Annotated in this window: 96 protein-coding genes and 1 pseudogene (1 of these 97 running past the window's edge); 10 read left to right on the forward strand and 87 right to left on the reverse strand. The window is 39.5% G+C overall.

Annotated features, from left to right (window positions below):
* Positions 1-356, reverse strand: a pseudogene (locus tag J1N10_RS00005) (hypothetical protein); the annotation flags it as partial.
* 315 nt (positions 357-671) lie between these two features.
* Here J1N10_RS00005 and J1N10_RS00010 point away from each other — a divergent pair.
* A complete protein-coding gene (locus J1N10_RS00010; protein ID WP_262324616.1) occupies positions 672-875 on the forward strand; it encodes a hypothetical protein in 204 nt (67 codons plus the stop codon).
* Between the two features lie 394 nt (positions 876-1,269).
* Here J1N10_RS00010 and J1N10_RS00015 read toward each other — a convergent pair whose 3' ends face one another.
* The 10 genes from J1N10_RS00015 to J1N10_RS00060 form a co-directional block, all read right to left on the reverse strand.
* Positions 1,270-2,388: a DNA alkylation repair protein gene (locus J1N10_RS00015; protein WP_262324617.1), complete on the reverse strand. Its 1,119-nt coding sequence runs from the start codon at positions 2,386-2,388 to the stop codon at positions 1,270-1,272.
* 126 nt (positions 2,389-2,514) lie between these two features.
* Positions 2,515-3,681 carry a thioredoxin family protein gene (locus J1N10_RS00020; protein WP_262324618.1) on the reverse strand — a complete coding sequence of 389 codons (1,167 nt, stop codon included), beginning with the start codon at positions 3,679-3,681 and terminating at the stop codon, positions 2,515-2,517.
* A 76-nt stretch (positions 3,682-3,757) separates the two neighbouring features.
* A complete protein-coding gene (locus J1N10_RS00025) occupies positions 3,758-5,068 on the reverse strand; it encodes a thioredoxin family protein (protein ID WP_262324619.1) in 1,311 nt (436 codons plus the stop codon).
* A 21-nt stretch (positions 5,069-5,089) separates the two neighbouring features.
* A complete protein-coding gene (locus J1N10_RS00030; protein WP_262324620.1) occupies positions 5,090-6,229 on the reverse strand; it encodes a TlpA family protein disulfide reductase in 1,140 nt (379 codons plus the stop codon).
* 20 nt (positions 6,230-6,249) lie between these two features.
* Positions 6,250-6,765: a hypothetical protein gene (locus J1N10_RS00035; RefSeq protein ID WP_262324621.1), complete on the reverse strand. Its 516-nt coding sequence runs from the start codon at positions 6,763-6,765 to the stop codon at positions 6,250-6,252.
* Positions 6,766-6,782: 17 nt separating this feature from the next.
* A complete protein-coding gene (locus J1N10_RS00040) occupies positions 6,783-8,204 on the reverse strand; it encodes a RagB/SusD family nutrient uptake outer membrane protein (RefSeq protein WP_262324622.1) in 1,422 nt (473 codons plus the stop codon).
* Between the two features lie 24 nt (positions 8,205-8,228).
* Positions 8,229-11,417, reverse strand: a complete 3,189-nt coding sequence (locus J1N10_RS00045) for a SusC/RagA family TonB-linked outer membrane protein (protein WP_262324623.1) — start codon at positions 11,415-11,417, stop codon at positions 8,229-8,231.
* Between the two features lie 117 nt (positions 11,418-11,534).
* On the reverse strand, positions 11,535-12,959 hold the full coding sequence (locus J1N10_RS00050) for a DUF6242 domain-containing protein (protein WP_262324624.1): 1,425 nt from the start codon (positions 12,957-12,959) through the stop codon (positions 11,535-11,537).
* A 220-nt stretch (positions 12,960-13,179) separates the two neighbouring features.
* Positions 13,180-14,229, reverse strand: coding sequence for a FecR family protein (locus J1N10_RS00055; protein WP_262324625.1), 1,050 nt, complete (start codon positions 14,227-14,229; stop codon positions 13,180-13,182).
* A 100-nt stretch (positions 14,230-14,329) separates the two neighbouring features.
* On the reverse strand, positions 14,330-14,911 hold the full coding sequence (locus J1N10_RS00060) for an RNA polymerase sigma factor (RefSeq protein ID WP_262324626.1): 582 nt from the start codon (positions 14,909-14,911) through the stop codon (positions 14,330-14,332).
* A gap of 426 nt (positions 14,912-15,337) precedes the next feature.
* On the opposite strand from J1N10_RS00060, the gene J1N10_RS00065 reads away from it, so the two are divergent.
* The 3 genes from J1N10_RS00065 (at position 15,338) to J1N10_RS00075 (ending at position 18,327) form a co-directional block, all read left to right on the forward strand.
* Complete coding sequence (locus tag J1N10_RS00065) at positions 15,338-16,288, forward strand: aldo/keto reductase (protein ID WP_262324627.1); 951 nt, start codon at positions 15,338-15,340, stop codon at positions 16,286-16,288.
* Positions 16,281-17,330, forward strand: a complete 1,050-nt coding sequence (locus J1N10_RS00070; RefSeq protein ID WP_262324628.1) for an SMP-30/gluconolactonase/LRE family protein — start codon at positions 16,281-16,283, stop codon at positions 17,328-17,330. Before J1N10_RS00065 ends, J1N10_RS00070 begins: the two co-directional genes overlap by 8 nt.
* Before the next feature lie 169 nt (positions 17,331-17,499).
* Positions 17,500-18,327, forward strand: a complete 828-nt coding sequence (locus J1N10_RS00075; protein ID WP_262324629.1) for a nitroreductase family protein — start codon at positions 17,500-17,502, stop codon at positions 18,325-18,327.
* A gap of 73 nt (positions 18,328-18,400) precedes the next feature.
* Here J1N10_RS00075 and J1N10_RS00080 read toward each other — a convergent pair whose 3' ends face one another.
* The 31 genes from J1N10_RS00080 to J1N10_RS00230 all read right to left on the reverse strand — a co-directional run bounded on the left by J1N10_RS00080 (position 18,401) and on the right by J1N10_RS00230 (position 51,001).
* Complete coding sequence (locus J1N10_RS00080; protein ID WP_262324630.1) at positions 18,401-19,546, reverse strand: lysophospholipid acyltransferase family protein; 1,146 nt, start codon at positions 19,544-19,546, stop codon at positions 18,401-18,403.
* Positions 19,547-19,553: 7 nt separating this feature from the next.
* Positions 19,554-20,843, reverse strand: a complete 1,290-nt coding sequence (locus J1N10_RS00085; RefSeq protein ID WP_262324631.1) for a phenylacetate--CoA ligase family protein — start codon at positions 20,841-20,843, stop codon at positions 19,554-19,556.
* Positions 20,825-22,096: an alpha/beta hydrolase gene (locus J1N10_RS00090; protein WP_262324632.1), complete on the reverse strand. Its 1,272-nt coding sequence runs from the start codon at positions 22,094-22,096 to the stop codon at positions 20,825-20,827. Before J1N10_RS00090 ends, J1N10_RS00085 begins: the two co-directional genes overlap by 19 nt.
* Before the next feature lie 3 nt (positions 22,097-22,099).
* Positions 22,100-22,978 (reverse strand): 4Fe-4S binding protein, encoded by an 879-nt coding sequence (locus J1N10_RS00095; RefSeq protein WP_262324633.1) that lies wholly within the window; start codon positions 22,976-22,978, stop codon positions 22,100-22,102.
* The gene (locus tag J1N10_RS00100; RefSeq protein WP_262324634.1) at positions 22,965-24,641 is read right to left on the reverse strand and encodes a C45 family autoproteolytic acyltransferase/hydolase; all 1,677 of its coding nucleotides are present in this window, start codon (positions 24,639-24,641) and stop codon (positions 22,965-22,967) included. Before J1N10_RS00100 ends, J1N10_RS00095 begins: the two co-directional genes overlap by 14 nt.
* A gap of 2 nt (positions 24,642-24,643) precedes the next feature.
* Positions 24,644-26,161 (reverse strand): phytoene desaturase family protein, encoded by a 1,518-nt coding sequence (locus J1N10_RS00105; protein WP_262324635.1) that lies wholly within the window; start codon positions 26,159-26,161, stop codon positions 24,644-24,646.
* Between the two features lie 4 nt (positions 26,162-26,165).
* Complete coding sequence (locus J1N10_RS00110; RefSeq protein ID WP_262324636.1) at positions 26,166-27,647, reverse strand: phytoene desaturase family protein; 1,482 nt, start codon at positions 27,645-27,647, stop codon at positions 26,166-26,168.
* Complete coding sequence (locus J1N10_RS00115) at positions 27,637-31,476, reverse strand: trifunctional MMPL family transporter/lysophospholipid acyltransferase/class I SAM-dependent methyltransferase (protein ID WP_262324637.1); 3,840 nt, start codon at positions 31,474-31,476, stop codon at positions 27,637-27,639. Before J1N10_RS00115 ends, J1N10_RS00110 begins: the two co-directional genes overlap by 11 nt.
* A 4-nt stretch (positions 31,477-31,480) precedes the next feature.
* A complete protein-coding gene (locus J1N10_RS00120; protein WP_262324638.1) occupies positions 31,481-32,647 on the reverse strand; it encodes a DUF2062 domain-containing protein in 1,167 nt (388 codons plus the stop codon).
* A 4-nt stretch (positions 32,648-32,651) separates the two neighbouring features.
* Positions 32,652-33,026: a hypothetical protein gene (locus tag J1N10_RS00125; protein ID WP_262324639.1), complete on the reverse strand. Its 375-nt coding sequence runs from the start codon at positions 33,024-33,026 to the stop codon at positions 32,652-32,654.
* An 89-nt stretch (positions 33,027-33,115) separates the two neighbouring features.
* Positions 33,116-33,706 (reverse strand): hypothetical protein, encoded by a 591-nt coding sequence (locus J1N10_RS00130; RefSeq protein WP_262324640.1) that lies wholly within the window; start codon positions 33,704-33,706, stop codon positions 33,116-33,118.
* On the reverse strand, positions 33,669-34,319 hold the full coding sequence (locus tag J1N10_RS00135; protein ID WP_262324641.1) for a LolA family protein: 651 nt from the start codon (positions 34,317-34,319) through the stop codon (positions 33,669-33,671). Before J1N10_RS00135 ends, J1N10_RS00130 begins: the two co-directional genes overlap by 38 nt.
* Positions 34,316-35,056 (reverse strand): polysaccharide deacetylase family protein, encoded by a 741-nt coding sequence (locus J1N10_RS00140; protein ID WP_262324642.1) that lies wholly within the window; start codon positions 35,054-35,056, stop codon positions 34,316-34,318. The genes J1N10_RS00135 and J1N10_RS00140 overlap by 4 nt, the downstream gene beginning before the upstream one ends.
* A gap of 4 nt (positions 35,057-35,060) precedes the next feature.
* Positions 35,061-36,038: a beta-ketoacyl synthase chain length factor gene (locus tag J1N10_RS00145; RefSeq protein WP_262324643.1), complete on the reverse strand. Its 978-nt coding sequence runs from the start codon at positions 36,036-36,038 to the stop codon at positions 35,061-35,063.
* Position 36,039: 1 nt separating this feature from the next.
* Positions 36,040-37,218, reverse strand: a complete 1,179-nt coding sequence (locus J1N10_RS00150) for a beta-ketoacyl-[acyl-carrier-protein] synthase family protein (RefSeq protein ID WP_262324644.1) — start codon at positions 37,216-37,218, stop codon at positions 36,040-36,042.
* 4 nt (positions 37,219-37,222) lie between these two features.
* Positions 37,223-37,477 (reverse strand): phosphopantetheine-binding protein, encoded by a 255-nt coding sequence (locus J1N10_RS00155; protein WP_262324645.1) that lies wholly within the window; start codon positions 37,475-37,477, stop codon positions 37,223-37,225.
* A gap of 6 nt (positions 37,478-37,483) precedes the next feature.
* The gene (locus J1N10_RS00160; RefSeq protein ID WP_262324646.1) at positions 37,484-38,041 is read right to left on the reverse strand and encodes a hypothetical protein; all 558 of its coding nucleotides are present in this window, start codon (positions 38,039-38,041) and stop codon (positions 37,484-37,486) included.
* A complete protein-coding gene (locus J1N10_RS00165) occupies positions 38,031-39,149 on the reverse strand; it encodes a beta-ketoacyl-[acyl-carrier-protein] synthase family protein (RefSeq protein WP_262324647.1) in 1,119 nt (372 codons plus the stop codon). The genes J1N10_RS00160 and J1N10_RS00165 overlap by 11 nt, the downstream gene beginning before the upstream one ends.
* 1 nt (position 39,150) lies before the next feature.
* A complete protein-coding gene (locus J1N10_RS00170; RefSeq protein ID WP_262324648.1) occupies positions 39,151-39,567 on the reverse strand; it encodes an acyl-CoA thioesterase in 417 nt (138 codons plus the stop codon).
* Between the two features lie 83 nt (positions 39,568-39,650).
* Positions 39,651-40,082, reverse strand: a complete 432-nt coding sequence (locus tag J1N10_RS00175) for a hypothetical protein (RefSeq protein ID WP_262324649.1) — start codon at positions 40,080-40,082, stop codon at positions 39,651-39,653.
* Between the two features lies 1 nt (position 40,083).
* Positions 40,084-41,151 carry a class I SAM-dependent methyltransferase gene (locus J1N10_RS00180; protein WP_262324650.1) on the reverse strand — a complete coding sequence of 356 codons (1,068 nt, stop codon included), beginning with the start codon at positions 41,149-41,151 and terminating at the stop codon, positions 40,084-40,086.
* Positions 41,152-41,157: 6 nt separating this feature from the next.
* Entirely contained in the window at positions 41,158-42,048 is an 891-nt protein-coding gene (locus J1N10_RS00185; RefSeq protein ID WP_262324651.1) for a lysophospholipid acyltransferase family protein, read from the reverse strand.
* Positions 42,048-42,287: an acyl carrier protein gene (locus J1N10_RS00190; protein WP_262324652.1), complete on the reverse strand. Its 240-nt coding sequence runs from the start codon at positions 42,285-42,287 to the stop codon at positions 42,048-42,050. The genes J1N10_RS00185 and J1N10_RS00190 overlap by 1 nt, the downstream gene beginning before the upstream one ends.
* A gap of 31 nt (positions 42,288-42,318) precedes the next feature.
* On the reverse strand, positions 42,319-43,545 hold the full coding sequence (locus J1N10_RS00195; protein ID WP_262324653.1) for a beta-ketoacyl-[acyl-carrier-protein] synthase family protein: 1,227 nt from the start codon (positions 43,543-43,545) through the stop codon (positions 42,319-42,321).
* A 5-nt stretch (positions 43,546-43,550) separates the two neighbouring features.
* Positions 43,551-44,276 (reverse strand): 3-oxoacyl-ACP reductase FabG, encoded by a 726-nt coding sequence (fabG, locus tag J1N10_RS00200; RefSeq protein WP_262324654.1) that lies wholly within the window; start codon positions 44,274-44,276, stop codon positions 43,551-43,553.
* A 23-nt stretch (positions 44,277-44,299) separates the two neighbouring features.
* Positions 44,300-45,850, reverse strand: coding sequence for an HAL/PAL/TAL family ammonia-lyase (locus J1N10_RS00205; protein WP_262324655.1), 1,551 nt, complete (start codon positions 45,848-45,850; stop codon positions 44,300-44,302).
* Between the two features lie 112 nt (positions 45,851-45,962).
* Positions 45,963-46,898 (reverse strand): alpha/beta hydrolase, encoded by a 936-nt coding sequence (locus J1N10_RS00210; RefSeq protein WP_262324656.1) that lies wholly within the window; start codon positions 46,896-46,898, stop codon positions 45,963-45,965.
* A 538-nt stretch (positions 46,899-47,436) separates the two neighbouring features.
* A complete protein-coding gene (locus J1N10_RS00215) occupies positions 47,437-47,940 on the reverse strand; it encodes a flavodoxin (protein ID WP_262324657.1) in 504 nt (167 codons plus the stop codon).
* Positions 47,941-48,125: 185 nt separating this feature from the next.
* Positions 48,126-48,476 (reverse strand): DUF6686 family protein, encoded by a 351-nt coding sequence (locus tag J1N10_RS00220; RefSeq protein ID WP_262324658.1) that lies wholly within the window; start codon positions 48,474-48,476, stop codon positions 48,126-48,128.
* 98 nt (positions 48,477-48,574) lie between these two features.
* Entirely contained in the window at positions 48,575-50,212 is a 1,638-nt protein-coding gene (locus tag J1N10_RS00225) for a hypothetical protein (RefSeq protein ID WP_262324659.1), read from the reverse strand.
* Between the two features lie 3 nt (positions 50,213-50,215).
* Entirely contained in the window at positions 50,216-51,001 is a 786-nt protein-coding gene (locus J1N10_RS00230) for an ABC transporter ATP-binding protein (protein WP_262324660.1), read from the reverse strand.
* A 232-nt stretch (positions 51,002-51,233) separates the two neighbouring features.
* Here J1N10_RS00230 and J1N10_RS00235 point away from each other — a divergent pair, with 232 nt between their 5' ends.
* Positions 51,234-52,517, forward strand: a complete 1,284-nt coding sequence (locus J1N10_RS00235) for an L-cysteine desulfidase family protein (RefSeq protein ID WP_262324661.1) — start codon at positions 51,234-51,236, stop codon at positions 52,515-52,517.
* Between the two features lie 70 nt (positions 52,518-52,587).
* On the opposite strand, the gene J1N10_RS00240 is transcribed toward J1N10_RS00235, so the two are convergent.
* Together J1N10_RS00240 and J1N10_RS00245 are read right to left on the reverse strand one after the other, a co-directional pair.
* Positions 52,588-53,046 (reverse strand): VOC family protein, encoded by a 459-nt coding sequence (locus tag J1N10_RS00240; protein WP_262324662.1) that lies wholly within the window; start codon positions 53,044-53,046, stop codon positions 52,588-52,590.
* 241 nt (positions 53,047-53,287) lie between these two features.
* The gene (locus tag J1N10_RS00245) at positions 53,288-54,418 is read right to left on the reverse strand and encodes a M14 family metallopeptidase (RefSeq protein WP_262324663.1); all 1,131 of its coding nucleotides are present in this window, start codon (positions 54,416-54,418) and stop codon (positions 53,288-53,290) included.
* Positions 54,419-54,646: 228 nt separating this feature from the next.
* Between J1N10_RS00245 and J1N10_RS00250 the strand changes: the two genes are divergently transcribed.
* Positions 54,647-56,290, forward strand: coding sequence for a M28 family metallopeptidase (locus J1N10_RS00250; RefSeq protein WP_262324664.1), 1,644 nt, complete (start codon positions 54,647-54,649; stop codon positions 56,288-56,290).
* A gap of 80 nt (positions 56,291-56,370) precedes the next feature.
* On the opposite strand, the gene J1N10_RS00255 is transcribed toward J1N10_RS00250, so the two are convergent.
* The 9 genes from J1N10_RS00255 to J1N10_RS00295 all read right to left on the reverse strand — a co-directional run bounded on the left by J1N10_RS00255 (position 56,371) and on the right by J1N10_RS00295 (position 71,157).
* A complete protein-coding gene (locus J1N10_RS00255) occupies positions 56,371-56,970 on the reverse strand; it encodes a MarC family protein (protein WP_262324665.1) in 600 nt (199 codons plus the stop codon).
* 138 nt (positions 56,971-57,108) lie between these two features.
* Positions 57,109-59,388 carry a beta-glucosidase BglX gene (gene bglX / locus J1N10_RS00260; protein ID WP_262324666.1) on the reverse strand — a complete coding sequence of 760 codons (2,280 nt, stop codon included), beginning with the start codon at positions 59,386-59,388 and terminating at the stop codon, positions 57,109-57,111.
* Positions 59,389-59,492: 104 nt separating this feature from the next.
* Positions 59,493-61,046 carry a RagB/SusD family nutrient uptake outer membrane protein gene (locus J1N10_RS00265; protein WP_262324667.1) on the reverse strand — a complete coding sequence of 518 codons (1,554 nt, stop codon included), beginning with the start codon at positions 61,044-61,046 and terminating at the stop codon, positions 59,493-59,495.
* Between the two features lie 17 nt (positions 61,047-61,063).
* On the reverse strand, positions 61,064-64,390 hold the full coding sequence (locus tag J1N10_RS00270) for a TonB-dependent receptor (RefSeq protein WP_262324668.1): 3,327 nt from the start codon (positions 64,388-64,390) through the stop codon (positions 61,064-61,066).
* Positions 64,391-64,473: 83 nt separating this feature from the next.
* Complete coding sequence (locus J1N10_RS00275) at positions 64,474-65,487, reverse strand: FecR family protein (RefSeq protein ID WP_262324669.1); 1,014 nt, start codon at positions 65,485-65,487, stop codon at positions 64,474-64,476.
* Positions 65,488-65,654: 167 nt separating this feature from the next.
* On the reverse strand, positions 65,655-66,221 hold the full coding sequence (locus tag J1N10_RS00280; RefSeq protein ID WP_262324670.1) for an RNA polymerase sigma factor: 567 nt from the start codon (positions 66,219-66,221) through the stop codon (positions 65,655-65,657).
* Between the two features lie 109 nt (positions 66,222-66,330).
* Positions 66,331-68,766 (reverse strand): GH36-type glycosyl hydrolase domain-containing protein, encoded by a 2,436-nt coding sequence (locus J1N10_RS00285; RefSeq protein ID WP_262324671.1) that lies wholly within the window; start codon positions 68,764-68,766, stop codon positions 66,331-66,333.
* 27 nt (positions 68,767-68,793) lie between these two features.
* Complete coding sequence (locus tag J1N10_RS00290; RefSeq protein ID WP_262324672.1) at positions 68,794-70,413, reverse strand: MFS transporter; 1,620 nt, start codon at positions 70,411-70,413, stop codon at positions 68,794-68,796.
* A 9-nt stretch (positions 70,414-70,422) separates the two neighbouring features.
* The gene (locus tag J1N10_RS00295) at positions 70,423-71,157 is read right to left on the reverse strand and encodes an NUDIX hydrolase (RefSeq protein ID WP_262324673.1); all 735 of its coding nucleotides are present in this window, start codon (positions 71,155-71,157) and stop codon (positions 70,423-70,425) included.
* 496 nt (positions 71,158-71,653) lie between these two features.
* Here J1N10_RS00295 and J1N10_RS00300 point away from each other — a divergent pair, with 496 nt between their 5' ends.
* On the forward strand, positions 71,654-73,414 hold the full coding sequence (locus J1N10_RS00300; protein ID WP_262324674.1) for a methyl-accepting chemotaxis protein: 1,761 nt from the start codon (positions 71,654-71,656) through the stop codon (positions 73,412-73,414).
* A gap of 117 nt (positions 73,415-73,531) precedes the next feature.
* Here J1N10_RS00300 and J1N10_RS00305 read toward each other — a convergent pair whose 3' ends face one another.
* From J1N10_RS00305 to J1N10_RS00325, 5 genes are read right to left on the reverse strand one after another with little or no spacing between them, the layout of a single operon-like run.
* Complete coding sequence (locus J1N10_RS00305; RefSeq protein WP_410053427.1) at positions 73,532-73,774, reverse strand: YgaP family membrane protein; 243 nt, start codon at positions 73,772-73,774, stop codon at positions 73,532-73,534.
* Positions 73,734-74,042 (reverse strand): hypothetical protein, encoded by a 309-nt coding sequence (locus J1N10_RS00310; protein WP_262324676.1) that lies wholly within the window; start codon positions 74,040-74,042, stop codon positions 73,734-73,736. Before J1N10_RS00310 ends, J1N10_RS00305 begins: the two co-directional genes overlap by 41 nt.
* 29 nt (positions 74,043-74,071) lie before the next feature.
* Positions 74,072-77,338, reverse strand: a complete 3,267-nt coding sequence (locus tag J1N10_RS00315; RefSeq protein WP_262324677.1) for an efflux RND transporter permease subunit — start codon at positions 77,336-77,338, stop codon at positions 74,072-74,074.
* Positions 77,339-77,365: 27 nt separating this feature from the next.
* Complete coding sequence (locus tag J1N10_RS00320; RefSeq protein WP_262324678.1) at positions 77,366-78,442, reverse strand: efflux RND transporter periplasmic adaptor subunit; 1,077 nt, start codon at positions 78,440-78,442, stop codon at positions 77,366-77,368.
* Positions 78,443-78,478: 36 nt separating this feature from the next.
* Complete coding sequence (locus J1N10_RS00325) at positions 78,479-79,816, reverse strand: TolC family protein (RefSeq protein ID WP_262324679.1); 1,338 nt, start codon at positions 79,814-79,816, stop codon at positions 78,479-78,481.
* Positions 79,817-80,117: 301 nt separating this feature from the next.
* On the opposite strand from J1N10_RS00325, the gene J1N10_RS00330 reads away from it, so the two are divergent.
* Positions 80,118-80,948, forward strand: a complete 831-nt coding sequence (locus tag J1N10_RS00330; protein ID WP_262324680.1) for a CvfB family protein — start codon at positions 80,118-80,120, stop codon at positions 80,946-80,948.
* A gap of 112 nt (positions 80,949-81,060) precedes the next feature.
* Positions 81,061-81,651 carry a hypothetical protein gene (locus J1N10_RS00335; protein WP_262324681.1) on the forward strand — a complete coding sequence of 197 codons (591 nt, stop codon included), beginning with the start codon at positions 81,061-81,063 and terminating at the stop codon, positions 81,649-81,651.
* A 41-nt stretch (positions 81,652-81,692) separates the two neighbouring features.
* Here J1N10_RS00335 and J1N10_RS00340 read toward each other — a convergent pair whose 3' ends face one another.
* From J1N10_RS00340 to nuoE, 25 genes are all read right to left on the reverse strand, one after another.
* Entirely contained in the window at positions 81,693-83,222 is a 1,530-nt protein-coding gene (locus J1N10_RS00340) for an acyl-CoA dehydrogenase family protein (protein ID WP_262324682.1), read from the reverse strand.
* A 574-nt stretch (positions 83,223-83,796) separates the two neighbouring features.
* Entirely contained in the window at positions 83,797-85,230 is a 1,434-nt protein-coding gene (hydG, locus tag J1N10_RS00345) for a [FeFe] hydrogenase H-cluster radical SAM maturase HydG (RefSeq protein ID WP_262324683.1), read from the reverse strand.
* 231 nt (positions 85,231-85,461) lie between these two features.
* A complete protein-coding gene (gene mnhG / locus J1N10_RS00350; RefSeq protein WP_262324684.1) occupies positions 85,462-85,791 on the reverse strand; it encodes a monovalent cation/H(+) antiporter subunit G in 330 nt (109 codons plus the stop codon).
* The gene (locus J1N10_RS00355; RefSeq protein WP_262324685.1) at positions 85,754-86,056 is read right to left on the reverse strand and encodes a monovalent cation/H+ antiporter complex subunit F; all 303 of its coding nucleotides are present in this window, start codon (positions 86,054-86,056) and stop codon (positions 85,754-85,756) included. The genes mnhG and J1N10_RS00355 overlap by 38 nt, the downstream gene beginning before the upstream one ends.
* Positions 86,053-86,376, reverse strand: coding sequence for a Na+/H+ antiporter subunit E (locus J1N10_RS00360; protein ID WP_262324686.1), 324 nt, complete (start codon positions 86,374-86,376; stop codon positions 86,053-86,055). Before J1N10_RS00360 ends, J1N10_RS00355 begins: the two co-directional genes overlap by 4 nt.
* A gap of 13 nt (positions 86,377-86,389) precedes the next feature.
* Positions 86,390-87,883, reverse strand: coding sequence for a complex I subunit 5 family protein (locus J1N10_RS00365; RefSeq protein WP_262324687.1), 1,494 nt, complete (start codon positions 87,881-87,883; stop codon positions 86,390-86,392).
* Positions 87,884-87,907: 24 nt separating this feature from the next.
* Positions 87,908-88,246: an NADH-quinone oxidoreductase subunit K gene (locus J1N10_RS00370; protein WP_262324688.1), complete on the reverse strand. Its 339-nt coding sequence runs from the start codon at positions 88,244-88,246 to the stop codon at positions 87,908-87,910.
* The gene (locus J1N10_RS00375; RefSeq protein ID WP_262324689.1) at positions 88,237-88,641 is read right to left on the reverse strand and encodes an MnhB domain-containing protein; all 405 of its coding nucleotides are present in this window, start codon (positions 88,639-88,641) and stop codon (positions 88,237-88,239) included. Before J1N10_RS00375 ends, J1N10_RS00370 begins: the two co-directional genes overlap by 10 nt.
* 22 nt (positions 88,642-88,663) lie before the next feature.
* On the reverse strand, positions 88,664-90,955 hold the full coding sequence (mbhE, locus tag J1N10_RS00380) for a hydrogen gas-evolving membrane-bound hydrogenase subunit E (protein WP_262324690.1): 2,292 nt from the start codon (positions 90,953-90,955) through the stop codon (positions 88,664-88,666).
* Between the two features lie 651 nt (positions 90,956-91,606).
* Complete coding sequence (locus J1N10_RS00385) at positions 91,607-92,083, reverse strand: NADH-quinone oxidoreductase subunit NuoE family protein (RefSeq protein ID WP_262324691.1); 477 nt, start codon at positions 92,081-92,083, stop codon at positions 91,607-91,609.
* 49 nt (positions 92,084-92,132) lie between these two features.
* On the reverse strand, positions 92,133-93,899 hold the full coding sequence (locus J1N10_RS00390; protein WP_262324692.1) for an NADH-dependent [FeFe] hydrogenase, group A6: 1,767 nt from the start codon (positions 93,897-93,899) through the stop codon (positions 92,133-92,135).
* 34 nt (positions 93,900-93,933) lie between these two features.
* On the reverse strand, positions 93,934-95,727 hold the full coding sequence (locus J1N10_RS00395) for an NADH-quinone oxidoreductase subunit NuoF (protein WP_262324693.1): 1,794 nt from the start codon (positions 95,725-95,727) through the stop codon (positions 93,934-93,936).
* A gap of 11 nt (positions 95,728-95,738) precedes the next feature.
* Complete coding sequence (locus J1N10_RS00400; RefSeq protein WP_262324694.1) at positions 95,739-96,146, reverse strand: (2Fe-2S) ferredoxin domain-containing protein; 408 nt, start codon at positions 96,144-96,146, stop codon at positions 95,739-95,741.
* Between the two features lie 63 nt (positions 96,147-96,209).
* The gene (locus J1N10_RS00405) at positions 96,210-96,755 is read right to left on the reverse strand and encodes an ATP-binding protein (RefSeq protein ID WP_262324695.1); all 546 of its coding nucleotides are present in this window, start codon (positions 96,753-96,755) and stop codon (positions 96,210-96,212) included.
* Complete coding sequence (locus tag J1N10_RS00410; RefSeq protein WP_262324696.1) at positions 96,755-97,498, reverse strand: PHP domain-containing protein; 744 nt, start codon at positions 97,496-97,498, stop codon at positions 96,755-96,757. Before J1N10_RS00410 ends, J1N10_RS00405 begins: the two co-directional genes overlap by 1 nt.
* A 72-nt stretch (positions 97,499-97,570) precedes the next feature.
* The gene (locus J1N10_RS00415) at positions 97,571-97,915 is read right to left on the reverse strand and encodes a serine kinase (protein ID WP_262324697.1); all 345 of its coding nucleotides are present in this window, start codon (positions 97,913-97,915) and stop codon (positions 97,571-97,573) included.
* On the reverse strand, positions 97,902-99,281 hold the full coding sequence (locus J1N10_RS00420) for a [Fe-Fe] hydrogenase large subunit C-terminal domain-containing protein (protein ID WP_262324698.1): 1,380 nt from the start codon (positions 99,279-99,281) through the stop codon (positions 97,902-97,904). Before J1N10_RS00420 ends, J1N10_RS00415 begins: the two co-directional genes overlap by 14 nt.
* 13 nt (positions 99,282-99,294) lie before the next feature.
* Positions 99,295-99,711: an ATP-binding protein gene (locus J1N10_RS00425; protein ID WP_262324699.1), complete on the reverse strand. Its 417-nt coding sequence runs from the start codon at positions 99,709-99,711 to the stop codon at positions 99,295-99,297.
* Between the two features lie 8 nt (positions 99,712-99,719).
* A complete protein-coding gene (locus J1N10_RS00430) occupies positions 99,720-100,076 on the reverse strand; it encodes a PucR family transcriptional regulator ligand-binding domain-containing protein (RefSeq protein ID WP_262324700.1) in 357 nt (118 codons plus the stop codon).
* A gap of 267 nt (positions 100,077-100,343) precedes the next feature.
* Positions 100,344-101,534, reverse strand: coding sequence for a serine/threonine-protein phosphatase (locus tag J1N10_RS00435; RefSeq protein ID WP_262324701.1), 1,191 nt, complete (start codon positions 101,532-101,534; stop codon positions 100,344-100,346).
* Positions 101,518-103,377, reverse strand: a complete 1,860-nt coding sequence (locus J1N10_RS00440; protein ID WP_262324702.1) for a [Fe-Fe] hydrogenase large subunit C-terminal domain-containing protein — start codon at positions 103,375-103,377, stop codon at positions 101,518-101,520. The genes J1N10_RS00435 and J1N10_RS00440 overlap by 17 nt, the downstream gene beginning before the upstream one ends.
* Positions 103,378-103,384: 7 nt before the next feature.
* Positions 103,385-103,645: an NAD(P)H-dependent oxidoreductase subunit E gene (locus J1N10_RS00445; RefSeq protein ID WP_262324703.1), complete on the reverse strand. Its 261-nt coding sequence runs from the start codon at positions 103,643-103,645 to the stop codon at positions 103,385-103,387.
* 71 nt (positions 103,646-103,716) lie between these two features.
* A complete protein-coding gene (locus tag J1N10_RS00450) occupies positions 103,717-105,507 on the reverse strand; it encodes an NADH-dependent [FeFe] hydrogenase, group A6 (protein ID WP_262324704.1) in 1,791 nt (596 codons plus the stop codon).
* 16 nt (positions 105,508-105,523) lie between these two features.
* A complete protein-coding gene (locus J1N10_RS00455; RefSeq protein WP_262324705.1) occupies positions 105,524-106,702 on the reverse strand; it encodes an NADH-ubiquinone oxidoreductase-F iron-sulfur binding region domain-containing protein in 1,179 nt (392 codons plus the stop codon).
* A gap of 44 nt (positions 106,703-106,746) precedes the next feature.
* Complete coding sequence (gene nuoE, locus J1N10_RS00460) at positions 106,747-107,226, reverse strand: NADH-quinone oxidoreductase subunit NuoE (protein WP_262324706.1); 480 nt, start codon at positions 107,224-107,226, stop codon at positions 106,747-106,749.
* A gap of 264 nt (positions 107,227-107,490) precedes the next feature.
* On the opposite strand from nuoE, the gene J1N10_RS00465 reads away from it, so the two are divergent.
* The gene (locus J1N10_RS00465; protein ID WP_262324707.1) at positions 107,491-108,168 is read left to right on the forward strand and encodes an AlbA family DNA-binding domain-containing protein; all 678 of its coding nucleotides are present in this window, start codon (positions 107,491-107,493) and stop codon (positions 108,166-108,168) included.
* Here the strand turns inward: J1N10_RS00465 and J1N10_RS00470 are convergent.
* The 4 genes from J1N10_RS00470 to rpoC all read right to left on the reverse strand — a co-directional run.
* Positions 108,140-109,957: a serine hydrolase domain-containing protein gene (locus J1N10_RS00470; protein ID WP_262324708.1), complete on the reverse strand. Its 1,818-nt coding sequence runs from the start codon at positions 109,955-109,957 to the stop codon at positions 108,140-108,142. The two genes, J1N10_RS00465 and J1N10_RS00470, sit on opposite strands and share 29 nt — an antisense overlap.
* 3 nt (positions 109,958-109,960) lie before the next feature.
* Positions 109,961-111,139: an exo-beta-N-acetylmuramidase NamZ family protein gene (locus J1N10_RS00475; RefSeq protein WP_262324709.1), complete on the reverse strand. Its 1,179-nt coding sequence runs from the start codon at positions 111,137-111,139 to the stop codon at positions 109,961-109,963.
* 72 nt (positions 111,140-111,211) lie between these two features.
* Positions 111,212-111,532: a DUF3467 domain-containing protein gene (locus J1N10_RS00480; protein ID WP_262324710.1), complete on the reverse strand. Its 321-nt coding sequence runs from the start codon at positions 111,530-111,532 to the stop codon at positions 111,212-111,214.
* Positions 111,533-111,603: 71 nt separating this feature from the next.
* Positions 111,604-115,343, reverse strand: the 3' portion of a protein-coding gene (gene rpoC, locus J1N10_RS00485; RefSeq protein ID WP_262324711.1) for a DNA-directed RNA polymerase subunit beta'. The gene runs 535 nt beyond the window's last position; 3,740 of the gene's 4,275 nt are visible here — the last part of the coding sequence; its start codon lies beyond the right edge, outside the window; it ends in the stop codon at positions 111,604-111,606.

A 115,343-nucleotide genomic window follows, 5' to 3' on the forward strand; every position in this document is an offset into this window, starting at 1 on the left:
AACTCAAAACCTTTCAGTAAGGTCAAATCACCATCCAACACATTACGCTCACCGCGTCGGTTGGTCGTATCCGCCTGGATAGCTTTCAGAATCTTCGCTGCTAATCGGTTCGAAACACGCTTATCAGCTGCTCTAACCAACACTTCATTTAAAGCATTTCGCAGTTCCTTACCAGCCTTACCGGCACAACCAAATTCAGCGCCGTTTTCGCGTGTGCGGGCATAGGCCGGATCCTTCTTGATACGTTCACCATCCACACCTCCTTTTTCACGGGCCATATACTGGCCACCACTCTTGTAAAATGACAAATCACCAACTCGCCCTTCAAGTTTGATAACTCCTTTTTGCCTTGCCATAACATCATTTTTTATGGGTTAATAGACTCAAAGTACAACTCCATAAAACGCCATTCAAATGTGAGTGTCCGACTTGTCCCTGTTGGTAGCTTTTGTCCGTAAATTTCCTTAATAGTTATCCTTAGATAAGGTATTGCTTAAGTACTCTTCAGACATAGATGAAGTATAGATACAGTAGTAATATCGTTTGTTAATTTTTTCAACAGCATAATAACTGTTTTTCCTGAAATGATTAAGAATCTACCTGCTTTTCATGATTTATAACCATTTTTCCTCTATATTAAATTTCAATGATACTTTATTCATCTTAGAGCAATGACTAAAGCACTAACAAGGCTATGCATATACCCCAAAGATGTGCAGCGCATCACCGGTAAGAGTGAAAAGTCAAGCCGACGCATACTGCATAACATCAAGGAGGCTTTGGGCAAGAAGGAGCACCAGTTCATTACATCCGAGGAGTTTGCCATCTACACCGGCATCGATGCCAACCTCGTCCGCGAATACCTGGTTGATTAATTAACACACTCCCATTATTGCCTTCAGTAGCATTATATCTGAATCTCAATCAATTTGAGTCATTCTGAAACACCTCGCTGCAATCCATCGATATCATCTAAATTCAATCCTTACCCGCAAAACCCCTATTTAACGATATCTTACTACTGAATACTCGATAATTTTAGCCTTTTTTGATACAAATCGTGGAATTTTATTTCGTAACTTTGTCACTATCAAAGGATATCAAACGCACTCAAATTCAATCATTTGAATCGGGAGTCACTCGGGAATCGACAAAATTTGATTTTCACTACATACTGGTTATAAGAGATTTACAGAGGATGACACAAATCCTGTCATCCCGACGATTGAAAATAAGAAGGTTAGCAGTTTTGCTAGCCTTTTCTATTTTCTAAACTTTTAATTCAAAACTACTTTCATCCACCTCCACTCCATTTATTATCAAGCTAATAATATGTTCTCCCATATGAAACTTTCGCGATGAGACTACTTTAAATGATTGATGCCGAGTGATTGTCGTCCTTGAATTTGCAACATAGTTCCTCTCACTAATTTTAAACACTTTTTTAGTATGCGTACTATTTTTCTTGAGAAAATAGATAGCATATTCTAAACGAATCAACTTATCATTATTCGAGCAATTGTACAAATCAAAACTAAACTTGAGTGCTTCACCAACATGAATAATATCAGTTGCCAATCCAAAATTCTTAATCTCAATATCATCAATAGAACCAAAACCAAACAACTGCATCATTTCCTGATTACCAGCTTTTAACAAAGTGCGACTTGCATGTTTAACAACCCAATCTGTTTCTTTCGATTGGCCTTTCCATCGTTTAGCAATGCCGATGGTTATTTCCGGGTTATCCTTTGAAATATCATTCAGATTATTGGCTACACTCTTACGAACATATTCTGATGTATCACTCTTTAAGGCTTCTAAAATCGGAAAAATCGGACTTGGATCGTATTTAAAATCACGAATTGCAATACCCCAGGGTAATCGCGAACGACAGCCTTCTGAAGCTAATCGACGGACATGGTGATTTTTATCGCTTGTCCAACTCAAAAGTTCGCTTAGCATCGTATCGCCAAATTTAATAATAAAAGGGCGAATAGCAAACTCACATGTAGTAAAAGGTGTAATGTTTTTCATGGCTTCAACCGATGTTTTAAAATCATTTAAACCATGTGTTTCGATATAATGGGGCAGAAACATAAAAACCAAATCAGGATATCTTACTCGTTCTGCTACACCATTGGCTTTTAATGTGTCAATTATTTGCAATATCTGGTCAATGCTCTGCGGATAATCATCAGATAAATAAGCTGTCAACACATGTGATATATGCTGCATCCGCTGTTTTAACTCTAACTCGCCCCAATCAGAATTGTAAACTTCGGCAAGAAATTGAGTTATATTAAAACCCTCTAACACAACCTCCAATGCTTCTGTCAACACCTCGAAGAATTGCTTTGAATACAGATTTTTGAATAATTCGGCCATGCTCGTTCTTAAGAAATAATGCTCCTCAAAATACGTAAGACTTCTGTAAGTTCAAATTAGAAACAAACATGAAAATATAAAAAGAATCTACTAATTTGGTAGACTCCATTATTAATTCAACTCTAATTAGTTTTTAACCTCATCCTTTAATTGACTAATTCGCTCTTCTAATTCTCTAACGTCAATATTATCAACATTTACCTTCTGAAGTATTTTAAGTTTCTCATCGAGATAAACTATATTATTAACTAATGGCCACTGACTGACTTCGAAAGCTTTCTCCATCCACTCAGCAGCCTGTTGATAATGCTGCTTTTGAGCATTATCAGAATTATCAATGGCTTTGGCCCAATTGTAGAACAGGAAAGAGTTTGTGCTTTCGTAGTAGCCAAGTTTCATGTTTTCATTTACTTTCTGGATATAGGCATCCCAGTTTTGTTCAGCGCGACAGATGCTTTCGTCAATATAAGCAACTATCCTTTCCCTATTATTAACCTTTCTTTTTTTGAGGGTTTTGCAATATTGCTTATAACCCTTGTAATCAATTTTATCTTTCCTGACTAAAGAGTGACCATAACTCAGATAAGTGCGATAGAGTTTTTGATCAACCTCTTCAGACGAATATTGATTTTTAAAATCAGTCTGGTGCTTATGGAACCATTCAAAAGCTGGCGAGTAGATATCTTCCAGGTAGTTCTTTATTAGCGAATAGTTTTTTTCTTTGAGTAATTCTGTTTTTTCTACTGACTTAAAGTAGGTCGCTAATACCACTTGTATCTTTTGTGGTTCATAGGCATTGCTCAGTCCTTCGATGTAGTTCAGCATTACAGTGAAATTGTTGGATTGAGCGGTATAGTTGCGTTCAAGAGCTGCCAGACCTTTACCATCAATCACCTGTTGGGCTATACTTATTAGCTCATCAGCATTTGGTGCACCAACTGATTTATGAAGTTCATTTCCATTTGAATCGACCCAAATAAGGGTAGGATAGGCTGAAACATTAAACTGTTTTTTTAATAACGGGCCTTCACCGTTTTCCATATCAACTTTGTAGTTAATGAAATGGGCATTAAAAAGTTCACCAACTGCTGTTTGAGGAAAAACATTTTTAGAAAGCATTTTACAAGGACCGCACCAAGATGTATAACAATCTATAAAGATGGATTTGTTCTGTTCCTTGGCTAGTTCTTTTATTTCTTTCCATGTGTCGTGAGTAAAGTGAACACCGTCGCTGGATTGGGCACATGCAACTGCAACTACCAGACTAAATAGTATGCTGAAAATTGTCTTCATATTATATCTTTTACAACAAACGCCTTGAATGGTTATCCAAAGCGTTTGTCTACTAAAACCAAATGTTAAATTATCACTAGAAACCTCCCATTTTCATTGCGGGAATAGCGCGTCCACCAGTTTTGCCTTCTTCCTTGGCTTTTTGCGCCTCCTGGTATGTTTTATCAAGCAGTGCACGGTGCTTTGGCACAATGTTATCAAATAAGTCACTCATAGCTTTTGCCACAGCTAGGCGCTCACCTGTTATGCCAGCTTTTTTGACAAAGCCATAATTGTCGCGATAGGCAATTGATAAACTAAACATATCCAGTTCTTCGGCAGCCATTTGTTTGGCCACAACATCATCCATCAGTTTGGCAGCTCGTTCAAAACATGTTTTATCTTGACAATCCTTCAGACGATTCAATAAATTGAAACCGGATTCCGAATAGTATTTAGAATTCGTTGCCAAACCTTTAGAAAACTTCTCTTCAACCACATCCATATATGTGCTATAGTCTTTTACATGAATTAGCAGGGCGCGGTTGGTGTAGTCTTTAATGCTTTCTATTCCGTCATAGCCATTTGATTCCATTAATGTAATCAGCTTATCAAACTTCTTCTGATCAAATTCGTCTTTGCTATTGACCTCGGCCAGGTTACCTGCATAGCTGTAGTACATACCCGATTCGAAATACTCACCTTGAAATCCATTGGCTTCAATAAATTTTTCCTTGTTCTTATAGAAGTATGCAGCTTCTTTGCTGAATGGATCTTTAACATAGCGGCTCATCAACCAGAAATAGTCTTTCTTGTGCCAATCCGTTTTTGGAATCATCTTCAGGTAGTGCAGTGCCACTTCTTCAGCTTTAGGGTCACTTACCTTGACAAGGTAGCTCAGGTAATCTTCTGTCGTCTTAAGGTCTTTCTTATTCTTCTGGTAGGCAGCAGCCAATGCTTCGGCTCGCTTAGCTTCTGCGGGTGCGCCTTTTGCTTCTTTAATCAGTTCTTCTGCCGGGCGGAAGCCAACTACGCGGTGCAATACTTTCTCGTTACTTGGATCAATAAATAGCATTGTAGGGAAAGCAGATACCCCAAACTTGTTTTTCAAATCAACGCCTTCGCCTTTCTCACAGTCAATTTTTACATTAATAAAATTGGCATTAAAATAATCACCCACCTCTTTCTGTGGGAAAACCTGTTTTGCCAGCATTTTGCAGGGGCCACACCAGGTTGTATAGCAATCTGCAAAAATAATTTTGTTTTCACTTTTTGCTTTTGCTATAACCTCCTGCCAGGTGGCGTGAGTAAAATGAATGCCTTCATTACCGTCATTAACGGCTTTAGCTGGTTGTACCTGGCTAAGGAAGATTAGGCACACAGTTATGATTGTTAATACTTTCTTCATCTTAAATTTATTATTTGTTGATTATTTAGATAATAGTTCGTCCAGTTTCTCATCTATCTTTTTACCTCTTAGCTGCTTTGCAACTATCTTACCATCTTTATCCAGAATGATAATAAATGGAATGCCGCTAAACTGGTAGTCTTTCATGGTTTGCTTTCCGGCATTGGGAGCCAACACCTGAGCCCATGCCATGTTTTCTTCTGCCAGGGCTTTATGCCAGTCGGCCTCTTTCTTGTCAATGGAAACGCTCAACATTTCTACGCCTTTAGAGTGGTATTTTTCGTACACTTCTTTCAGGTGAGGAATTTCGCTTCGACACGGACCACACCACGAAGCCCAAAAGTCGATTACAACAATTTTCCCTTTGTAATCTTCAGGAGACACCATAACACCTTCAGGAGTTGGGTAAGAGAAGTGTGGGGCCACTTTTCCCAGTTTCACCTTTTCAGCAGCTGCCCGGGCTTCTTCCTTGTCTTTGATGTATTTGAGCAGTGGAGGATAAGTAGGGTTAGTCTTTTCTAGAGTTGCAAGGGTTTGATCGATTATATCTTTATCGGTTTTATCGCGCAGGCGACTGATGACTGCCAATACGCTGTTTCTGTCAGCATATTGTTGAGCCAGAAAACGAAAGCGGGCCCTGTCATCATCACTGGCAAAACCGTACAACTGACCAGCAATCTCGCCATACTTTTCAGGAACATCTTTGGTAGCTTTGTATACGGTTTGTGAGAGTCCGATAATTAACTGGTACGAACGGTAATTAACAAAGTTAAGGTGGTTCATCACCTCATTTTTAGGGCCACCATTGATGTATACGTAAGGAGGATTCTTGATTTTAATCTTGGCAGTGTCCTGGCCCCGGAAATCAATATTGAGATCTTCATCTTCGGCCCAGAAACGTACCGATTGCCATTTTTGACAGTCCAGGTTATATTCTCCTGGCTGACTGGTATTCATGTTATAACTATAGCTACCATCTTCAGCCAACTGAAATGAATCGGTCACCACTTTTTCACCATCCCTGTACTGCGAGATGTAAACCTTGTATTTATTATCAGGAAACTTTACTTTTCCTGAGATGGTAATAGTGTCTTTAGGTTGTGTATTGCACGCACTCAAAAGGATAATTACCATTGAGGCCAGTGTTAATCTAACTTTCATATGTATTTGTTTTTTAGGTACTAATTAAATTTCTTCTCCAGATTCTTTTGCATCAGCAACCATTCGCTAATAATCAGCTTTTCAATTTTCTTATCCTGAGCAGTATCGCCAGTGCTGAATATGCCTTCGAACTGCACATAGGCATTGTCTTCATCTCTGCCAACCAGAATGCGATACACCAAAGGCTGGTTGTAATAGTCCGATTGGGTTATGTAATAGACTATCATTCGTTCTTGGCTGTTCAGGACGCTTATTTCCTGCATCCTACTTTTGTCGCCATATATACTAAAACTAATCTGTGCCCCCTGCCCATTACCTGAACATTTTAAGTCTTTTACTTCTTCGATTGAGGCATAAAAATCACCGGGTGATGAAATGTAAGCCCACACGTCATCAGTTGATGCCTTTAAGGTTACACCTTTAATGACTTTAGGAGCTATGCGTTTTGCGGGTTGCATTTGCGCCATTAGCTGCAGACCTGATGAAAAGGCAATAACTGCCACTATCAGGTATAATCTGATACATTTTAATTTCATTGTTTACAGGATAAAATCTAGTTATAGCCTTCGTTTTGTTTTACTACACCGTTACTGATCTGAATTTCGCGCAATGGTATAGGGAATACCTTTTTGTTATCAGGTAATTCCGGATTGTACAATGGTCGGTCGGTACGTAACTGGTCAAAACGTGAACAACCTTCAAAAGCCAGTTCTTTATTACTTTCCAACAGTACACGGTCGATGAATGCATCGTTTGATTCGAAGTCCTCGATGGTATATCCTGACTCAGTTGGATTAGCTCTTAGATGAACCTCATTCAATAAATCGATCATTTCCTGTGTCACCGTATTGGAGGTGCGACCTAAAGCCTCAGCCTTGTATAAGATAACTTCTGGCAAGCGCATTATTGTCAGATTATCTCGTCCATTTGTATTAGGGTATTTGTTCGTTACATATACCGGATTATCCTGATACTTTAATTCTCGCATTAAGCTGGTTTTTCTCAGATCGGTATCAGCGAAGGTACCTATTAGTGACTGGCTGTACCAGTAGTTGTTATAAGTGTAATAAATATTGTTGCCGCCGAACTGCCAGTTTCCGCCATTAGAACTCACCGGGAAACCAAACAGGTGTTCTTTAGAGAATGGAATAACAGCATCATTCGGATTCAATGGAAAGACTTTTAGTAAATCGTCTTCCAACTGGTATTCGGTGCGTGTCAATACTTTGCCGGCCCAGGTAAGCGCATTGGTGTAATCGCGCTGATACATGTACACACGTGCTAACAGTGCTTCGCATGTGGCCTTATTGGCACGGCTCACGCGTGTTTCAACCGCAGTCTGTTCACCAGGTTCGGGTAGGTCGATAATTGCATCCTCCAAATCAGCTATAATCTGATTAAATACTTCCTGGTTGCTGTTACGCGGGCGGATATCCGTATCACGGTTAAAGCCATCGTAATGCTCAAGGTAAAGTACTACACCATCTTTTTGTGATTCATTCATGAGTGCACCATCACCATACCATCCCAGTAAACGCAGGTAGGCGTATGCTCTGATGAATTTAGCTTCTGCCATGTGCTGTAGCATCTGGTTCTGGTCGTATTTTCCTAATTCAGGTATCTTATATAATAGGAGATTTGCCTGTACTAAAGCTGCATAATAGGCTTCGTATATTCCCTGTAGTTGTGTATTTTCAGGTAATACGGCTCCATTATTTATCTCATCGTAGGTACGGCCGGCTCCCGAACTGTAATTACAGGTTGGCGAAGTGGCCTCAGCCATGATATAATCCTTAGTGGCCGCCGCAAAAAGCATATGGTAAGTACCGGCCACTGCCGATTCTGTACTTGTGAATTTCTCAAAAACTTTATCCTCTATAATAGTATCTTCAGGAGCCAGGTCCAGTTGTTTATCACAAGCCGTCAGAAATATAGCCGCGATTAGCAATGTCTGGAAAAAATATCTTGTCTTCATATTAACTATTCTTATTGCTTGTTATTAAAAGCTGATGTCAACACCAAATTTCACACTTTTCGCCTGTGGCATTGTTAACTCATCATAACCACTTAATACAGCGCTGGAGCCATAAGCACTCACTTCAGGATCGATGCCACTGTAACTGGTGATAGTTAGCAGGTTAGTTCCCTGCACATACAGACGGATACGTTCCATGTATAATTTTTTAACCCAATTATTTTTAAATGAGTAGGCCAGGGTGATGTTTCTTAAGCGCAAGTAGGAAGCATCTTCCAAAAAGCGATCGTTAAGGCGACTGACATCATAACCACTCAAGCCGCTATTCGTCCACCGCGGATCTTTATACACCGTAGTAGCGTTATCCAGTTTGGGAACATCTGTCTGATGACCAGGTATTTTCCAGTAATCAAGCATATCTTCAGACAAGTTATTGGCATCTGTTAGTGTATAGGTCATTAAGGTAGCCTGTGTGCCATTGTAAAGCTTTTGACCAATAGAATAAGAGAACGCAAAATTTAATTCCCAATTCTTGTATTGAATCCGGTTGCTGAAACCTCCGTAGAAGTCAGGCATGCTGCTGCCGACTGCATAGCGGTTAGCCAAAGGATTATCACTATCGTATACGCCCTGAGGAGGCACTTCACTTAATGAACCGTCATCATATCGCCATTGGGGGTTACCGTTCATTGGATTTACGCCCACCCAGTCGTACATATAGAATTGGTTCAGGCTTTCGCCAACGACAAATACCTTGCGTTCCAGACCTTGATTGGAGGCCATTTGGTAACCGGCTTCATTCAATCGAAGTAGTTTATCCTTGATGCGCGAAATGTTAAAGGAGCCCGTCCATAACCAGTCATTTGTTTGAAGAATAGTGCCATTCACCAGTAGTTCGAGACCTTCATTCTTCATGTCACCAACATTTTGTTGCTGCGCACTCCACCCCATGTATAAAGGCACCAAATCACTTGCCAATAAGTTATTAGTGCGTTTATAGAAATAGTCAAGTGTAATGTCCAGTTTGCCATTAAACAGGCTAGCATCAATTCCTAAATCCAACGAGGTGGTTGTTTCCCACTCCAGGTTAGGGTTTACGGATTGTGAATTAAATAACAGTGGAACACCATTATACATGAGGGTACCACCATTTACTGTACGGTTATCGCGTGTCCACTGCCCCTGGTTGCCATAATAGCCACCAAAGGACCCGTCTAAGCCTGTTAAACCGTAGCTGGCTCGAAGCTTAAGGTCATCTAACCAGCCTTTGGTGCTAGCCATAAAACGTTCTTCTGACATAATCCAGCCTGCCGAGACGGATGGGAAGCCACGATAGCGCTCATTCTTGCTGAAGCGTGATGAGCCATCGATGCGGTAGGTGAAACCGGCCAGGTACCGATTCTTATAGCGGTAGTTCAAACGGGTAAAGTAGGATACAACCGCCCATTCCTGTGTGATGGCATCCAGTACCCGTTTGTCGGTTGCAGACTGAATACTTTTTTCGTTATCATCGAAGAAACCGGTGCCTGTAACGCGGGTGCGGCTTTCTTCTGAGGTTTCAAAACTTTGGCCAAGAATGGCATTTATCGTATGAACGTCTGTGATTTTTCTTAAGGTCAATACATTGTTAACAACGTATTTCAGGTTCTGGTTGGAAGCACTAGTTCCTGTTCCGCCAGTGTTTTGTGGTGTAGCCCAGTTACGGTTATAAGATTTGGTATTGTATATATCAAGACCGATCTCTGATTTAAAACATAACCATGGTAATGGTTTTAATTCAGCATAGAAATTGGAAATAACACGTGTATCTTTTACGTAATTATCCTCGTTGGCTGTTGCTACCGGATTACCCAGGTGACCGGTTATTGTATTAATGTTATTCTCCGAATCGAAGTTTAAAGGCGTGTGGTAAAAATAGCTGCCATCCTGTTTGTACACCGGAATGTTCGGTGACATCATAATCGCATCGCGGTATACATTTTGACTGTTAAGTGCCGCATTATTAACCAGTGCAAATGTTGAGTTGGTGCCGAAGTTAATCCACTCAGCCGGGCTGAAGTCAAAGTTGGTTCGAACACTGTTACGGATAAAGTCCTGATTGATGATGTAACCTTTCTGATCGAAGTTGTTAAAGCTAATGTAGTAAGATGTATTATCCGTTCCTCCGGAAACTGATGCCCGTGTTTCTTGTGTTACTCCTGTGCGTAGTACTTCATCAAGCCAGTTGATATTGTAGGTTGTTGGAAATTGATCGGTATAACCTTGTGAGCGATTGAAGCGTGTGTAGATATCACTGAACTCATCCGCATCCAGTAGGTCCGGCGTAGCAATAGGCTGGCTCATCTCAACAGAGTAGCCAATGTTTATCTGAGGTTTTCCTTTTTTTCCTTTTTTTGTTGTCACTAATATAACCCCTGCGGCGCCTCTTGAGCCATAAATAGCGGTAGAGAAGGCGTCTTTTAGAATCTCAATGGATTCAATATCATCCGGATTAAGAGCGGCCAGTGGGTTGCGCTCAAACTCGGGCTGCTGGCTATAGCCGTTCGCAACCGAATTGCCACCAATCATACCTCCGGATATAGAGCCATTGCCAAAATCAATATTATTCACCGTTTTACCGGTTCCATATACAGGTACACCATCGATAACAATCAACGGATTGCTATCGGCATTAAGTGATGATAAGCCCCTGATGGTAATAGAGGTTGCACTACCAGGCGCTCCGCTACTCAAGTTGACGTTTACACCGGCCACTTTACCAACCAGCGCATTGTCAAAACTTGGTGCCAGTCCTGCAATGTCTTCTGCAGACACCTTCGCAACAGCACCAGTCAAATCGCGTCTTTCCTGGACACCATAACCAACCGTTACCACTTCGCCCAAAGCCACTACATCTTCTATTAGTTCTGCTTTAATAAATTCTTGTCCTTCATAAATAATATTGATGTCTTTGCAGCCAATACAAGTGATGCAGATGGTTTGTCCTTCAACTACCTGGAGCATATTAAACTCGCCATCCATATTGGATACATCGCCTCGCATGGTTTCTTTCACATAGACATTAGCTCCCGGAATTGGTTCGCCTGTTTTAGCATCAACAATGAGTCCTTTCACGGTTGCCGGTTGCAAGCTCGAAGCCTTAATTTTATCCTGGGCAACCAGAGAGGAGATTGTTAATAGCCATAGGCCAAATATATATATTGCTTTGTGCATGGCAGTAGATTTTTCACCTGGCAATAGCTTGATAGGCAGATGATTTTTAGTTTAGTTATGCAAAAAAATTAATAAAGTAAAGAGTGCCTGCTATTCTAATCAGGCACTCCATACCTGCTACAGTTTATTTAATTTACCACTCCAAACATCCAGTAATTGTGTGGTTGTTTCTCCATCGGGCTCGCTAGCACCTTCAGATGTGGTTGGAGTTGATGTGTATCCACCAACAATCCATACTTTGTTGTCTGCATCAAGGTAGGCCGAATGTCCGGCACGGGCTGTAAATTCAGCTGGCAGTAATGCATCTTCATCCGGAGTTGTCCAGTTGATACCATCTGTAGATACCAATACCTCATTAGAGCATTCACCTAAGGCAGTTTGTCCGCCAAATAACCAAATTTTACCATCATATGAAATAGCTGCTGCTCCCATACGAGGCATTAAGCCAACTGGTGTATTTTTTGTCCATGTAGTTCCATCTGTACTGCTCCAAACATCACCTGAGATGTAACCACCCTGCAATTGTCCGCCAATCATAAACATGGTACCTTCGTGCACAATGTTAGCAGCATAACGGCGAGGCGCTTCTTCTGGAAGATCTGTTTCTGTCCAGGTGGTCAGGTCTGTGGTTGTTCTCACTTTAGTTGATAAAGATTGCGGACCAAAGAAATCAGAACCTTCGCCTTTTGTTCCTGAAATGGAACCATAGAATGTAGTTTGACCTCCTACAACCCATAGAGCATTGTTATGAACAAAGTTCTCTGTTGTAACAGCGGCAGTGGTATAGCCGTTTTCTAGTTTAGTAAATGTTTCGCCATCGGTGCTTTCCCAAATTTCGGCTAAATCCTCAGGAGCCCAGCCACCATCTGCAATAGCAGCATAACCAGTAATATAAAGCTTGTCATTAAATACAGAAAATGTATAGTAGGCACCGCTTGCTCCACCCGGAAAGTTTGTGTCCAGAGTTATTTCTGTCCAGCTTTTTCCATCGGCTGATTTAAACAGTTTTGATGTACTGGAATAACCACCGTTACTAAATACAGCCAGGTGCTTGTCTTTATAATAGATAGCTTGAGAAGCGTTATAACCCATGTCAGTAATAGCAGGATTTTCTTTTACCCAACTAACACCTTCCGGATTAACTTGTGAGACCTTTACCGATACCTGGTAAGTAATTTGTGTTACGCCATCTTCAGCTGTTACAACATAGTTTATCGGTGAACTGAAGTCATTAGCTGTTGCACCACTTAGTTGTTCGTTGCCGCCAACTGTCACCATCGTTTTTTCAATGGCTTCAAATTCGGCTACTAATGCTGATACATCTGCCATGTATGGTAGTTCATCGGCATTGGTAATCGTATAATTGGTCTGGTCAATATTAAATTCAATATTTTCGAGCCCAGGGATATTGCTGTCAGCCATGAAACTAAAGGCAGTTAATCCTGTTAATGATGATTTTGGCGCATCGTCTTCGCATGCGGTAAACACCAAAGCAATAGGCAATACGATTCCCATTACAAATTTGAGAAGATTTGTTTTCATACAATTAAGTTTTAATAAATTATGGTAGTAATCTGCAGATTGATTAAGGGATTGTGGTCTGCCAATTACCATCCGTTAGCATTAAATAATTACGGATTGTTCACTTGATACAGGGATACATTTATCCCATTACGACTAACGTTGTTAATCATTTATTTCATCAACACCTACAGTTGGCCAGTCAGTAGGTGGCGGTGAATATTTATTGATATTTAGTTGCTTATGAAAATATGACTGTAATCTTTCTTTTTGTTTCCTTAATGTCTTTAACCTGATTGCTAAAAATCGTATTAATTAAATCTTTTGCTGTTGGGTTATCATAACTTCCTGAATAGTTTTTATGAGGATTCATTTCCCCTTTAAATTCAACACTTTTGCCATACCATTCCGAGATTTTAAAGGCTAACTCATGTTGTTTCAGGTTGCTGAAACAAAATACCTTATCCTTCCAGCTAAACACCTCGCAATAGCTGTTTACTTTCGTTTTGGCTACTTCATCAGCTGATGAATAGGTGGCACGTTGCCCGCCTGATACTTTGGTGCTCTCGGCAAAAGGAGTAGCACTTTTCTCGCCAATTTTAGCTGCAGGCGTTAATTTAAACATCGGAATTATAACCTTTTTGTACACTGTATCTACAATGGTTGCTTCACCTTCTTCAACAGCCACATCAAACTGATCGTTTTTGCCATTCACGGCTAGTTTGCCCTTGCTTGCTATCGCGCATCGTTTCCCAGAATTAACAATAACCGGCATATTATTGACCTGATCATTGATTTCAATATACGCTTTGCCATTGAGCAGCAACTCACGGTTGCTCTGGCTATATCCATCGTTATAGCTTATTTCACTTCCTCTCGACAGAAATACTTTACTACCATCAGGCAGGTAAAAAGATGTTACAACATCATTACCTTTAACCGTATGTACAAAGCCATTGCCCAATTCATCTTCCCCAAGTTTGCCAAGAGCCAGCGGAATTAAAACAATTAACACCAATACAGCTGCTACCTTGATAAGTCTGCCAATAGTAAATGAAGCACTGCTTGCTGATCTTACCAAAGTAGATTTGTCCTTCACCTTATTCCATACACTGCTTTTTCTGAGTAACTTCTGTTGGCGTCCCAGAATATGTATTGTTTGGCGATAGACGATCGCATTTTCCTCACTTTCAGCAATCCAGTCGAATAACTGTTGCGTTTCGGCTGGCGTCAGTTCACCGGCTAATTTTCGGCTGATTAGTTGTTCTATGTTTGCTTTGTTCAGTGTCATTTTCTTCTATCTGGTTATAAAGACTCATTAAGCTGAGTGTTCCGTTACTGGTTTGGTTGTTTTTTTTGAAAAAAATTCTTTCAGTCTTATAGATAGCTCTTTAGAGGTGTAAAAAAAGTATTAAAAGCTTCAATCCATAATTTCTGATCACCTCTAAAATGCGTTTAGTAGCCTTCTTGAGATGGACATCTAGCGTATTTTCAGAGATGGATAATTTTTTAGCCGCTTCTTTGTATTTTAATCCTTCTTCGCGAACCAGTAGAAAAGCTTCTTTGCATTTAGGTGGTAACTCGGCTATCACATCTTCCACTTTAGTGGTCAGTTCTTCTATTTCAATCTGAAAATGCGGGTCATTTTCTCTGTTTGCAATCTGGTTAAAACTATTTTCTATCGAAAGGGTATCAATTTTCTTTTTACGAAGGTAGTTGAGGCACTGATTTTTGAGCGAAATAAACAGGTAACTTTTAAAATTAGATATGCCTTCCAGCTTTTGCCGGTTTATCCACAATTTCGCAAACACATCACTAATTACTTCTTCAGCATCCTGAAAGCTGCAGTAAAGGCAGGCCACATCAAATGCATAGTCATAGTATTTATCAAACAGTTGATTAAAAGCATACTGACTATCATCTAATATTTGCCTAATGAGCAAATCGTCCGATTGTTTTCCGAAATTTTCCATGATTAAGTGAGCGCAATATAATGATTTTATCCAATTAAGTTCTTTGTATACATGAACGACAAGAGCAGACGCATATAAAAATATTTTCAATTTAATCGGCTGAATATGTACTAAATAGATTGCTTTTGATATGACAAACTCATATTAATCTAATAAAACAGCCTCCATATTGCTAGTACCTGGGCTGATAAAAATGAAATCGTCTTTGGACAGATCAGGGTTGATGAAAAGCCAAATGAAATTAACACAATCCCCAAATTCATGGAGAATCTATTAATTAAAGGCTGGAATAACGACTATGTTTTTAAAGTCTTAAATAATTAGATGCATTTGCCCTGCATTAACACCAGATTAACAGAAACTCTATCATTTCATTATTATTTTCGTAATTTGAATGTTCAAATACTAACAAACAGAAGGTAAATAATGCAAACTCTTAATCTTAACGGCTATGCCTTGCCTATCCTTGGCCTTGGCACCTGGAAATCAGCTCCAGGAGAAGTTTATACCGCAGTTAAAGAAGCAATTAAAATTGGTTATCGCCACATTGACTGTGCCGCCATATATGGCAATGAAAAAGAAGTTGGAAATGCCATAAAAACCTGTATCGAAGAAGGAACCGTCACACGAGATGAACTTTGGGTGACCTCAAAACTTTGGAATAATATGCATGGCGAAAATAATGTTGCTCCTGCTATTCAAAAAACACTATCTGACCTGCAATTAGAATATTTGGATCTATATTTAATTCACTGGCCCGTCGCACAAAAGAAGCTATTTGTTGGTGCCAGTAAAGCACAACATTTTTTATCATTGGAAGAACAACCCATTGCCAATACCTGGAAAGGCATGGAAAAAGCGGTTGAGCTTGGTTTAACAAAAACCATTGGCGTCAGTAACTTTAGCGTTAAAAAGCTAAAAGAATTAATAGCTAATTCAAGCATAAAACCGGTGCTAAATCAAGTTGAATTACATCCTTATTTTCAGCAGGATGAATTAGTTGATTATTGTCATACCAACAACATCCATGTTATGGCTTATTCACCTTTAGGCTCATCTGACAGGCCGGAAGGATTGAAAGCCGAGGATGAACCAGTATTATTGGAAGATAAAAGCATTGCCGCATTAGCCAGTAAAATAAACGCTTCTGTAGCACAAACCATTATCGCCTGGGATATCCATCGTGGCATTTCTGTTATACCAAAATCAGTTAATCCTGCACGACTCAAACAAAACTTTGAAGCTGTCGAAATAAAATTATCGGACACAGATATGGCAAACATTAAGAAGGTGAATAAAGATCGCCGCTATGTCGATGGTAAATTCTGGGTGGTGCCCGATGGCCCCTATACAATTGAAAATCTTTGGGATGAATAAATTAAAATACATGACAAAATACCTTATATACTCCTTGATGGCAGCATCCATGCTAATTTCCTGCCAGTCGAATAAAAATGAAACCGAATTAAGTTTGACAAGCCTTGCTTCATCTGACAAACAGTGGACGGGTGTGGCTGTTAGCCGAAACGGACGTATTTTTGTTAATTATCCCTACTGGTCAGGAAATGTGCCCGTTAGTGTAGCTGAAATTACTAATGGTGTTCCTCGTGCCTATCCCAATATGGAGTGGAACCAGCGTACTGGTGAAATGACTTTTAATGCTGTACAATCCATTTTTATCGACAATAAAGACCGATTGTGGGTGCTCGACACCAATAACCCACAGTTTAAAGGTGTCAATAGCACGGGGCCGCAATTGTACCATTTTAATCTGGAAACCAACGATGTAGTAAAGATCTATTCCTTTCCCGAAGGCGTTTATAAAACAGACTCCTATTTCAATGACGTGCGTATTGATACCGATAAAGACATAGCGTATATAACGGATTCGGGTGACGGCGCCATTATTATACTAAACCTTAACTCAGGACAAGCGCAGCGTTTATTGGATGATCATGCTTCAACTGAGGCTGAAGTGGATCTCCTTATTTGCGATGGTCACCGCTGGGAAAACACAGTTCATTCCGATGGCATTGCACTTTCACCTGACAACCAGTTTTTATTCTACATTGCCTTATCAGGTCATACTTTGTATCGCATTAAAACCGAAGCACTATTAGATGAAACGCTCGCACCGGAAGAACTAAAGAAATATGTTGAGAAAGTAAAAAAGGTTCCGGCAACCGACGGCATGTTGTTTGACAAAAAAGGTAACTTATATTTGGGCGGACTGGAAACCAATTCGGTTAATCGCTTATCTCCCGATGGTAAAGTTGAAACAGTTATTCAATCACCACGCATCCGATGGGCCGATTCATTTGCCATGGATATCGATGGTCATTTATACTTTACAACATCGCAGATTCATTTACCCGATAAAGAGCGTGGAAAATATGAAGTTCTGAAATTAAAATTATAGCATCTAGCCTAAATACTAATCTTTGTTTAGATTAAAATCATCATTGGAACACTGAGTCGAAAAGGATTATTTTGACAGGCAAAACAACTCACGTCTTTATCTCTCTAAGTAAATAATAATTCCACTCGAAATTCCTTACTTTTGCAGCCCAGAAACAAAACGAATGAACATGCTAGACTTTAAAATTGATGAAAGCAGATGTACACAATGTGGTCTGTGTTCAAAGGAATGCCCAATGATAATTATCAACGGGAAAAACGGCATTCCTGAGATTAAAGAAGGGAAAGAAAGTAATTGCATTAAGTGTCAGCATTGCCTGGCGATATGCCCTACCGGTGCATTGTCTATTTTCGGTAAAAATCCCGATGACAGTCTGCCGCTTAGTAATCCTATTCCTTCAGCCACAGAGATGGAGCAATTGATTAAAACCCGTCGTTCTGTTCGCAAGTTTAAAAAAGAAGAAGTACCTGCTGAAACCATCAATAAGCTACTACAAACAGCTGCTTTTGCTCCAACTGGACACAATAAAAATGAGGTTTTGTTTACGGTTACCGAAACTAAAGAAGACTTATCAAAAGTGAGATCTTTGGTGTACGACACACTCAAAAAAGCAAGTGAAGAAGGCAAAATTCGTCCGGCATTAGCCATGTTCGATAGTTTTCAGAACATGTGGCACGAAAAAGGTATTGATGTCATATTCAGAGATGCACCACATATTATTTTTGCGTCGGCTCCTAGAAAGAACCGCAACGCAGTGCCCGACTGTGTTATTTCAATGAGCTACTTTGAGCTTTTAGCTAATTCGATGGGCATTGGCACCTTGTGGGATGGACTATTAAAAATTGTTGCTGAAGATATTGTACCTGATTTATATACTGCTCTGGGCATTCCTGAAGACCATGTTGTAGGGTATATGATGGTATACGGTTATCCCGAAGTGAAGTATGCCCGAAGCATTCAGAGTGAAGGCTTACATTTGAATAAGATTAAATTGTAAACAATTCTTATTGTAAAAAAAGAAATCCCGCATAAAGAAAATTATGCGGGGTTCTATATTTTTGTCTAAAACTCTATTTTTTAGTTTTTAGATAATTCTCAACTGGAGCAGCATACATCTCAATTAGCAATTGTTTTGCTTCTTCTTTATCAACATCATCAATGGTTGATACTTTTTTTGACAATATGGCTTCAATTTCAGCGATATCTTTCTGCTCGTATGCTTCCCCTAAATACTGATTGCTATTTTTATTAGAATCATAACAGATATAGTTGATTTTATTAAGCTGATAATCATTATAAATCTGTCGATCCATTTCTTCACACACTTTCGCGTGAATATTACAGTTTGTCAGTTCGTTGCTATTCTTATCGATGTATTCATTAACCGGCTTACCAAATGCAAAATGTACGCGCCCTTTAAACCCCGTGATTCCGGTTAATACACTCATAAAATCTTCACCTTTGGCTTTTTTGTAAGCTCCAGACTTTGATTTTATTCGTTCTACTACTTTAAACACATCACAGGGTTCAAACTCGTAAGAGATGGTGATAGGCACAATATTAAACTGCCTGATGGCTGCCACATGATCTTTTTGCTTAATCGTCAGCATCTTTAACAGCGACAGCTGTGTCTGGTCATTACCGTCTTTGGTGCGCCCATCGCGCTGCGCAATCCACACCGACTCCTTGATTTCTCCAATCACCTTGCGAATATAAGCCGAATGTACCAAAGCATTCTGATAGATTTCATTGCGAGAGCCTCCACGAAAAAAGGTGAACATTTTATTAACCTTGCCAATATCAATAATGAACTGGCTGCTCATAAGGTTACTACCAAAGGTTATTTGAGAGGTACGATGACCATTTTTACACAAGATATTCTGCAAAATGGCACTATCCATCACAATATCACGATGATTAGAGATAAACAAGTATGACTCATCAGGGCAAATATTTTCAAGTCCCGAGTAGCTAAAATGTGTCGCTGTCTTGTTTAATACCTCATCAACAGCCTTACTGCTAAACTTTTCCTGAAAGCTTGTTGTAGAGTTCACCTCCTGCATTAACTGCATTGATTCGCTGATACTCATTTCCGGAAACACATAGCTGAGTACGCTTTTAAAATCGTCCACTTCCAACATGCGCGACATTGCTTCCTTCACTTCAGCATCGTTATATGGACGCATATCTTCCATTATCGCATTCAAATCTACCATAGTCTGATTATCGGTTATCTACAAAGGTTATAGGCTTTCGGCTTAACTCTGGGAACTGCATTTTTGCAATTTCCTGCGGCGAATGAAATACTACTGAAGGTGCCACACGAAGTTTGGTTCTAAACCTGTCTTTTATTTTTTTCTCTAACAATTCATTACCGTCCTTAGTACCAATGCGAATTTCAATATCGTCGGTACCAATCATATTTTTATCAACATGAACAACATAGTTTTCCACGCCTTTGATATCGTTTAACACATCGTATAGTGCAGGTGGATATAATGTTGTTCCTTTGTATTTAATCATCTGGTTTTTACGTCCAATTACGGGTCCCAAACGTGTAGTTGTTCGACCGCATTGGCACTTCTCCACATGATGATTACAAATATCACCTGTTTTAAAACGTAGGAGTGGCATACCTTCAACGCCCAGCGTGGTTATGGTCACCTCGCCTGGTGTTCCTGGTTGCACTGGATTTTCATCTTCATCCAAAAACTCAACAATAATCATTTCAGGATGATGGTGTCCGCCCATGCCATATTGGCAATCAGTAAAAGCGGTTCCCATCTCGGTTGATGCATAGGTTGAATATAATTCGATGTCCCACTTATCTTTAATACGCTGCCCTAGTTTATTAAGTGAAAAGTCCTCATTACGAATACTCTCACCAATACAAACCGCCTTTTTGACAGAGCAATTTCTATAGTCGATATTGTTTTTCTCGGCATACTCCACCAGCTTAAGCAAAAACGATGGAACGGTTACCAGAGCCGTTGGTTTAATTCGCTCAATCGTATCGAACTGTAAACCCGGATTACCCGGCCCCACACGCACAATAGCAGCCCCTAGCTTACGAATTCCTTCGTAGTAGGCCATGCCGGCCATAAAACGACGGTCGAGTGTTACCATCAACTGAAAAATATCATTGGGCTGAGCGGTGGCGCAAGCAAAAGAGATGTATTCGTTATATGCCAGGCGCTTTAAATCATTTTCAGTTTCAGCAAATACCACCGGTTCACCACTGGTACCTGATGTTGTCAGGTAATCGATAATTTGTGATGATGGAACGCACAAAAAGTCATAATTGTTCTTTTGCAAATCGTCCTTAGTCGTCGTTGGTATTTTACTTAAATCTTCCAACGTTTTTATACTGTTGATGTCAACCTTATGCTGCTTGAAAAACGCATTATAAAACGCCGATTTATCATTAAGGTAAGTCAATAATTCCTTCAGCTTCGACTCCTGAAAAAGCTTGATTTGCTCTTGCGATTGAGTTTCTATTTCAGGTATATACATTTGTTAGATATTTGGTATAAATACATATCATCATCAATTTTCTCCTCGGCCAATGATGATTCATTGCCTTTCAAATGATGATTAAAAAAATTCAATACTGTACTATTAATAACGTTTATAGCACTTTCGCCATCCACATCTCCAATAAAGTTCTTAACCGACTCACGACCTATAGTAACATCATAATACGGTAAGTCGCAAAATAAAAAGTGTAATGCGCCTTTTATTCTTAAATACTCCAATTGATTTATATCCCGATAGATATATTCATTACCTATCTTCCACTTTTTCTGATGGTCGCTTTCAATTAACAACAATGGTTTATCCGACCCTGAATCAACCACATCTCCAAACTGAATACAATCCATACTGGCACCGGCTTTAATAACATCGTTCGCTACGCACAAATGGTTAGACAACGCTCCCCCCAACGATTGCCCGAATGTACCAATATTATCAAAATCTATCTTGGTATATAAAGCGTTTTCTGTCTTAATTTTTTGTTCTTTCAGATAATCGATAAGGTATAACGAACTGGCTTCCCAACTCTCTATTTTGCGATCGAATCGTTTTAAACGCCGCAGATAATAACGGGTCAGACGCTCCTGATTTTTAGCCTTGTTGGCATCGCGAAAGCATGTTAAATCAGCTAACCACCATTGAAAAAAAGGCAACGCCGATTTGGCTTTCTTCAACTTCGTATTCCCTTGTTGTTCATCCTCAATACAGATTTGCTCATGAACATGAATGATGCTGCAAACAATGTATCCGTTGCTAGCCAGGTTTTCGGCAAATGACGAATAGATATCACTTAATCCAAAATAATAGCCTGGTGTGAAGATAATTAATGGATAGGCCTCTTTCGAATCAGAAACCGGCAGATTATCCTTCGAGAAAGTATGATTAGTAGCAATATCAATCACGTCTTGTTTAACAATCCCTTTCTTTTTAAACAGGCTATAGATATCATCCAAATCATAACCACTTAGGTATCTGTTACGCTCATTATAGCTCACCAACGAATCAGACGGATACCAAATTTTGACATGCAATCGTTTATAATCCTCCTTCGCAAATAATCCATTTTTTTGGAGGCTATCTTTTAAAAAGAAACTAGTGGTGCCTATAGTATATGGGCCTGTTGGGGTTGGCAAAAAGCCTTTTTCATTGCTAAATGCCTGACCAACCAATGATGTTGCACACAGAATACTGATAAAAAAAGCGGTGCTGTAATATTTGTATACTCGAATCATTATTTATCCAACTATCTTTTTATTTCGATTACTATCTACTTTAATTACATTATTGGAGCAAGCACTAACGCAGCGCTCACATAAAATACATTGCCGATGGTTAATGGCCTTATTTTCTTTTACGTAACTATGTATATCCACATACATCGGGCATATTTTATTGCACTTCATGCAGCTGGTGCATTCATCATGCTGTGTTGTTCGCACTTTAAAATATGACCAGGGCGAAAACAAACCTGAAATAGTCAGAAAAGGGCACAATAACCGACAATAGGCTCTGCTTCCCACAAAGAAGGTCAGCACAAAACCGATGGTAATAATATATAAATTCTCTCCTATGATAAAGGCTTTACGAACAGCTTCGTCTGTTGCCGGGTTCACCAACTTATTAACCACAATAACCGCTGCTACCGATATGGCAATTAAGTAGCCCCAAGCCAGGTAATTATTGCGTTGATACACCTTTTTACTTGATTTGGTATTAGTCAGCTCAAAAAACAACCCCGTCCAGCAAGCACGTGAACAAAAAGCATTTCCTAAAACAAAAGGAAGGAATAAACGGGCTACCACAGTTTGAATAAGAGCACCAGTCACAATACCTTCGGTTGTGTCAAAAATAATTTGAGGAAACTGAAAATTGACACCTATGGTCAAACTCAGGTAGAACAGTAAAAAGCCGCCAACCACAGCCTGCACAATCAGTCGCACTTTCTGGCGGTATTGAGGAAATTTGACTAAAAATGTTCGCACCAAGAATTCAGTCATTCCAATACCAGAAAACAGGGCAAAATAACGAATATCGCGAAACCACCAAACTATCAATCCGATAAAGGTAAAGCTTGTAAAAGAGATAAAAGGAACTTTTAACTTACTTATTGTCATACTCATTTTTTATTCCCTCAATTCGGTTTAGCACTTGTTGTTTATCAACCATGCGAGGAATTTTACAGTTTAATGATTGCTTATAAAATGCTAAAGCCTTATCTCCTTCGTTTATACTTTCGAAGTATTGGCCTAAAATATAATAGGTGTAATAAAAGTCTTTATTCTGCTCTATAATGGCTTCAATAGTAGCATCATCTATCGTTGTTTTAGCATCGTTGCTCAATTGCGCTTTTATAGAATCGAGCTGTGAGCGGTAGTGCCAGATGTTATGTACACCATTTGATTGATAAAACTCAGAAGCATCAATTTTTAATGAATCAACTGTTACCTCCTGGGTTTGAACATCAAAGCTTTCTGAAAACACTTTATTCAAGTCATAGGCCACAAAGTCATTCTCCTGGTATGGAAATTTAGACACCCACATTAACTTTTCCTCCGGTTTAAACACCACCGAATGATGACAGATCAACTGGTTAACAGCTGCTTCATTACCAATGCCAATAGAGCGATTATTTTTGCCGTTTTTATCTCTAAGAATATCAACCACAGCTTCTACATCCAACTGTTTATGACCATCAATCAACTCATGTGTTCGTTGCAAACGATACATCGAACAGCCCTCTTCAATCGACTCAAGATTAAGCTCTGTGTCTTTTAGCTCACCGCTCTGAAAATGGTTGGTTAAAACCAGCTTCGATTCTTTTGAGTCATATATAGCCACTGCATCCAGACTTTTCTCAATAATAACCGCTTTTTTGTCTATGGCAGAACCAACAAAGAATGATTCAGATACAAACGAGTCATAGGACTGAATGATAGTATAAGCTTCATCAATGGTTTTGGCATACTGCAATACCTCACGAGAAATAAGTGAAACCGGTGTTTTGGCCGACAAAGGAATGCCCGATTTAGCCGAGTTTAAGGTCACCGTCAAACCATGTTCATTCATACCTGAAAGGACACCAATCATACCCCCCCAGGAAATATATGCAAAATTGTAACCAGTATCGGGTTCACAAAATACCACCAACTTATTGCGCGCAAAATCATCGCCAGCCGAAAAATCAAGATTACGACCGATGATAAGTAAACTATCAGAAGTCAATTCATTTTGCACACTAAAAGCGGTGCAGTTGACCAGGTTCATATTTTGGATAGTATGCCCAATATCGTGAGCAGCGTGATAGTTAAGAATACGATGATACTTCTCTCCAACAAAATCATAATCATCGGAAGCAAAGAGTGAAATACCGTAGATTTCTTGTCTCAACGGCAAGGGAATATATTCATCCAAATCCTTATTGAAATATGAAATAAAGTATTTCAGGTACTGTAGGGTAGCTTTTGACGGAATAAGCGAACTAATAAAGTCAAAGAAATAGGCTTCCTGTTTGCCAGCCAAACCTTTCGTCAACATGCCATTATGAACTCCCATCTCAAATGGCGAACCACTAATGTATAATTCACTAATGCCTCCATCATTGAGCTTTAACCAATCGCTTTTACATAAGCTAAGGCTATCGTTAATATTTATAACAGTTGATTGCAATACGTCTTTGTTGTCAACTGCTGGTGGCTCTAAAATCATTGAGCGCACAGCTACAAACAGCACAATTGCAATAATAGAAATGCTTATTAATATGTACTTAATCCATTTCATCACTACTCCGCTTCTTGTTTAAACGTTCGTAATTCATCAATGATACTATTAATACCTAAAATTTCGCCACAGGTTATAATTGCACTAACCGAAACACCTAATATTCCGTGCATGTTAATATTCTGTCCGGTTAAAAACAGATTTTTTACTCTTGTGCGAGGTAATACCTGAGAAGCAACAGGGTTTCTTGAATCGGTTTTAACACCATACATTGCTCCTCCTCTCACGCCTGTATAATCTCTAAACGTCAATGGTGTTGAAGCATAGGTTGCTTTAATATTTAAGCGAATATCAGGATATTTATCTTCTAATAAATCAAGCAGTCTTTCTCCTTTTTCAAGCTTCATCTGTTTATAGTCGTTGCCTCGCTTTTCAATACCGGTATCAAACCATGGCTCCATTTCATTGTAATCCATGGGCGAAAGTAAAGTTATACTCTCAGCAAACCCTTTATGTATTGAGCTTTCCTTCATGTATAACATATAACCTTGTGGCCAGATACTTTCATCGTAATCGTCCAATCCCCATACCTCATTGTTTTTATAATAGTAAAAGTTGGCATTGGCATACTTAACGCTTCGTTCGTTTAAAACACAATATAAGCTGTAACATGAGATGGTTTGCTCTTGTTGTTGAAGCCGCTTTAAATAAACTTTACGAATATTAGCTCCTTCAACCATCTGCATGGTTGTTAATGGCTCAATATTAGAAATAACCTGCTTACCTTTAATCGGCTCACATCCTTCAATTTGAATTTCCTCAATTTTATCATTCTGACATACTAACCTGGTTACCCTCGCATTGATAATCACCTCACCTCCGTTGGCTTCAATAACATCTTTGAACGCTCCGGCAATCTGCCCACCTCCTTTAACCAAAGTCCATGCACTCTGCAGGTAGAAGACATTAATAATGGCATGTATAAACAACGAAGCCGACTCCTTTTTGCCTGCATACAACGAGTTGGAATAACAGAGAATATTTCTTAAGTCCAGATTATCCGTTAACGATGCTACAAAATCATACACATTCTCCCCTTCACCTTTCTTAGCTTCAAAATCGAAATTTAATATATTTCTTAAATTCACGATATCTACCGAATTGTAGATTTCAAGGATCTTATCAAAATAAGTAATAATCGCCTTTTCTTCTTCGGGAAATTGCTTGATGAGCTTATCCCTGAAAGCATCCACTCCTTGAGGAATTGCAAACTCATTACCGCCTGCCTGTAATACATCAAAGCCATTTTCATCAAGCTTCGACACCTCTATTTTATCGTAGATATTGAAGTAACGGAACAGAGTATTCAGAATCTGGCCATCTTCGTAGCTTCCAATGTAGTGCATGCCGGTATCAAACAGTTGGCCATTGCGCTTAAAGTCTTGCAAACAGCCACCAATTTGAAAGTGTTGCTCTAAGATGCAAACTTTATATCCCCTCTGGCTGAGGATACTTCCACAAGCTAAACCACCTAAGCCACTGCCAATGATTACTATATCATATGTATTTTGAACCGACATACAGCTATTCCTTTGTTAGTTTTTTATACAAATACTTTTCCCCTAAAAAGTGCGCACAGGTAAAAAAGGAAGATATAGAAACTCCAAGAATACCATGCATATTCAAATTCTGACCGGTAAACAGTAAATTCTTAATTCGCGATTGGGGAGTAATAATTGAGTACATCGGATTTTTATAATCCTTCACTACTCCATAGGCCGAACCATTGTACGAACCTGTATAATCGCGATAAGTTAATGGTGTTGAAGTATAATATGATACCATGTGAGATTTTAATCCTGGCATCTTTTGCTCAGCCATATTTATCAATTGCTCTGCTTTTTCTTGTTTAAAAGCCAGGTAATCGTCTCCTCTGTTTTCAATGCTTGTATTAGCCCATTGGCTCACTTCGGAGTATTTCATATAGGCAATGATACAAACACCATTGGCATAATCAGTTGTTTGATGGTTATAAACCGTATATAACAGACAGTTTTGTGGCCACTGCTGATGATTGGTTGTCCACACCTCATCACTCCTAAAGTAATGGTGGTTGTAGTTTTGGTATTTTATCGCCTTCTTTTTTAAAGTGATGTATACCGAAAACATTCCTATTGAATCTTCCTGATTCTGAATACGCTTCTTAAATACTTTTTTAAAAGCATCGTCGGGCAACAATGGCAATAAAGTTTTAGGGTGCAAACTGGAGATTACATTCTTTCCTTTTAGTTGCTCGCCATTTTTAAGATGAATACTTGTTATTTGTCCTTTATCAACATCCAATTTGATGACTTCAGCTTTTCGTATAACTGCACCGCCATTGGCTTTCACTCCATTAGCAAGCACATTTGCAATGCCACTCCCCCCTTCTTTTATACGCCACGAACTTTTAATAAAAGAGTAATTAATCAACGCATGGGTATATAAAGCCGTAACATCCTGCTGTCCGGCATATAAAATATTGATACCGCCCAAAACAGCCTGCAAATCTCTATTGGAGGTTATGCTGTTGATAAAAGCTGAGGCCGACTGCGCCGTATAAGGGCTTTCTGTTGTAAAAGTATTGGTATCTGGATGAAGGTCGTACAGAGGGAATGAATGACAAACTTTATGCAACACATCCATGTATTGTTTGATGCCTTTCACCTCTGACGGAAAATACTGCATTAATGCAGCTGTATAGTTTTCTACTCCCTGTGGCAAAGCAAACTCCTTATCGCCAATGCTTACCAGCTCCGATTGGTTTAAATCGAGCTGTTTTAAAGTGATATTCCCTTTTATTCCAAAAAGGTTGAAGTACTTATCTAACACCTCTCCTTCGCCGAGGCTTTCGGTATAGTTCAGTCCAGTGTTAAATACCACACCATCCCGCACAAACGACTGCATCATACCACCAATACGATCATTCTTCTCGAGTACGCACACACTCATCCCTTCCTGACTGAGCAAATGTGCACATTGCAGACCGGATAAGCCACTTCCTATTATAACTACATCATACTCCATTGGCTGAAAGTATATAAGTTAGGTTGGACGTATATTTGGCGTTATCCACTTTTTCGAAGCCTAAACCTTTTTCTCGCGCAAACTCTTTAATAACTTCAGATGAAACAAAATCCAATTCGTAATCCATTTTATTAAAGCCGAGCAAACGTATTGAGAAGAACTCTGTCAAACGGGTAACACGTGTTCGTTTTTTCAATTCTGTATCGGCATCTCGAATGATAATAGTACCCTTATCGTTTAAGTTATTCAATGCCTTTTCAAGCACTTGAAGCTGTTTTTCTTTTGAGAAATAATGTAGTACATCATTAAATATGAATGTATCTGCTGCTTCAAACTCTTCAGCAACAACATCTTTCTCATAGAAACTGATGCATTCGTTATCTTCTGCCACCTGACGAGCCACCGCTATCTTATCACCATCATAATCCCAGCCAACAATTTCACGTTGCGGTGCCGTATAGCTTAACATATTGGCTAAGAAGCCATATCCACAACCTACATCAATAATCTTCCCTTGTTTTGGCACCAGCTCATCATAAAAGCGGTAGTTCTTTTCCAAACGAATCTTGACGCGCATATACCACTCCAAAACAGGCCCTTTGTAGATGTACTGATTAATTAGCTTATGTGCAAAATAATCCACATCCTGCTTTTGCTGCTTCAACTTTTCGTATTCGCTCCGGTAAAAAGCTGTCATCAGCTTTGCCTGTGGACGGTAGGTGATTCCTTTTTCAACATCAACCTCATTAACCTTAACTCTATCGAAGAACTTAAGAGTAATATGTCCTGCACGTAAAAAGAATTCTGTTTTAGGCATGCACTCATAGGCTCCATGCAACAATACCGGTAAAATATCGAGATTTAAGTAATCGGCCAGACTGAAAGCGCCTTGATGAAAGCGATTAATATTTCCGGTTTTAGTTCTTGTTCCTTCAGGGAAAACCAGCACTGAATAGCCCTGATCCACTTTTCTCTTTATCTTTTCATAACCTTTATCGATACCGGTATAAATCGGGAAGAAATCGATGTAACGAATGATAAAACCATAAAACGGATTCTTCCAAACCCACTCGTTAGTCAAAACGATAATTTTCGGACTCATCAATAGAATCAAAGCAATATCGAGGTGAGACTGGTGGTTACAAACCAATACAGCCGGTTTTGACAAGTCGAATTTATGCTTATCGATGTAATCTTTCTTAAACAAGAAATTAACTCCAACTACCAGCTTACATGTCAGGTAAACCAAATAGTGAATAATACTCTTTTTTGCCTTGGTAAAAAAGGGCGTTATTCGAAACACCAACACCAACAAAGACAAGAAGATAACGCCTGCCAAAAAGATTAGAAACGACGTAATAGAAACAAATACATCAATGGCGTGGATTGGAGCAACACGATGCTTACCCTTATTAACGACCAACAATTTAAACATGAAAGGTAAAATGGTAAAAGTGATAAGCACCACTGACAAAATACCCAACACTGTAACCAGAGCGATTGATTTAAGGGCCGGATGCTGAGCGAATATTAAAACACCAACACCAATCAAAGTCGTTGAAACGCTTAATAGGATTGATACTTTATAAGGTAGTAAGCTTCGCGATCCATATTTATGATTATTAATCATTCCTTGCATCAGGAATATAGAATAGTCGATACCCAGACCAAATATAAAGGTGCAAATGATGATGTTGAAAATGTTAAAATGTATATCAAAAAGCCCCATGAGGCCAATTGTCCATTGCCAGCTAATCACAATAGGAACAAAGGTTACCAAAGCCAATTCAATGCGCCCCCAAAATAAGAGTACAATTAAAAACACCACAACCATGGAATAGTTAATCAACTTCGAGAAATCATCTTTCAGCACTTCAAAAAAACGATTGGTAAAAAACTGCTTATCCAATATTAACAGCTCATCCTTTTGGCCAATGGCTTTAAAAAACTGAGGTTTGTTGGCTTGGTCCACTTTGCAGATAGTCACCATCGACACCTGTTTGCCCTGTTCGTTTATCAGATTACTCAAAAACAAGTCCTTAACCATCTTCTCATCTTTAACCGAGATGGTTTGAAAATCCTTTTTCAGTAGCTTATAAAACGCCTTAAAAGCATTGATTTTAAAATGAGAGGCCTCACCTGCGCTTGACATTTCGTTAACAACAGTGTCGATTCCTTTACCAGCCCAAAACTGATTCCACCTGTTGAGTTGTTCGCGTTGTTTCTTATCAGAAAGCAATAAAGTAGTTGGTGAGCTTAAAGAAGCTACTACATCAGTATTCTGCAGCTCACTAAAAATGTTTTGATTCTTTTCTAATGTCTGTAGTACCTCTTCTTGTGTATCGCCAGAAGCCACCACAAAAATAGCACTAGATGCTTCGGAGCTGATGCTTTTCAGTTTTTTCTCAGCTTTTGCCAATGACGAAGGCAGGTAATTGAGTTTGGCAATATCGGCATCGAATTGTATGGATTTACCCAGAAAGAAAAATAGCACTGACAACACAAGTACACTCCATATCCAGTACTTATGAGTATGCAGTTCAAAGGCTGCAATTCTATCGTAAAAACCTGTTTTTGTTTTCGCATTGTATTTTGCTTTCCCCTTAAACAATAAAGGCAGACAAATCAACACCAATACCGAAGCTGCTAAAACACTCAAGCCGGCAAACAAGCCCAATTGATTCAATGCCTGCGAGTTAACAACATTTAAACACAAAAATGCACTGGCCGTTGTTAAACTACTCATTATAACCGGGTCTGAAATATCTTTCAGAATACCTTTAGCCGAATGCCCATAACGAACATGCGAAAAGTAATGCAAAGAAAAATCGATGGATATCCCAATTAAAATAGCACCAACTCCCAATGAAATAGCCGATAAGTTGGTATATAAAACGGACAAAATACTCAGCGCCACTCCTACCCCAAGCACCACTGGTGTAAACAGGAAAAAGAGCACTCGAATATTACGGAACACAAAAAAGAATAGCAACAGTAAAAGCACCAATGCAATGGAAACAGTAACATAAACATCTCCCTTCACCCTATCGGCATTTGCTACGGCAACAGCAGTTCCTCCATAATACTCAACAGAAACATCAGCAGGCACCGAGTTGGCCAAATAACTGTTTATGCGATCAATTAACAGCCTGTTTTCCTTTGTATTTTTCGATGAATAGGCTGGTTCTAGAAAGCATAAAGCATGCTTTTTATCTTTGGTAAAAATATGTGATTGATGCAGGGTAAAATTCTTGTCCAACTGAAACGATTGCAAGCGCTCCAGAAAGCGCGGCACAATGCTTAATGGGTCTTTCAGAATATATCGCGCCGTACCAAAACCTGTTGGTGCGATAATACTTTTGTAATTCTTCTCCATTAAAGGCTGCAAGTGTTGCTTCTCGATTGTAGTATCCAGGTAGGCATAGTCTGCATCCGACAAATAAAACGGTAAGTTTCGGTAAAAATAATCGTATACACGAGCTATTGCACTTTCGTCAACACTGTTACGCACCGATTTCACATAGCTACTATCCGCTTCTAAAAAATTACTGAGCTCATCAACGACTTCTATTAACCGGCTTTCATCGCGCTGGCTACTATCCTTGAGCGAGACCATGAAAACAAGCTGATCGGCAAACTTTGAATTAGCAAATGTCTGGCTCATTTCTGCAATACGCTCATCCATTGGTATCAACGACGATATATCTTCCTCAAGATTAATTCGCTGAAGAAAAAACACAATGGCAAACACCAGTAAAGCAAAAGGAATAAGCGCACGCTTACCCCAACGATTGAAAACTGAGTGTATAGAAATGAAAAATTGATGCATTCGATTATTTTAATTTAGAAAACGACAATAGGAAATAGCTTAATAGATAAAACAAGGCTCCCATTGTTAAAGACAAGCCAACTGCCCCTACTAAATATTGTTTTATGTTGCTTGAAATAGAAGCGATATTCAGATCGGTATCCACCTCAAAAGACCCATGCCCCATCAGGAAACTTCCCATTACATAACTTAGATACAGTATAACAGGAATCATTGGTGGCAAACTGATGTTAGCTGCCACAAAAAAAACTGCTTTATTCAATTTTAGCCAATGAACAATTAAAAAACCAACCAACAACTGATAGCCCCAAATAGGGAATATGCCCATAAACACCCCAAAACCAATGGCAGCAGCCAGCTTAGCTTTTGTCTCATTGCCATTAATAATATGGGTACGGATAATTTCCTTCAGGCTTTTGCCTTTAAATTCACGAATCACCATTTTTGGCCGATGAATCAACAAGGCCAGTGTTACCAGTATGGTATTTAAGATGCTGATGCGTACAAAGTCTTTAAACGGTCGAAAATGTGTTACACGCTCTTCCGGGCTTGGATAATATACATCAATTGGGATGCACTTCACCTCAATGCCTTTCCAGGCTGAACGCACAATGATTTCGATTTCAAATTCATATTTTGAACAAAACCACTTCTTTTTCTCAAGCGCTTTTATTGGATACAAACGATAACCCGATTGTGTATCAGGCAAAGTCAAACCGGTTTCAACACCAAACCAAAAGTTAGAGAACTTGTTAGCGAAACCACTCGATTTTGGCTGTTCCTTGCCTTCCATAAAACGGCTACCAATCAACAGTGAATTCGGATCTTTCTCAATTTCGTTGATGAAAGTTGGCAAATCTTTGGCATAATGCTGCCCGTCTGAATCAATGGTAATAGCATAATGAAATCCGAGTTCCAGAGCCCTTTTAAAACCAGTACGAATAGCAAAACCTTTACCTCTGTTAACTTTATAACCAGCCTTTTCAATGCCATCAACCTGGCTTAGAATTTCTTCCGTATCGTCGGTACTACCATCGTTAACTACGATTATATTTGTAGTATACCCCTTTACATCGTTGATAACATCCAACAGTGTTTGGCGGTTATTGTAAGTTGGTATGATAACACAACACTTTAAGCGGTCGAATTCCTGCACTATTGTTTTATTCATCGCTTTAGGTTTTTGCTTGTGAATAAACAGCTCTCACTTTCATGCACTTGGTATCGCCATTGTGCATCAATGCATTAACATTTATACTGTTGTCGTCCATCGTTTTGATACTAACCTCCAACAAAAACAGATTGTTATCGTTAGGGTTTATCAGGTTCAAAAACTTGATATCACGAGCTTTGCTTAATTGATAATCGGCATTTAACTGCTCATTCAACACCTCTTTCAGCATTTGCACCTGACAAACACCAGGTGTAACCGGCATTTCAGGAAAGTGACCATCGTAAACCGGGCTATCTGTTTTGAGCTTTATTTCGGCTACAAAACCTGCCTCAGTCTTTTCCTTTATCGAGTATGTAAAAAAACTATCAATTAACATCTTATATCTCTTTAATATAATGCCGATGTATTAATGATTAGTGTTAAGGAGTTTGCGAACTGAACACTAAAATCATTAAACAATCGGTACTAGCTATATTTTAATAATTTCAGGTTCATGCTAAAACGAATACCTGTATGCTTGTAATTAATCACCGTAGGAATCGTTTTGTAATCTTTCAATTCTGCACGAACGCCGTTTATCAACCTTCTTTTTTTAATGCGTATAATCGTTCCTGCTTCGTTAAGCTGGTAAAAATATCCGGCTTCACTTTTATACACATTATTTTTCTTTGGCTTTAAGCAATCAATATGATTTACCAATAGTGAAAAGTCCTCAGCCAGTACTTTTTGCGCCATCTCGCTCTGAAACAAGCTGCTGGCTTTTTTCAGTTCGATTCCATTACTCGAACTATAATATTCACATAGCGTTAAACCCACTTCACTCATCAATACGATGTTGTGCCCGTTTTGTTCCTTATCTTTTTTAATCAGTAATAAACCAGAAAAGAAATTACCAAACACCTCGATATTAACTTTGTATAACGCCGATTTTCCACCAGCCAGCAATGGAGCCTCTAGTTCTGTATTCCGATTAACAGTTGTGGTCTGCCTGGTGGATGAGCAAGACACTATTAACAGACTAATCGCAAGAAAAAGTATTCGCTGGTAATGTCGCATTAAACACCTTGTTTATAAATTTTATTTCAGTAAAATCATCTTCCTGCTCAAACATGATGACTTTGTTAACCGAGAAATCATCCACATTAATGTGCATTTCAATTTTCCGAAGCACCTCTTTCATTTCTTCTACCTGTGGTTCCATAAAAACGATGTACTCCTTGCCAGCTTTAAAAGCACTAACGCCGAATTTTGAATCGGTAAAAATGGTTCCATTCACCGAACTGATAATCAAATCACTTATCTGCGAAAACACTTGATTCGACTCAATATCATATTCATTGATTCTACCATCCGTTTTTATGCTGAACTTGCCATCATTTATCACAATCAGATATTCAAACGGCTCTTTGTATTCCCACTTCAGGCGATTGTTTTTATCAAAAACCAGTTTGCCGGTCGAACTAACTACTGCATCCAGATATTCGAGGTGTTTGTTTTGCTCAAAATCGCAACTCACTGAAACTAAACTGGCCGTTTTTGATAACATTTCGCTTTTTAAATCGTCAACTGCTATTGAGGTTCGACTTTGAGCCAGGCCACTTGTTGAAAGAAACATCAAAACAAGGGTGCAGATACCCATTGTGTTTTTGTATATATTTTTGTGCTTCATGATAATGCGATTGAGTTTAATTGTTGAGCCTGACAATATTTTAAAATCTCTTCTAACTCCTGACAAACATACTTATTTGTATCATGTAAAAGAATAATAGAGCCGGGCTTAACCCTTTTCTTTACCAAAGCAATGACCTGCTCGGGTGTACGGCAGGTATCTTTTGTACGAATACTCCAACCGATACATTTTTTATCTAATGATTTAATGGCGGCAGCCACCAAGTTATTGGTTACACCATAAGGTGGTCGAAACAAATTATTAATCTCAACGTCAAGTCTGGTAAACTCGGTATCTGTATTACGAATTGATTCCTTAATCTTTTTCACCGACCAAATTGGAAAAGTTGGTGCATGCTCAAAAGTATGATTCCCAACACTATGTCCTTCTGCAATAATGCGTTTCAATATATCTGCATGTTCGCTAAGCTTGTTTCCAATGCAAAAAAAAGTGGCCTTCGCATTGTACTTAGCCAGAATATCAAGTATTTGTGGCGTATTCTCCGCACTTGGTCCATCGTCAAAGGTAATGGCCATTTCATTGTTGGTTGTATCAAGCTTAGAAACGGAGGTTACAAACAGATTCAATCGCATGATTGAAACGCCTAAAACGAGAATCGTCATAAACACCAATGTCAATAAGCTAATAAGACTAATGACTAAAGTACTTGTTTGTACCACAAAAATAACGGACAAAACACCCAACAGGTAAAGAGTTATTAGCCAGTAGAAACGCATGTACTTAGTTTTTTGACAAGACTATTAAGCTTTGTTCGCCACCAACATTGTTATAGATCACCACATTATTGTAGTTGTTAAAATCCATACCACTTTTTAACCAACACTGAGGAATCGTTTGTTCTTCAATGATTTTTGATGCTATCCACAGGGCCATTGATGAAGCGGTACCAAACTCGCCCATAAAAGGCTTATACCAAACATATGGTTTACCTTCGAACTTGTGCTGAAAAGCTGAGTAAGTGGCATCGTTTTCAGCCACATCACCACCAATTACCACATCAACATCATTGATACTTAGGTTAAAATGTTTGAGTTCTTCTTCGATATTGCAGTCTGGTGAATTAATAATCTTCACACCCTTTAGCTCAACAGAGCTTTCCTCGGTACTTAGCACAAAGAAACTTCCTCCTTCGCCTAAAGTTGCCTCTTTGTAGCAATCCAGGTCTTTGGTCAGTTCATAGCTTACTTCTGGCAGCTCATCAACTCCACCAACCAGCACATTATTTGCTTGTTCATCGAGTAGCATCAATTGAGCATCTAACAAGGCACACTCAAATGAATTGTGCATTTGTGAGAAGGTGAAATTATAGTTGGTGCACTTCAGCAAAAGCGCTAACTGACCGGCAATGGTATTATGTGTTGACTGAATAAAATGTGTTGGATTAGGTAACTCCTCGTTTTCTTCAATCAACTGCGTTAAAAAACTGGCTGTATCTTTCAGGCATCCAAGAGCTGTTCCCACAATGATAGCATCAGGCACTTCAATGTTAGCCTGCTTTAAAGTCGATAAACTACAAGTCACACCATTGCGGATGATTGGACTCATTCGCCTTAAGAGCTTTGGGCTAATAAATTTCTTATAATCAGGCTTAAGACAAGTTAAGCCGCCATTTTCAGGCAAGCTTAATTCAGCTGGCAATGCACTTTCAAATGTTGCCTGCGCACTAATACAATCCGATGATTTTATATATAGCTTCATATTATTTCGAAAAAATCACAGTTGAATTATTGCCTCCAAACCCAAATGAGTTGGACATCACATTATTGACTCCCTTTCCTTCAAGCACCTTTGTATTCGGAATTAATTCCAAATCTTCAATGGCTTCCTCAAAATTAAGGTTGGGATAGATAATATCGTTCTGAATAGCTAACACCGAGAATACGGCTTCGATACCTGCTGCTGCAGCTAAGGTATGACCTGTATATGCTTTTGTTGATGAGAACTGTGGTACCTTCCCTTTTCCAAACAGGCGATTAAGCGCAACACCTTCCGACAAGTCATTGTTGTTCGTGCCGGTGCCATGTACATTCACATAGTCGATATCATCGGTTGATAAACCACTCATTTCCAAAGCTTGCGACATGGATGAAAAAGCGCCATTTCCTTCGGGTGAAGAAGCTGTTTGGTGGTAAGCATCATTGGCATTGGCAAAGCCCGGCACTTTACAAAGAAAGTGGTTCGCATCCTGCTCTTTTTCAAGAACAAGATAACCGGCACCCTCAGCCAGGTTGAGTCCTTTACGATTTTTATCAAATGGCTTACAATGTTCTGTATCCAGAATCATCAAGGAGTTAAAACCATTTAAGGTAAACATGGTTAACGCATCTACACCACCCACCACAACACGATCTACAATACCATGTCGCAATAATCTCACTCCGTGAATCAAAGCATTGGTACCAGACGAACAAGCTGTATTAAGCGTTGTGTAATAACCTGTTGCTCCAATAAAATGGGCCAACTGTCTGGTTGAATCACCACAAGGGTGAGTCTGCAAATAGGAATGATCAGCTTGTTTCAGGTATTTTTGCTCGGTAACGTCCATTCCTCCAACGGTGGTTGATGAAACAACACCTGTGCGCATTGCTCCATTTGATGCTTCAGCCATTTGCATAGCTTCCCGACCAGCTAACATAGCTAGCAAAGCAGTGCGGCTATATTTATCTGCATCATTATGAGATAAGCCCAACATGGCCACCAACTCTTCGTTGCTTCGTTTTACCTCTCCTAACTTAAATCGCTCTTTATGAACTGTATTCAAATATTGAATAGGCTCAATACCGGCACGTTCATTTTTCAACGAGCTAAAGCATTCCCGGACATTTGTCCCGATAGAACAAACAACGCCAATACCTGTTACAACAATACTATCATTCATTACTCTAGCGCTTGCTTTCGATATAATCAGCCAATGTCTGAACCGAAGTCATAATATCTTTACCTTGCTTTGGATCAGCGATTTTGATACCGTATTCTTTTTCAAGTAACACAATGATTTCCAAGGCATCGATAGAGTCCAATGCTAATCCATTATCGCCAAAAAGTAAATCATTATCATCGATATCTGACACCTCAAAATCTTCAAGGTTTAACTGTTCTATTAATTGCTTTTTTAATTCTTCTTTCAATTCGCTCATAACTCTCTATTTTTTGTTCTGACATAACATCAGCTTAGCACTATAATCACCATTTCTATTCACTTCAACCCAGCCTACAATGGCATATTTGCATGGCGTAGAGTTAAACAGACAGGTAGTATAGTCTAAAAGTTCTTCTTTATTATATGATGGCTGTACGAAGAACATATGTTCTCCATAAAATTTGTTTCGGATACTAATTTCACCAATCACAATGTTTGGCAAAGTATATACAAACACCGATGGGCTTGGTATGTCAGCAATAGATTCCTGGTACTTCACATCGGTATGTAATGATGAAGATGCATTAGCTAAAATAATAGCCACCTCATCTGTTTCATTCGCAATACCTTCATTAAGCAACAGTACTTCTGAGGCCAAAAAACCAAGTTTACTCAGATGATCCATCTTAAAATACTTGTTGTATTTCAGGTTAAGCTGCTTATACAACGATTTTAAAAACGGTCCTAAATCGCTGGTTTCACCTGTGAAAAACTCAGACTGATTGATCAACACCTTGCCGTGCTCAATGCTAACTTCTTTAATTATCTGATTATTCTCCATGCTTTTTAAAATAAACAGCAGCATTGCAACCACCAAAGCCCGACATTAATTTCAATAAGCCATTAACCGGCTTCTGTATGTTTTCTTTAGTCACATTAACCGGCGCAACAACACCTTGCTCAACCGTTCCCTTGGTACCAATAACCACATTATTTTGCATGGCTAGTATAGAAATGATTGACTCAATAACCCCGGCAGCTCCCAATGTATGACCAAAATAGCCTTTCAATCCACTTACCGGTATCGTTTCGTAACCAGCCCGACTAATGGCATGCGATTCCATGTCGTCGTTGTAAGGCGTTGCTGTTCCATGGGCACAAATGCAATCCACTTCTTCATTGGCTCCAACTGTTCTTGTAATAGCTCTGTATAAGCCCTCGCCGGTGCGCGATGGACCTGAAATATGGTTGGCATCATTAGAAATTGCACCACTCACCACTTCAACACATGCCTTATTGGTATTATCCGCTTTAGATAGAACTACGCTGGCCACACCTTCGCCCAAAGTTAATCCATCGCGATTGGCATCAAATGGTTTACAGGGCTCAGGACTTAAGGATTGAAATGACTGAAAACCTGAAACGATGAATTTCGATAAGATATCAGCTCCTAAAATAATTACATTATCGTATTTGCCAGCATCAATATATCTACGTCCGATAACAAAAGCAGCTAAACCAGAAATACAGGCATTGGAAATAACCTGCGGTGATGATTTGAACCCAAAATAATTGGCAATCTTATTAGCTGTTGTTGCCAACAAGGCATCCACCGCATGAGGATTGTTGGTAATTTCTGTGATATTTCCCTTAGTCGTACTAAAAATAAAACCAGTGCGCTCACTTTTAACATCAACACCATCCAGCACTTCATTTAAAGATAAAATGCATAATTGTTCTAACTTAGTGTATGCTTCAGCGTTGGCGATACCAGATATTTTATCCTTAAGAACCTCCATATTAAGCAATGCAGCCTGAAAATCAGTATCAGACAATTCGCCCTTCTTACGCAAAGCAATACCGGATTGTCCTGCCACCACTTTATCAAAGTTTTCCTGACTGGTACAACCCAATGGAGAAATAATATTGTGCGCTGCTACTCTTACCATTTTACAATTTGTATTTGGTTTTCCATGCGGCATAAAAAGCAGGATTGGTCAATTGCAAGTCACCATTGGTATCCAGAAACACCTGAATAGTTGTTGCTTTTGCCACTACCTTGTTATCCGACAGCCTTCTTATTACATAATCGAAGTAGATTTTAGCCGCATCTACACTTTTAAATATGGTTTTGATTTCTAAGTCATCACCGTATTTAACCTGATTTTTATAATCAATATCCACTTTTACAATTGGAATCATAAAACCCTGATTGTAAACATCAAAGTAGCCTAATCCATATTGTTTACCAAAAGCCTCGCGCCCATCTTCCAAAAACTTCACATAGTTACCATGCCAAACAATTTGCATGGAATCAACCTCACTAAACCGAACTTTGGTCGTGGTTGTATTGATTAATTCTTTCACTTCTTTATTAATAATTAGTCAACTCTTTGATTGTTAAAATCAACAAGTAGTCAAGCTCATTCAAAAAACGTAGAAAATATTGTTTAATCTTCTTTCAGAAAAATATTCAATACACACTTTGCCAAGTCCTCGTTATTACACGTTACAATGCCCTCGGCAATATTAACACCCATGGCATTGTTCAAAATAGTCACCTGTGTTTCTAACACATCACCTACTCTTGGGCTCCTAACAATTTCCAACTGCTTAACCGAACCAATAAAGCCTATTTTAACAGCGCTGTTGTTTTGTTTCGCATTACAGCCTTCTAGTGCTGCGGCTGTCTGAGCCATATTCTCAATTAAACCGGCCTCTTCAAATAGATTTCCGTTTACAAACGGGCTATCTGCTTTAATCTGAAATGTTGTTTCAACCTGCGTCTCAGTAAAACGAGTCACTGCATCAATAAAAACAAACGGCGGACGCTGTGGTATCAGCTCTTCAACAGACCAATTTATGTTTGCTCCGGAATTCACCTTATTTCTTCTTACAGATTAGCAATGTATGGCTAACACCAATGTTTTCAACGGTCTCTTCCACTTCCAGTCCAGCTTTTTCAACCAACGCCAACATATCTTCGGTATGATACATCTGACTGCAACCGTTAGCTATGTTAGTGAAATACAATGATGTGGCATGCAAACTATAAGTTGATGCTTCGAACTCCTGATTATCCCAGTAGGTCTCAAGAATATAAACACGTCCGTTTTCATCAATCGCATTGTTTGAGCGCTTCAAAAGCTCAAGTATATCTTCTTGTGAGAAACAATCCAGGAACTGACTCATCCATACAATATCTGCTCCCTGAGGGAAAGCATTTGAATGGTCTAATAAGTTAATTGGATGACCATCTACACGGTCTGAAAAACCATTCTTTTCGATGTTTTGCTTCGCCACATTTAACTGACCTGGCAAATCGAGGATGGTGACTTTCACATCCTCATTGTATTTGGCACACTGAATAGAGAACTTCCCGGTGTTGCCACCCACATCCAAAATGCGTTTTGGATTATTGCGGAAAACAATTGGCATAATCTCAGGGAAAGCATAATCAGAGTAATAATGGTCGAAAGCAAACCAGCTTTCTTTCGCTTTTTCTGGCAAATGAGCTAAGCCTTCATACACAGTTGGCCAATCGCCAAATTCTTTTAATCCGGTGGGTTTACCTTCTTTGATAGAATCTTCAAGCGTAAACATGCCTTTGTAATTAACATCTTGCGTAAAATCCATATTAACGCGTGTTAATTCATCGCTTAAAATGTACCAACCTGTCTTGGTGATTTTATATACATCATTTTCAACCATTACCATTTCCAGGCTTAAGCCTGCTTCAAGCAGAACTTTTACTCCGTAAACAGATAGATTAAGTTCTTCAGCAATGGCTTCAATGGTGATGCCTTTTCGCTTTGATTTAATTAATTCAAGAATTCCCAGGTTTCGTAAAGCCAAGGCAGCCTGAAACATAATTGGGGCAAATGCAATTTTTTGGGCATCAAACTTAGCCTGTAATGCCGATTTGGTGTCTTTTCCGTAGGTTACTGACATAGATTTTTATTTTTCGCTGTTCCAAAACTTATGGTAGTTAAACCATTGTAATGGATATTTCAGCACCATCTTTTCTAAATATTGAACGTATTCAAATACCATTGTTTCCGTGCTTGCCTTTTTAAGGTCAGGTTTGCGAAAACGTGGGTAAACTTTTCCTTTGGTAGCATAAAAGTGATAGTGGCGATTGCTTTCTTTGAGTGTAAACACAAAGCTGACTGGTATCGAATAGCGACTAGCCAGCATCATAGGACCGATTGGAAAGGCTGCTTTAGCTCCTAAAAAATCAAGTTCTACAATTGGGCTTCCTTCAACAAAACGATCGCCATGCATGGCCACCAACTCTTTATTTTTAAAGGCTTCAATCACACTAAACATGTGCGACATATCGTCCTTTATTGGAATGATATTGACCTTCTTTTCTTCCATTGCTTTTTCCAGGACTTCTTTCAGGTTTTGGCGTTCAACCTCCACCATCAGAATATTTATCACTGAATCAACTCGTTCAAGCAATTCGCCGGCCACTTCCCAGTTACCCATGTGAGCCCCTAAAAGTAAACCGCCCTGCTTGTTTTCAACCAGTTCGTGCAAATACTCTTCGCCTTCAAAATCAAAGGTAAATTGCTCTTTCTGACCCGAAAGAATTGCAATTTTATCAATCAATACCTTGCCTAAAAACACATAGTTGCCATAAATGCTTCGTATGGTTTTAAGCTTGCTATAATTCAGCCTTTTATGATAAAAGTGGAAAATCGATTTCTTGTTTGAGAAAATCAAATAAAAAAACGAAACCGGTCTAAGCAAAAGATAAGCTAATCGAACATCTTTCTTCAACAAAGAAATAAAGATTCGATACCCTAGCGGACTTCCTTTTGACTTCCCCGTCCACTTGCTCATTAGGCGTTCTTTTCGATATATTCGTATAAATCAGCCAACACACGGATATCTTTCATCTCTTCGCGCTGCACTTTAAAACCGAATTCTTTCTCGATAATTACTACGATGTCAACAAAATCAAGACTCTCTAAGCCTAAGTCATCAATCAGGTGGGCATCATCGGCAATAACATCCTGCTCAATCTCAAATTCGTCGATCAAAAATTCATCAACAATTTTTTTAATCTCTGTTCTTTCCATGTTTGTTGTCGGTTATATTCTTCTCTAATCCTTATTTCTTATACTTCGATAAAATTATCGTTGAGTTCGTTCCGCCAAATCCAAATGAATTCGAAAGAACTGTATTTAATTCCTTTTCAGTCGTTTGACTTATGATATTCAACTTGGATGAATCTTCATCAGGCGATTCAAAGTTGATATTTGGTGCAATAAACGACTTATCCATCATGATTGATGAATAAATTAATTCGCTGGCACCACCCATCCACATCTCATGGCCCGTCATTGATTTGGTAGAACTAATTGGCGTTTTACAACCACCAAAAACGGTATTTAACGCACGTGCTTCCATGGTATCACCTACTGGCGTAGACGTGGCGTGTGCATTTACATAGTCGATATCCCTGGCCGCCATATTGGCATCTTGCAGGCAACGCTCCAATGAGATGGTTGGTCCTTCCTGGTTTGGTACCGAAATATGGTCGCCATTAGAAGAGAAACCATATCCATTAATTTCAGCCACTATGTCCGCTCCTCTTTTTAAAGCCGATTCCAATGTTTCAACCACCAACGATGCTCCTCCTCCACTTGGAATCAGTCCATCCCTGTTTTTATCAAACGGACGAGACGCTGCCTGTGGGTCATCGTGACGCACTGAAAAAGCTGATAAGCCATCGAAGCTCCCCATTGATTCAGGGTTAATCTCCTGTCCTCCTCCACATAATACGATATCCTGATAGCCATGTTTAATCAGGAAATAAGCCATTCCCACTGCATGCGAGCTACTGGCGCAAGCTCCACTAACCGTAAAATTTATACCACGAAGCTTGAAAATAACCGACAAGTTCATAGAAATGGTTGAGTTCATGCTCTGGAAAATTGAACCTGAACCTAACAAGGTAGTATCTTTTGTTTCGCGAACACGGTCGATAGACTCAATTACAGGAATGGAAGAACTATCGTTACCATACAGGATACCCACTTCGTTCTTTTCTAGGAAATCCATGTCGATTTTAGCATTTTCAAATGCTTCAACCGTGGCCATATAAGCATATTCACCCTGCTCAGGAATACCAATACGTTGTCGGCGCGACAAAAGCTTTTTAAGATTAGGGCGTTCCAACTTACCTGTTAGCATCGATCTAAAACCTAGTTCTTTGCGGTTCTCATCCAATCCAATGCCCGAGGTGCCTTTGTATAATGAATTGGTAACTTCTTCAATATTCTTTCCAAGAACCGAATAGATTCCAACACCTGATATAACAACTCTTCTATCCATAGTAATTAGCTATACATTCCGCCGTTAACAGCAATTGTTTCACCTGTAATATATGAAGCATCTTCAGATGCCAGGAAGCCTACCACGCCAGCCACTTCTTTGGCCTCTCCGAAACGATTTAACGGGATCATTTTTTTCCACATTTTTTCGTCGATGTGTTCAGTCATTTCGGTTTTAATAAAGCCAGGAGCAACACAGTTAACCGTCACCTTCTTTTTACCAACTTCCATAGCCAAAGACTTCGTTGCTGCCATCACAGCGCCTTTTGACGCTGAGTAATTAACCTGTCCCGGATGCCCTTTCTGACCCGATAAAGACACAACATTAATAATTCGTCCGAATTTATTAACTATCATACCTTCCAATACCTGACGAGTGACATAAAAGAAACTGTTTTGATTAGTGGTAATTACTTTGTTCCACTCATCATTGGTCATAAAAACCATCAGGTTGTCGGCTGTAATACCTGCGTTATTAACCAACACATCAATATGCTGATCATTTTTGCTCATCCAACCACCCAATACATCACTTACTTCATCAGCACTCGAAACATCGAATGGTAATAATTCACCTTTACCATCCTGTTCTTCTATTTCAACAAGTACCTTTTTGGCTTCTTCATGATTTGAACGATAATTGATCAGCACATAAAAACCTTGCTCAGCTAATTTTAATGATACAGCTCTGCCTATTCCTCTTGAACCACCTGTAACTAATGCGTACTTCATTACAATCTAATTTACTATGCCACTTACTTGCCTTTTGGCAATTCTACATACGTATTAAACAAATGATTAACCATACGCTCAATCTCCTCGTATTTAGGCGTGTCTTCAACAAAAACAGGAACAATCGCTCTTAGTTCATCATAAATATTTTTGGTGAATGAAGAGAGTTTATCAGCTACTTTCAAATAATCGATAGCCTGCAGTAAAGCCATCATTTCAATAGCCTGTACCTGGTAGGCGTTATCAATAACACGTTTTGTAAGCATTGCCGAGTTAGTACCCATACTCACAATATCCTGGTTATCGTTATTAGTTGTGATACTATGCACGTACATTGAATTGGAAAGCGTTTGGTTTTCGGCCGCTGTTGAAGTAGCCGTAAACTGCACACCCTGCATACCCAGATTAAGCCCTAATGTACCTAAGTTGACAAACGGAGGTAAGATTTCGTTGATCTTGCTATTGAATAAGAATGCGATTTGACGCTCAGCCAGCATAGACACGCGTGTTACCGCTAACTTCAACTTATCCATCTCCAATGAAACGTAATCGCCATGGAAGTTACCTCCGTGATATACATTTTCATTTTCAACATCCACAATTGGGTTATCGCTTACCGAGTTGGCTTCATTGATAACAACATTAGTAGCCGCCTCAACTGTTTCATGAACAGGACCTAAAATCTGCGGTACACAACGCAATGAATAATATTCCTGTACTTTTCTTTTAAAGATGCGTTCATCGGCATTATTCGTAAAAAAGTGATCTTCACGACGAGAAATCAATTGACTGTCACCTAAAATATTTCTCATGGCAGCAGCAATTTTATCTTGTCCATTATGCTTCTTCACCGAGTTAAGCACAACAGAAAAGTGATCGTCAAACGACATCACAATCTCGTTAAGCATCACCGAAGCAATCAACGACCAGTTTAATAACTGCTTTGACTTGATAACATTAACCAAACCAACGCCAGTCATCACGGAAGTACCATTGATTAACGATAACCCTTCACGCAACTTCACCTCAATTGGCTCTACATTAAGCTCTTTAAAAACTTCTTTTGTAGGTCTGAATTCACCTTTGTAGGTCACATGACCTTCGCCGATAAGCACTAATGCCATGTGAGCCAGTTGCACTAAATCGCCACTAGCTCCTACTCCACCATGCTCTGGCAAGAAAGGATAAATATCAGCGTTAATTAATTGTTGCAATAGCTTGATGCAGGAAGGGTGAATTCCAGAATGTCCCTGCATAATAGCTCGCATACGAACAAGCATTGACGCTTTGGCATAGATAGAAGGGATTTTCTTCCCGGCTCCTGCCGAATGGCTTCGAATTAGGTTATATTGTAAATCGATTAACTTATCATCGTCAATACGATACTGAGCCATTGGCCCTAATCCGGTATTAATACCATAAATTACTTTGTCTTTTGTGAACTCTTTTAAGAATTCGAAACTCTTCTCGACAATACTATAACTCTCTGAACTAACTTCAACTTCATCACCATTTATTAGGATGTTAAAAACATCTTCCATGGTTAATGGTAGTTCGCTATTTAACCTTATCATAAATGAACAATTGCAACGTATAATTAATAAGGCTGCAAAGAAAGCAAAATCTTATTAATTTTTAACATATGCGCAATCATTGTTTTTCCAAAAAATGATAAATAGTCGAACTTTAATGATGAGTGGACACATTAGATTTTTTAACTCTATAATCGAATCCATTCAACAATTGCTGATACATCGTAAACACTTCATCTTTACTGTCAGGCATATCGCCAGTGAAGAACGAATGGCTATTGTAGCGAGGCTTCTGCCGCCCAATTATTTCTGACATATCAATATAGTTAACAGCACCTAATCGTTCGCTTTTAACACGCACACCAAGTGGTCGCTTCGAATGTGTAAATAGCCGAAGACCTCGGAGTAAAAAATCGTGCCTATTGGATATGATATATATGTTGTTTTGAATACTAAGTTTTGATAGCCACTCAGCATGGTTTTTATCGTTAACAGCTGCACTGTTCAATATAATATTGTCAAAAGGGCGCACTTCATTATTGCCCTGCAAATAGAATGCATAATCTTTTAAAAACTGGTTGCCTAAACTGTGTGCCATTAAACTTACCTTCGCATCAGGATTTTTCTTAGCAAACTCACCACGCAACGAAAGAAAAAAAGCGAACTGTTGTTGGTGCTGACGAATAATGTTTTTGGCTTGCCGAAGATTTGTTTGTTTCCCTTTACTATTTCGATATGGCCAATAGAAGAAAATAACTCGGACGCCATAGCTTCGTTGAATTTGGAGCGAACGCTTAATTACATCGTCTAATTCTTTACCATATCCATGAACATAAAATAAAAAATTACGCCCTTGAGCCTCTTTATCATTTTGAATATCGCCAACACTAACGGATTTATACATTACCGTATCCTCTGTATTGACTAATTGAAATATACTATTTGAATTGTTTTCTTTTATTGCCTCTTTGTTTAACAACAGATTACTATCAATATCATCTCCGGACGCAACAAAATAAAGTGTTTCAGACGAGGTAACTTCAGCAAAACAAGCAATTAAAAAGGTCAGTATGAATAGCATTCTAAGCATAGCCACAAACATTAATTGTTTAAGATATAACGCTTAATTACTATACATTGTTCTTTTAAGGAACATTTCAAATTACGTAACAGAAACTTAAGACAAGTTATACTCCACGCCTAAAAACACAACTACTAAGTCTCTAGTATTTTTAAGAATTTCTTTTGGAAAATGGATATACTACTTCCCTTGGTTACATCCCAACAAAGTGTCGATGATAAAATCCTTTTCGGTGGAGAATAGATAAGACAGGGGGTGTCAAAAACCTTAGCGCTTTAGCATTTTTTCCGACAAGACTGATGTACATTACCAGGTTGCTAAACCTTTCATGCTATTAAAACATGATGACCAAATCATCATTCTATATAGAAAAAGAACAAGTCACAATTGCTGGTAGAATTTTATACCTTTTGGTGTACGTTTACACCGGAACAAATGAACATTGGAATCAGGCAACTGCAACCTGTTCTATTCAACTGAGACCCAATAAGAGGTAAGGCAAAAAGGTCTAATAATAAAACTCAATATTATAGTCTCAGGTATATCTTTATGACAGATGATGGCGTAAATCAGTCACCCATTTACTGATTCGCTCATCTGTTTTATCACTTTCGTTATCTTCATCAATAGGCAAACCTACAAACTGGCTTTCAACTTCTGCCGTTGAAGCATCATAGCTGTAGTCTTCAACCGACACCATACCTACAAGCTCACAACCTTTGTTAGCAATGGCATTATAGATTGTTCCCATACCATCTACAAAAGTATCCGGATAAGCATCGGCATCGCCTAAGCCGAACAAAGCCACTTTTTTACCTTCTAAATTGGCAGATTTAAGCTCGCTGATAAAACCTTCCCAGTCATCTTGCAAATCGCCCAACCCCCATGTGCTGGTTCCTAAAAACAAAAATTCATACTTTTCAATTTCTGAGGCAGATGAATCTTCAACATTAATCAACTCAGCTACATTATCAATTTGTGCATTGATAGCTTCTGCTACGTTTTGGGTATTACCGGTACTTGTACCGTAAAATATTGCTGTTTTCTTCATTTTATTGATTGTTTTGAGTCACACAAAATTATTGGCCTTATCCTTGTAACACAATCGCTATTAGTTGGGCTTTTCATTACTAAATCATAAACACAGCTACTCCTTCCCAAAGCACCTAATTCATTCATTAAAAAAGCATTCCCCAAATGAACTCCCAACTTATTGCTACTAACAAGTAATGATGACTAGTTAGTACCCGGTTGAATACCTATCTCTTTAACTGATAAAAATGAATCTGGAACAAATACATCTTTCTTGCATTTTAGTAAGCGTTGCAATTCTTTTAATTCCCGTCCATTAAGCATCATCGAAGCATTTTTATGACCGATCGGAACAATTATTTTGCGCGAATACACAATGTCAGAATTGAGTGCTTCGTAATAACAGCCATCCATGCGGGCAAAGCACCTTTGAAAGTATTGAAACTCCTCTTTATTGAATGAGAATAAAAAATTATGAAATTCTATATGAATCTTTTCACAATTGGGACAAATAAAAACACGACCATTAGGTGTTTGACTTAGAACTCTATCCATAGACAATTTTTATTTCGAATATGGAAGAATTTCTAATCTCACACAATCCCTAAATATTGGGAAAAGTGGATCAAATCGAATAACCCGCTTAAGCCATATTACCGTATTGATCTTGCCCGAACACTTCTATAACTCAATGAAATAATCAATGGCAACAACACACAAAGCACAATACCAATTGCTACATGAGTTAAAGAAACAAGATATACCAAACCAATAATTGCTCCAATCAAAAACATACCCAAAAACATGCGTAAAGTCTGTTCTCCTTTATTTACCATTTCTCGTGCCTGAGAAAAAGGCAGGGGATTAGCCTGAATACGTACCAATAAAATAGCCAATACAGCACTTAAGCCAGCACCTAAGAATACATAAGGCAACACACTGATGCCCCAAATCCAGATGATTGGAATCAAATACAACACCTGCAAAGGCAGGTAAAATGTAAATAACATGGCTTTTATGGCTCCAGACTGAATATGGTACCTCTGGCTTGTTGAAGCCATATCATATATCCATGCAGCTTTTGGTGTATCGGTATATGGTATAACAGATATGCCAATAGTTCCGAAGAAACCTGTTAACACAAATAATAAGTATTTTGACGAGTTTGCCAATTCCGCTATATAGCTTGAGAAATCATTAATTTCAGGTTTTAAAAATGCAATTACCATTATTAAACTGTAGGCAAACATCGGGTATACCTGTTGTTTAAGCTTACGGTCACTTTTGATATGCTGCATTGTAAATTGCCAACCTGCCTTTTCAACTTCCGACACACAAAGCAAAGCCACTAGTTTATTTTTCCACCCTTTGACTGATTTTTGTTCAACTGGTTTCGCATCTTTCGCATTTCCAGTTCTCGATTCGGATAAGAGAGCTGTAAAACCCAATGAGAGAGCACGTATTAGCAATAAACTTCCCAGAGCCAGAATACCTACTGCTATACAAGTCAAAATAACATCCATTGAAGTGCCTACGCCCGTAATAAACTTTGTTAAGCCAGCAAACCATACCGATGGTAACAAATAGGCCCACCAAACAGGCTTAAACATGAGTGTTTCAACATTTGCATTTTCCATATAATGGGGCACCAACTGGTAGCTTGCCATAATAACAACTGCTAATGCTATTTGAAAATAATTAAGCACATCTTTAAAACGTTCGGCACTTATAAAACGAGCCAGCCCCATATAAAAACCAACTGCCAAAATTAAAGTAAACCAGGCACAAAGAATCACTGCTACTAAAAACACGACGGACAATAAGCCATGGCTGATAGCTAAATAGATGGCAAACGGCAAACTAAGTGCTAAAGCGATGTTGCTCATATAAACTGTTATATGTGCCAAACGAACCAATAATAAAGTACGTGAGGTTACAGGGCGTGGCAGCAATATTTGGTTTTCATTATCATCAAATAAAACAGCTGTAAACTCGGTTAGAAGTATAGTTCCCTCAAAAACAATGAGAAATGCAAAAAACACCGACAACTGAAGCATCAAATCCGAAATTCGATAAAGACTAACAATAATTATTGCACCCAAAAAGGCATAGATAAATAACTGCTTAATAAGCGTTTGCTTCTTACCTGCCGACTGAAAACTATTGGGAGCACGACGAAAATCAATTTTCAACTTGGCATCCAATAGCACCCAAAAATGGTTAATATCAACTCCTAATATCTTTAAAAGTAGATTAAGAGGTGATACCATTAACTTTTTTACTGTCTTCATCTCTTAGTCCTTAAAAACATTATCAAATGCAACAGATTCATTAGCCCTACTTTCGCCACCTGTTAATTTTGCAAACAATTGCTCCAGCGACGCTTTACTATCTTGCTGCAACTCTTCAAAGGTTCCATCCGCAATCACCTTACCATCATCAATCAGAATGATGCGATCTGAAATTTTTTCCACCACATCCATCAGGTGCGAACTATAAAAAATAGTTTTGCCTTGTTGTGCCAGCCTAGTCAACATATCTTTCACCAATATCACTGAATTAGCATCTAAGCCCGAGAGCGGCTCATCTAGAAACAATATATCCGGATTATTAATTAACCCGGCGATAATTAAAATCTTTTGCTTCATCCCCTTTGAAAAGGTATCCATGCGCTGATTGGCATGTTGATCCATTTCAAAATACGCCAGTAAGGACTTAGTGCGTTCGCCTATCAAAGCTGGTGACATATCGAATAACGTACCAACCAAATTCAGATACTCATTGGGTGTTAAAGCCTCATAAAGTGCGCCATTTTCAGGCACATAACCAATCATCTTTTTAATTTTCAGATCATTGCCCCGCAATGGAATACCCATAACTTCAATATCTCCCTTAAAAGATGTAAGTATCCCACACAAAATTTTAACAGTAGTGCTTTTTCCGGCCCCATTCGGACCTATATAACCTATTATCTGTCCTTTATTAATACTTAAATCAATGCCTTTCAGCACATGTTTTTCGGCAGCACCTCTGCCAAACGATTTATTTAGTCCGCTTATTTTAATACTTATATCTGTCATATGATTTGGTTATTATCATCAGTTTCAAAGCTATTCTTCAAATGCTTAACAAAAATAATTATTTGCTGATACTTTAACTATTTATAAGGTAATTTCTCGGAACGCATCCACGTTACCTTCAGCAGTAAATTTCATGATTTATCTCACCTGTGCGATTAATCATTTTACATATATGGCTATCTGTATATTTTTATGCCATCATTTACAAATAACCAGTTCAATTAATTAAAATATGGACAAGTCAGATAATCGCTATTCGGCTTATGTGAGCATTCTTCATGAAGAATTAATGCCTGCTATGGGATGTACTGAGCCCATTGCTATTGCCTATGCAGGAGCGATGGCCAGAAAGATATTAGGCCAGCTACCAGAACGCGTTTTGGTTGAAGCCAGCGACAACATTATTAAAAATGTAAAGAGTGTGGTAGTACCCAACACCGGCAACTTGAAAGGTATTGAAGCCGCTGCCATAGCTGGCATCGTAGCTGGTGATGCTGACAAGGTTCTGGAAGTTATCTCCTATGTGGAAGAAGATAAAAAAAGAGAAATTGGCGAATTCCTTAACACCAACGAAGTAAAAGTTAAGCCTGCTAACAGCGATGTTATTTTTGACCTCATCGTTCATGTGTTTAAAGGCGATGAGTGTGCATCTGTTCAGATATCGCATTACCATACTAATATCGTTAAAATTACCAAAAATGGTGAGACTACTTTGTACAATCATCACTGCGACGATTTAAATACCAAGCACAAAACCGACCGCACCATTATGAATGTGAAGGACATTGTGGACTTTGCCGATTCGGTTGACTTAAACCTTGTGAAGGATGCTTTAAAACGTCAGATTAAATATAATACAGCCATTGCCAATGAAGGGATTAAAAACAATTGGGGCGCAAATGTTGGCTCGGTATTGTTAAAAACTTGGGGCGAAAACGACATTAAAGTTCGTGCTAAAGCTTTTGCTGCAGCAGGCTCTGATGCCCGTATGAGTGGATGTGAACTTCCGGTTATGATTGTTTCGGGCAGTGGAAACCAGGGACTGGCCACTTCCGTGCCGGTTATTGAATATGCCAAAGAGTTAAAAGTAGATGAAGACACCCTGCTTCGTGCTTTATTGGTTTCTAACCTGGTAACTATTCATCAAAAAACGGGCATAGGACGACTGTCTGCTTTCTGTGGTGCTATTTCTGCAGGCGTGGGTGCCGGTGCAGGCATTACATACCTATATGGAGGTAAATACAAAGAGGTGGCACATACCATTGTTAATGCATTAGCAATCGTTTCAGGAATTGTGTGTGATGGTGCCAAACCATCGTGTGCAGGTAAAATTGCATCTGCTGTTGAAGCTGGCATATTAGGTTACCACATGTATAAAAATGGCCAGCAGTTTTATGGTGGCGACGGCATTGTAGTAAAAGGTGTTGAAAACACAATTAAGAATATTGGCCGATTAGGAAGCGTGGGCATGCGCGAAACCGATAAAGAGATTATTCGCATGATGTTGGGCGAATAGACACTCATCCATTCAACAACTTAAAATCCTCCTTGCAAGACCTCTGACAAATTCTGGTAAGGAGGATTTTTTAATCTATCTGTATCAACTGAATATAGTTCCCATTGTCGTCATCAAAAACAGCTTCGTAGCCAAAATCCGTTTTCTCCGGTTCTTTTTTGAACTTCACTCCTTTTGCTTTTAATTCTTCTACAGTAAGAGCAATATCCTCGGCACTAAATGACATAACAGGTATACCCATTTCGTATAATTTCTTTTTGTATTGCCGGGCAATTTCAATACCTCCAGGCTCTGTTGGTTCCAATAATATATTAACGCCATTGGGTACCAGGGGCGATTTTACAATAGCAATATAATGCTCTGGCATAAACATCACTTCCTCAAAGCCCAGCACTTCGGTATAATATTTAAATGCTTTTGCCGGGTCAGCAACAAAAATACTGACCATTGCCACTTTCATAGGGTGTTTGTTTTGAGCCATCGTATTATAAGAAATAAGTATTAACAGCAATAAAAGTATTTTTCTCATATTATTCAATCTCTCTCATTATTTATTTCATATAATATTGATTGCAAACATTGTACTATAATTTCACACCAACTTTACAAGCTGATTTCTCAAAGTTATAAGTGCTACATCATGTCATGAACTTAATCGTTGCCGACTATGAACTACAGTCAATAAAGCACCACATGGTATCAAATTAAAAAGTCACTACAGAAAGCATCATTTTCAAGTAGTGACTTTTATGATACTTATTTAATTAAGCCTACAAATCATCAACAATACTCAATAGAGTAGTTACCAGTGATTCTCCTAATTTAATAGAGCGCTCCGACGACCAACCAAACACATCATCAGGTATATTATCGTTTTGCTTAAATGGCATTTCCAGAGTTTGCGATAAACAGCGAAACTCTTCACCCAGGTTTTTAGAACCAATTTGCAGGTTGGCTTTGCCCGGCTCGTTCTTTGGGTAACCATATTCTTTTTGCATATCAGGATTAATAGCCATCCAGTTATTGATAAAGCTTTCGGTCAGGCTTTTCAGTTTATCATCAAACGACGGGATGCCTTCAATACCTGATATAAAGTTATATGGTAATGCTTCGTCACCGTGGACGTCTAACACAAAGTCCATTCCTGTAGCACGCATTTTTTCTTTCACATAGTACACTTCAGGACTGTACTCAACAGATGGTTCGGCCCACTCGCGGTTAAGGTTAGCTCCTTTGGCATTAACACGCAGATTACCTAGAATACTGCCATCAACATTCATATTAGGCACCAGGTAAAAGTTGGCTTTATCCAACAAGGTCTTTGCCGTTGCATCATCTTCATCCAACAATCGTTCAATCAATCCTAACATAAACCACTCAGCCATCGATTCGCCAGGATGCTGACGGGCAATCACCCATAATTTCTTCTTCCCCTCATCATCATCGCCTATTTTCAAAAAGTCGATAGGTCGACCTTGAGTTGTTTCACCAATTATCTCCAACTGACAAAGAGGTGACTGCTGCGCATTATTAATCAAATCGAGGTGTTGCTCATATGAGAAAGGTGCAAAATAGGCAAAATAAACCGTATCAAACTCCGGTGTAAAATCAATACTCAACACTCCATCGGAATACGTTGTGGGCACCTGAAACCATGTTTCGCGGTCGTAAGAAGCTCGCGCCTGGTAGTTTTCCCATCCATCAGGATAAGCAGCCTCGCCAGCATTGGTCAAGTGCAACTTGCAATTTTGTTCTTTAGCACCCTGCATTCTAAAATAGAACCATTGCAGAAAGTCAGAATTCGTGTCTTTTCTAATTTTCAATTGAATATTATCCGGATTATCGGCCTTGATAACCTCAATATTTCCGGCATCGAAAGTGGAGGAGATATTAATTTTCATTATTAAAGAATTTTATTCGTTTTGTAGCAGATATAAAAATAGGTATTACAAGTTTGGCATCAAAAAGGTGGCTTCTGATTTAAATCAGGTTATTTTGGTTTTGAGTTTCCTGTTTGGGGTTTACGATTCGACAGTTCGACAAACAACCAGTTTAACAAATCATCAAATTAACAATCCTCCACTTCCTGATAAACCCTATCTTTATAAACTCAATACAAAACCCATATCATGCTTAAACAGATCAGTATAGCACTATCTTTATTGCTAGTGGCGGCTTGTACTAACAATGAACAAGCCCTAAAAAAGGCCGAGTTGGTCATTTCCACCGACCAGATGAAGGAATACATTATTGAACTGGGTAGCGATGCCTACCAGGGAAGAAAACCTTTCTCAAAAGGAGAACAACTCAGCATTGACTATCTGCAAAAATGCTTTAAAGAAATAGGTTTAGAACCTGCCAATGGCAATAGTTATCTGCAACGAGCTCCCTTGGTAATGATTAACGGAGAAGTGAGCAAGCCACTAAACATCACATCTGCTACAAATAACATTTCGTTAAACTATTCAAATGACTTTGTTGCTTTCTCTCGTCAAATGAAACCCAAACTGGAGCTAAAAGCATCTGAGATGGTATTTGCCGGGTATGGCATTGTAGCACCTGAATACAACTGGAACGATTACGCTAACCTGGATGTAAAAGGTAAAACAGTAGTCGTGTTGGTAAATGATCCTGGATTAGATTCGGGACGTGATGCCTTTTTTACAGGTAATGCTATGACTTACTACGGTCGATGGACCTACAAATATGAAGAAGCTGCTCGTCAAGGTGCCGAAGCGGTATTTATCATTCACGATGATAAAGGAGCTGGCTACCCCTGGTCGGTGGTCGTGAACTCAGCAGCTGTTGCCAAGGTTTATCCCGAGTCGGAAACTAACTATAGTGAACGTTGCCAAATGGAAGGCTGGATTCACCAATCAAAAGCTAAAGAGTTATTTGCAAGTATCAACATTGATTTAGAGCAGCTGATTAAAGAGTCGAAGCAAAACTCTAATACGGGTTTTGCAATGCACACAACTGCCAGTACATCCATTACCAACACCTGGAAAAAGGATGTTTCACACAATGTGATGGGTATGATCAGAGGTACCGATCTGGCTGATGAATATTTATTTTACTCAGCTCACTGGGACCACCTGGGCATTGGCAAAACCATTGATGGCGATTCAATATACAATGGTGCTGTAGACAATGGCACATCGTTAGCCTGGATGATGGAGATAGCTCGTGCTTTTAAAGCTATGCATGAAGCTCCTCGCCGTTCAGTAATTTTCTTCGCACCTACTGCTGAAGAGTCGGGCTTAAACGGTTCGGGCTATTATGCCAACCATCCGGTGTATCCGATAAATAAAACGGTGGCCAATATCAACAATGACCTGATGCTGCCTTTTGGACAATGCAAAGATGTGATGGTAACTGGTTATGGCAAATCCGATTTAGACGATTTATTAGCCGAAGAAGCACAAAAACAGGGGCGCTATATTTTGCCAGATCCCAATGCTCATACCGGCATGTACTATCGCTCCGATCATTTTAGCTTTGCACGAGTTGGCGTGCCTGCCTTGTTTGCTCGAGGTAACAACGATCATCGCGAGAAAGGCAAAGCACACATGAGCGAAAGAGAACAATACTGGATTAATAACTGCTACCACAAGCCTGGTGATGAATACGAAGACTGGTGGGACCTAACAGGCGTTCAGGAAGATGCGAAACTACTGTTTCGGGTAGGCTGGCGCATTGCCAATAGCGATGTTTATCCGCAATGGAAAGAAGGTTCTGAGTTTAAAGCGATACGCGATAAACAATTTGAATAACTCATCACTTAAACACATACAATAAAAGGCTCGCATCTTAAATAAAAATGCGAGCCTTTTATTTCATATTTTACCTGTAATTACCCCTGAAATCCCTTTATAAACTCCATAACAATATTGCCAAAATTGGTCATAAATAGCTTCACCGACATGGCCAATAGAATGATCCCAAAAAACTTCTTCATCACATAAATACCGCCTTGCCCCACGATGCGCTCAACCAATTTGGATGATTTAAGCACAAAATAAACCACTACAATATTTAAAAAGAGCGCAATGATAATGTTGATAGTATCATACTCGGCACGCAATGATAATAAAGTAGTAAACGAACCAGCTCCTGCAATCAATGGAAAGGCGATTGGCACAATGGAAGCACCAGATGGCGAATCGTACCTGAATACTTCAATGCCTAATATCATTTCAAAGGCCATAATAAGCAGCACAAAGGAACCTGCAATGGCAAAGGACGAAATATCGACTCCAAACAAGCCAAGCAAAGCCTCACCTACAAATAAAAAGATAATCATAATAACAAAAGCCACCGATGTAGCCTGAAACGCCTTTATCGGCCCGCTTTTCTTTTGCAAATCAAGAATAATGGGAAGAGAACCCAGTATGTCGATAACGGCAAACAATACAATAAAAGCCGATACAATTTGTAAGAAGTTAATTTCCATAGCATGAGATTTTGAGCAAAGGTAAAGAAAAATATTAGCGTCCAACGCACAGTGCTCAGTGTACTAAAAAAGAAGAGCTTGCATTTATGACTAAGACAAGCTCTCTCAAATTTTAACCTTAAATTTGAATGAAGATTGTTATTCGATGCTAAACTGTGCTTGTTTTACATCTACTGAATTGCCACCAACAAACACATTAAACTGACCTGCTTCAACTGTGTATGTTCCGCACGGAAAGTAGTAACCTAATTCAGTCTCCGTTAGTTTAAAGCTCAACGTTTTGGTCTCACCGGCTTTAATCATTACTTTCTCAAAACCCTTCAGTTCCTTTACCGGCCTGGCATAAGTAGCAGCAATATCCTGAATGTATAACTGCACCACTTCTTCGCCATCAACAGAACCTGTGTTGGTCACTGAAACATTAACTGTCAACTCTCCTACTTTAGTGATGGTGTTTTTATCCAGGGTAATATCAGAATATTCAAACTGAGTGTAACTCAAACCATAACCAAATGGAAACTGTGGTGAATTAGGTGTATCGTTGTAACACGAATACAACACCCAGGCATCTGTCTGACCAATTGGGCGACCTGTGTTTTTATAGTTATAAAAAATAGGACATTGACCGACATTACGTGGAAAAGTAACCGGTAATTTACCTGATGGATTGTATTTACCAAACAGCACATCAGCCATAGCATGACCTCCTTCGGTTCCTGCATGCCACGTCTCTAATATAGCACCTGCTTTTTCTGCAATCTCAGGTATAGCTACCGGACGACCAGTCATTAATACCACCACAATATTTTTATTCACCTTATAAATTTCATCAAACAACTCTTGCTGAAGGCCTTTCAAAGTAATATCAGACATACTGCGCCCTTCACCACTCTGGTAGCAATCTTCGCCAAGAGCCAAGAGCACCACTTCAGATTGACGAGCAGCGCTGATAGCTGCTTTAAATCCAGATCGATCCGTTTCGTTAAAAATCATTCGATCGGTAAAATTTCGTGGTCCGATCGATAACTTACAACCTTCGGCATAATTGACTTTTACCGATTGACCAACCGCCGCTTTAACACCTTCCAGCAAAGAAACCGCCGAATGACTATCGGCCTTTGCGCGCCAGTTGCCAAGCGGAGAGTCTTTATCATTTGCCAAAGGACCAATAACGGCAATGCTCTTTACCTTTTCGCTTATTGGCAGTAATTGTTTATTATTTTTCAGCAACACCATCGACTCACGAGCTACCTTTCGTGCTGCAGCCCGATGCTCATCGGTGTACATCATATTTTTCTCATTCTCCACATTGCAATATTTGTACGGATCGTCGAACAAACCTAAACGATATTTAATGCGTAGCACTCGTCGAACGCCTTCATCAATCAATGCTTCATCTACTTTTCCTTCTGTCACCAATTCTTCCAGATGGGTGATGTAAGCTCGTGCTTCCATATCCATGTCAGAGCCACCTTTAATCGCTCTTTCAGCTGATTCTTTCAAGTTAGCAGACGCACCATGCGTTTCAATTTCGCCAATACTGTTCCAGTCAGAAACCACAAAGCCATCGAAACCCCACTTCCCTTTTAACAAGTCGCGCTGCAGATAGCTACTGGCCGTTACAGGCTCTCCATTAATGGTATTGAATCCATTCATAAAAGTAGCCACATCGCCTTCAACAGCTGCTTTAAAAGGAGGAAGCACAATATTATGCAAGGTTTCGCTGCCTATTTCAACGGAGTTATAGTCGCGGCCAGATTCAGAAAAGGCATAACCAGCAAAGTGCTTGGCACAAGCGGCAATACTGAATTCATCACTCAGGTCATCGCCCTGAAAACCGTGCACTCGAGCCTTAGCAAAAGCACTGCCTAAATAAGGATCTTCACCGGCACCTTCCATTACTCGACCCCAGCGGGCATCACGCCCCACATCAACCATTGGCGCAAAGGTCCAGTTAATACCCGATATGGCTGCTTCTTTGGCTGCAATCTCCGAAGATAATCGGGCTAATTCAGGATTCCACGATGCTGCTTCGCCCAATGGAATAGGAAACATGGTTTTATAACCATGAATCACATCGTATCCAAAAATAAGCGGAATGCCCAGGCGTGAGTTTTCCACCACAGTTTGCTGAGCTTTGCGCGTGGCTTCTGCACCATTCACATTCAGCATCGAACCCACTTTACCTTCCTTTAACTGGTCTAACAAATCCTGCGCACCGGCATTACCTTTGGGCGCCGGTCCTGTCATCTCCCAACGACTGGTGTATTGGTTCAACTGACCAACTTTCTCAGCTAAGGTCATTTTTGCCAGCAATTCCTCAACAAAGCGGTCTTCTTCGCTCATTGACTTTTGACTTTGTGAGCATGAAACCAAAAGCAAGGCCACGAATAACATTAATAAACTAAAATGTTTCATTTCTATCTGTTTGTGTATTTATAAACTATCTACAAAGAATTGAAGGCTGCCATGTGGCAGCCTTCAAATATACAATAACTGTAATTAAGACACTAAGTCATTTCTTAATTATATCCGGGATTCTGATCTTCAATTGAAATTCCTGCATTCAGGTCAATTTCTTCCTGAGGAATTGGGAACACTTCATTTTTACCTGTAGTAAATCCTCGTGAAGCTAACTCTGTTGCAGCATCACCCCAACGAACCAAGTCCCAGAAACGATGACCTTCGAAAGCTAACTCCAGTGAACGCTCTTTTTTAATCACATCAAACAAAGCATCACCAGTCAACCCTTCCCAGGCTGTATGATCTGTAAAACCAGCTCTTTCACGCACACCTCTGATTAATGGGATAGCTGAAGCATCCAAGCCATCACGGTTGTAGGCTTCAGCAGCCATTAGCATCACATCGGCCAAGCGGATTAATTTAAATGGGGTATTCCAGTTGACTTCCGTTACTCCATCATCAGATGTCTCTGATGGAATAGTCGAGTACTTCAATCGGATGTATCCTTCATAGGCATCCCAATTATTATTACCTGCACGGTTAACTTCACCACCTGCAGCTACAAAATCGGCTTCAGAAATAGTGGACGTATTGTAGCGCACAGTTCCTGCTTCAGCTCTTAATAAGTCGCCAAACTTTCCAGTAGGCACATTAAATCCCCATCCATTGGTATAACCAATAGCATCCATGTTATTGAATGAATTATCGCCACGAGGGCCACACAACTGCACTATAAAATTTGATTCTGCCGTTCCATCCCAAGGTCCGCCCCAGTCATGTGCATTTTGGCTTGAGTAGAGTATCTCGAAGATAGATTCAGAACCAGCCCGTTCTTCTCTTAACCAAATAGTACTGTAATCTTCTGTTAATGAATAGCTATCATCATCAAGAACATTCTGCAACATCTGATGGGCATTGGCATAATCTTTCTGATACAAGAAAACTTTTCCTTTCAACGCCTGAGCGGCTCCTTTTGAAATACGGAATTTCAATCCTGCATCCAAATCATCTTTAACCGGTAATACTGCAATAGCTTCAGTCAAATCCTTATGAATTTGTGTATAGATAGTAGCCTTATCTGCTCTCGGATTGTTGACACTAATCTCAGTTGTATTTTCGAGATAGAAAGGAACGTCGCCCCACATGGTTACCAACTCGAAATAAGCATAAGCCCGAAAAAACTTTGCTTCCGCAGAAACCTGCTCGGCGTTGCCAAGCTCAGGAGAAATGGTATTTAAAATCGCATTGGAAGCATTCACAATTTTGTAGAATGAATGCCAAACATCCTTAATCGCCGGATTATCATATTCATAAGTAAAAGTATTCAATTGTTGCAACTTAGGCTGATCAGCTGACGAACCACCTCCGGCATTTAAATCATCGCCTTGTAGGCCTTTTACAAAGAAGATACTTGACCAATCGCCATAGTTATTATATCCTATTTGTAAATAATCATACACCCCAATAATAGCTGCTTCGGCTTCATCCTCAGTGGTTAGGTAATCAGAACTATTAAACTGCCCGATTGGAGTTTTGTCTAGTACACTATCTGAACATGCTCCAAAAGCAAGAATCAGCAATAAAGTACATAAGCTATATTTTAATTTTTTCATTGTTCTTCGATTTTGGATTAGAAATTAACGTTTAAACCAAACATAACCTTTTTAGTAGTTGGGTATAGCCCTTTGTCAATACCCTGACGGTTATCTTCACTTGAACCAGCTTCAGGATCCATTCCCTCGTACTTAGTAAATGTGAAGTAATCATCTAACGACACAAAAGCTCTTACACGCTGAAGCTTAATCTTTTCAGTTAATGATTTTGGTAAGGTATAACCTAACTGAATCTGTTTGATACGCATATAAGATGCATCCTGAACCACCAAATCACTTCGGTAAATGTAATCGCTCGTATTGTCTGGAGCTGGCATACTGGCATTATCACCAGGGTCAGTCCAGCGGTCGGTGAAGAAGAAAGAAGGTTTATTACTTAACTTTCGGTCGGTACGGAACCAGGCCATAAAGACATCATTACCAGACATACCTTGCATAAACAGGTTAAAATCAAAGTTTTTATACTCCATATTGAAGGTTGCGCCATACAATAAATCAGGATGTGGATCGCCAATATTTGTCTGGTCCGATGCTGTAATCTCGCCATCATCATTGACATCAACAACAACAGGTTCGCCTGTAGCCGGATCAATACCATCCGTCTTATATCCTTTGAAGTAATAAATTGGATATCCTTCTTCGAACCAAGTCATGTTATACCCACGCACATTCGCTCCTGGCTGTGGTGTATCATCCTTCACTTCTGTTACTTCATTCTTCAGCGTACTGATATTGAAGTTAACACCATATTTCAAACCAAAAGATGTCGTATTCCGCCAGCCCAGTTCGAATTCGAGGCCCGAGTTTTTAACCGTACCAAGATTAGCTGACACATCTTCGCCAAAACCAGCAGAAGGAGCCATTTTATTAGGCTTGATCAATCCATCGGTAATCTTCTCGTAATAATCAACCGAGAAATTAAGTTTGCTATTAAAAGCTCTTAGATCCAAACCAAAGTTAGTTTGCTCTGATGTTTCCCATCCAAGGTTCGGATTCGTTGGTCGCGGACTTCTTGAACCACCCGTAAGAACTTCCTCTTCATTCGGATAATTGATGTTTTGCGATGTCCAAAAGGCTCTGTCGGCAAAAGGAACCACATTAAAAATACTACCATTCTGCCCCCAGCTACCACGTAACTTTAAATAATCAATGGCTTCCACATTCCAGAAATCTTCCTGTGAGATTAACCAACCTGCCGAAACAGCAGCAAACGAAGCCCATCGGTTATCTTCTGGTAATACACTGGCACCATCACGACGAAGCGAACCCTCTAACATGTATTTACCCGCGTAGTTATAACTTAATCGGCCAAAGTAGGAAACTTTCGTATTTTCCTCAAGGTTACCTCCTACCATATTATTATCCCGATCGGCATAATAATCATGGTATGCATACTGAGCACCTTCCTTAGGCATTTCCGACTTCATGTAATAATTTGGGTGGGTATATTCTTCATACGACATACCACCTAATAAAGTAAAGTCGTGATTATTTATTTTCTTATTATACGAAGCAAAGTTTTCCCATAGTGCCTTATAATACTTGTCAACCCAATCTTGTGCAACATTTAAACTATTAGATCGCTCCGATGAGAAATAGTACTTGGGCGACCATTCTTTCCGTGAAACATAAGTTAATTCCAAACCAATTCGGGATGTCACACTTAATCCTGCCATTGGCTTTAAGGTGCCATAGAATGAAGCTAATAACTTATCAACAATCTGCTCGTTATGAGTATTCTCCATAAAAGCTACCGGGTTAGCCGTTTCACCAGTTACAAAACGATTTAGCCCATAGTAATCCCCATTAGCATTTTGAAGTGCAGTATTTCCATCGGCTAAAATAGCATCGATGCGGCTCATATCCGATTCAATAACTGGAGTATAAGGATCCAACAACAAGGCACTGTTAACGATCGAACGGTACTCATCATCCTCAGGAAGAATATTACGCTTCGAATGCGAGAAGTTTAAATTATTCCCAACTTCAAACCAATCAGCCATTTCATTTTTGGTATTGATGCGGAATGTATAACGTTCAAAACGGGCCTCTTCTCCACCGATAGCACCATCCTGCTTCAGGTATGAACCAGATAACAGATAAGTAGATTTTTCGTTACCACCCGAAAAGCTCAAACTATGGCGCTGCATTGGTGCTGCTTCTGAAATTTCATCCAGCCAATCGGTATCATAATTTTCACCTGCCGGAGGAGTAATCGTTTCACCTGCTTCTTCCATAAACTGCTTGTACTGCGCAGCATTCATCATTTCGGCATTGGTGGCGAGAGTTTGAATACCATATTGGAAGTTGTATTCGATACGGGTTTTACCCTTCTGACCGCTTTTTGTTGTTATTAAAACCACGCCGTTAGCTCCTTCAGTACCATAGATTGCCGCTGATGCTGCATCTTTCAATATTTCCATCGAAGCAATATCATTCGGATCCAAGTCATCAATACTTCCGGTTTTCATACCATCCACAATATAAAGCGGATTACTGTTTCCGTTAGAACCTGTACCACGAATACGGATTTTTACACCAGCACCCGGTGCTCCAGAAGTTGGTAAAACAGCCACACCTGCTGTGCGTCCCTGTATAGCATGCTCTACGCGACCATTAGAAACTTTCTCCAATTCCTCGGCTTTAACAGATGAAATGGCAGCTGTAACAACACTTTTACGCTGAACGCCATAACCTACTACAACTACCTCATCCATATCAATGGCCTCTTCAACCATGGTAATATCGATTTTGGCTTTTCCTGCCACTTGAATAGTCTGCGGCTCAAAACCAACAAATGAGAAACTCACAACGGCGTCGGGTGATGACAAAGTAATCGTATAAGTACCATCAACTGATGTAATTGTACCATTACCGGGATTAGCTTGCTCAACCACAGTAACACCCGGGATTGGATCTCCATTAACATCCGTAACTACACCTGTTATAGTATGCTGCTGCTGAACTGCAGCAATAGCTTCCGGTGTTTTGGTTAAAACAATTTGTTTATCAATAATACGGTAGTTGATTTCTGATGAAGCAAAAAGCATATCAAGTGCTTCCTGCAGATTTTCATCTTTAACATCAAGTGAAACGGCGTCAATGTTTTCAATGACCTGCTGATTATAAAGGAAGGTATAACCAGTTTGCTTTTCAATATCATCAATTATTTGTTCGATTGATGAATTACTTCGTTTCATCGAAAGGGTTGCCTCCTGCGAATAGCTACTTGTAGCCCACATTTGCGAAACACCAACCAGTAAAAGAATCATTAGCATTCTCATACGTCTGTAAATTTTTTGCAAGGCATAGTTATCCCATACCTCAAATGGATTTTTTTTCATAAATTTGAAATGTTTAGTGAAACAAATTATTTGAGGAGAGTAAACGAAGGTGGTGCTTCATACTCTCCTTTTTTATCTAGTTATCATTGATTATTCATTTTAAGTGTAATTTTCTTTTTGCTATATGTACCATCGCTAAGCTTGGTTTGCTTTTGTATTTTATAGGTAATTGGCGCTGTTAACTTCATTAGTCGAAGCACCTCCTCAATGCTTTCATCTTTAAAAGTTGCTCTGAACTTATAATCTTCAGGATAAGCGCCATCAACCAAAACCTCAACATGATACCAGTCACTCAGCTTAATCGCAACTTGTCTCAGATTATCTCCTCGCATCGTTAAGACACCATCAACCCAGCCCGTGTGCTCATCTGTTTTTACTTCTTGAACATAGGTCTTGGCCAGCTGTTTCTGGTAAACAAGTCGTTCACCAGGTTGTAATATAGTTGCCTCGTTGTTCTTTGATACAAATTTTACTTTGCCACTTTCAAGCACAACCTCAGTGGTATTATTTTCGGGCCACATGTTAGCATTAAAGCGGGTACCAAGAACAACTATTCTCGATTCACTACCAAACACTTGGAACGGCCGTTGCTCATCATGAGTCACATCAAAAAATGCTTCTCCCCTAAGTTGCACATTCCGGTTTTCAAATGCTGTGAGATAAGTTAATTGAGAGCCTCCCTTGAGCCAGCCACTGGTTCCATCGGGCAAGGTAAATTCTACCTTCGAACCATTCATTGCGTGTATTGATGTAGTTGATAACTCTTTCGATGTGGAATTATTACTAATGTTCTTTACAACAAACAAAATGACTAAAGGTAAAAGCAATATTGCTGCAATGCGCGCATATACTTTATAGAATCTAATTAATTTACTTTGGGGTTTTGGTTCAATTTTAGTGTGGATAGCCTCTAAAACATGGCTAAGGTCTTTTTTAGAGGCTTCTGATTCCTCTTTTTTCCAATCTTCTTTCAAGTGCTTTTTAAGTTCTGAAACACTTCCCTTATCATTAAACCGCTCAATTATATAACGCTCATCCTGTGCTGAATAGTTGCCAGATACATAGCGTTTTAATTTGTTTTTATCAACTTTTGTCATAATCTATCAATTACAGCGCTCAATTCGCTCCTTACTTCCTTTTCACAAAAATGCGTTGCAGTTTCTCTTAAAAGCCTTTATTAGTTATATCCTATAAAAAGAAAAATCTCCCTTCGAAAAAGGAGATTTTTTAATTTATTATTCATATCTATCTGGATTCCTACAACTTACACAACTAAAAATATCAATAACAAGACCGCTATTTCACTTATATCAACCCGGTCTTTTAAATAATGAATAACTTCCGAAATCTGATTATCAATGGTTTTGGGAGCTAAACCTATACGCTGAGCAATCTCTTTGGATGGTAACCCTTCAAAACGACTCATTTCAAAAATCTTACGTTTTTTCTCTGGCAATTCATTTAGTAAATCAATCACCTGGTGCAATACCGAACGATAAAAAATACCTCTTTCAGTTGAATTATCAGCTAACTCCGGTGCCAGTGCATCAACCATTCCATAAATTAACTGACGCTTTTCGAACTGCTTTTTAATTTGATTAAAGGCAATTGTGAAAAGATAAGATTTGAATGATTTATTAGAATCCAGCTCCTCACGCTTTTTCCAAACTTTTATAAACACCTCTTGAACAAGACCTTCTGCATCAACATCAGATTTTAAATACTTCATAGCAAAAGCATACAGCTTTGAGCTATATAGTTCAAAGAGCTGATCAAACGCTTTAATTTCACCTTTGCTTAATTTTTTAACCAGTATTTTTTCGGATGTCATCACCTAATGCTTTAACACATTAAAGTTATTGAACTTTATTTGACATTTTCAAGTACTACTGTTAAATAATTGCCAGACACCTTATTCCTAAAGGCATCTGGCAATATCATTAACCCATTGTAACAACAACTGTGTGTGAGCCATTTTCTAATAATGGAATCACATTACCTTCAATTTTTTCTCCATTCACTTCGATGCTGGCCACTCCTTTACTAACGCCTTTTGGATTGTTAACCGTGATATTGTATTCAACGCCACGGAACAAGCGTTTTACCGTAAAGCCTTTCCAGTCGGCAGGCACACAAGGCTCTACCTTCAAGCCATCATAATCAGGTTGAATACCCAAAATATATTGAGTGATCGCATAGTAATTCCACGCGGCCGTACCCGTTAACCACGAATTTTTTGCTTCACCTGGCTTGTAAGCATCTTTACCGGCAACCATCTGCGCATAAACATATGGTTCTGTTTTGTGCAACTCACTGATATCCTCAAGGTAAGCAGGACAGATTTTCTTGTAATATTCCCACGCTTTTTCACCACGACCCAACTCTGTTTCGCCAATCATAATCCAGGGATTGTTATGACAGAAAATACCCGCATTTTCCTTATAACCTGCCGGGTAGGTTGATATCTCTCCGTATTCAATCACATACTTGGTAAAGGCCGGATTATTCAGAACAATACCATAATCGCTATCCAATCGCTCTTTCACCGAATCAAGGGCCTTTTCGCACATGCCTTCTTCTTTACCGATGCCAGCCATGGTACACCAGCCCTGCGATTCTATAAATATTTTGCCTTCTTCGTTTTCGTCACTACCCACTTTATTGCCATAAAAATCATAGGCACGCAGGAACCATTCGCCGTCCCAACCTTTGGCTTTAACGGCAGCAATCATTTTATCTACTTCCGCTTGAGCCCGTTCGGCTTCGGCATGGTTGCCAATGCGCTGGCTCAGTTTCACATACTCTTTACCATACACCACAAACAAACCGGCAATCATCACCGATTCAGCTTTAGAACCTTCGGTATTATTCTCGGTTGTCTGGAACGACTCATTAGGGTTGGTTGAGAAGCAGTTCAGGTTCAGGCAATCATTCCAGTCGGCACGACCAATCAACGGCAAACCATTAGGGCCCAAATTATTCACCACATGGTCAAATGAAATAGTCAGGTGGTCATACAATGTCTTGGCAATGCTCATGTCATTGTCAAATGGTACCATCTCATCCAAAATAGTGAAATCACCTGATTCTTTGATGTAGCTCACCACACCTAAAATCAACCACATCGGGTCATCGTTAAAACCACCACCGATGGCATCGTTACCGCGCTTGGTCAATGGTTGATACTGGTGATAACAGCCACCATCTGGAAACTGTGTGGAAGCGATATCAATAATTCGCTCGCGGGCACGCTCCGGAATCTGATGTACAAAACCAATTAAATCCTGGTTCGAGTCACGGAAGCCCATACCACGGCCAATTCCCACTTCAAAGAAGGAAGCCGAACGCGACATGTTAAAGGTGACCATGCACTGGTACTGATTCCAAACATTAACCATACGGTTTAGTTTGTCATCATCACTATCCAGCACAAATTTATCCAGCAAACCATCCCAGTACTTTCGCAAATCGGCCAGTGCCGCCTCTACTTTTTCAACTGTATCAAAACGATCAATAACGGCCTGAGCCGGCTGTTTGTTAATAACATTCTTCGATTCCCATTTTTCGTCCTCTGGATTTTCGATGTAACCCAGCAGGAAAATATAATCTTTCGATTCGCCCGGCTGCAATTCCACTTCAATATAGTGTGACGCAATGGGCGACCATCCGTGCGCCTCCGAATTAGCTGGCTGTCCGTTTAGTACAGCCTGAGGCGCTGAAAACTCGTTATATAAACCAACAAACGACTCACGATCAGTATCGTAACCGTCTATCTCGGTGTTAACATGGTAAAATGCGTAATGATTACGACGCTCCTTATACTCTGTTTTATGGTAAATGGTCGAACCTTTAATCTCCACCTCGCCTGTTGATAAGTTACGCTGAAGATTGTTTTGATCATCCTCTGCATTCCAAAGACACCATTCCATAAAAGAGAATAGCTTAATCTTTTTCACTTCAGAAGTGGTATTCGTCAACTTCACTTTCTGAACTTCTGCCCATGTCTTTAGCGGGATAAAGAATAAGGTTTCCGCCTCGATACCATTTTTAGCACCTGTTATTTGGGTGTAGCTCATACCATGGCGACACTCGTATTTATCCAACTCCGTTTTGCATGGTTTCCATCCCGGCGACCAAATGGTATCCTCATCTTTAATGTAGAAATAACGCCCGCCATTGTCCATTGGCACGTTGTTGTAGCGATAGCGCGTTAAACGGCGAAACTTGGCATCTTTATAAAAAGCATAACCACCGGCTGTGTTTGAAACCAGCCCGAAAAAATCTTCGTTTCCTAAATAGTTAATCCAAGGCCACGGTGTTTGTGGATTGGTGATAACGTATTCCCTTCTTTCGTCATCAAAATGTCCGTACTTCATATCTTCGTTTTTTATATTCTCTAATCTTTAAACAACAGAATCTAACTGCTCTTCCACTCGCCTTCTATTCAACTCATCTGTGATATTATCAAGCTTTTTCTGACTCAATGGATAAATGGTCATTAAAACAGCTGCCAGTAAGGCCACTAAAGCAGGTATCCAACTCATAAGCATTTTGATGCCTGGAATAGCCCCTTCTATTGTGCTTGAATCCATTCCATCGTAATTAAAAGCGGCCAATACTGCTCCAATGATGGCTGCTGCCAAACCTCCACCAAACTTGGTCACAAACGAACCTGCCGAATAAATAAGACCTGTGGCTCGGCGTCCATTTTTATACTCTGAATAATCGGCCACATCGCCTAACATGGTGAAGAAAAGAGTAGGAAAAATAGCGGCTGCAAACTCTGAAACAATACCGATGGTAAAAATGGCTCCAATATCTTGAGGGCCACAGAAAATAAAGAGCGCATTAACACCTCCTGAGAATAGTAAAGCCAGGATAAACAGCTTCTTCTTTCCAATCAGACGGCCAAGAGGTGCTGTGGCCATAGCTCCAATTATGGAAGCAATCATTAATCCCACCAAAAACGATGCTGCCAGTAATTGATTATTCAGGTAAGAGGTAAAATAGTACATGACCATTCCCTGCTTAATCGAATTATAAATGGTCCAGAGTAAGCCCACAATCAAAAGAACCAGCCAGGGTTTATTCTTAATTAAATCACCCAAATCCTGTGTCAGATTTGACTTCTGTGATTTTGGCGGATAAACACGCTCTTTTGTGCTTGCAAACGTAACAAGCATAAAAAGCGCTAAGAATACTGATAATACATAGATAGAATTGCTGTATCCTTTCTTCTGGTTAATCAGTCTAATAGAATCTGCTGTTAATTCTGTCTCACCCTTAACAATAAAACTATAGGTTTGATTCTCTTCCATTGAAAAGCTAATGTATGGCGAGGGCTTATTGCTCTCCTGTGTATCAGCCTGAGCCCAAACAAAGGTTGCTAACCCATCTTTTGTTTTGATGTTAGCATTCTCGACATATTGCGGTGATGAAACACTGACATTAAAAGTCGTTTCATCAATTTTACTAATGTCTATGGTTGGATTAACGTTTCCGAAATAGGCTACTAAAAACAATAAGGCTCCCTGCACTACCATGCCGCCGCCAAAGGCGCCAACCATACGATATGAGCCGATACTAGTCCGTTCTTTATTATCGCCGGTCATCACAGCCATCAAAGCTCCGTAAGGAATATTGTTGGCCGTATAAATCAGCGTAAATAAAATATACGTACAATAGGCATAAATGATTTTACCAGTTGGCCCAAGGTTTGGACTCGTAAATAGTAATGATAGAATAGATGCCAGAGGTATGGCTGTCCATAATATCCAAGGTCTGAATTTTCCGTACTTGGATTTGGTTCGATCACCAATAATACCCATACCTACATCACTGATACCATCGCTAAAGCGGGCAACTAATAGCAACACTCCTGCTGCCGCTGCTGTTATACCAAAAACATCGGTATAGAAAAACAGCAAAAAGGTTGAAACACCTCGCCAGGCTATGTTAGCTGCTCCATCACCTAAAGCATAACCAATTTTTTCTCTAATTGATATTTTTTCCTGATTCATCATTTTATTGGATTAAATCGTAAAATCGAATAGTTCTTTCTTTGTTTTCGTGTAAACCTCGCGGCTAAACACATATAGTCGTGCAGGCTTATGTGCCACACCAGTTTGTTTTTCATCCAATGTAATCAGGTATTTCATGCGCGCTATTTTCTTACGGAAATTACGTTTATCAAGCTCAATACCCCAGATGGCTTCATACACATTTTGCAATTGAGTGAGCGTAAACTTCTCCGGCAGCAACTCAAATGTAATTGGCTCGTATTTAATGCGTAATCGAAGTGTTTTTAAAGCCTCCTGAAGAATTTCGTTGTGATCAAAAGCTAATTCACCTACTTCTTTTACTGGCACCCAATTAACATTACGTCCTTTCCATATCAGTTTAACTTTATCGGTAGCCACCAAGGAATAGAAACCAACTGTCACAATTCGTGCATCTGGGTTTCGATTGGTGCGTTGTAACCATAATTGATCATTCGGTCGTTTAAGGCGATCGGGGTTAGCAAATGTTTTAAACTGCTCCAAAAACACACTGTCTAAACCTGTTAAATCGAAAAGCACACGATAAGCTGCATCCTCAATGGTTTCATCTTCATAAACGTGATTACCGGTTAGTGTACGATCGTTAATGATTAACTCATCGCTATTGTCATCTTTAAGTGTTCGGTCTACAATTAACACTTCTAATTCAGAACCGTTGTAGCCAAACAAAACACAGTCAACCGAAATGTACGGAGAAATTTGCCTCATAATACTTAGTGTTTTTTTTACACTTACGAGGCAAATGTATTTGTTTTTTTAGAGAATACAAACATTTTCTTTAAATACAATATGCTTTAGCCAGATACCAGAACAATCAATCGAATCATTCTACTCCCCCTAAACAGCTTAAGTCAAGCAATTCTACTCCTTAGCACCCTAATTACATGCAAAAACGAAAAGAATACAGCTCCAGCCAATAGAAGTTTCTTTGTGTCATATCAAGACGATATAGTTAGAACTCATTATGACGACTAAACGTCATTTCGGAAATTTGCAACGTGGACGTTTCGTCAATAAAATTCCATCATTCATTGATTTTATATTAACATTCATCAGCACAGAAACTTTCTTTCAACTGATTATCAATACACTTAACTTCACAAGCACATTCTTATCATTAATATAAAAAAGTTATTTTCGCCAGCCTATTTTCATACATAAACATATTATCACACTTAAAATGAATATTCATATCGTCAGAAATATGTCCATAAGAATTCGGTTAATTATCGGGTTTTCTATCATGGTTGCATGCGTTGCCATGGTTGGCTCAATTGGAAGAGGTGGCATAAAAAATGTGCAAAACATTGTTGAAATAGCTAACCATTTTAAACAAGGACAAGATTACCTATTGAACGCCAGAATAGCAGTCCTGTACTACATGAAGTTTAATGATGAATCAAAGGTTAGTACTGCCCTGACTCAACTATCAGAGGCTATGCATCAAATAGCTTCGGCTGATAGTCTACAAGCTATTAATCAGCAAAAATCAGACTCATTGTCGAATGCCATCTCGAATTACTCAAACTATTTGAAGAAATACGCTCAAGTAGAAAAGAATAAGAAAACAACGCGTACAAACTGGTCAAAAGTGGGAAGCAAAGTGGGGGCTTTAATCTCCTATGACAGAAACATTAATCAATACAACACACTATCTAAAGATATTTTTTATGCTCATAGTCAGGTAAGGATAGCTGCCTGGGAATTTGTTTCTGATCCAATTGATCAAGAAGGCCAAATAAATATATCTGCCGTTCAAAAAGTTAACTCCAGAATTGAGAAACTTATGCGGGTTCTTGATAGAGCCAGTGAAAAGTATAGCAAAGAAACCGTCGCATCTATTAATAAAATAAAGGATGGCTACAATGACTATCAGAAGGCATTCGAATCATTTGTGGCTGATAATATTGAACAAGGCAAACAGCTAAGAGCCATGCAAACCTCGGGTGCTGATGTGGCTACATTGAGCAGCACCATTATTTCGGAAGTAAACGCAGAAGAACAAAGAGTCATCAGCTCTGCCTCTTTTTGGATTACTACATTGCTTATCATCGCCATGGCAATTGGCGTTATCATTACCCGAATTATCAGCCAAAGCATTATTAAACCTGTTAATAAAGGGCTTTATCTGGCTGAATCATTGGCCAAAGGTGAATTGTACCATTCCATCGAATCCTCAGGGCGGGATGAGATAAGCCGCCTTATGAACGCACTAAAACAAATGAACCTCAAGTTACGTGAAGTAGTAAGTGAAATAAGTACAGGCGCCAACCAGTTAAACCACGCCAGCGAGCAACTCAATATCAGTTCACAAGAATTAACGCAAGGTGCCAGTGAACAGGCTGCCTCTTTAGAAGAAGTATCGACCACAATGGAAGAAATGGTGGCCAATATTGAGCAAAGTAACGCCAATGCCGGAACAAGTGAGGCTCACTCAAACCAGGCTCTTGAAGGTATTAAGATAACGGCCAATGAATCAGAAAAAGCGAACAAGGCGAATAAGTTAATTACCGAAAAAATAGCGATGATTGAGGAAATAGCAATGCAAACCAACATCCTGGCTCTTAATGCATCGGTTGAGGCAGCTCGGGCAGGGGAACATGGTCGGGGGTTTGCAGTGGTTGCAGGCGAAGTGCGTAAACTGGCCGAACGAAGCCAGGACACAGCCGCTGAGATTGTGCGGGCAGCTCATGAAAGTAATGCACTATCTGAAAACTCAAGTGAACTGCTGAATCAAATGCTGCCAAGCATTGATAACTCCAACAATCTGATGAAAGAAATTTCTTCAGCGACACGAGAACAGAGAGATGCTGTTCAGCAAATCAATGCAGCGATTCAGCAACTAAACCAAACCACGCAACTGAATGCTTCAAGTAGTGAAGAAATAGCAGGAAATGCTGAAGAACTCAATTCTCAGGCATCACAACTAAAAGAATTAATTCATTTTTTCAAATTGGATGATTAACTAACAATTCAACATCTATGAAAAAGGCTCTAACCAAACGAGGTCAGAGCCTTTATCATTCACAAACAAAAAATATAGAAAACAAGCATTCAATTGCCAATCACAACTGAACACAATCTATTTAGGCACACCTAACTTTGTCAATATATCCGTCATTAAGCACCATTTGGTAATAGATGACTGAATAAGGTTAACCCCCACAAATCCGGCAAGGAATAGCCAGTTGATATTGACATATACGGCCAACAAAATGCTTATCAGCACAAATGTTCCGGCCACAGCTCTAACAATTCTTTCTTGCATAGTTATATTGTTTTGATTATTGTACAACTCCTTTTTCAACATCAATAACATAAGCATTGATGTTACATTGAGGCATCTCTGCCTTGCATTGCATCAATTTTTCCAGAAGGCTATCGGCCTGCTCATCGCCAATAAACGAGATAAATGCAATATTATCCACGCCCATAGTTCGCTGACCAAACCAGTTACCAAGACGATGTTGCTTCTCAAGCTTTTTCATGCCTTTCATCTCAATCTCGTTATAAAACGAAACCTTGTGTTCGCTAAAAAATTCCTGCAAACGCTCTCTGTATTCTGCCACTGCAATGGCTATTAATAGTTTCATATTTTCTAGTGCTATGTGCACGGAGCACTTTAATTACTTATTTCTGATTCTTCTAATATTTCTACATGAGTGGCTGATTCATCTATCCTTTCACTTTCTGACGCCGATTCATATTTCTTACGCTCAGTCATGTAGTAAATCAATGGCACAATTAGGAGGGTCAATACGGTTGAAGCGATAGTTCCTCCCATCAATGAGATAGCGAGTCCCTGAAAAATTGGGTCGAACAAAATAACAACGGCACCAATCACTACTGTACCTGCAGTTAAAAGAATTGGTGTTGTACGCACAGCTCCTGCTTCAATAACCGCTTCGCGCAAAGGAACTCCTTCATTGAGTCGGATATTCACAAAATCGATAAGCAGTATGGAGTTTCGCACCATTATACCTGCCAGGGCAATCATACCAATCATTGATGTTGCTGTAAAGAATGCATTCAGCATCCAGTGTCCCAGAACAATACCAACCAAAGACAATGGAATAGCCACCATCATTACAAAAGGCACTTTTAGGTTTTGGAACCAACCAACAATCAGCATATAAATGATAACCAGCACCACTGCAAATGCAGTACCTAAATCACGGAATACTTCATAAGTAATCTGCCATTCTCCGTCCCATTTCAATCCAAAATTATTTTCAACGAAAGGCTGCCCATTGTAAAACTCCTCAATACTATAACCTTCGGGTAGTTGTATTTCATCCATGCGTTCGCTCATATCAAGAATAGCATAAACAGGACTCTCCAACTCACCAGCCACATCGGCAGTCACATAAACCACCTGCTTCTGGTTCTTTCTGAAAATACTCGTCAGCCTAACTTCTTCAGTAATATTAACCAAATCACCAATAACAACCATCTCACCGCTTTGCGACTTAATGCTAAGTTTTTTCAGGTCATCAATACTGGTTCGTTTACTTTCGTCTAAGCGCAATGTAATACCAACCTGCTGATGGTCTTTTTCGGCATACAGCTGTGACACCTGAGAGCCTCGCAAAGCCATGTTTAAAGCCTGTATAATTTGCTGTGGTGCGACACCGGCCAACATGGCCTTTTCTTTATCTACATCAAAGTGATATTCCACCTGATCATCTTCCATCATCCAGTCTACATCTACCACGCTTTCGGTATCGGCAAATAAACCTTTCACCTGCGATGCGACTGCTTTCTGTGCTTCGTAATCCGGACCGTAAATCTCAGCTACTAATGTTGACATTACAGGAGGTCCAGGAGGCACTTCCACCACCTTCACATTGGCATTAAACTTACTACCAATCAACTGCAAGCCAGGACGCAATTCTTTCGCAATGTCGTGCGACTGTAAATCGCGCTCTTTCTTCGACACCAAATTCACCTGAATATCGGCCACATTTGAACCACGACGTAAATCGTAATGACGTACCAAACCATTAAAGTTAATTGGTGCCGATGTACCCACATAAGTCTGGTAATTAGTTACTAACTCATGACCTTTCAGGTAGGCAGCCAATTCTTTGGTTACATTGGCTGTTTCTTCCAAGGTTGTACCTTCAGGCATATCAACTACTACCTGAAACTCATTCTTGTTATCAAAAGGCAGAATTTTTACTGTCACCACTTTGAACAGGAACAAACTGGCCGAACCAAATAACAGAACTGTAACGCCAATAATAAATACCCAACGTTTCGTTGAATTTTCAATCATCGGACGCATGGTTTTATCATATAGCTTGTATATTAAAGTCTTCTCAAGCGAGTAGTCTTTCTCTTTGTCTTCGTCCTTGCCCTCAGTCTTTAATAAACGATAAGCCAACCATGGAGTTATCATTAATGCAACCAATAAGGAGAATATCATTGCGATAGAAGCACCAATTGGCATGGGGCTCATATAAGGTCCCATCATACCCGACACAAAAACCATTGGAATTACTGCTGCAATCACGGTGAAGGTGGCCAAAATAGTTGGGTTACCCACTTCATCGATGGAACGCAGGGCTGCCTGCCAAAATGGCAACTGCTTCATCTTAAAGTGACGGTGCATGTTTTCGGCAATAATAATGGAATCATCAACCACAATACCCGTTACAAATACCAATGCAAATAAGGTAATACGATTAAGGGTGTAATCCATGAAATAGTAGCTAAACATGGTCAAAGCAAAAGTAATTGGCACTGAGATAAACACAACCAATCCGCCTCTCCAGCCCATGGCTAACATCACTACAAATGTTACTGCCACGATAGCGCCTAACAAGTGCATCAACAACTCACCTACCTTATCTGAAGCCGTTTCTCCGTAGTTACGCGTCACTTCCACCTGAATATCAGCAGGCACCAGCTCTTCGCGCAATACATCAATTTTTTCAGTAATTTGCTCGGCCAGACGCATGGCATCAGCTCCACGGCGCTTTGCAACTGAAATCGTTACAGCCGGGTATTCACTCTGATAAGTTTCTTTATTCTCACTGGCTGTTCCATAGCCAAAAGCCACATACGAATTGGGCAACTCAGGCCCATCCTCAACTACAGCCACCTGATGCAAATACACCGGCGACTGCTGATGAACGCCAATCACCAAATTAGCGACCTCATCTACATTCTCAAAGAATTTACCGGTTTGTACTGAATACTCCGTATTACTTTTATTAAAACTACCCGCTGAAACCTGCTGATTAGCAGCTTGCATTTGTTGTGTAATCAACAAAGGATCAACATTAAAAGCAGCCATTTTATCACGCTTCAGAACCACCTGAATTTCACGATTACGTCCACCAATAACCTTGGTTTCTGACACATCGGTAATTTTCTCTATTTCAGATGTTAATTCCTGTGCTACACGTTTAAGCTGAAAATCGTCGTAATTCTCGCTCCAAAGCGTCAATCCCATAACGGGCACATCATCAATGGATCGTGTTTTTACCAATGGCAGGGTAACGCCAGCCGGCATCTGATCCATATTTTTCATGATTTCGTTGTATAGCTTTACCAGGCTTCGTTCAATATCTTCGCCCACATAAAACTGAACAATCAACATGGCCTGCTCATTCAACGATTGTGAATAAACATATTCAACACCTTTTACATTGGAGATTACTTTCTCGATAGGTGTTACTATTTTCGATTCTATTTCTTTTGGACTGGCTCCCGGGTAGCCGATAAAAATATCGGCTATGGGAACATCAATCTGCGGTTCCTCTTCTCGAGGTGTTAAGTATGAACTGTACACACCAATGATCATAAAAGCGACCATTAATAGGGGTGTCAGCTTTGATTTTATAAACATCCGGGCTAACGTCCCGGCAAATCCTGTTTTCATAATGCTAAGATTTTTTGATTGGGAACATTAGTTTAATTGTAATGGAGCACCGTCGTACAAGCGTCCTTCGGCAGATACAACCACCTGGTTGCCTGCGTTAAGGCCCGACAATACTTCAATTTTATCGCCATAGGTTTTTCCTAAACGCACCCAGCGAAGCAAAGCCTGATTCGACTGACTAACAGTCCATAAACCTTTAAGCTGACCGCGTTCAACAATCGATGAAGTGGCCACCAACAGCTTTTTCTCTTCGCCTTTCAAATGCTTCACATTCGCAAAAACACCACTTCGAATCGCACTTTCTTGCTTAGCATTAGGATTCAAACTGATGCGAGCATCAAACTGCGAACCTGAGAAACGGCTTGATGGACTAATGCGCGCCACTGTGCCTTTGATTGGCTCTTTACAGGCATCAATCATTACCTCAACAGCATCACCTTTCTCTAATTGATAGATATTCGATTCCGGAATTTTAGCATCCACTTCAAATAAGCCTGGTGCTTCAATTGCCAGTAATGGCATTCCCGGATTCGCCATATCACCACTATCGACAAAGCGTTGTGTGATAACGCCATTATAAGGTGCACGGATATTAGCATACGACAACATCTCATCCACCTCATCTTTAGCTTTTTGAGCAGCTTCCAACTGAGCTCTTGTCATTTCATAATGCACAGTAATATCATCCAGCTCTTTTTGCGTGGCGCTATTACTGGCTTTTAAAGCCTGGATGCGTTGATAATCGTCTTTGGCATGTTTATAGGCAGCCTCGGCCTGAATAATATTGGCCTCAACCTGCTTTTGCTTGGCTTGAATATCATTGCTTCGTATTGAAATTAACAGTTGTCCTTTTTGAACGGCATCACCTTCATGCACTAGCACCTGGCTTATTTGCCCCATGATGCGTGTACTTAAAGTTGATTGATTGACTGATGAGACAGTACCTGTATAATGATATTTTTTGGGCACTGTTGTTAACTCTACAACTTGTGCATTGGCCTTAACAGCCTGCTTATGACTTTTTGTTTGCGAAGAAGCTCCTCCACAAGCTTGTGTTAAATAGGCTATTGCCAATGCAGCTATGGATAATTTTAACGTTTTCATTTTATACTATTTTTTGTTTTTCTCGAATGATTTGAACTAATTCTGGTTGGACTCAGATGCCAGTAATTGATATTTAAACACTGCCACATTAAAGTTATAGATGGCATTCAGTTTCTTTAAAACACTCTCTTCAGCTTTGGTTTCAGCCATCAATAGGTCCGAGGTCTTTTCCAATCCCTGGTTGTAGCGATTCGTCCTAATCCGAAGCGATTCAAGGGCTTCTTCAGCTGCCATTTTATAGGTTATCATCTGACTCTCGGCCACAGCAATAGCCCGCGTTGCTTTCGAAAGCTCCATATTTTCTTTTTCAACATAGTCCTGATAAGCTATCTGGGCTTTATTGTAATAGGCTTTCGTCTGGTTGTATTTGCCAAGGTTACGGCCTCCATTAAAAATTCGCCACTGCAACTTAATGCCAACCATGTAACTATCAGCACCAAAGCCACCAAAATCAGAATCGTATAAATTATAAGCTCCAAAAGCATTTACTCGTGGCGCAAATTTGTACAGGTCACTCTTTGTCATTTTCTTTTGAGCATCTAAACCGTGCTGCATCGCCAAGATATCTGAGCGATTTAATATGGTGGTGGCATTGTTAAAAGTAAATGGAACCTGAGTGATCGAATCACTAACCTGTATTGGTAATGTAATATCGCGTCCAATCATAAAATTCAGCATCTCGCTCACATTCTTCACTTGATTCTCTGCTTCTTGCACCATAGCAATCTGCTCATACTGACGAACCCTTACTGCCATTACATCAGCTTCTTTTAAATAGCCTTGTTGCAAATTATCCTCAGCCATTTTTAAATAGGAGTCGGTGGCGGCTTGCGCTTTCTTCATCACCTCCACCCTATTTTGAGCTAATTGCAAACCATAATATGTTTGCTTTACCAAAAAAGCGATATGCTCTTTAGTGTACTCCGTTTTCTTTTCGGTAGCTTTCAATTGGCTGCTTGCTGCACCTTTCCCGGCCCATGCATCCACATTAATCAAAGGTTGTTCAACCATCACCTGAGTGGCAAAATGATTGGTTTGCCCGGGCGAATTAATGACAGTTGGATCAAAATCGGCCATCGTCACTCCTTGTTGCTGTAACTTAAATCCAAAAGCATACAACGGATCATTTGAAGTGGTATATCCACTTGAAAGCTCAACTGATGGTAAAAATGCTGCCAATGCTTGTTGATTACCTGCTTTTGCAGCCTCTACATCAGCTAAAGCTTTTTGCACTTCTCTATTGTTTTCTGAAGCCAATTGCAAGGCCTCATTTAGCGAAAACACGGCATCACTCGTTCCTTCCTGAGCGTGCGATAGGTAGCCTGCCAGTGCAAAGCAGACTATCAATACATGTTTAAAAAGTGTTCTGTTCATATTTAATGTTTGTTTTTTCCTTTTTGATTAATCTCTCGATTAATTTTCATTGCAAACATATATCTATTTTTCTACATATGCAACTTTCTAGATGTATAGATATTTACACATCTGCTACCTCATTGATTACACATTCATTAAAACACTCTATTTTAAGATGTTAAACTCTTTTAATTTATATCATACGAATGTTCCTAAGAAAAAATCTTGTTTTATTTACGATAAAAACAACCTTATCAGATGATAATAACTTCTTACTTGAGTGGTATTTTAACTATCTTTGCAACCTTATTTATAGTTTATGTTAGGCAAATACAATACATTAAAAGTCATTAAGGAAGTTGAGTTTGGAGTTTATCTCGATGGAGGTGAAGAATTCGGTGAAATATTATTGCCCATTCGATATGTTCCGCCGACATTAAAACCTGAGGATGAAATTGAAGTATTCATCTACCTCGATTCTGAAGATAGAATTATTGCAACGACTGAAGAACCGTATGCTATTGTTGGCGAATTTGCCTACATGGAAGCGGTTTCGGTAAATAAAACAGGTGCTTTCCTGGATTGGGGACTAATGAAGGACTTATTGGTTCCGTACCGCGAACAGGCTGAGCGCATGAAAGAAGGCGAAAAATATGTGGTTTACATTTACCTCGATGATGAAAGTCGTCGTATTGTAGCAACATCGAAGCTTAACTCGGTACTCGACAACCTGATGCCTGAATATGAAGAAGGTGAAGAAGTTGATCTGATGGTGATTGACAAAACTGATTTAGGCTATAAAGTAGCAGTTAACAATTCTCATTCAGGCATGCTCTATCATAATGAGCTGTTTAAGCCCATAAAAATTGGTGACAAGTGCAAAGGCTTTATTAAGAAAGTGCGCGAAGACGATAAGCTGGATATCACACTTGAAAAACCAGGCTATGAAAAGATAGATGGTCTTGCCGGTGAAATTCTTGAAAAACTAAAAACAAAAGGCGGACAATTAGACGTTTCAGACAAAAGCCCTGCAGAACTGATTTACAAAGTTTTTGGCACCAGCAAAAAGAATTTCAAAAAAGCCATTGGCACCTTGTATAAGCAACGAATTATCGAAATCACAAAAGACAATATTAAACTACTGAAATAATTTTTTAACCGATTCTGCCGGTTATCACAGCATTCAAATCACACAAAAATCAACATGTTGAATTCATCTGCATCATCTCCGATGGTGTTAGAAGTGTATTGTGTCATTTGAAATGATAAAAGGAATTTTAGCAGGGTTAGCTGCAATAGTTTGGCAATGGAGTTTTGGACAGTCGGTTAACGAAACAGTTTATCACCGCCAGCCGGTCAACCCAACTACAGGAGTTGCTCATTCATTGAGCGTTCAGTTTTTTAACACAATTGGTTATAGCGACCTGGAAGCCAGCTTTTGGGTAACAGCTTTTGACGACGCACGACATAGCTTTAACCTTCGCCTCGCTCACCAACGCTTTGAAGAGCAATATTTCGGCCTTGGTTTAGGCTATGGCTATGACTTAAGAGTGAAACAGCATTCGTTTCAGCCCTATTTCACTTACAACCACGATATTGAAACCTGGCAGAATGGAGCTTTGGTAATCGGTCTTTACTATACAAATGGCGGTCGTTTTGATTTTGGAGCGGGCACCACCAGCAACTTTTACCAATCGGGCTATAGCAATAACTCGCATTGGCTTGATGTCTTTTATAATATGAAGACCTATGGCGGTATCCAAATTGGCTTTGAATATTGTTTTATGAGTGATTCTTCTGATAAATATTATGGCATCATCTTTCAGAAGACGCTTTGGCGAAAAAACAAATAGGGTATTGAGCGTCCTCATACCCTATTCACCACAACCAATTATTAAGTATACAATAACCAGTCTGTATTTTGCTGATAATCTTCAATCACTCTTGATTCATTTTTGGCATTAAAGGACGAAAGCAGTTGCTGCATTTCCTGGCGTAAATGCACGGCCGCTCCATCTATCAGTTTTGCAGAAAAACCTTTATTACTTAAATCCATGACATGTTCCAGCGAAATTACACGACTTAATATTTTACCTAAATCAACCAGCTTTCGCTGTGGCACGCTATAGTTTAACTCAAAGTTAAACAGGTCCCTCACCAAATGAGCCGCATTTGAAGTCAGTTCAAATGATTTGATAAACTCTAAGAGATTGACCTGTTTGGCTTTCTTCATCAGCTTTATCACACTTTCAGATATTTGAGAATACAGCATATCGTTTGAGCCCTCAAAAATCTGAAACGGCCGACTATCAACAGTCGAACGGCCTGCAATATGATTGAGCTTGTATCCTTTTGCACCAACCAATTGTAACAATGTTTGCGAAGCCGATTGCATCATATCGGTCGAAAGGCTTTTAACCGCATTGGCTTCAATACCAATCATAGATAAATCATTAGCTAAACCCGCTTTTTTACTACTGTTCACACAGTAGGCCGAAACAGTCGTAAAATAAGATTGCAATTGACTAATGCGTTGTTGTACCTGATCATAGCTCAATAAACTTTTACCACTGACAAAGCGCTTTTGACAATGCTCAATGGCCTCATCTAGCATGCGTTGTATAAAGCCCATGGCCATTCCCGGGAACGACATTCGGCTGCGATGCAACAAATCCAGCATCAACTTAACACCAGATTTTTCAGGCACCAACTTCTGCACAGCAGGTATTTGTACATCAATTTTGTTTCTTCCATAAGGGATTTGATACAAGCCCAGGTTCTCAAAAAATTCTTCTACTACAATTCCCTGGTTGGGCTGCGTCACATCGCAAATAAAGAAATCCAGATCTCTTGCCAGACGGTCGTCACCGGTATCTTTACGAGCCGTTAGTAACCAAAAATCGGCCCAACCAGTTAAACCAGCCCAATGCTTTGTTCCTTTTAAATGAGCTAACTGGTCTGTTTCAGTATAGGAGGTGCGCATACTAAGCGCATCACTACCAAAGTCGGGCTCTGTAATCATTAAACCGCCCATATTTTGCTGCTCAATAAAACGCTTTAAAACCGCCTCTTTTGCTTCGGGTTGCGCTGCTTTAATAACCGGCTGCAGAAACAAAGCCATGTTAATACCAAATGTTAATGATAGAGCCAACGATTCGTAGGAAGCGGCCGACATCAATGCAATACTTTCTTTGACATCTCCTCCTAAACCTCCATGTTCTTTGGGAATAATGGCCGAAAACGGATTAACCGACATTATTTCGCGCATAATAAAAGGGGGCATTCCTCGCTTAATTCCCAGCTCATTAATATCACTTCTTTCGTGATAAACACTCTTCATTTTACTTTTCAATCCGTTAAGGATTGTTGAAAATGATTGCTTTAAGGTATCATTCTCAGTTGTTGAAATTGCTGATTGAAACATTCATATTGTTTTTTGGGAAGCCTGAAAATGGTTAAGAGGATTAATAATGAGCCACACACACATTCAATCGAAGCACACAAATTCGTAACTACCTTGTTAACTTATTATTCAATTGCGAATGTATTCAATAGTTTTTAAATTCTATAGATTTTGAGATGTTTTTATCTTTTTATGTGAATTATTCACAAAAATGAATCTAAACATCGGCGATTGTAGAATGCAAAGCCATTTCAGAAGGTTATAAATTGTACTTTTTGACTCTTTCAGACGAATTATACCGTTTACTAATCAAAATGCGCCTTTAATGCGTTTCACTAATACAGCCACTTTGATTAGTTAACAACATTTACAATTGTAGTTTTTAAAATTGCCCTGAAGGCGCATTACAAAAAACAATTGGTATTATATCCTCCTTCAGCTATAGACCACTGGTCAAAACAACTACCCTTTGTGATGATTTTTCCCCGAATAGAGTAAGTCTATTACTATCAAACTAACTCAGGTAAAAAAAAGTTCCTGAAATAAAAATGGCGAAGCATTATCACTTCGCCATTTATTTATATTTCTCTTCAGTCTAGAAGTACAAATCACGTTCACCATCTTTTATTTTCCCTAAGCGCTCAACCAGTTTTTCTTTAAAACGCTCGTCTTCGTAATCCTTTAAACTATCTTCAATTAATTGATAGCCTTTTTCTTTTGTCTTAGGCGGAGCATAATCCTCGAGGTATTCAGCTAAGGTTAAAATAGCATTGGGTTGACAAAAACGCTTGATAAAGCCCGGCACAGAGAATTCCATAAAGTGCTCACCAGTACGATTTAATCGATAACAAGCCGTACAGAACGATGGAATATAACCATCCTCCACCAACTCTTCCATTACCTCGTTTAAAGAACGATCGTCACAAATCTCGAATTGTTCATGATCCAAATCCTGCTGCTCTTTATGACTGGTATAACCTTTCATCTCAATATTAGTACCGCCGTCAATCTGCGAAACACCATATTGTAAAATCTCATCGCGGATATGTCCGGGTTCTCGAGCTGTTAAAATTAAGCCTGTATATGGCACTGCCAATCGCAAAATAGCCACCAGCTTAGTAAAATCAGCATCACTAACATCGTATCGCTTATCTACTTCAAAACCGGATGCAGATTGAATACGTGGAAAAGAAATGGTATGAGGTCCAACGTTATAAACAGCCTCAAAGTGATTCACATGGCGCAATAGGCCTAACACTTCGAAACGCCAATCGTACAATCCAAACAATGCACCAATACCCACATCATCAATACCTGCTTCTTGCGCCCTGTCAAGGCTGGTAATACGCCAGTCGTAGTGCTTTTTGGTTCCTTTCAAATGGACTTTCTCGTATGTTGGCTTATGATACGTCTCCTGGAAAATCTGGTAGGTTCCAATACCTGCTTCTTTCACTTTTTTGAAGCCTTCAATATCAAGTGGTGCAGCATTAATATTAACTCGACGTATTTCACCGTTACCACTCTTTACGCCATAAACAATTTTAACCGTATCAGCAATAAATTGAGCATCATAACGCGGATGTTCGCCATAAACCAATATTAAGCGTTTATGCCCGGAATCTTCTAAAGCAACCACCTGATCGATAATATCCTGCTTACCGAGTGTTGTTCGCTCCTGCTTCTTATTCGACGAACGGAAACCGCAATAAGCACAATCGTTAATGCATAGATTACCAATATAAAGTGGCGCAAAAAGAACAATACGTTTACCGTACACTTGCTCTTTCAATTTTTTGGCAGCAGCTTTTATAGCATCCACCATCTCCGGCTCCCTGGCATTCACTAATATGGCCGTTTCGGCAAGACTCAGTCGGTTCTTTTGTAACGATTTATTAATAACCTGCTTAACCTGCTCCATGCTAGGATTTAGGTTAGCATCCAAAATCTCATGAATTTCATCAGGATCGATAAAATTCTCCATTGGCTTATCAGCCAACTTATATTGCTGTGGATTATAAATTATTGACATTTGACCTAATTTTACCTTGATGTCCCCATCATGACTCCAATACTCCAAAATTAGGTGTTTTATACTAATTTAAGCAAGATATTACCCAAATTATTAGCTGAAAGATATCATGGATTTTGATTACACCTTATGGGGTGATTTTTAAAGGTTCATGTGTCATAACAAGCTTCAGTGTTAAAGCTTTTTAGGCTAACAAGCCAGATGAAACGACACTCATCTTCAATCAATCATTTATTTAAGATCTCTATCACGTTCTAAATCATCCATTTTCATTTTAGTCCACTTTTTAATCTTTAAATGATGGGCGGTGGCACCAATGGCATGAGAAGCAATGGGAGTAGTAATAAATATAAAGAGAATAATCATTACAGCTTTTAGTGCTATGGCATAAGTACCAAAATACAAGATAAAAGCAATGAGCATAAGGCTTATTCCCAGGGATGGAGCTTTTGTAGCGGCATGCATTCGCATATAGATATCTGGGAAGCGATTCAAGCCTATTGCACCAAGTAAGATCAACAGGCTACCCAAGCCTAGTATTATCGTTATTGCTATTTCCATTTTCACTATCATTTTCGGTTAAATACTTTGACATAGCCACGGTTCCCACAAATAAGATAAGGGAGATGATAAGAACAACATCAATGTATACACTATTATCTTTAATAATACCCAGGCAAATTATAAATCCCATCAAAATAGAACCAATCATATCGAGCGATACAATACGGTCGGGTGTTGACGGACCTTTTACCAAACGCACAACCACCAACAGCAGCGCCAATAAAAGTATAGCCATTATAAAATACATTACAACTGATATCATTTTAAAAACTTTTTAAGGCGGTTTTCCAATTCGTTGATGTCACTCACAAATGCTTCCCTGCTTTCCACATGCATTGCATGGATATATAGCTTTTTTCTATCTTCAGACAGATCGAGGGAAAGAGTACCCGGCGTCATGGTTATAAGATTGACCATTGTTAAAATACCAATATTTGATTTAATGCTGATATCGACAGCCACTATACCTGGCGGATCAAAATCAAACCTTGGATTAAGCACCGCCTTTGCTACTATCCAGTTCGACTTCACCAACATCAACAGGTAGTAGGGAATAAACATTAGAAAATGGAATAACTTCATACTACACTATTTTTTAACGACTACTTAAAACTGCACCAATATAGGTTTCAACATCCAGCAATTGTTCTGCAGCTGTTGCACATACATCAATTATAAACTTACTGCCCAAGGTCAAACCGATAGTCACAATAACTAAAAGACCGGAACTGAATACCAATGTTCTGGACACTCTAGCAGATTGCGGTTCCTTGCTAGTATATTGTTCTGGTATTGCTTTAGCATACGATTCATTCCATATTTTAACCATCGAAAACAAGGTCAGAAAACTAACGCCCAAAGCACTGGCTACGTGTATAAACTCCCTTGACTCTACACCTGCTTTTATCAACATAAATTTACCAAAGAATCCTGACAAAGGAGGAATCCCCACTAATGCCATTGCCGAAATGAAAAACAATAGGGCGATTAACGGCTTGCTTTTCAGAATACCTCCACTCTCCTTTAGATTAAATGTACCAGTCAGCTTATAGCTAATTCCACTTAGTAAAAACAAATTTGTTTTTACAATACAATGCCCTATGATATAAAAGATGGCCCCTGTCAATGCCAGTTGAGTAAACAAGCCTAAACCAAGTATCATATAACCAATCTGAGATACAATATGAAAACTAAGCAATTTACGAACTTCAAACTGTGCTGTGGCCATCAATACACCTGATATCATGGTTATTGATGCAATAAACAAAAACAATTGTGGAAAGAAGGTATCGCCCGGTAGGTGAATAAGCGAATAAAACCGTATCATTGAATACACCCCCACCTTTGTGAGTGTTCCTGAAAACAAAGCTGAGATAGGCAGTGGCGGGGTATGGTATGAGTCGGGGAGCCAAAAATAAAATGGAAAAATGGCTGACTTGACAGCAAAACCCATCAAGATAAGCGCCGATGGTGCCAGAATATCCAATTCTCCTCCCATTTCGCGCACGCGCATGGCCAAATCGGCCATATTTAATGTACCGGCCTTTCCATACATCAGGGCAATACCGCCCACAAAAAAGAAGGACGAAATCAGATTCATACTCACATACTTCAGCGTTCCCTTCAGCTGCTGCTTGCCACTGCCGTAGGATATCAACACAAAAGATGACAAAAGCATTACCTCGAACCAAACGTAAAGATTAAATAAATCGCCAGCAACAAAGGCGCCATTCATCCCCATCTGCAGGCCAAAAATCAAGGCATAAAAGACCGGATTGTTAAGGTTATCTTCGCGCCATGCGATGGAGTATAAACTAACCACCGCCACCGTAACCGAGGTTAAGGTCAGCATGATACCGGAAAAGACATCGGCCACTATGGTAATTCCAAATGGTGCTTCCCAGGCTCCTGCCTGTGCAACCAAAATACCATTTTGTAGCACCTTGCTTAATATGCTTACAGCAACAGCAATAGTTATTACATTGCCCAAAATAAACACAACACGTTGCACTGTTTTTGGAGCCTTACTAAATGATAACGACAGAATGATAAAAAGTAAAGGAACTATAATTGGAGCAAATACAATCATTATAAAATACTACTAATGTTGATGTTATTTTAATTTATCAATATCATTTTCGCCAGTTACCTCGTGCGTTTTACGAAGCAAGGTCAGTAAAAACGCTACAACACCAAAGCTGATAACAATAGCTGTTAATATCAGTGCTTGCGGTAGCGGATCAGACATGACTTGTGGATTATTCGGTGCTGATTCTGCCAGAAAAGCAGGCTGTGCATCAGGCAATACCCCGGAGGCCATAAAGATGAGCAGGTTTGTTGCATTTCCAAGAAACAGCACACCGAAAATTATCCTGACCATACTTCGTCGCAAAAGAAAATATACACCAACTGTGTATAGCACACCGATAACAATTGAAAGTATTAACTCCATCTTCTGTCCTCCATCAATAATAAAATCATCATTACCATCACCCCAATGACTGTAAGGTATACGCCGACATCAAATATTAGTGGTGTATTCACCGCCAAGCTACCCATCATTGGTATATCCAGCTCAAACCATTGGGCATGTAAAAAGCTCTGTCCTGCAACAATACCAATCAGACCACTTCCCAGGGCCAGTATTAAACCAATAACTCGGAGCGGAGCCACGTACCTGATCGTTTTAGCGAGTAAGGGGTGCGAATAAAAAGCCATCACATAAATAACTATTCCACCTCCGGCCAGCAGGCCACCTATAAATCCACCGCCAGGTAAATTATGACCGCGAAATAAAACAATAAGAGACGCCACGACCATAATCAATCGAATTACCCTTGCGGCCAATTGCAATAATATCTTATTCATATTAACCTGCCTTTCTGATTTTTAATAATGAGTAGATGCCCAGCGAAGCAAGTACCAGGACGGTAATCTCGCCCATGGTATCAATTCCTCTAAAGTCGACAAGAATCACATTCACAATATTCTTACCATGAGCCAGACTCAGTGAAAATTCTTTAAAGAATGCGGATATCTTATTGGTGGCCGGATTTGTTGAAGACATAAAAGCTATAACCCCCATGGCAGAACCAAATAAGCCGGCAATGATTATATCTTTAACAACACCATTTGTTAGCGGATACATCACCAGCTTAGGCAACTTAGGAAGCACAAGCATCATCAGGATAACAACTAATGAGTCCACTAAAATCTGGGTTATGGCTAAATCAATGGCACCGAAGTACAAATAAATAGCAGCAATGCCGTAACCGACTCCACCTATAATGACAATCAAAGAAACACGTCGCATCTTGGATAACATTGACAAACACGAGAGCGTAACAACAATAACACTAATGAGAGCCAAGGCCCAAGTGAAAGCATCAAAATTAACAAGGCTTAGCTGCCCCCAGTTTTGAACAATCACATACCATAAAAAGGCACCGGCGAACAGAAATATGGTGGCCAGATAATAGCGATGGTAACCATGTTGAACAAATCTCGTTTTCTTAACATTCAATTGTATCATTCGATCGATACCTTCAAAGAACTTAGCCGAAAACTGAAATGTAACGATGTAATTGTAAAAATTGACAAATAATGGTATAACCCTTCGGTGGAATGCAAACAAAACGACTCCTGCTACAACGGTGATAACACTCAGTAGCAACACTTGGTTAAAACCATGCCAAAGGCTAATCTTAAAATCAAGGTGTTCCGGTCGGATGACACTTATTGCCGCTTGCAAATACGGCTGCAACAAACTCTGCGGCAACAGCCCCAGTATCAGACTTAGCATTGCCAAAAAGAACGGCCCGAAAAGCATCGACAAACCAGCTTTTGAAGGCTCCTTGGGCCACTGTTGCTGCCGCCTGAAAAACACCATATAGGCCACATATAACGAAGCGAAAACCATCAACACATTTCCCAACACACTAAAAACTCGCATATAGGGTGCTACTTCAGGTATCTGAAGACTGGCCTCATAAATCATTTCTTTGCCTAAGAACCCTATTAAAGGTGGCAAACCTGCCATTGAGGTTAGCACTAAAACACTTACCAAAGTAAGTAAGGGCATGCGCGTTCGCAAATTACCTAATAGTCGAATATCACGCGTTCCAACCTTTTTATCAATTATACCTGCAATCATGAACAAGGCTCCCTTGTATAACGAGTGCACCAATAAAAACATAAAGGCTGCTCGTATTGACAAATCGGTGAAGATGCCTATCAACATGACCAACACCCCCAACGAACTAACTGTGGTATAGGCAAAAATACGTTTCAGATCGGTTTGCACCACGGCAAAAAAGGCGCCTAATAGAAATGTAATACTCCCACATAATGGTAATACGATTTGCCACAAATCGGTTGTTCCATAGATTGGACCTAAGCGCATCAACAAAAATACACCGGCTTTAACCATCGTGGCTGAATGCAGATAAGCACTCACCGGAGTTGGAGCTGCCATGGCATTGGGTAACCAAAAATGAAAAGGAAACTGAGCCGACTTGGTAAATGCCCCAACAATAATGAGTATGAGTGCTAGTGTAGAATATTGACCAGATACGATATCAGAAGCCCGATTCATCCAGTCCTGAATTTCATAACTCCCTACTTCGACCCCTATAATGATCACACCAGCTAAAATGGATAATCCGCCAATACCAGTAATTAATAAAGCCTGCAATGCTGATTTTCTCGAACTTTCCTTCTCATGAAAAAAGCTGATGAGTAAGAATGATGAGATACTGGTCAACTCCCAGAAAACAAACAGCAATAGCATATTACCAGCACTTACCAATCCTAGCATAGCGGCCATAAATAGCAAAAGGTAACAGTAAAACTTAGATTTTCCTGAATAACTCTTCATGTAACCATTAGCATAGGCGAAGATGTAAATGCCCATTCCCAAAATCAGGTAAATAAACAAGGAACTTAAGCCATCGATATAGAAATTAATATCAAGTCCAAGCATTGGTAACCAACTATGCGATTCGGTAAAAACACCTTCATAGTCGCTAACTAAAGTAATATAGCCAATCAGTAACGTGGCCGGCACTATGGCCACCAACCATCCTTGTATTTTTTTTATTTTTGCAAATAGAAAGGGTAAAAGGCACGAAAAAAAGGCCAATAGAACACCTAATAATATCATTAGTATTTCTTTTTAGTCTCAAAAAAAACAGTCGTCACATCCCGGCTATTAAACCACAGACGTTAGACAAAAATACGACCATTAAACTATTTTAAAAACAACTAGATCTGTTAAACAATTTTAATTATGTCCTTAGACAAAAAGGGGATATTTGCTTTATATAATTCAGCACAAAGTTGTTTTGCATCAGTAACACAATAGAATCCACATACCTAGTCCTTTGATAGATATACAGAATAGCAAGCTTCCTAAAGTAAAATACAATTGTTAATGTTAGTTGACTTTAACACAAAACAAGGTCGATATTTATTATATCAACCGAGCTTCAAGTGTTAAATTTTGTTTATATTTTCTGACATATACTCATTCACTCCCAATTTCAATAAAACTGTAATCTAAGAGGGATTATAAACAAGAGAACAAATATCAGATGGTTCTTTGAAGCATTTCTCAGTCACCCACCTCAACTTTTCTATGTTTAGGTTATCATTGGTATGAACAATATCCACCTGGAATCAAATCGGAGAGTTCTAATTCTTTAGACACAAAGTCTTTTCATCATTGCTGTTGAAATAAGCCAAAGATTCCAATTTTAACATAAAAAAAACCGCCTCACATAAGTAAGGCGGCTCCATTTTTGAAACATGTATTTTATTTGTATTCTTCTAAAATACCTTTCACATCTTCAGCGGCTACACGACCGTAAACTTTTTCACCTACAGTCACAACAGGCGCTAAACCACAGGCACCAACACAACGCAAGCAGCTGATAGAGAATTTACCATCTGGGGTTGTTTCTCCTACTTTCACATCAAGATGACGCTTGAATTCATCCAAAACCTTCTCTGCTCCACGTACATAACATGCTGTACCCATACAAATTGAAATTGGATGCTCTCCTTTTGGAATCATCGAGAAGAAAGAGTAGAATGTCACCACACCATAAACGTGTGCAACAGAAACATTCATCTCATTAGCCACCAACTCCTGTACTTCTGCAGGCAGATAGCCAAATAACTCCTGAGCTGCATGAAGGGCGTTAATCAGTTCGCCTCCCTCGTTACCGAGCTTCTTACAAACTCCTTTTAATTCTTCCACCTTAGCGGCGGGTAATTTTATATTTGCCATTTTTCGTTTTCTTTAAGAATTGAACTTCAGTCTCCTGTCTTCAGTCAGGTTAAATTTCAACCTTTTTTTTCTTATCGTAATAGTGTGTATGAAGCAATTCGTGCGACTTATGTCCACAAGGCTCACCTAAGAACTCAGAATATAACTTCTGAATAAATGGGTTTTCATGCGACTTACGAAGTACTTTGCCTTTATCTTCTTCGTATAAAGCCATTTGACGCTTCTTCAACACTGATACATCACCGTGGTGATATGGCTGACCACCACCGCCGATACATCCACCAGGACATGCCATAATTTCAATAGCATGGAACTGTGACTTACCGGCTCTGATATCTTCTAACAATTTACGGGCATTTCCTAATCCGTGAGCAATACCAATATTAATTGGTAAACCATCAAAATCAATGGTTGCTGAGCGAATACCGTCGAAACCACGCAGCTCTTCAAAATCTACTTTCGGAAGTGGCTTTTTAGTATGAACTTCGTAAGCCGTACGAACAGCTGCTTCGATTACTCCACCTGTTGTACCAAAAATTACTGAAGCACCTGTTGACTCTCCAAGTGGCTGGTCAAAATCATCTTCTTCCAATGCTTCGAAATTCAGGTTGGCATTACGAATCATCTGCGCCAACTCACGAGTAGAAATGGATAAGTTCACGTCTGGATCACCATCTACTTTAAACTCGTCGCGTGCACACTCATATTTTTTAGCCAAGCAAGGCATCACTGAAACGACCACTACATCTTCGCGCTTTTGCTTCAGCTGGTCGGCGAAATACGTTTTAGCAATGGCACCAAACATTTGCTGAGGCGACTTAGCTGTTGATGGAATATCAATCATATCAGGGAACTGATGCTCGAAGAAGTTCACCCAACCCGGACAACAAGAGGTTAAGATAGGTAATTTCACATCCTTATCTCCTGCTAAATGTTTACCTAAACGGCCAAGCAACTCAGTACCTTCTTCCATAATAGTCAAGTCAGCTGCAAAGTCTGTATCAAATACATGGTCGAAACCTAATTTGCGAAGAGCTGAAACCATCTTACCAGTCACCAAAGTTCCTGCTTCCATGCCAAATTCTTCACCTAGTGCTGCACGAACAGCCGGAGCGGTCTGAACAATCACAGTTTTCTTAGGATCTACAATGGCATCCATCACTTTAGCTGAACTATCACGCTCTGTTAAAGCGCCTGTTGGACAAACAGCGACACACTGCCCACAGAAAGTACAGGCCGAGTGATCCAAATCCATCTCAAAAGCTGGTGCTACAACCGACTCAAAGCCACGGTTAACAGCCGAAAGTACACCTACTGTCTGTACCTCGTTACAAGCTGTTTCACAACGGCGACACATGATACATTTCTCCATTTCGCGCACAATAGCAGGTGATTCATCACTCTTATAGGAGTTTTTCTCACCCTGGTAACGCACTTCGCGAATACCTAAGTTCTGTGCCATTGTCTGTAATTCGCAGTCACCTGATTTGGCACAAACCAAACAATCAAACGGGTGATCCGATAAAATCAACTCCATAACTGTACGACGGGCATTGACCACACGCACTGAGTGTGTTTGAATGTCCATACCTTCTGTACACTCTGTTTTACATGCTGGGGCCAGGTTACGACGACCTTCCACTTCAACCACGCAAACACGACATCCGCCTGGCTTATTCTCAATATTCATATCGTGCAGCTTCATATGACATAAAGTTGGAATATCCACCCCGATGTTTTTAGCTGCCTCTAAGATGGTAGTGCCTTTCTCAACAACTACCTTTTTATTATCTATGCTTAATTGAACGATTTCCATTCTTCTATCTTTTACTGTTCAAAAACTGGTTTGGCTATTGAATGCTGATCGCACCAAACTTACATTTTTCATAACAAGCACCACACTTAATACAAGTCTCCTGACTGATTAAATGAGGTTCTTTCTTATCACCGGTAATCGCATCAACCGGACAAACGCGAGAACACAAGGTACAACCGATACATTTCTCAGCATCAATCACATATTGCATCAACGACTTACACTGACCAGCCGGACACTTACCTTCTTTCACGTGAGCTTCATACTCATGAGGGAAGTTTTCCATGGTCGAAAGAACAGGATTAGGCGATGTTTGACCTAAACCACAAAGAGATGTGTCTTTAATCACGTTACTTAAGTTGCGCAATAAAGTCAAGTCTTCTTCTGTTCCTTTTCCTTCGGTAATTTTGTCAAGCATTTCATATAATCGCTTGTTACCAATACGACACGGAGCACATTTACCACACGATTCTTCAACTGTAAAATCTAAATAGAACTTAGCTACAGAAACCATACAATCGTCCTCATCCATTACAATCATACCACCTGAACCCATCATAGAGCCACAAGCCAATAAGTTATCGTAATCGATTGGAATATCTAAGTGCTTTTCAGTTAAGCAACCACCGGATGGTCCACCGGTCTGAACAGCTTTAAATTTCTTACCATCTTTGATACCACCACCAATGTCGAAGATAACTTCACGCAATGTGGTACCCATTGGCACTTCTATCAAACCTACGTTATTTACTTTACCTGCCAATGCAAACACCTTGGTACCTTTACTCTTCTCGGTACCAATGCTGCTAAACCACTCAGCTCCTTCCAATAAAATAACCGGAATATTAGCGTAAGTTTCAACGTTGTTAACGTTAGTAGGCATGCCTTTATATCCACTCTCTGATGGGAACGGAGGCTTCACTGTTGGTTCACCACGTAAACCTTCCATCGAGTGAATCAATGATGTTTCCTCACCACAAACGAATGCCCCTGCACCGTAGCGTAACTCAACATCAAAACTAAATCCTGTACCAAAGATATCACCACCTAATAAACCATACTCGCGAGCCTGATCAATCGCAATCTTCAAGCGAGAAATAGCCAATGGATATTCAGCACGAATATAAATCAATCCCTTTGTTGCACCTGTACAGTAACCGTTGATGGCCATCGCTTCCAACACAGCGTGCGGATCTCCTTCAAGGATTGAACGGTCCATAAATGCACCCGGGTCACCCTCATCGGCATTACAAACCACGTATTTTTGCTCAGCTTCTACTTTACGTGTGATGTCCCACTTCAATCCTGTAGGGAAACCACCACCACCGCGACCGCGAAGGCCTGAGTCAATAATCACTTTAATAGCTTCTTCAGGCGTCATTTCGGTCAACACTTTACCTAAAGCAGCATATCCATCACGAGCAATATACTCGTCAATGTTTTCCGGGTTGATAAAACCACAGTTACGAAGCGCAATACGAATTTGCTTCTTGTAGAAACCCATGTCCTTCGATTCTGACACACGCTCTTGTGTTTCAGGATCGGTATATAATAAACGTTCTACTTTACGACCTTTTACCAAGTGCTCAGCCACAATTTCAGGAGCATCTTCAGGCGTTACCTGTACGTAAAAAGTATTGTCAGGTACCATTTTAACAACAGGACCTTTTTCACAGAAACCAAAGCATCCGGTTCTTACTACTTGTACTTCGTTCTCAAGGCTGTTTTCTTCAATTACCTTGGTTAGATTTTGTACAATTTCTTCACCTTGTGAGGCACGACAGCCAGTTCCGCCACAAACAAGGATATGATTTTTATATTTAGCCATAGCGCAAAAAACTATTCGTTTTTATTCTCTTTTACAGTTTCGTAATTTACCGGGATGATACCATCCACCAACTCTCCTCGTATCACATACTTTTCAATGATTTCATCGGCCTTTTTATTATCCACATGACCAAAAACCACAGGGTCAGCACCTGGTAGTGTTACTTCGATAGTTGGCTCTGCATGGCAGTATCCCATACATCCGGTTTGAGTTACTACGGCATCAATTGCCTGACGATCCATTTCTTCAATCATATGGTTCATCACTTCCTTTGCTCCTGAGGCAATACCACAGGTAGCCATCGACACTTTTACCTGAACCATTTTTTCAGGATTGTCCCCCTTCTCACGCAGACTTACTTTGGTCTGCAGTTCTTCGCGCATTTTACGCAAATCAGCCAGAGATTTTACTTTTGACATAGCGATTGGTTATTATTAATTACACATTCTTTTGTTTGTCTGGATGCCTGATAAGTCAGGCATTTAATCAAATTCTATATTCAATTCCTTTAAATTCTCTTCAATCATTTCTTTTAAAAAACTTGTCACTTTGGGTAGTCGTATATCCACATCTCCCATCACCTCTTTCACCTCGTTCGTGCTAATTGCAAATTCATCTGCACCTTTTTTTACTTCAAATTGCAGGTTAACACCATCATTACCTGTTATCATCATAGCAGCTGTTGAAGCAATATCACCCATAGGCGGACGATCAATGTGCGTACGACCAAATTTGGCAATCAAAGTGGTTCCTTTTCCTAATTCGGATTCCAAAGTCATGTTGCCATCTGTCAGTTCAGCATTTTGCAGGATAAGTGGTATGCCCATCCCTACTTTTCTCGTCGTTCGGGATGTATAAAATGGATCAGTTACCTTCTCCAAAGTTTCTTTATCCATTCCGCTGCCATCATCTTCTACTTTAATGGTCAACCATTGCTCATCAAGGGAGATGGAAAGCGTCACATTCCCTGCTTTAGCTCTCACTGAATTTTGAACAATGTCCATTATATGCATCGATAAATCTTTCATTATTTCAGCTCTATAACTTTTCTTCCACCCTGTTGATGAAGTGCCTTTCGCAACTCTTCAAAATTGGCTTCTTCCATTTCAATTATCGAATAGTGTGTTCCAATCTGCTCCGGGAAATGTGCGTCAGAGGAGCGTAATACAGTATATTGTTTCAACTCCGGATACTTTTTAATTTGCTCATCTACTACAACTCTAGCACTCATCCCAATCGCATCGGGTGTTATATCAAAAGGCATAAAACCCAATTGACTATACACGCTAAAACTTGGTCGGAATATATGCGCTGGAATAAACAAACCATTTAACTCGCGCACTTTCTGTTCCACCTCATCAATGGATTGATCTAATGCACTAATGAGCAAGCGCTCTTCCTGCCCAACAATTTCTTCGGCCTCATCAACCCAAACCTGGTAACCAAACTTCTCCACATCGTTTAGTATAATAGGTAAATGCTCATCCAAATACTTTTGGAAAAGTTCAAGTTTTTCAAAATTTTCAAAGAACGTTAAACAGTGAACTTCTTCTTTAGTAGTGACTTCAGCACCACATATCACTGTTATTCCTTTCTGCTTACCAACCTTATAAACCTCAGCGCATTGCCTGGTCGAATTATGGTCAGTAATGCCAATAATATCTAATCCACGTTCCAAAGCTTTATTGACAATTACTACCGGACTCATCTCTAAACTTCCACACGGAGATAAGACGGTGTGCATGTGTAAATCTGCTTTAAAGCGTTTCATAATCTTTAAGTATCAAGACTCCAGACATTAGACTTAATATTGATTTACAGCTTTCAAATTGTCTTGTGTCTTTTATCTGTTCTCCTTCTTCAACAACGTGAACAATTCACCTGATAACTCAAAAGCTTCCATTGATGAACTTAGCAATGGAATACCTTCATCGTTACTTTGGCTAATGGTATTTTCATCGGCCTCAAGATCTTTTACAATGATTACTGCAGCTACCTCTTTAAGAGAAGCCACCGCCATAACGTTTCGATGTGTTTGCAATGTAATCCACACTTGTCCCTCATCCACATTGCCCATCACATCGCTTAACAAGTCAGAAGTATAGCCACCTGTTACTTCATTCTGAAGGCCTTCTTCTCCACCTATAACTTTTAGATCTAGTTTTTCTATAATATCAGAAACTGTCATTCTTTGCTCCTTTTTTCTTACAATCCTTATCTAATCGATCTTTACCCCAACTCTTTTCTATAATTCGGATGGAGTGCTGTGGGTCTAATTTTTTTGTTTTTTCCATCATGCGCTGCAGAAAAACACAATTGGACAAATGCGCTTCTTTGCGCACAATATCTTTGGCTAAGCTTTCGCAACTTGGTGCGCCACATGCGCCACAATCAATGCCAGGTAAGTAACACATCATACGACGAACGCGCTCCATCTTCTTAAGCGCCATCCCCATATCTTCGTCCAACACCATCATCGATCGTGGTTCTATTTTACCAACATCGCTCTTATCTTTAATGGTTTGTTTATGTGCTGCTGAGATATTTTGAACATACTTGCCAGATGCATTAATACGATCGGCTCTGTTTTTAATACGTTCAACTGTTAAAAATCGGTTTTCGGTCAACAATACTCCACCTGCACAACTTTGATCACAGGCGCGCAACTCCAGAAAATCGACATTTATGATTTCGTCGTTTTCGACTTTCTCTAAAAACGAAATCACATTGTGTATTTCATCAATAGCCAAACATCTGCCTTTCATATGACTTGCCTCACCATCGGTTAAGCTCCAGTTTAAACCTTTAGGCGACAAATAAGGTACTGTATAGTCACAATTATCTGCCGATTCACTTCTATTATTTAGCACATGAAATACCTTATTATAAAGAAAATCCATATTAATAACGCCATCAACATTAGATGAATCGTCACCAACAGGACTTTTAACAGTTGCAATTTTTGAAGCACAAGGTGTTACATAAAAAATCCCAATATCATCGAAGTCTTTTCCTTCCTCCAGCAACAGCTGACGATAATATAATGCTGTGCTGTCAATTGGGGGTTTAATGGGAATAATGTTATTGACTAATCCTGGGAAACGCACCTGAATCAAACGAACAATGGAAGGACAAAAAGCACTAATCATTGGCTTTTCTCTATCTGATTCCAATTCTTCAAGCATCGATTCATTTATCACATCCACTGTAGCCTCGGCAGGCACAACATGTGTAAACCCTAATCCTTTAAGAATGTCAATTATCTCGCACTCTTTAATGCTTTTCGAAAACTGACCAATAAATACAGATGGCAAAATAGCCACACGGTATTTAAAATTAAAAATCTTCTCAAAGTCATCCTGTTCTACATAAAACGCATCAACCGGACAAGCCTTCATGCATTCGCCACAATCAACACACCAGTTTTTGCGAATGGATGCAACACCATCGCGTATGCGTATAGCATCAGTCGGACAAACATTCATACAATGCGTGCATCCAAAACATTTATCCTTATCCACTTTCAATGCGTGATAAAACTGTTGTTCGCTCATAGCTTTTAAGTTCTTAACTGGTCAACTTAGTCGTTAGTTCAACTATTGTTCCTTCACCAACCTTACTTGTTATATCTATCGTATCAGCATTTCTTTTCATGTTTGGCAAACCCATTCCGGCACCAAAGCCCATTTCTCTCACCATGGCAGAAGCAGTTGAATAGCCTACCTGCATAGCCAAATCAATATCCGGTATCCCCGGACCTTCATCTTGTATTTTAATGTATATCCTGTCGGTATCAATATCCACTAAAACATTGCCTTTATAGGCATGTGCCACCACATTGACCTCCCCTTCATACAAAGCAACAACAATGCGTTTAATGATTTTCGGATCAACATTAAGTTGTTTAAGAACCTTCTTTACGTTACTGGCAGCATTGCCAGCCTTGGTAAAATTTCCTCCTTCAACTTCGTAGTTAAACTCCATATTAAAAATCAATAAATTGGGCTAACACCAGCCTCGTATAAAATTCCAATGGTTCGAAACATTGAGTACTGACATTCAATAAGAACCATATTATTATCTTCAGCCACTTCAATCATATCAGGTGTTACTTTCTTTCCTCGGACAAACACAATACAGTTGATATCGGCCATTTCAGCCGTTCTTACTGTTTGCATATTTGTTAATCCAGTTATTAAAACCAATTGCTCCGATTCGAGTGTTAATACATCACTCATTAAATCACTGGCAAAGGCATGATTAACCTCGCTATCTGTAAACTGCTCACCGCAAACAATACGAGCATCCAGAAGCTCTGCTATCTTTTGTATTTTAATTGATGACGCCATATTATTAGTTTCTTAGCTGGATTTAGTTTAGCATTCGATTAAAGAAATTTTTCCGAATATAAAGGCAAACTAATACTAATATACCGAGAAAAAAAAGGTCAGATGTTGGTTTTCATTAATACAGAACAAGTCTAAATTAAAACGCAACAAATCAGTCGATAAGAGACTAATCAACTAACAATTCGAAAGGTTTATTAACAATTAAGCATCAAATCATAACAAATCTTAAATGTATGATTTACATCACATTTACTTACGATTGACGAATCACATATACTCAATTGTCACTTCTTTGAGAAATTTCCCCTCGAGCAACCGAACAACGCGCTTAACGACTGTTCGCCTGATCTCAAGTTCAACAGGCAAATTAGGATCCTGGTGTGCCACATTAATACGTGTACCGTTCAAAATATGAATCCGGTCACTCTCAAACAGCATTTTTATGATTTGGTCGGCAGGACCATTTCCTAAACGACTATTGACATTATAATTTTCCAGCAATCGGGCTACTTTTCCTAAAGTTAAAATCCCCTCGGTAACAAGGCTTATTCCTTCCATAAAGGATACGGGTGGCAACTCAGGATCTTCTGATTCAAACCCGGCATCAAATTTCAAAGCTAACTCACGCGCCACCACCTCAGCTGTTGTACCTCCGGCTATAATCTTACGTCCTTTAAATCGCTTAACCTTGAGCGAAAAATCAAAATCATTATGCTCATCAAAAGGGGGACCTGTAATAAGCAGTAACTTTCGAGGCTCACGATAATAAATAACGCCACACGACGTATCGTCTTTCGGTTTATCACCATCATGCAACAGAGCCATATTGATAACTTTTTGTGCTAATTTACCAGATGAAGCAAAGGGCGTATATTTCACGATCTTTTTCACATAGTCGCCCACATCCTCACGCCCCCATCCAAATGGGAAAGCCCTGGAACCCATACCAGACTGAACAATACCATCGGACCAGAAAAAAATGCGATCTTCGAGCTGAGCTTTGAACCTACAAATGCGTATTTTCTTTCCTTTATTGTTCTCGCTATTCAAAACCAAATCTTCCCACCCCGGATCAAATTCTTCCTGGGCCCGCATAATCAAACAAAGTGGGTTATCATACTCAACAATTGTTGTTGTTCCATCATCCTCAATGTCGATAATTGTAAAAGTACTGTAGCTCACCTTACGCACACTGCACACTGGCAATGTATTCATAATAATCTCTGCCGTTCGAGCCACCTCACGATGCTCGATAGTAAAGTTCATGGCCATCGATGCTGTCAGAGTGGCCAATACATTTGCTTTTACGCCACTTCCCATTCCATCGGAAAGCACAGCCACAATCCTTCCTTCCTCTTTTATTTTTTGAGAAAGAAAAACATCGCCACAAATGATTTCACCAACATGGTTATTTTGGCGACACTCGACATCGATAAAGAACTTACTTTTCAGCTCCATGGCTGTCTCCTAATTGTTGAGCTTCAATAATACTATTCAGCGTTTTTTCAGTTTTGGATGCACTTTCACCAAGTAAAAAAGCAATTTGTTGCACGGTCTCTAAATTTTCCTTAATCACATCACGTGCGCGCTTGATTACCTCTTCTTTTCTTACCTCAGGAGTTACTAAATCACGAATAATACCTCCAACAACTTCATTTCGTTTAATGGTAAAAACGGAAACATTAAAGATTGAATCGGCATAATCGACATCACGATCTAATACATCTTGTCCGGATTGCAATACCGTTGAAAACACCTTATGAAAGTCAATCAAACTTTTCAGCTCTGCTCCTTTTAGTCCTGGCACAACTTCCGCAATCTCTTTGGCATCATCTCCCAACATTTCAACAAATCGCTGGTTTGCCTCGATTACATTTAACTGAGCATCCACAATCACAACCCCTGCCCTTAGTTTGTTAAGCATAGCGGTTGTTGTTTCAGCAGCTTCGCGTGCCAGCCCTTCTTCAACCCTTGCCTTTTCTTCGCTTTTCACAAGCGCTTCCTGTGTTTTTCTATATTTTTCATTCGATGCATTTACCTTATTCACATACGAACGTAATTTCTTAATAGAATAGGTATAACACTGCTCATAATCGGTTAATCCCTGGAGGTGCGCCACTGCAAAATCACGACAAGTTGGATAACCACATGCTCCACAGCCTAATTGATCCTCGCGCCTTGATTTACCCATATCCGCCAAAATAACATCCACTTCTGCCTTGGTTGGAACCGGCAGCCTTAAGTCTCTGGAGCGATAACTTCGGGATAAATCCAGCGATTTAAATTCTTCAATATCTAAACGCCACTGGTAGGCATCAATCGCTTTCATTCGCTTATTAACGTACTTGATAACCTGCGAACGACGCGTAAACTTCTTGCTCCCTTTTGACATTCCGGGCCCTTGAATGCAGCCTTTGCAATAAAACAAGTCTAAATGTTGATTTAACTGGTTTTCAGACTTAAACTCTTTAATGGATTGTAAAAAGTTAGCACGGCCTTCTGTAATCAGAATATCGCCTTCTAATAAGCCCTGGTTAATATCTACAGCTTGAAATAATCCATGCGATATTGGAAAAAGGCCACCCTTACGTCCTAAAGGAGGATCAAACTCACTGAATTCTACAGTATTTTCAGCAATGCCCTTTTTTGCAAACAATTCGCGCAACTCTACAAATGTTAACACCCCATCAACATGACCGTCGGTATGATAAAAATGTTTTACTTCATCTTTAGCAGCTGTACAAGCAGTAACATATACCACCTTCACATCGTGACCGTATCGTTTATGAATAACTTTAGACATAGTGATATAAGGCGGAGCGATTGGAGCTAAGTTATCAACCAGCTCAGGTTCTTGCTTTTCAATATAGCTTACAACAGAAGGACATTTGGTTGTGATGTAATGCTTACCCTGAAAATTATCAACAAGATCTTTGTATTTATACGCGATTAAATCCACTGCAAAAGACATCTCGGTCACCAGATCAAATCCAATTTCCCGTATCATCGCCACAAACTTGCGATAATCAGCAACATCAGTAAACTCACCAGATATAGCCGGATCGCAGATGGCAGCCACCTTACTATCTGTTTTAATCAGCCTCTCAACATTTTCAATATCACTCCGATATTGAATAGCATGCTGCGCGCACATAGTAACACATTGCCCACAACCGATGCATCGCTCAGGGAGTATTTGAGCATGCTTATCAGCAATTTTGATAGCCTTTGCAGGACATACCCGCACACAGGTATAACTCAGGTTACATTTCTCCTTATCAGTTTGTATTAATTGCCCCATAAAATTCTTACTTCTCCTGTTCTACTTCAAAATAACTGGTAAGTATTTCGTAAACATTATCAACAGTAACCTGCGAAAAAAACTGGTCATCGATTTTCAAAACGGGCCCTTCTTCGCATTTACCACCACATAAATCGCCATGAAAAAAAACCTCAGCCGATAATTTATGTTCTTTTAAAAACACTTTTACGACCTCTAGCACATCTTTATTTCCTCTTGAGAAACAAGAACTTCCTAGGCAAATTACAATCTCATGTTTAGTTTCCATAATCAATAAACTCGAAAAACAAGTTTAAAATAATAAAAAGAAACCGACCACAGCCGGTTTCTTACTAATTATTAATACCTATTTCGTTCAGTATAATGTGTATGAAGTAATTTATGCGATACTTTACCAAGAGGCTCTTTCAGAAATTCTTCGTAAAGATGAACGACTTCAGGATTTTCATGTGATTTCCGAATTGGTTTCAACTCATCTTCGCGATAAATAGCCTCGCTCCGCTTTTGACGAATAGCAGGCGATGTTGGTATAGGTTGTCCACCACCACCAAGACAACCACCCGGACAAGCCATTATCTCGATAAAGTGATACTCAGCCTTACCGTCACGCACCGCTTCCATCACATGCTTGGCATTGGTTAAACCATGTGCTACACAGGTTTTAAGCTCAACCCCTTCAAGGAAATCCCATTCTGGCAGTACATTTTCAATCTTTATGCTGGTCTCACGGATGTTTTCCATACCACGAACCGGTGTAATATTTAAACCTTCAAAAGGCACTTCACGACCAGTAACCACTTCGTAAGCCGTACGCAAAGCTGCTTCCATAACACCTCCTGTAGCACCAAAAATAACAGCGGCACCACTCGATTCTCCCATTAAACTATCATACTCATCATCGGGTAACGATGCAAAATCAATTCCGGCCTGCTTAATCATCAACGCCAACTCCCTTGTTGTCAATACATAATCAACATCTTTAAACCCACTACTACGCATTTCTGGACGATCAGCTTCATACTTCTTAGCTGTGCAAGGCATAATAGAAATGCTGACCATATCCTGGGGATCAATCTTCATTTTTTTAGCATAGAAGGTTTTAGCTAATGCTCCAAACATCTGCTGAGGAGATTTGGCTGTTGATACATTGGGTAAATACTCTGGAAAAGCATGTTCGATAAACTTCACCCATCCTGGCGAACAAGATGTTGTCATTGGCAATTTAACACTGTCATCTTTTTCTTTAACAACCTTTTTTAACCGCTGTAACAACTCGTTACCTTCTTCTATAATTGTTAAATCAGCCGTAAAATCAGTATCCAAAACTGAGCTAAAACCTAAGCGACGCAGGGCAGAAACCATTTTACCAGTTACAATTTCACCTGGAGGCATCCCTAATGCCTCACCCAATGCAATCCGAACGGCTGGAGCAGTCTGAACCACGGTATGTTTCGTATCTGAATTAAGCGCCGACCACACTTCGTCGAGGTATGTTTTTTCAGTTAATGCTCCCGTCGGACAACGGTTAACACACTGTCCACAATTGGTACAGACAACTTCAAACATCGGTTTATCAAAGAATGAAGAAACTTTCATGTGTTCTCCTTTATGTGCCACAGTAAGTGCACCAATACTCTGCAACTGATCACATGTTCTAACACATCGTTGACAACGAATACACTTGCTGTCGTCTTTTATAATAGATGGCGAAAAGTTATCTATAGTAAAACCTTTATAGGCAATCAGGTCGATAAACCCACCTTCACCAACAATATATTCGGATGAAAGCTCTTGCAACTCACATTTACCATTTTTGTAACAACGTGTACAATCAGCCCGGTGCTCACTCACTAACAATTCAACAATTTGTTTGCGTGCATTTCGCACTTTCATGCTGTTGGTCTGAATTTCCATACCCTCAGCCACCGGCATAGCGCATGCAGGTATTAACCGATCACTACCAACCTGTTCTACTACGCACACCCGACAATTACCGGCCACACATAAATCTTCGTGATGACAAAGTGTTGGTATACGGACATTTATTTTCTTAGCTGCTTCTAGTATTGTGGCTCCTCCATGTATACTAACTGCTATATTATCTATTTTTAGATTAATCTTATCTGACATAATCAAGAGTTTAAGGTTAGTAAATCATTTCCTCACGGAAATTCTCAACAATTGATGAAAATGAGTTGGCAACCGATTGTCCCAAACCACATTTTGCCGTTACACGCATAGCCTCTGCTAAATCAAGTAGTTTATCAAGGTAAGCAGATGGTTGTTCACCTTTTTTCACGGCCTGAATACCAATTAATAATTGTTGAGTACCCACCCGACAAGGTGTACACTGACCACATGATTCTTCGACAAAGAAATCGAGGTAATTATGCAACACATTATACATCGAGCGTGAAGAGTTAAAAATCATCATGGAACCTCCTGTTGGTAATGATGTTCCGCGAAGCTTTCCTTGGTAACCAATGACTGTCTTACCAAATCGCTTACGCGGTACACAAAAACCAGAGGCACCACCAACCTGCACAGCCTTGGAGTCACCATCTCCAAAATCGTCAACAAACTTTTGCAACGACATACCAAACTCTAATTCGTAAATTCCAGGAATTGGTGTATCTCCCGAGACTGAAAATACTTTAGATCCACGCGAATCCTGAATACCCAAATCTTTAAATTTATCAGGCCCATATTTGAAGATTGAGTAAGTATGGGCCAAGGTTTCTACATTATTGATAACCGTTGGTTTACCTTTGTAACCAAAATCAGTTGGGAAAGGTGGTTTATTGCGTGGCTCGCCACGTTTACCTTCCATACTTTCAAATAAGGCACTCTCTTCTCCACAGATATATGCCCCACTACCCATAAATATCTCTACTCTAAAATTTAACTTGAGCGTATCGAGCAGTTGATGAAACTCTTCAATCACCTTAAGCAACTGTGGTTTAAGAAATGTGTATTCGCTTCGAAGATATATATAACCTTTTTGAGCTCCGATTATTTTAGCACAAACAGCCATCCCTGATAAAACCTTATGCGGTACGCTGGATAGTATTTCACGATCTTTAAATGTTCCCGGCTCGCCTTCGTCTGCGTTACAAATAACAAATTTCTCATCGACTTGAGCTTCGGCGGCCAACTTCCATTTTAAACCCGTTGGAAAACCAGCACCACCACGCCCCTTAAGACCTGAGCTGATTAGATCATTAATTACTTCATCATTTTTTTTTGCGAATGTCTTCTTTAAAATGATATCTGTATCATATTCGTTCTTAAAAATAAGATCGAGTCTTTGTAAGTTCTTATTCATATTGTTGCGTGTTTTATGAAATCAGATGAGGAACTAACCACAAATCAGTTAGCATTGATTTCCTTTTGTTTATATTCCATAATTATTTCACGCACTTTTTCCGGCGTTAGTTCGGTGTAGGGCTCATCATTAATAAGCATTGCCGGCCCTTTATGACATTGACCAAGGCAATTTGTTTCGAGCAAAGTAAACTTACGGTCGTGTGTGGTTTCGCCCAAATTAATCTTCAAAACTGTCTCCAGTTCTTCAATTATCTGATTTTTTCCATGCATCATGCAGGTAATGGTTTTACATACACGAATCACATACTTTCCGAGCGGTTTAGTATGAAGAAATGAATAGAAAGTGGCAGTTCCATAAACTTGAGCAGCTGATATATTCAGCTCTCGCGCCACTTCCACCATGGCATCTTCTGAAATGTGCTGTTCCTGGTGAACGATTCCTTGAAGAATAGGTAAAAGGCTCTCCATTGACCGGCCATGTAGGTCTGCCAATCCTTTTACCAATTGTTTAACTTCAGCCATAATTGTTGATTTAAGGGTTGTTAAAAAATTATTGGTATAAAGAATTATTTCTTTAAAAGTTAAGATTTTTTAACATTTAATTCCATGACAAATCTCATGATTACAGATTTTATTCATTATTAATACTCATTCTTAATAACTTATTATCAACATATTAATAACTATTTAAGCATTTTGAATACTTTAACTAAAAATATCAGTAATTCAGGCAGAAGGTTTTATTAATCCTGTCATTTTTCCGATCTTTGCACAAAATATACAACAGTGGATAAGAAAGAACTGCAGCAAATGATTCTGGAAGGTGAACACCAGACACAGGATTTCAAATTTGCAATTACAGATACAAAAAAGATAGCCCGCTCAATTGCCGCTTTTGCCAATACGGATGGTGGTCGCTTGCTAATTGGCGTAAAGGATAATGGAAAGATTGCCGGCATTGAATCCGACGAAGAATACTACATGATTGAGTCAGCAGCTAGTCGCCATTGTCGCCCTGGTGTTAAGTTTGAAACACGCAAATGGGAAATCGAAGGCAAAACAGTATTGGAGATCATCATTGAGAAGAGTAAAAATCGTCCACACTCTGCTCCAGATAAAGATGGTAAGCCTACTTATTATGTTAGAGTGAAAGACCAAAATTTAGTGGCCAATCGAATCCTGACTGAAGTATGGAAGCGCGACAAACAACCAGGAGGGGCATTATTAAAAATTAAATATGCAGAGAGTAAGCTTCTAACTTATCTAGGTGTTCATGGTTATATCACATTTTCGAAGTTTTGTGGCATGGCCAATATTAGCCCACGCAAAGCAGAAAAAATACTGATCAACCTGATTCATATGAAAGTGATTGAAATGGATATTACCGAAAATCAGATTTTTTATAAAATGAATAGCAAGCCGGAATATCCGGAGCCTAATCAGGATTTACCAGAAGACTGGTAGATTCTTTCTCTTTAATGGCATCATAGAAAATCTGCTGGATGCTTGGTCGCACATTCATCTGGTAGATTAACCTATTGTTTCGGCTTGGATAAACTCTATTCGACAAAAAGATATACACCAACTCATATTCTGGATCAACCCACACAAATGTGCCGGTAAAGCCACTGTGTCCGAAACTTTTCGAGCTAACACCAGGAGCCGGATAGCTTTCTTTTATTGATAAGGTATCGTTGCCAAACAAAGGCTTATCAAATCCTGCTCCTCGCCTATTTTCATTATCAGGATACTGCACTTTTGAAAATTCATCAATTACTTCTTCTGAGATGTATTCTTTTCCGGCATAACTTCCCCTGTTAAGATACATTTGCATAAGTTTAGCTAAATCATCTGCACTTGAAAACAGACCGGCATTACCCGAAACACCGCCCATAACAGCTGCCGCTTCATCATGCACCACGCCTTTTATTTGCTTCTTACGAAAGTTACCATCATATTCGGTTGGAACAATTCGATTATCCTCCATTTTGTCCATTGGATTATATACTAGAGAAGAGGCTCCTAAGGGGGTGAAAAAGTTCTTATACAATAAGCTTTCAAATTCATTTTGATATAACTCAGAAAGCAGCTGGGGATAAATCATATACGATAAACCGCTATACTTATATTTGGCCTCATCGAGCAACGGTGATTTACGAATAGCCTTGTAAACCTTCTTTTTAAAAGCTGTAGAAAGATATAAATTATCATCAATCTTCAGAGCATATTTGTCTGAAGCATGTAATTGGAAATACTTATCATTTAAATGCCCATCATTTAACAACCAAGGATAATAATTAATATAAGGCGTTAATCGGGCCTGATGTGCCAATACTTCGCGCAAGGTCATCTCTTCCTTATTAGAGCGATGAAACAAACGCTTCTTCCAATCAGGCCAATAGGTATAGAATGCCGCATCTAAATCCATCAGATTCTCATCGCAGGCTTTCATAATCAAAGGCAGCGGCCCGGAAATTTTCGTCACCGATGCCAGATCATAAACATCATGTTGCTGAACCTTCACCCGCTTATTGAAAGTATGAAAACCGTAGGATTCATTAAAAATCACCGTTCCTTTATACGCAACTAATATACGGCATCCCGGGAAAGCTCCCTCTTCTGTGGCTTTCTGGGCTATTGAATCGACTTTGTGTTTAATGTTAGGTCCATTTAAACCATGAAATTCAGCAGGCAAATAATTTAGGCGGTTACTTTTATTCCAACTTACACCACCCTCTTTTAAATCAAATCCACGAAATACATATTGAATGGATAGATCTCTTGATAAGGAACAATTCTTATAACAATACAATGCATTGGTCGCGACACGAGCATGTGCCTTTAAGCTTTCACACAACGAATCTCCAAATAACAATAAAGAAAGTTTAGTGACTTTCTGTAGTTCCAATAGCTGATTTCTATTGTACAGGCTGTCTGCCACAACTATCAAATGCTCAATGAAGTCACTCTCAACTTGCTCAATAATATCCAAATTGTGAGCTTTGTAAATAGGGACATCATTATAACGAAGAATATAATTGTTCCATTCCTCCGCATTATCATTGATCAGAAAGCCTATTTTCTCCGACTCTAAATCGGTAATGGGAAAGTTATCACCCGATTGGCGAATGACCTGAAAATGCTTTACAATACTGTCAACTGGCTCTACACAAGAAGAAAATTGATTTTGGCCAACCATATGTAACTGACCTATTATCAAGAATGTAACAATTCCTATTATTCTAATTTTCATCGCTTATGGGTAAATAAGGTAGTAATTGCGAATTTTGGCATATTTATCCAATTCAACTTGCCAGGTTTCACGAATTTGCTCTTCTGTTAAACCAGATTTTATCTGTTCTAGCAATTTATCAGTTCCTGCCAGCAAATTAAACCAACGCTCATTACTGATAAATGATTCATTATAACTTGATTTCTTGTAAAAATCGAGCAAATAGCTCAAACTTAAACGATGTGATAATGGTTCGTTTCGCAAATCAACACCATAGCAGAGTTTATCTTGTTGTGGCGGATATTTCGACATTCCATCAATGCTAACAGGTGTAAAAGTGAATTCACCAAAAGTAGAATCGGGATAACCAATAACTTGAAACGGCATATAGGTTCCACGCCCAACACTAACATCAGTTGCTTCAAAGAAGCATAACGATGGATATAAACGAATGGAAATATCATTGGGTAAATTAGGTGAAGGCTTAATTGGTAATGAATACGACATATCATGTTGGTAATTATCCATCTCCAAAATAGTTAAATCACATTGTATCGAGTCCTTTAACCACTTTTCACCATTAATCATTTGAGCTAACTCTCCTACTGTTAATCCATGAACAACAGGAATTGGATGCATACCTACAAAGGACTTAAATTCTTTTTTCAAAATAGGCCCATCAAAGTAATCACCATTAGGGTTGGGGCGATCAAAAACTAGCATCTTAACATTATTCTCTGCACAAGCTTCCATCATGTAGTGCATGGATGAGATATAGGTATAAAAACGTGCTCCCACATCCTGAATATCGAATATTACAACATCTAAACCAGACAAATCATCCCTAGTCGGCTTTTTATGCTTTCCGTATAGCGAAATGACCGGGATACCTGTTTTAGAATCTATATTGTCATCTATTTGCTCACCCGCATCAGCTTTACCTCTAAAACCATGTTCCGGAGCGAATATTTTCGTGACCTGAATATTCTGTGCTAAAAGGGTATCAACAATATGAACGCCATTCACCACTGAAGTGTGATTAACCAAAAGGCCAACTTTTTTATTCAATAATAATGGCAGGTATTCTTCCCTTTGCTCACATCCTAGTCTGAGTTTTAGGTCGTCTTCAGAAGCTTTTGATTGACATGATGTAAATAGGATACTAATAAAAAAAAGATAGATGATTGTTTTTGGAGGGCACATAAGCAACATTTTTAGTAAAAATAAAAAAAACGGAACAATGCTGCCCCGTTTCACTCCAAATATCTTCAATATTTACGCCTGCCCTGCCGGTCCAAAATTCATTGGCATCGTTGGACCCTGCCCATTATTATCGGTATTTTTGATTGGTCCGTGCAACGACTCATAACGTGCAATATTATCTTTCAGCGCATTCATTAAACGCTTAGCATGTTCGGGTGTTAAAATCACACGAGATTTAACCTGAGCTTTGGGTACACCGGGCATAATCCTAACAAAGTCAACCACAAATTCGGCAGGCGAATGGGTGATAATGGCCAGGTTTGAATAAGTTCCCTGAGAAACTTCCTCATTCAACTCAATGTTAATTTGGTTTTGATTCTTCTTGTCTTCCATAGTTATATCATTTTGAAAAAAGGGGAAGACACAATTGTGCTTCCCCTCATTCTCTATCTCAATAAATTAATTTACTCCATCTCTTCGCTGGCTGCTTTTTTACTCACCAGGCTATCGTATTCTTCTTTCGAACCTACAACAACCTTAGTGAAGTTACGCACACCAGTACCTGCAGGAATTAAGTGACCACAAATCACATTTTCCTTCAAGCCGTCTAATTTATCAACTTTACCCTGAATAGCCGCTTCATTAAGAACTTTGGTTGTTTCCTGGAAGGAAGCAGCCGACATAAAGCTCTTCGTTTGAAGTGCAGCACGCGTAATACCTTGTAGTACCTGACCCGATGTCGCTGGAATAGCTTCACGAGCTGTTACTAACTGAAGGTCACGACGCTTTAATTGTGAATTTTCATCTCGTAAACGACGGGCTGTAATAATCATGCCAGCTTTCAATGTTGATGAATCACCAGCATCTTCAACTACTTTCTTACCCCAGATATTGTCGTTTTCTTCCATGAATTCAACTTTATCCACAATCTGCTTTTCAAGGAACTTCGTATCACCCGGATCAGCGATGTCTACTTTACGCATCATCTGACGAACGATAATTTCGAAGTGTTTATCGTTAATCTTTACACCCTGTAGACGATATACATCCTGTACCTCGTTTACAATGTACTCCTGAACGGCAGTAGGACCTTTGATACTTAAGATATCATTAGGTGTTGTTGCACCGTCAGAAAGTGGTGTACCGGCACGAACATAATCGTTCTCCTGAACAAGAATCTGTTTCGATAACGAAACCAAATACTTCTTCACATCGCCAGCTTTAGTGGTCACGATAATTTCGCGGTTACCACGTTTAATCTTACCGAATGTTACCTCTCCATCAACCTCAGAAACCACAGCTGGGTTACTTGGGTTACGGGCTTCAAACAACTCGGTTACACGTGGAAGACCACCGGTGATATCGCCTGCTTTACCAACTGCACGAGGTATTTTAGCAAGGATTTGCCCCTGTGCTACATCATCTCCTTCTTCAACAGCCATGTGAGCACCTACCGGTAAGTTGTAGTTTTTCAACACTTCACCGTCAGCACTTACCACACGTAAGCCGGCATTCTTAGTTTTATCACGCGTTTCAGTAATCACTTTTTCGCGGAAACCAGTTTGCTCATCTGACTCTTCTTTAAAAGTAACGCCGTCGATCATATTTTCGAAAGCCACCTTACCTTTTTTCTCAGAGATAATAAGCGCGTTATAAGGATCCCACTCACAAATCACGTCATCTTTCTTAATTTCTGCACCATTCTTAATGAAAAGCTTAGCACCATAAGGAATTGGGTGAGTTGTTAAAGCAATATTTGTATTCTTATCGATGATACGCAATTCAGCCAAACGACCAATTACCACATCAACGTCTTCTCCTTCTTCAGTTTTCGATGGAACAGTACGTAATTCTTCAATTTCAGCAATACCATCGTACTTAGCAAGAATTTTGTTTTCTGAAGTGATGTTACCCGCAGTACCCCCTACGTGGAAGGTACGAAGTGTTAACTGTGTACCCGGCTCACCAATTGACTGAGCAGCAATAACACCAACAGACTCACCTAACTGAACCATACGGCCAGTAGCCAGGTTACGTCCGTAACACTTAGCACAAACACCTTTCTTCGACTCACATGTCAGTACCGAACGAATTTCAACACGCTCAATTGGTGATTCATCAACAATCTTAGCAGCTGTTTCACTAAACTCCTGACCGGACTTGATGATTAGTTCACCTGTACTTGGGTGGTGAATATCATGAACAGATACACGACCTAAGATACGCTCATAAAGCGATGCAACAACTTCCTCGTTGTTCTTAATATCAGTAGCTGTCAATCCGCGTAATGTACCACAATCTTCTTCAAGGATAACTACATCCTGAGATACATCGACCAAACGACGTGTCAGGTAACCCGCATCGGCAGTTTTAAGGGCGGTATCCGCCAAACCTTTACGAGCACCGTGAGTAGAAATAAAGTACTCAAGTACCGATAGACCTTCTTTAAAGTTAGAAAGAATTGGGTTTTCAATAATCTGACCTCCTTCAGCACCAGCTTTCTGCGGCTTGGCCATCAGACCCCTCATACCTGATAACTGACGAATCTGTTCTTTAGAACCCCTCGCACCAGAATCAAGCATCATGTAAACTGAGTTAAACCCTTGGTTATCCGTACTAATCTGGTTCATCAATGTCTGCGTCAGACGAGCATTAACATGCGTCCAGATATCGATAATCTGATTGTAACGCTCGTTGTTGGTGATGAAACCCATATTATAGTTATTCATCACTTCCTCAGCCTCATCGTATCCTTCTTGCACGAGCGTTTCTTTCTCAGCAGGGATAATTACGTCACCTAAGTTGAAAGACAAACCACCTTCGAATGCCATACGGTATCCAAGGTTCTTAATATCATCCAGGAAGTTAGCTGTACGTGGCGTACCACATACTTTGTGTACATCACCAATGATATCACGTAAGGCCTTCTTCGTAAGAACCGTATTGATATATCCAGCTTCGTTTGGTACAAATTCGTTGAAAAGAATTCGACCAACAGTTGTTTCAATAACTTTAGTTACAATTTCACCATTCTCATCGGTATCCAAAGTCTTAACTTTAACGATAGCATGTAAGTCAACACGTTTTTCGTTGAAAGCAATCTTTGTCTCTTCAGGAGAATAGAACATCAAACCTTCACCTTTGGCACCTTCACGCGCTTTAGTCATGTAGTACAGACCCAAGACCATATCCTGAGATGGTACTGTAATAGGTGCACCGTTAGCCGGGTTTAAGATGTTTTGTGAAGCCAGCATTAACATTTGAGCTTCCAAAATAGCCGCATTACCTAATGGTAAGTGAACAGCCATCTGGTCACCATCGAAGTCGGCGTTAAATGCCGCACATGCTAATGGGTGTAACTGAATGGCTTTACCCTCGATTAATTTTGGTTGGAAAGCCTGAATACCTAAACGGTGAAGCGTTGGGGCACGGTTTAACAGAACCGGATGACCTTTCAACACGTTTTCAAGAATATCCCAAACAACAGGGTCTTTGCGATCTACAATTTTCTTTGCAGACTTTACCGTTTTAACAACACCGCGCTCAATTAGCTTACGGATCACAAACGGCTTATATAGCTCGGCTGCCATATCTTTTGGCAAACCACACTCATGCATATTTAATTCAGGACCTACAACAATAACCGAACGAGCTGAATAGTCAACACGCTTACCAAGTAGGTTCTGACGGAAACGTCCTTGCTTACCTTTTAAGCTGTCACTTAAAGATTTTAATGGACGGTTTGAATCTGTTTTAACAGCATTTGATTTACGTGAGTTATCAAACAATGAATCAACAGATTCCTGAAGCATACGTTTCTCATTACGCAAAATTACTTCAGGCGCCTTAATTTCAATTAATCGCTTCAAACGGTTATTACGGATAATAACACGACGATACAAATCGTTAAGGTCAGATGTTGCAAAACGACCACCATCCAATGGTACTAGTGGACGTAATTCCGGCGGAATAACTGGCACCACTTTCACAACCATCCATTCAGGACGGTTAATACCTTGTGAATCGCGGAATGATTCTACAACATTCAAACGCTTTAAGGCTTCATTTTTACGTTGCTGAGATGTTTCTGTGTTAGCCTTGTGACGTAAATCGTATGATAAAGAATCTAAATCAATTCGACCTAGCAACATGTGCAATGCTTCTGCACCCATCTTAGCGATGAACTTATTTGGATCATCGTCAT

The sequence above is a fragment of the Carboxylicivirga litoralis genome (assembly GCF_025499605.1).
Classification (GTDB): Bacteria; Bacteroidota; Bacteroidia; order Bacteroidales; family Marinilabiliaceae; genus Carboxylicivirga; species Carboxylicivirga litoralis.

What these genes read in the sequence shown, in the direction of transcription:
- J1N10_RS00010 (WP_262324616.1), top strand. Translation starts at nt 672, where the DNA reads ATGACTAAAGCACTAACAAGGCTATGCATATACCCCAAAGATGTGCAG.
- J1N10_RS00015 (WP_262324617.1), bottom strand. Translation starts at nt 2,388, where the DNA reads ATGGCCGAATTATTCAAAAATCTGTATTCAAAGCAATTCTTCGAGGTG.
- J1N10_RS00020 (WP_262324618.1), bottom strand. Translation starts at nt 3,681, where the DNA reads ATGAAGACAATTTTCAGCATACTATTTAGTCTGGTAGTTGCAGTTGCA.
- J1N10_RS00025 (WP_262324619.1), bottom strand. Translation starts at nt 5,068, where the DNA reads ATGAAGAAAGTATTAACAATCATAACTGTGTGCCTAATCTTCCTTAGC.
- J1N10_RS00030 (WP_262324620.1), bottom strand. Translation starts at nt 6,229, where the DNA reads ATGAAAGTTAGATTAACACTGGCCTCAATGGTAATTATCCTTTTGAGT.
- J1N10_RS00035 (WP_262324621.1), bottom strand. Translation starts at nt 6,765, where the DNA reads ATGAAATTAAAATGTATCAGATTATACCTGATAGTGGCAGTTATTGCC.
- J1N10_RS00040 (WP_262324622.1), bottom strand. Translation starts at nt 8,204, where the DNA reads ATGAAGACAAGATATTTTTTCCAGACATTGCTAATCGCGGCTATATTT.
- J1N10_RS00045 (WP_262324623.1), bottom strand. Translation starts at nt 11,417, where the DNA reads ATGCACAAAGCAATATATATATTTGGCCTATGGCTATTAACAATCTCC.
- J1N10_RS00050 (WP_262324624.1), bottom strand. Translation starts at nt 12,959, where the DNA reads ATGAAAACAAATCTTCTCAAATTTGTAATGGGAATCGTATTGCCTATT.
- J1N10_RS00055 (WP_262324625.1), bottom strand. Translation starts at nt 14,229, where the DNA reads ATGACACTGAACAAAGCAAACATAGAACAACTAATCAGCCGAAAATTA.
- J1N10_RS00060 (WP_262324626.1), bottom strand. Translation starts at nt 14,911, where the DNA reads ATGGAAAATTTCGGAAAACAATCGGACGATTTGCTCATTAGGCAAATA.
- J1N10_RS00065 (WP_262324627.1), top strand. Translation starts at nt 15,338, where the DNA reads ATGCAAACTCTTAATCTTAACGGCTATGCCTTGCCTATCCTTGGCCTT.
- J1N10_RS00070 (WP_262324628.1), top strand. Translation starts at nt 16,281, where the DNA reads ATGAATAAATTAAAATACATGACAAAATACCTTATATACTCCTTGATG.
- J1N10_RS00075 (WP_262324629.1), top strand. Translation starts at nt 17,500, where the DNA reads ATGCTAGACTTTAAAATTGATGAAAGCAGATGTACACAATGTGGTCTG.
- J1N10_RS00080 (WP_262324630.1), bottom strand. Translation starts at nt 19,546, where the DNA reads ATGGTAGATTTGAATGCGATAATGGAAGATATGCGTCCATATAACGAT.
- J1N10_RS00085 (WP_262324631.1), bottom strand. Translation starts at nt 20,843, where the DNA reads ATGTATATACCTGAAATAGAAACTCAATCGCAAGAGCAAATCAAGCTT.
- J1N10_RS00090 (WP_262324632.1), bottom strand. Translation starts at nt 22,096, where the DNA reads ATGATTCGAGTATACAAATATTACAGCACCGCTTTTTTTATCAGTATT.
- J1N10_RS00095 (WP_262324633.1), bottom strand. Translation starts at nt 22,978, where the DNA reads ATGACAATAAGTAAGTTAAAAGTTCCTTTTATCTCTTTTACAAGCTTT.
- J1N10_RS00100 (WP_262324634.1), bottom strand. Translation starts at nt 24,641, where the DNA reads ATGAAATGGATTAAGTACATATTAATAAGCATTTCTATTATTGCAATT.
- J1N10_RS00105 (WP_262324635.1), bottom strand. Translation starts at nt 26,161, where the DNA reads ATGTCGGTTCAAAATACATATGATATAGTAATCATTGGCAGTGGCTTA.
- J1N10_RS00110 (WP_262324636.1), bottom strand. Translation starts at nt 27,647, where the DNA reads ATGGAGTATGATGTAGTTATAATAGGAAGTGGCTTATCCGGTCTGCAA.
- J1N10_RS00115 (WP_262324637.1), bottom strand. Translation starts at nt 31,476, where the DNA reads ATGCATCAATTTTTCATTTCTATACACTCAGTTTTCAATCGTTGGGGT.
- J1N10_RS00120 (WP_262324638.1), bottom strand. Translation starts at nt 32,647, where the DNA reads ATGAATAAAACAATAGTGCAGGAATTCGACCGCTTAAAGTGTTGTGTT.
- J1N10_RS00125 (WP_262324639.1), bottom strand. Translation starts at nt 33,026, where the DNA reads ATGTTAATTGATAGTTTTTTTACATACTCGATAAAGGAAAAGACTGAG.
- J1N10_RS00130 (WP_262324640.1), bottom strand. Translation starts at nt 33,706, where the DNA reads ATGCGACATTACCAGCGAATACTTTTTCTTGCGATTAGTCTGTTAATA.
- J1N10_RS00135 (WP_262324641.1), bottom strand. Translation starts at nt 34,319, where the DNA reads ATGAAGCACAAAAATATATACAAAAACACAATGGGTATCTGCACCCTT.
- J1N10_RS00140 (WP_262324642.1), bottom strand. Translation starts at nt 35,056, where the DNA reads ATGCGTTTCTACTGGCTAATAACTCTTTACCTGTTGGGTGTTTTGTCC.
- J1N10_RS00145 (WP_262324643.1), bottom strand. Translation starts at nt 36,038, where the DNA reads ATGAAGCTATATATAAAATCATCGGATTGTATTAGTGCGCAGGCAACA.
- J1N10_RS00150 (WP_262324644.1), bottom strand. Translation starts at nt 37,218, where the DNA reads ATGAATGATAGTATTGTTGTAACAGGTATTGGCGTTGTTTGTTCTATC.
- J1N10_RS00155 (WP_262324645.1), bottom strand. Translation starts at nt 37,477, where the DNA reads ATGAGCGAATTGAAAGAAGAATTAAAAAAGCAATTAATAGAACAGTTA.
- J1N10_RS00160 (WP_262324646.1), bottom strand. Translation starts at nt 38,041, where the DNA reads ATGGAGAATAATCAGATAATTAAAGAAGTTAGCATTGAGCACGGCAAG.
- J1N10_RS00165 (WP_262324647.1), bottom strand. Translation starts at nt 39,149, where the DNA reads ATGGTAAGAGTAGCAGCGCACAATATTATTTCTCCATTGGGTTGTACC.
- J1N10_RS00180 (WP_262324650.1), bottom strand. Translation starts at nt 41,151, where the DNA reads ATGTCAGTAACCTACGGAAAAGACACCAAATCGGCATTACAGGCTAAG.
- J1N10_RS00185 (WP_262324651.1), bottom strand. Translation starts at nt 42,048, where the DNA reads ATGAGCAAGTGGACGGGGAAGTCAAAAGGAAGTCCGCTAGGGTATCGA.
- J1N10_RS00190 (WP_262324652.1), bottom strand. Translation starts at nt 42,287, where the DNA reads ATGGAAAGAACAGAGATTAAAAAAATTGTTGATGAATTTTTGATCGAC.
- J1N10_RS00195 (WP_262324653.1), bottom strand. Translation starts at nt 43,545, where the DNA reads ATGGATAGAAGAGTTGTTATATCAGGTGTTGGAATCTATTCGGTTCTT.
- fabG (WP_262324654.1), bottom strand. Translation starts at nt 44,276, where the DNA reads ATGAAGTACGCATTAGTTACAGGTGGTTCAAGAGGAATAGGCAGAGCT.
- J1N10_RS00205 (WP_262324655.1), bottom strand. Translation starts at nt 45,850, where the DNA reads ATGATAAGGTTAAATAGCGAACTACCATTAACCATGGAAGATGTTTTT.
- J1N10_RS00210 (WP_262324656.1), bottom strand. Translation starts at nt 46,898, where the DNA reads ATGCTTAGAATGCTATTCATACTGACCTTTTTAATTGCTTGTTTTGCT.
- J1N10_RS00215 (WP_262324657.1), bottom strand. Translation starts at nt 47,940, where the DNA reads ATGAAGAAAACAGCAATATTTTACGGTACAAGTACCGGTAATACCCAA.
- J1N10_RS00220 (WP_262324658.1), bottom strand. Translation starts at nt 48,476, where the DNA reads ATGGATAGAGTTCTAAGTCAAACACCTAATGGTCGTGTTTTTATTTGT.
- J1N10_RS00225 (WP_262324659.1), bottom strand. Translation starts at nt 50,212, where the DNA reads ATGAAGACAGTAAAAAAGTTAATGGTATCACCTCTTAATCTACTTTTA.
- J1N10_RS00230 (WP_262324660.1), bottom strand. Translation starts at nt 51,001, where the DNA reads ATGACAGATATAAGTATTAAAATAAGCGGACTAAATAAATCGTTTGGC.
- J1N10_RS00235 (WP_262324661.1), top strand. Translation starts at nt 51,234, where the DNA reads ATGGACAAGTCAGATAATCGCTATTCGGCTTATGTGAGCATTCTTCAT.
- J1N10_RS00240 (WP_262324662.1), bottom strand. Translation starts at nt 53,046, where the DNA reads ATGAGAAAAATACTTTTATTGCTGTTAATACTTATTTCTTATAATACG.
- J1N10_RS00245 (WP_262324663.1), bottom strand. Translation starts at nt 54,418, where the DNA reads ATGAAAATTAATATCTCCTCCACTTTCGATGCCGGAAATATTGAGGTT.
- J1N10_RS00250 (WP_262324664.1), top strand. Translation starts at nt 54,647, where the DNA reads ATGCTTAAACAGATCAGTATAGCACTATCTTTATTGCTAGTGGCGGCT.
- J1N10_RS00255 (WP_262324665.1), bottom strand. Translation starts at nt 56,970, where the DNA reads ATGGAAATTAACTTCTTACAAATTGTATCGGCTTTTATTGTATTGTTT.
- bglX (WP_262324666.1), bottom strand. Translation starts at nt 59,388, where the DNA reads ATGAAACATTTTAGTTTATTAATGTTATTCGTGGCCTTGCTTTTGGTT.
- J1N10_RS00265 (WP_262324667.1), bottom strand. Translation starts at nt 61,046, where the DNA reads ATGAAAAAATTAAAATATAGCTTATGTACTTTATTGCTGATTCTTGCT.
- J1N10_RS00270 (WP_262324668.1), bottom strand. Translation starts at nt 64,390, where the DNA reads ATGAAAAAAAATCCATTTGAGGTATGGGATAACTATGCCTTGCAAAAA.
- J1N10_RS00275 (WP_262324669.1), bottom strand. Translation starts at nt 65,487, where the DNA reads ATGACAAAAGTTGATAAAAACAAATTAAAACGCTATGTATCTGGCAAC.
- J1N10_RS00280 (WP_262324670.1), bottom strand. Translation starts at nt 66,221, where the DNA reads ATGACATCCGAAAAAATACTGGTTAAAAAATTAAGCAAAGGTGAAATT.
- J1N10_RS00285 (WP_262324671.1), bottom strand. Translation starts at nt 68,766, where the DNA reads ATGAAGTACGGACATTTTGATGACGAAAGAAGGGAATACGTTATCACC.
- J1N10_RS00290 (WP_262324672.1), bottom strand. Translation starts at nt 70,413, where the DNA reads ATGATGAATCAGGAAAAAATATCAATTAGAGAAAAAATTGGTTATGCT.
- J1N10_RS00295 (WP_262324673.1), bottom strand. Translation starts at nt 71,157, where the DNA reads ATGAGGCAAATTTCTCCGTACATTTCGGTTGACTGTGTTTTGTTTGGC.
- J1N10_RS00300 (WP_262324674.1), top strand. Translation starts at nt 71,654, where the DNA reads ATGTCCATAAGAATTCGGTTAATTATCGGGTTTTCTATCATGGTTGCA.
- J1N10_RS00305 (WP_410053427.1), bottom strand. Translation starts at nt 73,774, where the DNA reads ATGCTTATGTTATTGATGTTGAAAAAGGAGTTGTACAATAATCAAAAC.
- J1N10_RS00310 (WP_262324676.1), bottom strand. Translation starts at nt 74,042, where the DNA reads ATGAAACTATTAATAGCCATTGCAGTGGCAGAATACAGAGAGCGTTTG.
- J1N10_RS00315 (WP_262324677.1), bottom strand. Translation starts at nt 77,338, where the DNA reads ATGAAAACAGGATTTGCCGGGACGTTAGCCCGGATGTTTATAAAATCA.
- J1N10_RS00320 (WP_262324678.1), bottom strand. Translation starts at nt 78,442, where the DNA reads ATGAAAACGTTAAAATTATCCATAGCTGCATTGGCAATAGCCTATTTA.
- J1N10_RS00325 (WP_262324679.1), bottom strand. Translation starts at nt 79,816, where the DNA reads ATGAACAGAACACTTTTTAAACATGTATTGATAGTCTGCTTTGCACTG.
- J1N10_RS00330 (WP_262324680.1), top strand. Translation starts at nt 80,118, where the DNA reads ATGTTAGGCAAATACAATACATTAAAAGTCATTAAGGAAGTTGAGTTT.
- J1N10_RS00335 (WP_262324681.1), top strand. Translation starts at nt 81,061, where the DNA reads ATGATAAAAGGAATTTTAGCAGGGTTAGCTGCAATAGTTTGGCAATGG.
- J1N10_RS00340 (WP_262324682.1), bottom strand. Translation starts at nt 83,222, where the DNA reads ATGTTTCAATCAGCAATTTCAACAACTGAGAATGATACCTTAAAGCAA.
- hydG (WP_262324683.1), bottom strand. Translation starts at nt 85,230, where the DNA reads ATGTCAATAATTTATAATCCACAGCAATATAAGTTGGCTGATAAGCCA.
- mnhG (WP_262324684.1), bottom strand. Translation starts at nt 85,791, where the DNA reads ATGGAAATAGCAATAACGATAATACTAGGCTTGGGTAGCCTGTTGATC.
- J1N10_RS00355 (WP_262324685.1), bottom strand. Translation starts at nt 86,056, where the DNA reads ATGATATCAGTTGTAATGTATTTTATAATGGCTATACTTTTATTGGCG.
- J1N10_RS00360 (WP_262324686.1), bottom strand. Translation starts at nt 86,376, where the DNA reads ATGAAGTTATTCCATTTTCTAATGTTTATTCCCTACTACCTGTTGATG.
- J1N10_RS00365 (WP_262324687.1), bottom strand. Translation starts at nt 87,883, where the DNA reads ATGATTGTATTTGCTCCAATTATAGTTCCTTTACTTTTTATCATTCTG.
- J1N10_RS00370 (WP_262324688.1), bottom strand. Translation starts at nt 88,246, where the DNA reads ATGGAGTTAATACTTTCAATTGTTATCGGTGTGCTATACACAGTTGGT.
- mbhE (WP_262324690.1), bottom strand. Translation starts at nt 90,955, where the DNA reads ATGATATTATTAGGTGTTCTATTGGCCTTTTTTTCGTGCCTTTTACCC.
- J1N10_RS00385 (WP_262324691.1), bottom strand. Translation starts at nt 92,083, where the DNA reads ATGGCAAATATAAAATTACCCGCCGCTAAGGTGGAAGAATTAAAAGGA.
- J1N10_RS00390 (WP_262324692.1), bottom strand. Translation starts at nt 93,899, where the DNA reads ATGGAAATCGTTCAATTAAGCATAGATAATAAAAAGGTAGTTGTTGAG.
- J1N10_RS00395 (WP_262324693.1), bottom strand. Translation starts at nt 95,727, where the DNA reads ATGGCTAAATATAAAAATCATATCCTTGTTTGTGGCGGAACTGGCTGT.
- J1N10_RS00400 (WP_262324694.1), bottom strand. Translation starts at nt 96,146, where the DNA reads ATGTCAAAAGTAAAATCTCTGGCTGATTTGCGTAAAATGCGCGAAGAA.
- J1N10_RS00405 (WP_262324695.1), bottom strand. Translation starts at nt 96,755, where the DNA reads ATGAAAGATTTATCGATGCATATAATGGACATTGTTCAAAATTCAGTG.
- J1N10_RS00410 (WP_262324696.1), bottom strand. Translation starts at nt 97,498, where the DNA reads ATGAAACGCTTTAAAGCAGATTTACACATGCACACCGTCTTATCTCCG.
- J1N10_RS00415 (WP_262324697.1), bottom strand. Translation starts at nt 97,915, where the DNA reads ATGACAGTTTCTGATATTATAGAAAAACTAGATCTAAAAGTTATAGGT.
- J1N10_RS00420 (WP_262324698.1), bottom strand. Translation starts at nt 99,281, where the DNA reads ATGAGCGAACAACAGTTTTATCACGCATTGAAAGTGGATAAGGATAAA.
- J1N10_RS00425 (WP_262324699.1), bottom strand. Translation starts at nt 99,711, where the DNA reads ATGGAGTTTAACTACGAAGTTGAAGGAGGAAATTTTACCAAGGCTGGC.
- J1N10_RS00430 (WP_262324700.1), bottom strand. Translation starts at nt 100,076, where the DNA reads ATGGCGTCATCAATTAAAATACAAAAGATAGCAGAGCTTCTGGATGCT.
- J1N10_RS00435 (WP_262324701.1), bottom strand. Translation starts at nt 101,534, where the DNA reads ATGGAGCTGAAAAGTAAGTTCTTTATCGATGTCGAGTGTCGCCAAAAT.
- J1N10_RS00440 (WP_262324702.1), bottom strand. Translation starts at nt 103,377, where the DNA reads ATGGGGCAATTAATACAAACTGATAAGGAGAAATGTAACCTGAGTTAT.
- J1N10_RS00445 (WP_262324703.1), bottom strand. Translation starts at nt 103,645, where the DNA reads ATGGAAACTAAACATGAGATTGTAATTTGCCTAGGAAGTTCTTGTTTC.
- J1N10_RS00450 (WP_262324704.1), bottom strand. Translation starts at nt 105,507, where the DNA reads ATGTCAGATAAGATTAATCTAAAAATAGATAATATAGCAGTTAGTATA.
- J1N10_RS00455 (WP_262324705.1), bottom strand. Translation starts at nt 106,702, where the DNA reads ATGAATAAGAACTTACAAAGACTCGATCTTATTTTTAAGAACGAATAT.
- nuoE (WP_262324706.1), bottom strand. Translation starts at nt 107,226, where the DNA reads ATGGCTGAAGTTAAACAATTGGTAAAAGGATTGGCAGACCTACATGGC.
- J1N10_RS00470 (WP_262324708.1), bottom strand. Translation starts at nt 109,957, where the DNA reads ATGAAAATTAGAATAATAGGAATTGTTACATTCTTGATAATAGGTCAG.
- J1N10_RS00475 (WP_262324709.1), bottom strand. Translation starts at nt 111,139, where the DNA reads ATGTGCCCTCCAAAAACAATCATCTATCTTTTTTTTATTAGTATCCTA.
- J1N10_RS00480 (WP_262324710.1), bottom strand. Translation starts at nt 111,532, where the DNA reads ATGGAAGACAAGAAGAATCAAAACCAAATTAACATTGAGTTGAATGAG.